The following is a 107,833-nucleotide window of genomic DNA, read 5'->3' as shown; positions in this document are numbered from 1 at the left end:
ATGCAGATGATCGTGGTGATGAAGTTGACCGCGCCGAGGATCGTGCCGAAGCCGGAGAAGGCCAGACCCATGATCCACATGTCGGCGCCGATGCCGGGCGAGCGGACCGCGTCCGACAGCGGGCTGTAGGCGAACCAGCCGAAGTCGGCCGCACCCTGCGGGGTGAGGAAGCCGCCGACCGCGATGGTCGAGCCGAACAGGTAGAGCCAGTAGGCGAACATGTTCAGCCGCGGGAACGCCACGTCGGGCGCGCCGATCTGGAGCGGCATGATCCAGTTCGTGAAACCGGCGAACAGGGGCGTCGCGAACATCAGCAGCATGATCGTGCCGTGCATCGTGAACGCCTGGTTGAACTGCTCGCTCGACAGGATCTGTAGACCCGGCCGCGCCAGCTCGGCGCGCATCAGCAGCGCCATGACGCCGCCGATCAGGAAGAACGCGAACGACGTGACCAGATACAGCGTGCCGATCGTCTTGTGGTCGGTGGTGGTGAGCCACTTGATCACGACGTTGCCGGGTTGCTTGCGCCTTACCGGCAGCTCATCCGCGTAGTGGGACTCTGCTGCCGCGGCACCCTGAGGTTCGTTGAGGATGCTCACAGGTTGTTCGTCTCCCGGTTCTTCTCGTGGCTCGTCTGCGCGATGCCAGCGGGGATGTAACCGGTCTGCCCCTTCTTGGCGAGGTCCTTGAGGTGCTGCTGGTAAAGCTCGGGGGAGACGACCTTCACGTTGAACAGCATCCGGGAGTGGTCGACACCGCAGAGCTCGGCGCACTTGCCGAGGTAGGTGCCCTCCTTGGTGGGAGTCACCTGGAAGGCGTTGGTGTGACCCGGGACGACGTCCATCTTCATGAGGAACGGCACCACCCAGAAGTCGTGGATGACGTCACGCGAGGTGAGGACGAAGCGGACCGTCTCGCCCTTGGGGAGCCAGAGGGTCGGACCCGGGTTACCGGTCTGCGGGTTCTTCGTGGCGGGCGTACCGACGTCGTAGACACCGCCGGCGTTCGCCGGGAAGTCCTTCTTGAACCGGTCCGGAATGGCGGCCAGGTTCTTGTCGGTCGTCGCGTCGCCACTGACACCGTCGACGTTCTCGATGTAGTTGAAGCCCCAGCTCCACTGGAAGCCGACGACGTTGACCGTCACGTCGGGCTTCTTGTCGAGGCTCAGGAGCTTCGTCTCATCGCGGGCCGTGAAGTAGAACAGCACCGAGACGATGATGAGCGGAACAACCGTGTACAGCGCCTCGATGGGCATGTTGTACCGGGTCTGCGGGGGGATCTCGACCTTGGTGCGGCTGCGCCTGTGGAACACGACGCTCCACATGATCAGGGCCCACACCAGGACGCCGACGGCGAGCGCGGCAGCCCAGGATCCCTGCCACAGGGAGAGGATCCGCGGACCCTCCTCCGTGGTCGGGGTGGGGAAACCAAGGCGAGGGAAGTCCTTGGATGTGCAACCGGTCGCGGTCGCCAGGACCAGGCCCGCAGTCATTGCCTGCAGCAGCTTCCGCCGCATCGGGCGCCGCGGCGAGCGGTCGGAGCCGTTGGGACTCACGTAGCGCCTTCCCGAGAGTCTCGCCCGCGCGGATTGGCTGCGGCCTGCCTTCACGCGGGTCGGTCGCCGCCCTGCGTCGGGCAGGGGTTTGGATGTTTATGCGGACCAAACCCTAGCCGACGCCTTCCAGGGGTTCGCGGGGAGGGTGGCATACGCGCCGGGGGTTACTCCGGGCGCCTAATAGCTCGGGGGTTGGGGTGATTTGGGCGGGTGGGGGGTGCGTTGTGGCTTGTCGCGCAGTTCCCCGCGCCCCTTCTTGACTCGCCCGCGATTTAACGTTGCCGTGTGTCCTACTTCGATGCCGCCTCCTCCGCTCCCCTCCATCCGGTCGCCCGGCAGGCGCTGTTGGCGTCTCTGGACGAAGGGTGGGCGGACCCCGCTCGGTTGTACCGGGAAGGACGTAAGGCGCGGTTGCTGCTCGACGCCGCGCGGGAGGCCGCCGCCGAGGCCGTCGGGTGTCGGCCCGACGAGCTGGTGTTCACCACCTCGGGTACTCGGGCCGTGCACACGGGAATTGCGGGGGCTCTGGCGGGACGGCGGCGCGTCGGACGTCACCTGATCGTGTCAGCGGTTGAACACTCTTCCGTGCTCCATTCGGCCGAGAGCCTGGTGGCGGCGGGCGGTTCGGCGACCGAGGTTCCCGTGAACCGGACGGGCGCGGTGAGCGCGCGGACCTACGGCGAGGCCCTGCGCCCGGACACCGCGCTGGCCTGTCTCCAGTCGGCCAACCACGAGGTGGGGACGGTACAGCCGGTCGCCGAGGTGGCCGACGTGTGCCGGGCGGCCGGGGTGCCGTTGCTGGTCGACGCGGCGCAGTCGCTGGGGTGGGGGCCGGTCGAGGGTGCCTGGTCACTGCTCACGGCGAGCGCGCACAAGTGGGGCGGACCGGCCGGCGTCGGCCTGCTGGCGGTACGCAAGGGCGTGCGCTTCGCGGCCCAAGGCCCCGTCGACGAACGGGAGTCGGGCCGCTCCCCCGGCTTCGAGAACATCCCCGCCATCGTGGCCGCGGCGGCCTCCCTGCGCGCGGCCCGCACGGAGGCGACCGAGCAGGCGCTACGGCTACGGGAGCTGACGGAGCGGATCCGGGCCCGGGTGCCGCGGTTGGTGCCGGACGTGGACGTGGTCGGCGATCCGGTGCGGCGACTGCCCGGGATCGTCACCTTCTCCTGTCTCTATGTCGATGGAGAGACTCTCCTGCACGAACTGGACCACGCCGGTTTCTCCGTCTCGTCCGGATCGTCCTGCACGAGCAGCACGCTGACGCCCAGCCATGTGCTGAAGGCGATGGGGGTGCTGAGTGAGGGAAACGTGCGGGTGTCGCTGCCGCCGGGAACGACGGAGGAGGACGTCGAACGTTTCCTCGCGGTGCTGCCGGGGGCGGTGGCGGGGGTGCGGGAGAAGTTGGGGGCGGGGGTGCCGCTGGCGGTCGTAGAGAAGGACTCGATCGTCGTGGACGCCCTCGGCAAGCGTTGCCCGATCCCGGTCATCGAACTGGCCAAGGTCATCGGCGATGTACCGATCGGCGGCACGGTCCGCGTCCTGTCCGACGACGAGGCGGCACGGCTGGACATCCCGGCGTGGTGCGAGATGCGGGACCAGGAGTACGTGGGGGAAGAGGAAGGCCCGGCATACGTAATCCGCCGGACCGGCTGAGCGCCCCGTTAGGGGCGCGGGGAACTGCGCGACCAGCCCCCACGCACCCGCGGACAACAATCCAGCTCAGCCCAGGTACTTACGAACCTCCACCGCCGCGTCATCCCCATACGCCTTGGTGAACCGCTCCATGAAGTGCCCACGAGACACCTGGTACTCCTGCGTACCCACCGTCTCGATGACGAGAGTCGCCAGCATGCAGCCGACCTGCGCCGCCCGCTCCAGCGAAACCCCCCACGCCAGCCCCGAGAGGAACCCCGCACGGAACGCGTCGCCGACACCCGTGGGGTCGGCCTTGCGCTCCTCCTCCGCGCAGCCGACCTCGATCGGGTCCGCGCCGACGCGCTCGATACGAACGCCACGCGAGCCGAGCGTGGTGACGCGGTGGCCGACCTTCGACAGGATCTCCTCGTCGCTCCAGCCGGTCTTGGACTCGATGAGTCCCTTCTCGTACTCGTTCGAGAAGAGGTACGCCGAGCCCTCCAGCAGGATGCGGATGTTGTCGCCGTCCATGCGCGCGATCTGCTGGGAGAAGTCTGCGGCGAAGGGGATGGAGCGGGTCCGGCACTCCTCCGTGTGGCGGAGCATCGCCTCGGGGTCGTCGGCGCCGATCAGGACCAGGTCGAGACCGCCCACGCGGTCGGCGACTGTCTTCAGTTCGATCTGGCGGGCCTCGCTCATCGCGCCGGTGTAGAAGGAGCCGATCTGGTTGTGGTCGGCGTCGGTCGTGCACACGAAGCGGGCGGTGTGCAGCGTCTCGGAGATACGGACCGAGTCGGTGTCGACGCCGTGGCGGTCGAGCCAGTCGCGGTACTCGGCGAAGTCGGAGCCGGCGGCACCGACCAGGATCGGCCCGGTGCCGAGCTGGCCCATGCCGAAGGCGATGTTGGCGCCGACGCCGCCCCGGCGTACGTCGAGGTTGTCGACCAGGAAGGAGAGCGACACCGTGTGCAGCTGGTCCGCGACCAGCTGGTCGGCGAAGCGGCCGGGGAAGGTCATGAGGTGGTCGGTGGCGATGGAGCCGGTGACTGCGATGCGCACGGCGAGGACTCTCCTGAGGGAGGCTGCGTTGACAGTTCACGCTACCCGGTCGGCCCGGCGGCTCTGAAGCGGCCAAAACTACCCGATAGTAGATCTTTCTTCGCGAGGTAAAGCGTGCGTACGGTGCCGCTATGACGAACCTCAAGGTCGACGGCCCCGTTCCGGTCCATCTCGAAGGCGAAGGTGCGGCGGACCTCGCGGCGCTGCGCGGCGACTGCGCGCGGATGGCTCCGCACTGGACGGTTCCCGACCGGATCGTCGCTCTTCCGGTGTCCCCGTCCCTCATCCACGGCGTGTCGGTACCGTCGAAGTCGGCTCGGCTGCTGGACGCCATGGGCGAATACGGCGACTAGTCCGGAGCTCGTCGGCTCGATCGGCGCGTTCGGGGGAACCGTGCGCTCCCCCGCTGCGTCCCATCGCTGTCCCCCGTAAAGGGGATGCGGGATACGACCCTTCCGCCTGCCGCTTTGACAGGGGCGGGTCAGGGTCATGGGACAGTTGCGCAGCCGAAGGAGCGATGCGGTGAACACCGAGCGACCCGACAACGAGGACGCGATCGGCGCCTCCGATGATGTGCCGGGCGTGGGGGACGCCGCGAAGGGCGCCGTGGAGGGGCCCGAGGTCGAGGACACCGGGGCCGACGGAGAAGTGGCCGACGACGAAGGTGCCGTTTCCGAGGAGTCCGGCCGGCCGGAGGGGACGGAACCCGAGGAGGCAGCGGTCGAGGAGACAGAACCCGACCCCTCGGAACATCCCGTCCCGGTGACATCCGATGCGCAGCCCGACCAGCCGGAAACCTCGAACGCCTCGGACGCCTCGGACGCCTCGGACGCCTCTGAGATCTCCGAGATCTCCGAGATCTCCGACCGCACCGACGACGAACACCCGCCGCGGTCCCGCTCCCGCTCCCCCCTCGTCATCGCCTCCGTGGCAGCCGCCGTACTCCTCGTCGGGGGTGGCGGGGCGTACCTCGCGTCCTCCTCCTCGTCCTCCGACGGTTCGGGGGACGGGACGGGATCCGCGGCGTCCGGTGCCGACGGCACTCCCCCGCCGCTCGCGCTCGACGGGTACGCGACGGGCGGTACGGGCGGTACGAACGGGATCGCGTCCGGGGAGCCGAATCCGTACGGCGAGACCTACAAGGCCCAGGGCACTCTGCCCGCCGGGCCCGGCTCCGCGGCCGTCTACTCACCGGAGGGTGCCGTCGCCAAGGACGATGTGGCCCGGCTCGCGAAGGCGCTCGGTGTCGTGGGGACACCGGTGGCCGAGGGGCAGTACTGGAAGGTCGGCGGGCAGGACGGCAGCGGGCCGAGTCTCCAGGTGAACAAGGCGGCGCCGGGCCTGTGGACGTTCAACCGCTACGCGCCCGGCACCGACAACTGCACCGACACCCTCAAGTGCGCGCAGGATCCCGGCACTTCGGCCACCGACCCGGTGAGTGTCACGGTCGCGAAGCAGGCCGCCGCGCCGATCCTCAAGGCCGTCGGCCAGGACGACGCGAAGGTGGACGCGAGTCAACTCATGGGCGCGCAGCGGATGGTGAACGCCGAACCGCTGATCGGCGGGCTGCCCACGCACGGTTGGACGACCGGGCTGACAGTCAGCGCCCAGGGTGAAGTGGTGGGCGGGAGCGGGCAGTTGGCGGCGCCGATGAAGGGTGACGTCTATCCGGTGCTGAGCGCGCGAAAGACGCTGGCCCTGCTGAACGCGGCGCCGGGGACCGACCACCGCATGGGCATCGGCGGCTGCGCCAGTGCCGTACCGCTGAAGGACCGGCTGGAGGCGCCCTGCGGTTCGTCGACCGCGGTCTCCGCCTCGCCCGCGCAGGCCGCGGCGACCGTCGAGCACGCGGTGTTCGGGCTCGCCGCGCACTCCGTGGCCGGGAAGCAGACGCTCGTACCGTCCTGGCTGTTCGAGGTGAAGCAGTCGGGTGGGCAGGACAGCTTTACGGTGACGTATCCGGCGATCGATCCGAAGTATCTGGCCTCGGCCGGTACGCCCGCTCCGACTTCGACCTCGACGGCGACCGCGGCTCCGCACGATGTGAAGGCGGACGGCTACTCGGCCGACGGGAAGAGCCTCACCGTGGCCTTCACCGGCGGGGTGTGCGCCGACTACAAGGTGGCGGCCTCGGAGAGTTCGGACCAGGTGACGGTCACGGTGACCGCGACGCCGTGGCCGAACAAGGTCTGCATCATGATCGCCAAGATCTACCACCGGACCGTGCAGTTGAAGGCGCCGCTCGGCGACCGGGCGGTCGTGGGTCCGGACGGCAGGGCGATCCCCGTGGAGAAGAGCACCCAGCCGACGGCGGGCGCGGGGCCCTCGCTGGCCCGGTAGGCACTCAAGCACTCCCGCACGGGCATCGGAAAAGCCCGAAGGCGGCGGCCCTGTCGGAGGGGGCCGCCGCCTTCGCCGTACTACAACTGCTCGGTGGGGCTTAGCTGAACGAGTCGCCGCAGGCGCAGGAGCCCGTCGCGTTCGGGTTGTCGATCGTGAAGCCCTGCTTCTCGATGGTGTCGACGAAGTCGACGGACGCGCCACCCAGGTAGGGAGCGCTCATGCGGTCGGTGACCACCTTGACGCCACCGAAGTCCTTGACGACATCGCCGTCGAGGGAGCGCTCGTCGAAGAAGAGCTGGTAGCGCAGGCCCGAGCAGCCACCAGGCTGCACGGCGACGCGCAGGGCCAGGTCGTCCCGGCCTTCCTGGTCGAGCAGGGCCTTGACCTTCGCCGCGGCGGCGTCGGACAGAAGGATGCCGTCGGTGACGGTGCTGGTCTCGTCCGATACGGACATCTACATCTCTCCCGGGTTGTACGGAGACTGCTTGCCGACGAGTTCAACCGCCGGGGCCGCGGATTCATTCCGGACCACGTCCGGTGTCTTTCCGTCGGCACCTCCCTCCATGCTCGCACACCCCCGCAAGGTCCCCCGCTGAGCGCGTATCGAGCGCGTATCCAACGCCTGCCAGGCACCTGCCGGGCGTCTGCCGGGCGTCTGCCGGGATTGATGTCACATCGACGCTATGGCCATCGTCAAACTGACGTGAAGCGGTTATGATAGATAACGTCAATTCGACGAAAAGGCCCCACCGGGCCGGTCCGCAGAACAGAAAGGGTGCGTGTCGTGACCACCGCCCAGACCCAGGAGCTCGACGTTCAGCCGACGCCCCTCGCCCTGCTGCTGCTCGGCCGCGAGGCCGACCCGAGGAGCGAGCGCGGTGTCGAGTGCCCCGGCGACCTGCCCTCGCCGTCCGACCCGAACCTGGTCGAGCGGGCCCGCGCGGCCAAGGAGAAGCTCGGCGACAAGGTCTTCGTGCTCGGCCACCACTACCAGCGCGACGAGGTCATCCAGTTCGCCGACGTCACGGGCGACTCCTTCAAGCTGGCCCGGGACGCCGCCGCGCGCCCGGAGGCCGAGTACATCGTGTTCTGCGGTGTGCACTTCATGGCGGAGTCCGCGGACATCCTGACCGGCGACGACCAGAAGGTCGTCCTGCCGGACCTCGCGGCCGGCTGTTCGATGGCCGACATGGCCACCGCCGAGCAGGTCGCCGAGTGCTGGGACGCGCTGACCGAGGCGGGCATAGCCGAGCGGGTCGTACCCGTCTCGTACATGAACTCGTCCGCCGACATCAAGGCGTTCACGGGCAAGCACGGCGGCACGATCTGCACCTCGTCGAACGCGCAGCGCGCGCTGGAGTGGGCCTTCGAGCAGGGCGAGCAGGTGCTGTTCCTGCCCGACCAGCACCTCGGCCGCAACACGGCCGTCCGCGACCTGGGCATGAGTCTCGACGACTGTGTCGTCTACAACCCGCATAAGCCCAACGGGGGCCTCACCACTGACCAGTTGAGGGCCGCGAAGATGATCCTGTGGCGCGGACACTGCTCGGTGCACGGCCGCTTCTCACTGGAGTCGGTGGAGGACGTGCGCGCCCGCATCCCCGGTGTCAACGTCCTGGTCCACCCGGAGTGCAAGAACGAGGTCGTGGCCGCGGCCGACTACGTGGGCTCAACGGAGTACATCATCAAGGCACTTGAGGCGGCCCCGGCCGGTTCGAAGTGGGCCATCGGCACCGAGCTGAATCTCGTACGACGGCTCGCGAACCGTTTCGCGCCCGAGGGCAAGGAGATCGTCTTCCTCGACAAGACGGTCTGCTTCTGCTCGACGATGAACCGCATCGACCTCCCCCACCTGGTCTGGACCCTGGAGTCCCTCGCCGAGGGCAACCTCGTCAACCGCATCGAGGTCGACAAGGAGACGGAGGCGTTCGCCAAGCTGGCACTGGAGCGGATGCTGGCGCTGCCGTAGGGCTGCCGGGTTATTCCACTCGCGGCCGGACCAGCCCCGACTCGTAGGCGATGACGACGAGTTGGGCCCGGTCGCGGGCGCCGAGTTTGGCCATGGCGCGGTTGACGTGGGTCTTCACCGTCAGGGGGCTGACTTCGAGGCGTTCGGCGATCTCGTCGTTGGAGTGGCCGCCCGCGACCTGGACGAGGACCTCGCGTTCGCGGACGGTGAGGGCTTCGAGGCGTTCGGCGCGGGCCGGGTCGCGGTCCTCGTCCAGGTCGCCCTGGGCGAGGAAGCGGGCGATCAGGCCCTTGGTCGCCACGGGGGACAGCAGGGCCTCGCCGGCCGCGGCGACCCTGATCGCGCTGAGGAGTTCCTCGGGTTCCGAGCCTTTCCCCAGGAAGCCGGAGGCGCCCGCGCGCAGGGACTGCACCACGTAGTCGTCGACCTCGAAGGTCGTCAGTATGACGACCCGGACGTGGGCGAGCGACGGGTCCGTGCTGATCATGCGGGTGGCGGCGAGGCCGTCCGTGCCGGGCATCCGGATGTCCATCAGCACGACATCGGCCCGCTGTTCCTTCGCCAGCCGTACGGCCTGCGCGCCGTCCGCGGCCTCTCCCACGACCTCCATGTCGGGCTCGGAGTCGACGAGTACGCGGAAGGCGCTGCGCAACAGGGCCTGGTCGTCGGCGAGCAGGACACGGATCGTCGTCATGCGGGGTCCCCCGAGGCGCGTGGGCGGGTCTTGACCGGCAGGATCGCATGGACGCGGAAGCCGCCCCCGTACCGGGGACCAGTGGTGAGGGTGCCGCGCAGGGCGGTGACCCGCTCGCGCATGCCGAGCAGGCCGTGGCCGCCGCCGGAGTCGGGGACCTCCTCCTCGCCGGACTCGCCGGAGCCGTTGTCGAGGACGGTGACCTCCACGTTCGGGCCGACCCGTACGACGCTCACCTCGGCCTTGGCTTCGATCCCGGCGTGCTTCTGCACGTTGGTGAGAGCTTCCTGGATGACGCGGTAGGCGGCCAGGTCCACGGCCGCGGGGAGCGTGGTGCCGTTGTCGGCGCGGGCGACCAGGACCTGGAGGCCCGCGCTGCGGAAGGTGCCGGCGAGTTCTTCGAGACGGTCGAGGCCGGGGGCGGGTTCGGTGGGGGCCTCGGGGTCGCCGGACTGGCGCAACAGGCCGACGGTGGCGCGGAGTTCGTTGAGCGCGGAGCGGCTGGCCTCGCGTACGTGGGCGAGGGCTTCCTTGGCCTGGTCGGGGCGCTTGTCCATGACGTGCGCGGCGACTCCGGCCTGGACGTTGACCAAGGCGATGTGGTGGGCGACCACGTCGTGCAGGTCGCGGGCGATGCGGAGGCGTTCCTCGGCGACCCGGCGGCGGGCCTCCTCCTCGCGGGTGCGTTCGGCGCGTTCGGCGCGCTCGCGGATGGCGTGCACGAATTCCTTGCGGCTGCGTACGGCGTCTCCGGCGGCGGCGGCCATGCCGGTCCAGGCGAAGATGCCGAGGTTTTCCTGCGCGTACCACGGGAGGGGGCCGCCGAGCATCGCGGCGCCGGTCAGCACGGTCATCGTGAGCAGGCCCACGCGCCAGGTGGTGGAGCGGTCGGTGGTGACGGCGACGGTGAACAGGGCGACCACGGCGCACATCGCGACCGGGGCGCGGGGGTCGCTGGTGACGCTCTCGACGAGCGAGGCGGTGGCGGTGACGGCGAGGACCAGCATGGGGGCGCGGCGGCGGCAGACGAGCGCGGCGGCGCCGACCGCCATGAGGACCAGGCTGAGGGGGTCAGGGGTGCGGATGCCCCAGCTGACGCCGTGCCCGCCGTGCGGGTCCACGAACGACCCGGCCACCATGCACACGAGCACCGCGGCGGCGAGCACCGCGTCCAGCGCGGAGGGGTGCGCCTTCGCTTGGCAGCGGGCTCGGTCGAGAACGCTCATGCTGGCACCGTACGGCGTCCCTCCTGGGGGCTGTGCCCCCAGACCCCCAGCGGGCTGAGTGCGGTCACCGGCGTTGAAAGGTCACCCCGGGATCAAGCCGTCGTCGCTCAGCAGGTCCCGGACCTCCTCCAGCGTCGCGTCCGGGGACGGGAGGATCAGTTCCGACGGCTCCAGGGAGTCGTCCGGGAGCGGCTCGCCCAGTTCGCGGACCTTGGCCAGGAGGGCCTGGAGGGTCTCGCGGAAGGCGGGGCCGTCGCCGTTCTGTACTTCCCTCAGGAGTACGTCGTCCAGCTTGTTCAGCTCGGTGAGGTGGCCGTCGGCCAGCCTCACCTGCCCCTCCCCCATGATCCGTACGATCATGTCGCCCTCCTCAGGCGTGGGCCGTCACATCACGTCACTGCTTGTCGAAGCGCGGGGTGTCCTGCGGCTGGGAGGAGGACTGCGACTGGGACTGGTCCTTGCCGCCCTCGATCGCCTGCTGCGAGGCCGAACCTCCGGCCAGCTCCGCCTTCATCCGCTGAAGTTCCAGCTCTACATCCGTACCACCCGACAGCCGTTCCAGCTCGGCCTGGATGTCGTCCTTGGCCATGCCGGTCGGGTCGTCCAGGGCTCCGGAGGCGAGCAGTTCGTCGATGGCGCCGGCGCGGGCCTGGAGCTGCTGGGTCTTGTCCTCGGCGCGCTGGATGGCAAGCCCGACATCGCCCATCTCCTCGGAGATGCCGCTGAAGGCCTCGCCGATCCGGGTCTGTGCCTGGGCCGCCGTGTACGTGGCCTTGATGGTCTCCTTCTTCGTACGGAAGGCGTCCACCTTGGCCTGGAGGCGCTGGGCCGCGAGGGTGAGCTTCTCCTCCTCGCCCTGGAGGGTGGTGTGCTGGGTCTCCAGGTCGGTCACCTGCTGCTGGAGCGCGGCCCGGCGCGAGAGCGCCTCGCGGGCCAGGTCCTCACGGCCCAGCGCGAGCGCCTTGCGGCCCTGGTCCTCCAGCTTCGAGGACTGCGACTGCAACTGGTTGAGCTGGAGCTCCAGACGCTTGCGTGACGTGGCGACGTCGGCCACACCCCGGCGCACCTTCTGAAGCAGCTCCAGCTGCTTCTGGTACGAGTAATCGAGGGTTTCGCGCGGGTCCTCGGCCCGGTCAAGGGCCTTGTTCGCCTTCGCGCGGAAGATCATCCCCATACGCTTCATGACACCGCTCATGGGCTTCGCGCGCCCCCTTCTGACGGACTCCAGCTCCAGCGACTGCAACAGAACCCACAGTACGGGCCCTGCATCCATTACCGCACTGTTCGGGGACGGATGCGCTCATCCCCAAGGACGACTGCCTACGGTCCCGCTCCGGCGTAAGGAGTAGGTGTTCCCCGGGTAACAACCCGGAGCCGCCCGTCTGCGTCGCCCCCCTTGTCCCCCTACAGACGACTGGTGTTGCCGGATCGTTCCCCACCGGACTGGGGTCCAACCGCATCCACCCCGTAAGCTTGGGTTTTGTGTTCCGTAGCCGTGCCAAGGAAGAGAAGGCCGCGACCGCCGACCAGGCTTCGCCGACCGACTCCAAGCAGCCCCGAGACCCGCAGGCCCCCAAGGGTCGGCCCACGCCCAAGCGCAGTGAGTCGCAGACCCAGCGCCGCAGCGTGGCCAACACCACGCTGACGCGCAAGGACGCCTCCAAGCGCCAGCGCGACGAGCGGCGGGCGCAGATGGAGAAGCAGCGCTCGGCGCTGGCCGGCCGCGGCAACGAGCGGGATCTGCCGCTCCGCGACAGGGGCCCGGTCCGCAAGTTCGCGCGTGACTACATCGACTCGCGCATCAACGTGGCCGAGTTCTTCCTGCCGATGGCCGTGGTGATCCTCGTGCTCAGCGTGGTGCAGGTGCCCGCGCTACAGAACATCGCGCTGCTGCTCTGGCTCGTGATCATCGTCCTGATCGTGGTCGACTCGTTCCTGAACGTGTTCCGGCTGCGCAAGCGGCTCGCCGAGCGCTTCCCGGGCCAGGACACCAAGGGCACGGTCTGGTACGCGATGATGCGCTCCCTCCAGATGCGCCGACTCCGGCTGCCGAAGCCGCAGGTCAAGCGCGGAGAGAAGCCCTGAGCGCGGACTCCTTCTCCGGGGGCGCGGCGGACGCCTGGCTGGCAAGGCTGGGCGGGCTGCGGGATGTCGTACGACAAGAGTTGGTGGCCCGGCAGCTCGACGAGCAGATAGCCGGGCGCTATCCCGTCGGGCAGCGGCTGCGGGTGCTCGACGTCGGGATGGGGCAGGGCACGCAGGCGCTGCGGCTGGCCCGGGCCGGGCATCAGGTGACCGGGCTCGAACAGGAACCAAGGATGATCGCCGCGGCCCGTGCGGCCCTGTCCGGCGAGCCGGAGGGCATCCGGGAGCGGGTGCGGATCATCGAGGGCGACGGCCGGGACACGGGCGTGCACTTCCTGCCGGGCAGTTTCGACGTCGTGCTCTGTCATGGCGTACTCATGTACGTGTCCGAGCCCGATCCGCTGCTCGCGGGTCTTGCCCGGATGCTGGCGCCCGGCGGGCTCTTGTCCCTTCTCGTGCGGAACGCCGACGCGCTGGCGATGCGGCCCGGGCTGTCCTGGGACTGGGCGACCACGTCGACCGCTTTCGACTCGACCGCGTACCGCAACCGGCTCGGCCTGGATGTGCGGGCGGACCGGCTGGGCACCCTGACGGCGACGCTGGCGGGGATCGGGGCGCCGCTCCAGGCCTGGTACGGCGTGCGGGTCTTCACCGACACCGCGCCCGAAGGGGTCGAGATCCCGGCGGACGTCGAGCCGCTGCTGGCCGCCGAGGAGCGGGCCGGGCGGACGGATCCGTATCGCTCGGTGGCCGCGCTGCTGCATCTGTGCGGCGTGCGGGGCTGAGCGCGGGCACACGGGCTCACGGGCTCACGGCGAGGGGCCCGTTCGGGTCAGCAGCACAAGCCGGGCATTCACCCCAAAGAGACACTCGGCGTATGGACTCTTCCCGTACCCGTACCCGAACCCGTACGCGTGCCCTCCGGCCCATGGCTCTTCTCGTCTGTTCGCTCGCGCTGGTCGCCGGGTGCGGTGGTTCGGGATCCTCCTCGAAGAAGGACACCTCGACCGCACAGGCCGCACAGGCCGCCGTGCCGATGGCGAGCGACGACCTACAGAGCGACTACCAGAAGGTGATCAAGGAGGTCCTGCCGTCGGTCGTGCAGATCCAGGCCAGCAGCGATCTGGGGTCGGGGGTCGTGTACGACGACCAGGGACACATCGTCACCAACGCGCACGTCGTCGGGAACGAGAAGACCTTCAAGGTGACCACCGCGAACAGCGAGGACGTGCTCACCGCCAAGCTCGTCTACTCGTATCCCGAGCAGGACCTGGCCGTCGTCAAGCTGGACAAGGTGCCGGACGGGCTGAAGGCGGCGGCCTTCGCCGACTCGTCCAAGGTCGAGGTCGGGCAGATCGTCCTCGCCATGGGCTCGCCGCTGGGACTGTCGTCCAGCGTGACGCAGGGCATCGTCTCGGCGACCGGACGGACCGTCAGCGAGGGCAGCAGCGACGGGGGTACGGGCGCGACCATCGCCAACATGGTGCAGACCTCGGCGGCGATCAACCCCGGCAACAGCGGGGGCGCGCTGGTCAACCTCGACGGGCAGGTCATCGGCATCCCCACGCTCGCGGCGACCGACCCCAGCTTCGGGGGCGGGGCCGCGCCGGGTATCGGGTTCGCGATCCCGTCCTCGATGGTGAAGACGGTCGCCGACCAGATCGTCAAGGACGGCAAGGTGACCGACTCGGGGCGGGCCGCGCTCGGCATCACCGGCCGTACGGTCGTCGACGACAGCTACCGGGCGGCCGGGGTGGCCGTGGTCGCGGTCAAGAGCGGCGGGGCCGCGGACAAGGCCGGCATCCGGGCCGGGGACATCATCACGAAGCTCGGCGACACGGGGATCAGCACGATCACCTCGCTGTCGGAGGCGCTGGCGTCCGACAAGCCGGGGCAGAAGACGACGGTGACGTACACGCGGAACGGTGCGTCGAAGAAGGTCGATGTGACGCTGGGCGAGCAGTGAGGGAGGGGGCGGCCGGTTTCCCTCCGACCGCCCCTCCCCTCCGTTACGCCTCCTCGGCGTGCAGGCTCATCGGGCCGTAGATCTCCGTGGAGTCCTCGAACAGCCGTACCTGGTCCGCGCCACCCGCGACGAGGTCCTTCCACACCTCGCCGAGCCAGGACTCCGCGTCCCCCTGCGTGGTGAACTCCTCCGGCGGGACCGCGGGTTCGACCTCGGTCCCGTCGGACTTCTCGAACCGCCAGATCCATGCCGCCATGTACGCCTCCAAGGTCTCAGCGCATGCAGAGCAGAAGCCGGATCTTGGTCCGGCTTCTGCCAAGCACCCTATTCGCTCCGGTGGGTGAGTGGTGGATGAGCTGCGGATATTCGGCCGGGTGCGGGTCGGTGGGGGCTGGGCGCGCCCCGCGGCGGAGCCGCAAATGTCACAGCCCCGCGCCCCTTAGGTGAGTCCAGGTCGCGCGTGTCTACAAGTCAACGGAGAAAATCGACCCGTGGAACTCACTCTGCTCGGTACCGGTGCCCCCGCGGGGCTCCCCCGTCTCGACTGCCCTTGTGCGGCCTGTGCCGTTTCGCTCGGGGTGGATGCCCGGGCCGCCACCGCCGTGCTCGTGGACGGGACGCTGTTGCTCGATCTGACGCCGGGCGCGGCCTTCGCGGCGGCTCGGGCCGGGCATTCGCTGGGGGGTGTGCGGCAGGTGCTGTTGTCGCATCCGCACGACGGGCCCGCCGTGGAGGTGCCGGTGGGGCTGCCGCAGCCGGGGCGGGTGCCGGACGGACGGCAGCTGGCGTTGCTGACGGGGCACCGGGTGCGGGCGGTGGCGATGGACGCGCCGGGTACTGGGTACGCCGTCACGGGGCCCGATGGGCAGCGCGTGTTGTATCTGCCGCCCGGGGCCGCCCCGGCCGGGCTTGAGGAGGGGGGCGTCGAGTCGTACGACATGGTGCTCGCCGATGTCGTGGGGCGGCCGGACGCGCTGGCCAAGCTGCGGGCGGTGGGGGCGATGGGGCCCGCGACCGATGTGATCGCCGTGCATCTCGACCACGACGTGCCGCCGGGCGCGGAGTTGACGCGGCGGCTGGCCGCCGTGGGGGCGCGGGCCGTGCCGGACGGGTCGACGCTGACCGTGGGGGTCTACGAGGACGTGCCCGATGTGCCGCGGCGGACGCTGGTGCTGGGCGGGGCGCGGTCCGGGAAGTCGGTGGAGGCGGAGCGGCGGTTGGAGGCGTTCCCCGATGTGCTGTACGTCGCGACCGGCGGCTCGCGCAACGGGGACACCGAGTGGGCCTCGCGGGTCTCCGCGCACCGGGAGCGGCGGCCGGGGTCGTGGCGTACGGCGGAGACGTGCGACCTGGTGCCGTTGCTGGTGGCGGACGGGCCGCCGTTGCTCATCGACTGTCTGTCGCTGTGGCTGACGGACGCGATGGACTCCGTGGGGGCGTGGGACGACACGGAGTGGGGGGACGGCGGGGAGAAGCGACTCCGGGAGCGGGTACGGGAGTTGACCGCCGCGGTGCGGGCCACCCGGCGGACCCTGGTCGCCGTGTCGAACGAGGTCGGTTCGGGGATCGTGCCGGCGACCGCGTCCGGGCGCCGGTACCGCGACGAGCTGGGGCGGTTGAACGCGGCGATCGCCGGTGAGTGCGAGCACGTGTTGTTGGTGGTTGCCGGGCAGGCGCTCGCGCTACGGGGCTGAGGGCTTCCGGCGCGCGATCAGTCGCTGCGGGGCCGGGAGCCGGTCCGGGACTCGGCGGTGTTCCGGGACGATCTCGCAGTCCTGGGAGGCCAGTTGGGCGCGCAGGTCGTCCGACCCGGCTTCCAGCAGGAGGAGGCCGCCGGGGCGCAGGACCGTGAGGGCCGCGTGGAGTTCGGCGGCGGGGTCGGGGGCGGGGGTGCGGTCGCGGAGGAGGGTGACGACGTCGTAGCGGGCGTGCAGGGCTGAGGTGATGTGCGGGTCGGTGAGGTGGCCGGCGTAGGCCTCCTCGATGCGTTCGGCGGCGCGGGCGCGGACGACTCGGGGGGTGGGGTCGAGGCCGTCGAAGGACGTGTACGGGAAGAGTTCCTTCGCGGTCTCGGGGAAGTGGGCGTCGCCCGTGCCGACGTCGAGCCAGCTCTCCGGTTCGGGGAGCAGGCGCAGGATCGCGCGGGCCAGTGTCCGGTGACGGCGGCGCTCGTCGAGGGCGCTGACGCGGGTGCGCAGGCTGTTCATGGCGGCTCCCGGGGGCGTACGACAATACGGTGCAAAACGATACGTACGGGATGCCGATCCTGGAGGCAAGGACGTCCGGGGCGCGTGGTGGCCATGTGGCTCTGTCGCGCGCGATCGCTGCCGGTACTGTTCGGCGAATGAGCTCGCTTAATCTCGACGACTTCACCGATCTGATCGAGCGCCCCGACGGCGGTGTGCGCCGTGACGCCGAGGCGCGGCGTGAACGTCAGATCGTGCCGCCCGGGTCGCTGGGCCGACTCGACGAACTGGGTGAGTGGCTGGCGGCGGCGCAGTCCTCCGTGCCGGTGCGGCCGGTCGAACGGCCGCGCGTGGTGTTGTTCGCGGGCGACCACGGAGTCGCCGAACTCGGCGTGTCCGCACGGCCCGCGGGCACCGCCGACCAGTTGGTGCGGTCGGTGCTGGAGGGCGGCAGCCCGGCGGCCGTACTGGCCCGGCGGCTCGGGGTGCCGGTGCGGATCGTGGACATGGCCCTGGACTGCGAGCCGGACGCGCTGCCCGACGAGGTCGTGAAGCACCGCGTACGGCGGAGCAGCGGGCGGATCGACATCGAGGACGCGCTGACGCTGGAGGAGGCGACGGCCGCGTTCGAGGCGGGTGTCGCCGTCGCGAACGAGGAGGCCGACTCCGGTACGGATCTGGTGGTCCTCGGCGATGTGAGCGTCGGCGGCACGACCCCGGCCTGTGTGCTGATCGCCGCGCTGTGCGGGACCGACGCGTCCGTGGTCACCGGGCGGGGCGGGCTCGCGATCGACGACCTGGCGTGGATGCGCAAGTGCGCGGCGATCCGGGACGCGCTGCGCCGGGCCCGGCCGGTGCTGGGCGACCAGTTGCAGCTGCTCGCGACGGTGGGCGGGGCCGACCTCGCCGCGATGACCGGGTTCCTGCTTCAGAGTGCCGTACGGAAGCTGCCGGTGATCCTGGACGGGGTCGTGGCCGCCGCCTGTGCGCTGGTGGGTCAGCGGGTCGCGTTCCGGGCGCCGGACTGGTGGCTGGCCGGGCAGAACAGCGGGGAGCCGGGGCAGGCGAAGGCGCTGGACCGGATGGCGCTGGAGCCGCTGCTCGACCACGGCGTGACCGTCGGCGAGGGCGCGGGCGCGCTGCTCGCGCTGCCGCTGGTGCAGGCCGCGGCGGCGCTGGCGGCCGAACTCCCGCTCAAGCCGGAGGAGAAGACCGAGGAGCCGGTCGAGGTCGAGAAGCCCGAGGAGTGATCCGAGCGTGATCGTTGCGGCGACGGAAAAGAAACGTTCGCCGCAACAACACCCATATGATCCTCCTTCATGGGAGATGTCCGAGTCGGGCCCGTTCAGGAACGTCACAGCACAGGCGCCTCGCGGCGGGCCGCGGCCTTCGCCGTCTGGTATCTGCGGGCCGTCGCGTTCATCAACTTCCTCAGCGCGGCGTGGGTTTCGCTGGGGCAGGACGTACGACGGCACAACCAGGAGAACTTCTTCACGCCGTATCTGCTGACGGCCGGCTTCGCCTCCGGCGTCTTCACGGCGTTCCTCGCCATCACCATGCGGCGCCGCAAACGCGCCGCGTGGATCCTGAACCTGGTGGTCAGCGGGCTGTTCCTGGCGCTGTTCGGGTTCGCGATGTCGTTCCAGGAGATCCGCCAGTACACGCAGAACTGGATCTCCCTGGGCCTGACCGCCGCGTTCGTCGCCGCGCTGCTGGTGGGCCGCCGGGAGTTCTACGCGAAGGGCGACCGGTCCAACCCCCGGCTCGCCGCCGTCGTCGCCGTCGGCGGCACGCTGGTCGCCTCGCTGCTGGCCGCGCTGCTGGTGACGGTCACCAACAAGGCGCACGACGCGTCCCGTTCGACGTTCCTGGAGCGCTGGCACTACGGCTCGTTCCGGCTGGTCACGATCGACGCCCCGGAGAACCGCTTCCCCGGGATCTGGACCCCGAACTGGGTCAACGTCGCCATCAACGTGCTCAGCACCGTCCTGGTCCTCGCCGTCTTCTACGCCGCGTTCCGCTCCCGGCGAGCCGTCGACCCGCTCACCGAGGACGACGAGAAGAAGCTGCGGGCGCTGCTGGAGCGGCAGGGCGAGCGGGACTCGCTCGGGTACTTCGCGCTGCGCCGGGAGAAGAGCGTGGTGTGGTCGCCGACCGGCAAGGCCGCCGTCGCCTACCGGGTCGTGGGTGGGGTGTCGCTGGCGTCCGGTGATCCGATCGGCGACCCCGAGGCGTGGCCCGGCGCGATCGAGCCCTGGCTCGCGGAAGCCCGCGTTCACGGATGGATTCCGGCCGTCATGGGCGCGAGCGAGGAAGCGGGCACCGTCTACGCGCGGCACGGGCTCGACGCCCTCGAACTCGGTGACGAAGCCCTCGTCGAGGTCGCCGACTTCACCCTTGAGGGCCGCGCCATGCGGACCGTACGGCAGGCCTACAACCGGGTGAAGCGGGCCGGTTACACGGTCCGGATCCGGCGCCACGAGGACATTCCGGCCGAGGAGATGGCGTATCTGCTGAAGCGGGCCGACGACTGGCGGGACGGGGCCACCGAGCGCGGGTTCAGCATGGCGCTGGGGCGGCTCGGGGACCCGAACGACGGGCGGTGCGTGATGCTCGAATGCACCGACGGGGACGGCGAGTTGAGGGCGGTGCTGTCCTTCGTGCCGTGGGGTCCGCACGGGCTGTCCCTCGACCTGATGCGCCGGGACCGCGACTCCGACAACGGACTCATGGAGTTCATGGTGATCGAACTCCTCCGCCGCGCCCAGGAAATCGGAATCACCCAGGTATCGCTCAACTTCGCCATGTTCCGTTCGGTCTTTGAACGGGGGGCGCGGATCGGCGCCGGACCGGTGCTGCGGCTGTGGAGGTCACTCCTCAGCTTCTTCTCCCGGTGGTGGCAGATCGAGTCGCTGTACCGCGCCAACGCCAAGTACCGGCCCATCTGGGAACCCCGGTTCCTGCTCTTCGAGAAGAGCGCGGACCTGCTGCGCATCGGCCTCGCGTCGGCGCGCGCGGAAGGGTTTCTGGAGGCGCCGGGACTGCCGAAGTGGCTGCACCGCAAGCACCTGGAGACGCACAGATGAACCGCCTCGCCCGCTGGGCCCGCGCCGAATGGGGACTGCTCTACGTCACCGTGCGCGAGCCGCTCCTGAAACGGCGCCGGCGGGCGATCCCGATGACGATCGGGGCGGTGCTGCTGACGGCGGCCCTGCAATTCGTGCAGAACCAGTCCTGGGGTTACCAGTTCGTGCAGGACGCGGGCGCGGTCCGGGCCGAGGACCCGCTGTGGCTGGCCCTCCTCCGCACCCCCCTCTCCCTCTTCGTACCGGCCCTCGACCTCCCCGTGTGGGGCGCCCTGGCCCAGATCCTGTTCGTCTTCGGCATCGCGGAGATCTGCCTCGGCCGCTGGCGCACCCTGGTCATCGCCTACGCCGCGACCCTCGCCGGCACGCTGTACGCGCGGCTGGGCATCTGGCTCGGCTTCGACAACCCCTTCGGACTGCCCGGCTCGGACCGCCTGGTCGTGGACACGGGCCCCTCGGCCGCGGTGGTCGGCCTCGCGGTGTTCGTCGCGTGGCGCTACGGCGCGTACGCGACGGCGCTGGCCGTGACCGGCGCGATGGCCATCGAGGTCATGCTGAAGGGCAACCTCGCGGGCAAGGAACATCTGGCGGCGATCATCGCGGTGGGGCTGCTGTGTCTGGTGTCGGCGCTACGGCACAGGCGACTGCGGGTGCGCGTGCGGTAGGCGCGGCGGAGGGCTCGGTCACTGTCGGCCGGGGATCCGCACCGGATCCGGGTCCGGCTTGCCGCCGATCCAGTCCTGGAAGGCACGGCGCGGGCCCGCCCAGCGGCGGTCGTGGTGGTAGGCGCGGAGGGTCGAACGGGCCCGGGCCCGGTGGCGGCGCTTGCGGTAGAAGCGCTTGGCCCAGGGGGAACCCGGGCGGGCCAGCCGGATCGCGCCGACGAGGGCGACCAGCGGGACCAGGACGCCGAAGACCGCCGTACGCGCCTTGCCCTTGCTCAGGGCGATGAGGGAGAAGAGGAAGTTGACCGCGACGCTGACGATCACGCCTGCGCGGTCGTGGAGTTCGGCGGCGGTGAGGTCGTTGACACCGAAGGGCGAGAAACCCGCGAGGACGAACCCGACCAGGGCCGCCGTGAGAACCACCGCCTCGACGCTCTTGCGGCCCGCCTCGGTCCAGTACACGTCGTCGAGGTAGAGGATCAGCGCGAACTCGTCCAGGACCAGGCCCGCACCGATGCCGAAGACGATCGCGAACAGGGCGGACCCGACGCCGTAGCGCGTGCTGGCCACCGCGCCGAAGCCGCCGAGCACGGAGAGGACCACGCCCGGGACGACGTGGTGGATGTGCACGTCACCCGCCTTGATGTTGCCGAAGGGGCCCTTGCCCGCGCGGATCAGGCGGGTGATGACACGGGTGATGACGAACGTCAGGACGAAGGCGGTGAGCGCGAGGAGCAGGGGCAACTTGCCCGGCTCGACGATGTTGCGGTGCAGCCAATGTCCCATATGCGCACTTTAGCGATGGGCGCCGGGGCCGCCCCGTCGACCGCCGGGTAACCTGCGCCGGTGTCCAAGACCCCGCCCCTCGACGGCCTCCGCTTCGCGTTCGGCACGCTGACCGTCCTCCCGGTCAGGGTGACGCGCTGGGACCGGGAGGCCGCGCGCGCCGGGATGATGGCGGCGCCGGTTGTCGGGATGGCCGTCGGTGCGTGCTCGGCGGGGCTCGGGCTGTTGCTGCTGTTCCTCGGCACGGGCCCGCTGCTCGCCGCGGTCGCCACGGTCGCCGTGCCCGCCGTACTCACTCGGGGCCTGCACCTGGACGGGCTCGCGGACACCGCCGACGGGCTCGGCAGCGGAAAGCCCGCGGAGGACGCGCTGCGGATCATGAAGCAGTCGGACATCGGACCGTTCGGGGTGCTCAGCCTCGTCTTCGTCCTGCTCGCCCAGGTGGCCGTGCTGGCGCAGCTCTACGGCGACTCGTGGGGGCGGGGGGCGGCCGCGGCGGTCGTGTCCGCGGTCGCCGCGCGGCTCGCGTTGACCTGGGCAGCTCGTGCCGGGGTGCCTGCGGCTCGGCCGGAGGGGCTGGGGGCGGCGGTCGCGGGGGTGGTGCCGGTTCGTCGGGCACTGGGCCTGGGGGTGGGGATCGTGGTCGTGGGGTGGGCGTGCGGGGTGGCTCTCGGGACCTATGGGATCGCGCCCGCGTTCGTGGTGGCGCTGGTCGCGGCCGAGGTTCTTCTGCGGCACTGTCGGCAGCGGTTCGGCGGGATTACCGGGGACGTGTTCGGGGGGCTCGCGGAGACTGCCGCGACGACCGCGCTCGTGGTGCTTTCGCTGGGTGGGTGAGTGCGGGATCGCCGCGGTCGGTCGCGCCGGCGCGATCGAGAAGCGGCCGCTCCGGTTCCGCCACGTGAACCCCCGCGCGAACGCCCTACCGCGCACACGCGCGTAGGCTCCGTTCTGGGCCGTCACCAGCCCCCTGTGTCCACCGCCGCCGCAGGTCGGAAATAGGGTCGGTTGCCGGGCCCGGTCGACCCACCCCGTTCGACCGAGGAAACTTCACACCGGAAGCGAGAATTCACCACTGTGACTGCTCTCACTCTCAGCACCGCCGCGGCGCCCGGCCTGCGGGCCGACGCGATCGTGATCGGTGTCGGCAAGGGCGGCAAGGGCCCGGTCGTCGCACCGGGCGCCGACGCCGTGGACAAGGCGTACGACGGCAAACTCGCCGGCGTCCTGGAGACCCTGGGCGCCTCGGGTGCCGAAGGCGAGATCACGAAGCTGCCCGCCCCGGCCGGCTTCAAGGCGCCGCTCGTGCTCGCGGTGGGCCTCGGCGCCGAGCCCAAGAACGGCGACGCGTACGACGCCGAGGCGCTGCGCCGGGCCGCCGGTGTCGCGGCCCGTGCCCTGACCGGTGCCAAGAAGGCCGCCTTCGCGCTGCCCCTCACCGACGCGGCCGACGCCGGCGCGATCGCCGAGGGCGCGCTGCTCGGCGCGTACTCCTTCGACGCGTACAAGGACAGCGGCAAGGACGCGAAGGGCAAGGGCCCGCTCGGCGAGGTCGCCCTGCTCGGCGGCAAGCCGCGCGACAAGGAGTTCAAGGCGGCCGTAGAGCGTGCGCTGGCGGTCACCGAGGAACTGAACCGCGCCCGCGACCTGATCAACACCCCTCCGAACGATCTCGACCCCGAGGCCTTCGCCGCCGTCGCGCAGACCGCGGCCAAGGAACACGGCATCAAGGTCGAGGTGCTCGACGAGAAGGCCCTCGAAGAGGGCGGCTACGGCGGCATCCTCGGCGTCGGCGCCGGTTCCGCGGCCGGTCCGCGGCTGGTGAAGCTGTCGTACACGCACGAGGCGGCGAGCAAGCACCTCGCGTTCGTCGGCAAGGGCATCACCTACGACTCGGGCGGTATCTCGCTCAAGCCGGCCGGGCACAACGAGACGATGAAGTGCGACATGAGCGGTGCGGCCGCCGTGTTCGCGGCCGTCGTCGCCGCCGCGCGGCTGGGACTTGAGGTCAATGTGACCGGCTGGCTGGCGCTCGCCGAGAACATGCCGTCCGGTTCCGCGACCCGTCCCGGTGACGTGCTGCGCATGTACAGCGGCAAGACCGTCGAGGTCCTCAACACGGACGCCGAGGGCCGGCTCGTGCTCGCGGACGCGCTGTGGGCGGCGTCGGCGGAGAAGCCGGACGCGATCGTGGACGTGGCGACGCTGACGGGTGCCATGGTGCTGGCTCTCGGGAGCCGGACGTTCGGTGTGATGGCGAACGACGATGCCTTCCGCTCCGCGATCGTCGACGCGGCGGAGGAGGTCGGGGAGCCGTCCTGGCCGATGCCGTTGCCGGAGCACCTGCGCAAGGGGATGGACTCCCCCACCGCCGACATCGCCAACATGGGTGAGCGGATGGGCGGCGGACTGGTCGCGGGGCTGTTCCTGCGGGAGTTCGTGGGTGAGGGGATCGCCTGGGCGCATCTCGACATCGCCGGGCCCGCGTTCAACGAGGCGGGGCCGTTCGGTTACACGCCCAAGGGCGGGACCGGGTCCGCCGTGCGTACGTTGGTGCGGCTCGCGGAGTTGACTGCCGCGGGGGATCTGGGCTGACGTTCCGCGCCCGGTAGCTCGATGCCTCGGGTGCGTGGGCGACCGCGGGCCGGTCGTTGGCCGGTCGCGCGGTTCCCCGCGCCCCTGGGGATCGCACCCAGGTGTCTCACCAATTCAACGTCTCTCATGTGAGCGTGTGGCGTCTCACACCCAGGCCCGGCGTCTCGTTGGGCCTCGACAAGTGCGAAGATGGGCTCGGCAGGACAGGGCCCCCACCACAGGGCCGAAGAAAGAGCGGCCGGACACCAGCCGCCGCGCGGTCACTGACGACCGGCGTACGGCGCACATGCATGGAGGACGTGACGTGGCGAACGACGCCAGCACCGTTTTCGACCTAGTGATCCTCGGCGGTGGCAGTGGCGGTTACGCCGCGGCGCTGCGCGGGGCGCAGCTGGGACTGGACGTCGCCCTGATCGAGAAGGACAAGGTCGGCGGCACCTGCCTGCACCGGGGATGCATTCCCACCAAGGCCCTGCTCCACGCGGGCGAGATCGCCGACCAGGCCCGCGAGAGCGAGCAGTTCGGCGTCAAGGCCACCTTCGAGGGCATCGACGTCCCCGCTGTCCACAAGTACAAGGACGGTGTCATCTCCGGCCTGTACAAGGGACTCCAGGGTCTGATCGCGTCCCGCAAGGTGCACTACATCGAGGGTGAGGGCAGGCTCTCCTCCCCCACCTCCGTCGATGTGAACGGCCAGCGCATCCAGGGCCGCCACGTCCTGCTGGCGACCGGCTCCGTGCCGAAGTCGCTGCCGGGCCTGGAGATCGACGGCAACCGGATCATCTCCTCGGACCACGCCCTCGTCCTGGACCGCGTCCCGCAGTCCGCGATCATCCTCGGCGGCGGTGTCATCGGCGTGGAGTTCGCCTCCGCGTGGAAGTCCTTCGGCGCCGACGTGACGATCATCGAGGGCCTCAAGCACCTCGCCCCCCTTGAGGACGAGAACTCCTCCAAGCTTCTTGAGCGCGCGTTCCGCAAGCGCGGCATCAAGTTCAACCTGGGCACCTTCTTCTCGAAGGCCGAGTACACCGAGAGCGGTGTCAAGGTCACGCTCGCCGACGGCAAGGAGTTCGAGGCCGAGCTGCTGCTCGTCGCCGTCGGCCGCGGGCCCGTCTCCGCCGGTCTCGGCTACGAGGAGCAGGGCGTCGCCATGGACCGCGGCTACGTCCTGGTCGACGAGTACATGCGGACGAACGTCCCGACCATCTCCGCCGTCGGCGACCTGGTCCCCACCCTCCAGCTCGCGCACGTCGGCTTCGCCGAGGGCATCCTGGTGGCGGAGCGGCTGGCCGGTCTGAAGGCCGTCCCGATCGACTACGACGGTGTCCCCCGGGTGACGTACTGCCACCCCGAGGTCGCCTCCGTGGGCATCACCGAGGCCAAGGCCAAGGAGATCTACGGCGCGGACAAGGTCGTCGCTCTGAAGTACAACCTCGCGGGCAACGGCAAGAGCAAGATCCTCAACACCTCGGGCGAGATCAAGCTCGTCCAGGTGAAGGACGGTGCCGTGGTCGGCGTCCACATGGTCGGCGACCGCATGGGCGAGCAGGTCGGCGAAGCCCAGCTGATCTACAACTGGGAGGCGCTGCCCGCCGAGGTCGCGCAGCTCATCCACGCCCACCCGACGCAGAACGAGGCGCTCGGCGAGGCCCACCTGGCACTGGCCGGCAAGCCTCTCCACTCCCACGACTGACCCCCTCGGTCGGACGACGACACAGACTTCCGCAATTCGTAAGGAGCAACCGAAACCATGGCGGTTTCCGTAACCCTTCCGGCGCTCGGTGAAAGCGTCACCGAGGGCACTGTCACCCGCTGGCTGAAGGCCGAGGGCGAGCGCGTCGAGGCCGACGAGCCGCTGCTGGAGGTGTCGACCGACAAGGTCGACACCGAGATCCCCTCGCCCGTAGCCGGTGTCCTGGCCTCCATCAAGGTGGCCGAGGACGAGACCGTCGAGGTCGGCGCCGAGCTGGCCGTGATCGACGACGGCACCGGCGCTCCGGCCGCTGCCCCCGCCCCCGCTGCCGAGCCGGCCCCCGTGGCCGCTCCGGCTCCGGTCGCCGAGGCCCCCGCGGCTCCGGCGCCCGCCCCGGCCGCGCCCGTCCCCGCTGCCGCCGCTCCGGCGGCCGGCGCCTCCGGTACCGACGTCGTACTGCCCGCACTGGGCGAGTCGGTCACCGAGGGCACCGTCACCCGCTGGCTGAAGCAGGTCGGCGAGGAGGTCGCGGAGGACGAGCCCCTCCTTGAGGTCTCCACCGACAAGGTCGACACGGAGATCCCCTCGCCGGTCGCCGGCGTGCTGCTGGAGATCCTGGTCGGCGAGGACGAGACCGCCGAGGTCGGCGCCAGGCTCGCCGTCGTCGGCGCCGCGGGTGCCGCTCCGGCGGCCGCTCCGGCTCCGGCCGCTCCGGCCCCGGCTCCGGTGGCCGCCGCTCCGGCGCCTGCCCCCGCTCCGGTGGCCCCTGCGGCTCCGGTCGCGCCGCCCGCCCCGGTCGCCGCACCGGCTCCGGTCGCCCCCGCTGCCCCGGCCCCCGCGCCGGTCGCCGCTCCGGCTCCGGTGGCCAAGGCCGCTCCCGCTCCGGCGCCCGCCGCCGCCCGGGCGACGGACGACGGCGCCTACGTCACCCCGCTGGTGCGCAAGCTCGCGTCCGAGAACGGCGTGGACCTGTCCACCGTCAAGGGCACCGGCGTCGGCGGCCGTATCCGCAAGCAGGACGTCCTCGCCGCCGCCGAGGCCGCGAAGGCCGCCGCAGCCGCTCCGGCTCCGGCCGCTGCCGCCGCACCGGCCGCCACCGCCTCTGCCAAGAAGGCGCCCGTCCTGGAGGCCTCTCCCCTCCGCGGCCAGACCGTCAAGATGCCCCGCATCCGCAAGGTCATCGGCGACAACATGGTCAAGGCGCTGCACGAGCAGGCGCAGCTGTCCTCGGTCGTCGAGGTCGACGTCACGCGGCTGATGCGGCTGCGCGGCCAGGCGAAGGACTCCTTCGCGGCGCGTGAGGGCGTCAAGCTCTCCCCGATGCCGTTCTACGTGAAGGCGGCGGCCCAGGCGCTGAAGGCCCACCCGGCCATCAACGCCCGGATCAACGTCGAAGAGGGCACGATCACCTACTTCGACACCGAGAGCATCGGTATCGCGGTGGACTCCGAGAAGGGCCTGATGACCCCGGTCATCAAGCACGCGGGCGACCTGAACATCGCCGGTATCGCCAAGGCCACCGCCGAGCTGGCGGGCAAGGTCCGGGCGAACAAGATCACCCCGGACGAGCTGTCCGGCGCGACCTTCACCATCTCCAACACCGGTTCGCGCGGCGCGCTCTTCGACACGATCATCGTGCCCCCGAACCAGGTCGCGATCCTCGGCATCGGCGCCACGGTCAAGCGCCCGGCCGTCATCGAGACGGAGGACGGCACGGTCATCGGCGTCCGCGACATGACGTACCTGACCCTGTCCTACGACCACCGCCTGGTGGACGGCGCCGACGCGGCCCGTTACCTGACGGCCGTCAAGGCGATCCTGGAGGCGGGCGAGTTCGAGGTCGAGCTCGGCCTGTAACCCACCTGGTCCGTTCGTACGGTGCCCCCGTTCCGGAGTTCTCCGGGCGGGGGCACCGCGCGTTTCCCCCTGCCCCTGCCCCTATTGCGGCCGCAGCGCCTTGTCGCTCCACAGCACCAGCGTCTCCACCCACAGGTTCGGGATATCCAGCTTCGGCGCGGGCGTCAGATGCCGGGTGCGGTACGCGCGCAGCACGTCGTACGTCGCGTCCAGGCAGTCCCGCGAGGTGAGCTTCCCGGTCCTCGGGTCGAAGCCGACGAGGAAGCCGCGCGCCTCCACCTGCCCGACCATGGCGCGGGCCGCGCCCACGTCACTCGTCGAGGAACCGGTGCAGCGGTACCGGTTGTAGGGGTGGGTGGAGTGCCCGGGATAGTGGGCGCCCCGGGACATGTCGCTGAGCATCCGGGCGTACGATCCCGTGGTGTGCCAGGCGCCGATGTCGCCGCCCGGCGGGGTGTAGAGCTTGTCGGTGGGGTTCTCGACGGCGCCGTACTCCCACGTGTTCGTGCCGGTGATCCGGAAGCCCCAGCCGACATGGCCGAGCTTCTGGGCGCCGTCCGGCTTCACGAAGACGCAGGCACCGCCGCCGCCGGCCACGGTGCCGGACATGTTCCCCAGGGGCGTACCGGTCGTCGCCGAGGCGTGCGAGGGCGTCGGCCTGCACCCCGCCGCCCCCAGGGTCAGCGCCGCCACGGCCATCAGTCCGAGTCCCGCGTTCCGAACAAGTCCACTGTTCATGCCATCCCCCGATGTGCCGGGGGGTGCCTCTCACCGCACCCCCTGCGGTCGGCGACACCGTTGGGGCCAGGTCGGTTCTGCCGGTGACACGGCGGTGACGGCTCCGCGCCGGACCCGGTACGGGTCTTTACAGAGCGCGCTGCCCCGACAGCGTGTAAGTCTCGTCTCACCTGCATGAAAGCGCCCCCGTGCGCTCCTCCCGAGCGGGCGTGCGGCCTTATTGTCTAAACGTCAAACGCCCTTAAGGAGCTCTCATGACCGCGCCCGTCGTCCACTCGCTGCGCGAACAGATCCGCGAGCACATCGTGGAGGGGATCGTCAGCGGGCGCTGGAAGCCGGGCGAGCGGATCGTGGAGCGTCGGATCGCGACGGAGCTGGAGGTCAGCCAGACGCCGGTGCGGGAGGCGTTGCGCGAGCTGGAGTCGCTGCGGCTGATCGAGTCGGCGCCGAACAAGGGCGTGCGGGTCCGGAATCTGACGGCGGCCGACCTGGAGGAGAGTTACCCGGTGCGGGCCGGTCTTGAGGCGATCGCGGCGGAGCTGGCGGCCGAGAGGCTGGCCGAGGACTGCTCGGCGCTCGAACCGCATGTGGCCGCGCTGTACGAGGCGGACCGCGAGGCGGACGGCACGGGCCAGGTCCGGCACACGGTCGGTTTCCACCGCGAGCTGGTCCGCGCGGCCGGCAACTCCGTGCTGCTGCACACCTGGGAGGGCCTCGGCATCGAGGTGTTCACCGCCCTGTCGATCCGCTGGCTGGGGACCGTGCAGCAGTCGTACGCGGAGGAACACGAGGAACTGGTCGCCGCGTTCCGCCGCCGGGATCCACGGATCGCGGAGCTGGTGAAGGCGCACGTTCTGGGCTGCGCCCCGCGCCCGTGACGCACCCGAGCGCAGCTATGCTCACCTGCGAAAACTCCCTAGAAATCGGCGAAAATCACGGCACCGGGTGCCCCCGCAAAAGGCACGCGGTGCCGACTTTCTCGTAATCAAGATATTTTGCCCGGGAACCTTTGATCGATCATCGATCAGGGAGTTACAGTCACCGACGGGCTCCCACCACAGAGCCCGCCGCCCTGTCCTGCCAAAGACCAAGGGCACCCCCGAAATCCCCTTGCCGACGAGGGAACCCCCCTTCGACTGAGGAAGGCGGCGTTATGACCGACCCCTACGCCATCCAGCCGAGCGAGCTCGACCAGCTCCCGGACCGCGACCCCGAGGAGACCGCCGAATGGCAGGCCTCCCTGGACGCCGTCACGAAGGCTGCGGGTCCGCACCGTGCCGCGTATCTGATGCGCCGCACGCTGGAGCGCGCGGAGGGCAACGGCCTCGCGCTGCCCAAGCTGCTTGAGACGGACTACGTCAACACCATCCCGACCGCCGCCGAACCGGCCGCGCCCGGCGACGAGGCGCTGGAGCGCCGGATCACCGCGTGGAACCGCTGGAACGCGGCGGCCATGGTGACCCGGGGCGCGAAACACGGCGTCGGCGGCCACATCGCCACCTTCGCCTCGGCGGCCTGGCTGTACGAGACCGGCTTCAACCACTTCTTCAAGGGCAAGGAATCCCAGGAGGCGCCCGGTTCCGGCGACCAGCTCTACATCCAGGGCCACGCCTCCCCCGGCATCTACGCCCGCGCCTTCCTCGACGGCCGCCTCACCGAGGCGCACCTCGACAACTTCCGCCAGGAGGCGGGCGGCAACGGCCTCCCGTCCTACCCGCACCCCCGTCGGCTGCCCTGGCTGTGGGAGTTCCCGACGGTGTCGATGGGCCTCGGCCCGCTGTCCGCGATCTACCAGGCGCGTTTCAACCGCTACCTGACCGCGCGCGGCATCAAGGACGTCTCCCAGTCGCACGTGTGGGCGTTCCTCGGTGACGGCGAGATGGACGAGCCCGAGTCGACGGCGGCACTGGCGCTGGCGAGCCGCGAGGGTCTGGACAACCTCACCTTCGTCATCAACTGCAACCTCCAGCGCCTCGACGGCCCGGTCCGCGCGAACTTCAAGATCGTGCAGGAGCTGGAGGCCCAGTTCCGGGGCGCCGGCTGGAACGTCGTCAAGTCCCTGTGGGGCAACGCCTGGGACGAGCTGTTCCAGCTCGACACCACGGGCGCGCTCGTACGACGGCTGCGCGAGGTACCGGACGCCCAGGTGCAGACGTACCAGACGCGTGACGCGGCCTACATCCGCGAGGACTTCTTCGGCAAGGACCCGGCGCTCGTCGAGCTGGCGAAGCTGCTGAGCGACGACAAGATCCTTGAGTGTTTCCACCTCTCGCGCGGCGGTCACGAGTCCCGCAAGGTGTACGCGGCCTACAAGGCGGCCCTGGACCACAAGGGCGGCCCGACGGTCATCCTGGCGCAGACGGTCAAGGGCCACACGCTCGGCGAGGGCTTCGCGTCGAAGAACGCCAACCACCAGATGAAGAAGCTGTCGACGGACGAGTTCAAGCAGATGCGTGACCTGCTCGAACTCCCCATCTCCGACGCTCAGTTCGTCGACGGTGTGGTGCCCTACGGCCACCCCGGCGCCGACTCCCCCGAGGTCCGCTACCTCCAGGAGCGCCGCGCGGCCCTCGGCGGTCCGGCCCCGGCCCGCCGTACGCACGCGATCGCTCCGCTGCCGTCCGCCTCGGAGAAGGCGTTCGCGTCCTTCGACAAGGGCTCCGGCACGCAGAACGTGGCGACGACGATGGCCTTCGTCCGCCTGGTCAAGGACCTGGTCCGCGACAAGGAGACGGGCAAGCGCTGGGTGCCGATCGTGCCGGACGAGGCGCGGACCTTCGGCATGGAATCGCTGTTCCCCTCCCTCGGGATCTACTCCCCGAAGGGGCAGACGTACGAGCCCGTCGACCGCGACCAGCTCATGTACTACAAGGAAGCCAAGAACGGCCAGATCCTCAACGAGGGGATCACCGAGGCCGGTTCGATGGCGGACTTCATCGCCGCGTCGACGTCGTACGCGACGCACGGCGAAGCGATGATCCCCTTCTACATCTTCTACTCGATGTTCGGCTGGCAGCGCACGGCCGACCAGATGTGGCAGCTCGGCGACCAGCTCGGCCGCGGCTTCCTCGTCGGTGCGACGGCGGGCCGTACGACCCTGACGGGCGAGGGCCTCCAGCACGCGGACGGTCACTCGCCGGTGATCGCGGCGACCAACCCGGCGGCGCTGTCGTACGACCCGGCGTTCGCGTACGAGGTCGCGGTGATCGTGAAAGACGGCATCCGCCGGATGTACGGCGAGACGGCCCAGGGTGAGGACGCGAACGTCTTCTACTACCTCACCGTCTACAACGAGCCGATCCCGCAGCCCGCGAAGCCCTCCGGGTTGGGCATCGACGAGGGCATCGTCAAGGGCCTGTACCGCTTCAACACCGCGGAATCGGCGGGACTTTCGCCCGCCGCCAACGCTGCGCGCATCCAGCTCCTCGGTTCCGGTACGGCGATCCACTGGGCGCTGAAGGCGCAGCAGCTGCTCGCCGAGGACTGGGGCGTCGCGGCCGACGTGTGGTCGGCGACGTCCTGGACCGAGCTGCGGCGCGACGCGCTGGAGGCGGACGCGGCGCTGCTGCGGGGCGAGGAGCGGGTGCCGTACGTACGGCAGGCGCTGCACGGGGCGGAGGGCCCGGTGCTCGCGGTCTCCGACTACATGCGGCAGGTTCCCGACCAGATCGCGCAGTGGGTCGAGCAGGACTACTCGTCGCTGGGCGCGGACGGCTTCGGCCTGTCGGACACGCGGGACGCGGCGCGCCGTTACTTCGGCGTCGACGCGGAGTCGATCGTCGTGGCGGCGCTGGCCCAGCTGGCGCGGCGCGGCGAAGCAAAGGCGACGGCGGTGAAGGAGGCGCGGGAGCGCTACGGGCTGTAACGCTCCTCAAACGCCGGAGGGGCTGAAAATCAGCCCCTCCGGCGTTTGAGGAGCGGGGTCTGGGGCGGAGCCCCAGGAGGACGGGACGGGTAGGGGCGGCGGGGGCGAGTTCCCCCATCATGAACCCATGCGCGCTGCCCGCCTCATCAAAATGGTGCTGCTGCTCCAGTCCCACCCCTCCATGACCGCCGCCGAACTGGCCCGCGAGCTGGAGGTGTCCGAGCGGACGGTGACGCGCGACGCGCAGGCATTGTCCGAGGCGGGTGTGCCGGTGTACGCGGAGCGGGGGCGGGCCGGCGGATACCGGCTGATCGGCGGATACCGCACCCGGCTCACCGGCCTGGCCCGGGGCGAGGCCGAGGCACTCTTCCTGAGCGGCGTACCCGGCGCGTTGCGCGAGATGGGGTTGGAGGACGCCGCCTCGGCGGCTCGCCTGAAGGTGTCCGCGGCCCTGCTCCCGTCCCTGTCGGACGCCTCCCGGGCGGCGGCGCAACGGTTCCACCTCGACGCGCCCAGCTGGTTCGCGGAGCCCAAGACTCCCGAACTGCTGCCCGCCGTGGCGGACGCGATGTGGGACGACCGCAGGGTGGTCGCGCGCTACCGGCGCGGCGACTCCGACGTCGAACGGGAGCTGGAGCCGTACGGGCTCGTACTCAAGGCGGGCGTCTGGTACCTGTGCGCCCGGGTGGCCGATCGCGATTCCTTCCGGGTGTACCGGATCGACCGTTTCACGGCGGTCGACCCGGCGGCGCCGTCCGACGAACGCTTCACGCGGCGGGAGGACTTCGACCTCCCGGCGTTCTGGGAGGACCGGGCGGAGCAGTTCGCGCGGTCGATCCTGCGGGCGGAGGTGGTGGTACGGGTCTCCCCCGAGGGCGCGCGACAACTGCCGTACGCCGTCGATCCCGCCGCCGCGCGGGAGGCACTGGAACTCGCGGACGCACCGAACGACGGCGGGCACGCGGACGCCGACGGGTGGGTGACGGTGACCCTCCCGGTGGAGTCCGAGGAGGTCGCCCACGGCCAGCTCGCGGGGCTGGGCCCGGAGGTGGAGGTGCTGGCTCCGGCGAGTCTGCGGGCACGGTTCATGAGCGACGCGACGCGGCTGGGTGCGCTGTACGGGACGTGACCACGCGTTCCGCTCCACCGGGGAGATCACCCGCCCACCGGCCGACGGCGCCGTTCCGCCCATAACGATCTGCCCCTCTCCAGGTGACAATCCGCCGTACTCCACGTGCGCACCACCCGTCCAGGACCGATGCTTGACCCGTGATGGACGAGACGGAGTTCTGGGAGCTGGTGGACGCCACCCGCGAGGCCGCCGAGGGCGACCCCGAGGAGCAGGCGGACCTGCTCGTGGACCGGCTGCTCCTGCTGGATCCGGAGCTGGTGCTGGACTTCGCCCGTCATTTCGAGGCCCGTTACAACCGCGCCTACACCTGGGACCTGTGGGGTGCCGCGTGGGTGCTCCTCGACGGGGCGAGCGACGACGCGTTCGACTTCTTCCGGTGCTGGCTGATCGGTCAGGGCCGCGAGGTCTACGAGGGTGCCGTGCACGACGCCGACTCGCTGGCCGACCTCATCGACGACTTCGACGACGAGATCGACGGCGACGGGGAGGAGCTGGGGTACGCGGCCGACGAGGCGTACGAGCAGCTCACCGGAACCGTCGCCCCCGACCTGGGGATTCCACCGGCGCCCGCCGAGCCGCTCGGGGCGCCGCTCGACCTGGAGAACGAGGCCGTGCTCGCGGAACGCTTCCCGAAACTGCGGGAGAGGTTCCGGCAGGAGTGAGCACGGGTGAAGGGGGTACGCCGATGGTGCCCCGTCCGCCGACAGACCGACTCCCGTGAGGTCACCGTGGCTCGAATACCGTTCCCGGAGCGTTCCGCCGAAGCCCTCGACAAGCTCCCCACTCCGCTGAACGCGTTCCGCATGCTGTCCCACGCCCCGGAGCTGACGGGCCCGGCGATCGACCTGGGGATGGCGGTGCTCGGATCGTCGTTGCCGGTGCGGTGGCGCGAGTTGGTGATAGTGGCGGTGGCGGCGCGTACGGACTGCGCGTACGGGGTCGTGCAGCACCGCCCGATCGCGCTGCGCGCGGGGGTGACGGCCGAGCAGTTGGACGCGGTCGTCGAACTCCGGGCGGAGGACGGCGAGTTCGACGCGGCCGAGTCGGCGTTGCTGGCCGCGACGGAGGAGCTGTTGGCCCGACACACGCTCACGGACGGCACGTTGGGCTCGCTGCGCGAGCACCTGACGGACCGTCAGGTGGTCGAACTGATCACGACGGTCGGGTACTACACGATGCTGGCCGGCCTGCTGAACGGCCTGGGTGTGGACATCGACCCGGTGGGCGAGCAGTACTGGGAACTGGGACGGCGCTGACCGATGAGCGGACTGCGGGACACGCTGGCCGACTGGACCGACTACGACTCGGCGGGCTTCGAACTCGGAAAGACCATAGGGGTGTTCACGGAGGACCAGTCCTTCGCCGGGGTCAAACGGATGTTCTGGACGGACGGTTACCCGCTCGGTGAGCTGCTCGTCGACATCCTCGACCGGATGACCGAGGCCGGCGTGCTGCTGAAGAACGAGGACGCGCAGTACCGATGGAACCCCGCCGCACCCACGCAGCACCGGTAGCCCGGTAGCCCATCTCATCAGGAGCCCTAGGCGGCGGTCCGGCGCCGTGACGTGTCCGTCGGGATGTAGGCCTGGTTCTGGTCGGCCCGTACCGCGTGGTGCATCGGGGCCGCGTTGGCCTGGTCGAGCGCGGAGGCCGTGACGGCGGCCGGGCCGAGGATGACGGTAGCGACGGCGCAGACAACGGCCCAGGGGCCGCGAGCGGACTTGGCCCAACCGGCCGACTTCTCCGTGGTGTTGGTGTGACTGTTGTTCATTTTCCCCACCTCCCTGTCAGTGCGTGTGCATGACGATAGGGAGCTTGTCTCGGGGGACCCGGTGAGTTGCCTGCGAGAAACCTGTGAGCGCCGCGCCACCAAGTGTTGGCGCAGTTCACAGACTTGGGGTCTTGACCCGTGCCGTGATGCCCGGCCTACGGTGGCCGCCGCCGAACAGGAGCGCCGTGCCCATGACCAGCCCGTACGTGAAGGGGATCACCCGCGAGGAACACCTCGCGCATCTCCGGCTGCACCCGGACGCGAGCCATCTACAGATCCCCGAGTGGGCCGACGTGAAGCCCGACTGGACGGCGGAGAGCGTCGGTTGGTTCGAGGGGGACGCGCTGGTCGCCGTGGCCCTCGTGCTGTACCGCGCGTTCCCCGGAACCGGACGCTCCCTCGCCTACCTCCCCGACGGCCCCGCGATCGACTGGCGGAGCCAGCGCCTCGAACGCTGGCTGGACCCGCTCCTCGCACACCTGGAGAAGGAGGGCGCCTTCTCGGTCCGCATCGGCCCGCCGCTCGTGGTCCGGCACTGGGACGCGGCCACCGTCGCGGCGGGCGTCGCCGACCCCGCCGTACGGCATCTGCGGGACCTGCCGACGGACGGGATCGACGGGTACGCGCTGGACGCGGCGGACCGCCTCGAACGGCTCGGCTGGCGGCGCTGCAAGGAGAACGAGAACAGCGGCTTCGGGGTCGGACAGCCCCGCTACGGCTGCCGAATCCCCTTGACCGGCAGGTCCGTTGACGAACTCCGCCGCGGCCTCGCCCCACACTGGTTGCAGTCTCTCCAGACCGCCGAGGGCGGCGGAGTCGGCGTCTTCTGGGGCTCGTCCGACGACCTGCCGGCCTTCCACCGCCTGTACCGCGCCACCGCCGAACGGGACGGCTTCAAGGCCCGCCCCCTGGACTACTTCCGGCGCATGTGGCAGGCGCTCAACGCCGAGGAGTCCGACCGGATCCGGATCTACCTCGCCGAGTACGACGACGAGGTCCTGTCCTCCGCCCTCATGATCAGCACCGGCCCCCGCGTCTGGCACTCCTACCCCGCGTCCGGCCGCCGAGGCCGCGAACTCCGCCCCAGCAGCATCCTGTTGTGGCGCATGCTCTGCGAGGCCCTGGACTCAGGCGCCGACACCTACGACCTCCGCTCCATCACCCCGTCCCTGATAGCCGAGGACCGCCTGGTGGGCCGCCTCCTCTTCAAGACCGGCGCAGGCGGCCAGGCAGTGGAGTACCTCGGCGAATGGGAACGCCCGGTAGGCACCCAGGGCAAAATGCTGCAACGGGCGCTGGCGGTCTATCTGGGCCGCAGATAGGGCTTGGGGAGGCCGCGGGCGAAGCCCGCGCCTCCAGGGGCGCGGGGAACTGCGCGCCCAGCCACAACGGACCCGCACCCGAAAACGAACCAAGCGGGGCTCCGGGGGCGCAGCCCCCGGGGGACGGGACGGGTAGGGGCGGCGGGGGCGAGATCACCGCCCCTGCAACCGCGCCGCAAGCCCACGAACCCCCGAAAGCCGCCCCAACAACGCGGCCCCCGGACAACTGGTCATGTACCCGTCCTTGTGCCCCGCCAACGCGGGAAGAACAGCGGTCGCACCCGCGGCATACCGACTGAGACTGTTACTGGAGACGAGCCGAGCCCTACCCCGCGGATCAACATCCGCGAGCCCCAACTTCCAAGCCGCCAGCGCGGCAATCGCATCCGTCATAGCCTTCGGCACCACCATCCCCGCAGTGAACGTCCCGATCGCCGCGATCCCCGCCGTACGGTGGTTGAACCCCTGCGTGTGCGCCCCGGTGACCGCCCGCTCGACACCCCCCGCCCGCCCCTCGTAGATCGTGCCGCACCGGTCGACGAGGAAGTTGTAGCCGATGTCGTCCCAGTCCCGGACGCCGGTCTGCCCGGCGTACAGGTACCGGATGATGCGGGGCGCGTCCGCGCAGTCGTAGCCGTTCGGCGAATCCGTGTGGTGGACGAAGACGGCGACGACCTTGTCGTCGTAGCGCGGCGGCGGCTGCGCGTGCCGCGAGAGCGCGTCGAGCCAGGCGGAGCGGGGCACGATGCGCGGCTGGGGCGCGGTGTGCCGGAGCGCGGCGGGGCGGGCCGCGACGGGGGCGTGCACGGCGGCCGTGGCACGGCGGCCGATGCCGTTCGCGCACAGGGCGAGCGCCAGGACGGCGGCGAGACCGGGGAGGCAGGCCAGCAGCACGAGCGCGGGACGGGGTACGCGGAGTACGCGGGGTATCCGCACCCGTCGCCGGCGTCTTCGTACACCCGGCGTTCTTCTCAGAACACGCATGATCACACTCTCGGCCGGAAACGCTCCGCCCGCGATGTGTGCTGTGCCACCCGGTGGAACCATCGTCCTGGTCCGGCACGTTTCTCGGGGTACACGCACGCGTGGTGGCTTCCCGTGGGCCACGCGCGCGTGACTGATCAGTGGGCCCGTTCCTCGCGTACTAAGGGTTCCGAGAGAAAGGCGGCTCCGTGGACCTGCTCGACCTGCTGTTGTTGCTGGTGATCCTCGCCTACGCGGCGTCCGGGTACCGGCGCGGCCTCGTCGCCGGATGTGTGTCGCTCGCCGGGTTCGTGGGCGGTGCGGTCGTCGGTGTGTGGGTGCTGCCGTGGGTGATGGACCTGGTGACACCGGGGACGACGGCGGCGACGGTGACCGCCGTGCTCACCGTGCTGGTCCCGGCGGTGGTGGGGCACGAACTGGCGGGGCGGCTGGCGCTGAAGCTGCGCAAGGAGCTGGACCGGGGGCCGCTGCGGGTGGCCGACGGGATCGGCGGGGCCGCGGCGAACTCGGTGGCGGTGATGATCGTGGCGTGGGTGGCCGCGAGCGTGCTGGGCGCCTCCTCGTCCGCGCTGGTCACGACGGCGATCCGGGACTCGACGCTGCTGGGCAGCGTGCAGAAGCTGATGCCGGACACGACACCCGCGTGGTTCTCGCGGGCCACCTCCGCGCTCACGGAGGCGGGCTTCCCGCAGGTCTTCAACCCGTTCGAGAACGAGTCGACGGCCGCGGTCGCCAAGCCCACCGGCGACAGCGTCACGGCGGCCGCGACGAACGCGTCCAAGCGGAGCACGGTGAAGATCGAGGGTTCCTCGGGCACCCAGGGCCGCGAGGGCAGCGGCTTCGTGTACGCGCCGCAGCACGTGATGACCAACGCGCACGTGGTGGCGGGCATCGACGACCCGACCGTCCGCATCGGCGGGGTCGGCCGGTCGTACGAGGCACGGGTCGTCCTCTTCGACCCGAACAAGGACGTCGCCGTGCTGTACGTGCCGGGGCTGAAGGCACCTGTCCTGCGCTTCGACGACAGCGCCTCGCGCGGCGACTCGGCCGTGGTCGCGGGCTATCCGCAGGACGGTGACCTGAACCTCCAGGCGGCGACGGTCGCCAACCGTGTGAACGCGACCGGGCAGAACATCTACAACGACGGGACCGTCACCCGTGAGATCTACTCGATCCGCTCCACGGTCCGCCCCGGCAACTCCGGCGGCCCGCTCCTGACGACCGACGGCAAGGTCTACGGCGTGGTCTTCGCCCGCTCCACCTCGGACGACGAGACGGGGTACGTGCTGACGGCCGACGAGGTCTCCGGGGACGCGCGACGAGCGGCGACCGCGACGGCCGAGGTCGACACGGGCGACCTGGTCACCTCGTAGGTCACAGCGCGCGGCCCATCAGCACGTCGTCGACGTACTCCCCGTCCAGCAGGAACTCCTCCGGCAGCACGCCCTCGACCGCGAACCCCTCGGCCGCGTAGAGCTTCCGGGCCGGGGTGTTGTGGCCGAGCACGCGCAGGGTGAGCCGTCGGGCGCCGCGCCGCCGGGCCTCCTCGACGGCGGACCGGATCAGCGCCCGGCCGACCCCGTGCCCGCGCGCCTCCTCGGCGACGGCGAGCCCCTGGATCTGCCGGACGTGCGCGTTGCAGGCGAGCGGGGTGGCGAAGGCCAGCCGGATGTAGCCGACGATCCGGCGGTCGAGTTCGGCGACGAGATGGTCCTCGGGCGCGTGCCGCTCGTCGAAGAAGGGGCCGTACGGCGGCTGCGGGCGCGGCATGACCGCGTGCAGGTACGACCAGGTCGCGCGGTCCAGGGCGCCGAGTTCCTCGTCGTCGTCGGGCAGGGCGGTGCGTATGTACGGCTCGGACATACGGGCCACACTACGACGGGGGCGGTGCCGTCCTCATGGGGCTTTTATGGATCAACGAGGCAGGATGGGCGCCATGGAACGCTCGCGAATCGCGGTGACCGGCGCCTCCGGTCTGATCGGCAGCGCACTGGTGCGGTCCCTGACCGCGGACGGTCACGAGGTGGTGCGCCTGGTGCGGCGGGCCGCCCGGGGCGCCGACGAGGTGTGCTGGGACCCCGAGGGTGAGTACGTCGACGCGGCGGCGCTCGACGGCTGCGACGCCGTGGTCAACCTGGCCGGTGCCGGGGTCGGCGACCACCGCTGGACGGACGCCTACAAGAAGACGGTCCGCGACAGCCGCGTGCTCGGCACGGCGGCCCTCGCGGAGGCCGTGGCCGCGCTGGACCGGCCGCCGCGGGTGTGGGTGAACGGCAGCGCGATCGGCTTCTACGGCGAGACGGGCGAGCGTGCCGTGGACGAGGACGCGCCTCCGGGCGACGGTTTCCTCCCCTCCCTCTGCGTGGAGTGGGAGGAGGCGACGGCGCCCGTCCAGGAGGCGGGCGTGCGGACGGTGTTCGCGCGGACCGGTCTTGTCGTGGCGAAGGACGGCGGGGCGTGGGCCAAGCTGTTCCCCCTGTTCAAGGCGGGTGTCGGCGGGCGGTTCGGCGACGGGCGGCAGTACTGGTCGTTCGTCGCGCTGCACGACGAGGTCGCGGCGATCCGCCATCTCATCGACACCGATGGCCTGTCGGGCCCCTTCAACCTCACCGCCCCGAACCCGCTGACGAACCGTGAGATCACGGCCGCGATGGGCCGGGTGCTGCGCCGCCCGTCGCTCTTCACGGTGCCGGCGCCCGCGCTGAAGCTGGTGCTCGGCGAGATGTCGGGGGACGTGCTGGGGAGTCAACGGGTGCTGCCGAAACGGCTGTTGGAGTCGGGGTTCACCTTCGCGTTCCCGGACATCGAGGGGGCGATCCGGGCGGCGCTGTGACCGTCCGGAACCTGACAGGCATCTGACTGGGACCTGACCGGCGCATGGTGACGCACGGCGACCGTATGCGACCGCCGTGCGACCGTGCCCTGCGTATGCGCGACTTCCCTTGACCGATCACGGCCCTAACCTCGACCCGAACTCGGGTATCCCTGGAGGCTGTTGGGGGCATGACGCTTCCACCGGCCGCGCAACCCTGAGGAGGGGCACGTGCTTGAGCACGCGTACCAGGCGGACGTCGTCGTCGTGGGAGCCGGGGTCGCCGGACTCGCCGCGGCGCATCGGCTGATCAGCGCAGGAGTAACGACCGCAGTCCTGGAGGCCGCCCCTTACGTCGGCGGCCGTATGTCGACCGAGAAGGTCGACGGTTTCCGGCTCGACCGGATCGGACAGCTCCTGTCCACCTCATACCCCGAACTACGCCTCACCCCGGGCCTCGACGCCCTGGTGCTGCGCCCCTTCGCCCCGGGCGTCCTCCTCCACAGCGACGGCCGCCACCACCGCGCGGGCACCCCGGCGCCCGGAGGGAGCGCATGGGGCGCACTCCACGCGGTACGCGCCCTGGCGAGCGCCCCCAGGGCGGGGGTGGTGCCGCGGGTGCGGACGGGGTCCGTACGGGGTGAATCGCCTCGGAGGAGCTCCTTCTGGGGCGGGCCGGTGGCACGCGGGCGCGGGGGCGTCGCCTGGGCCGCGGCGGCACCGGGAAACGGACCGAACGCCCCAAGGACCGGAACGACACCCAGGGACGGGGACAGGGCAACACCCGGCGACCGGGCCGGGGCCCCCGCGGGGAGGGCAGGCTCCACCGGGGGCCGGGCAGGAGCCGCCGGGGACAGGACAGGCACCACCAACGACCGGGCCGAAGCCCACGCCGACCGGACAAGCACCACCAACGACCGGGCCGGAACCCATACGGACCGGACAAGCACCACCAACGACCGAGCCGGAACCCACGCCGACCGGACAGGCACCTCCGGCGACGGTACGACGCTCACGGACCGGACCAGGACCCCCTCGGCCGGGCCCGCGCCCAAGGACCGGATCGCGTCCCGGGGTGGGTTGACGGGCGCTTCCTGGGGAGCGTTCAGGGACCGGGCGGCGGGCGCACCCCGGGGCGGCGGGACGGCCGCCGCCGACCGCGCGGGAGGCTCCCGAGGCCGACCGGCTCACAAGGACCGTACGGACCGTACGGACTCCTCCTGGGGCGGCCCCACGCTCAAGGACCGTCCCGTGGACACCCGGAGGGTCGCCGCCGTGCCCAGGCCGCGGACCGGCGCCCCCCTAGGCGGCCCCGTCGACCAGGCCCGGCTCGGGGCCGCGCTCACGCGCCTCGCGGCGACGCCGGTCGAACGGCTGCTGTCCCGCCCCGAGTTGCCCGCCGGCCAGGCGCTCGCGGCACGCGGGGTGCCCGCGCGGACCATCGACGGGTTCCTGCGCCCGCTGCTCGCCGCGCTGCTGTGCGACCCGGAGTTGACCACCTCCAGCCGGTGCGCCGACCTGGCGCTGCGCGCCTTCGCGGGCGGGCGGCTGTGCCTGCCGGAGGGCGGCGCGGAGATGCTGCCCGAGGTGCTGGCCGCCGCGTTGCCGCCGGGCACCGTGCACACCGGCGTACGCGTCACCGCCGTATCGACGACGTCGGTGACCACCGCCGAGCACGGCGAGATCCACTGCCGGGCCGTGCTCGTCGCGACGGACGCGCGCGCGGCGGCCGAACTCCTGCCCGGCCTGCGCGTACCCGACTTCCACCAGGTGACCGTCGTGCACCACACGACCGACGACCCGCCCACGACCGGAGCCGCCCTGCTCGTCGACTCCGACCGCGGCGGCCCGGTCGCGCACACCGCGATCGTCAGCGAGGTCGACCCGACCCGCGCACCCGCAGGCCGCGCCCTCGTCTCCTCGACGGTCCTGGGCCCACCCCCGCCGGACGTCGAGACCGCCGTACGCACCCACCTGTCCCGCCTCTACGGCACCTCGACCGCCCGCTGGGAGACCCTCGCCGTCCACCACACCGCCGAGGCCGTCCCGGCGATGCGCCCACCGCATGATCTACGGCGCCCCGTACGGCTGTTGGCCGGCCTGTACGTGTGCGGCGACCACCGGGACACGAGCACGGTGCAGGGGGCGCTCCACTCCGGCCACCGGGCGGCGAAGGCGATCCTGAAGGACATGAGCGCGACAGGCTCGATGCACAAGGCGGACCCGATCCCCACAACTCAGGCCGCCTGAAGTCTTTTAGGGGCGCGGGGAACTGCGCGACCAGCCACAACGGACCCGCGCAGTCCCCCGAACCGCACCCCTCGTCTCATCCGAACGCCGCGACCTTGTCGCGATACCCCCGCACCGGCGCAGCGTCCTTGTACGGCTCAAGCCGCCGCTCGAAGTCGCGCACATACTCGATCGCCCGCACCGACCGCATCTCCGCAGCCTGCCCCGCCGCCTCCGCCCCCAGCGCACAGGCCTGGTCGAGCTCACCCAGCCCGAGCCGGGCGGAGGCGAGAACAACACGACAGAACAGCCGACTGCGGGCGAACGCGGGCGCCCGCAGTTGCAGCGAGCGCTCCGCGTGCTGCGCCGCGGCCCGGAACTGCTGAAGGTCCCGGTGCGCGTGCCCGAACTCGTCGGCGAGCTGGGCCTCGTCGAAGAACCGTGCCCAGTAAGGGACTTCGTCCCCGGCGCGCGCCGTTTCGAGGGCGCGCTCGGCCCGGACGAGCGCGGAGGTGCACGCCCGCACCTCGCCGAGCACCCCGTGCGCCCGCGCCTCCACGGAGTGCAGCAGCGCCTGTACGACAGGGGGCGCGCTGGTGCCGACCCCCTGCTGCGCCACGCGCGCCAGCTGCACGGCCTCGCGCCCGTGCCCGAGGTACACGGCCTGCCTGCTCATGGTCATGAGGACGTACGAGCCGTAGGCCCGGTCCCCCGCCGCCTGCGAGAGCCGCAGCGCCTGCACGAAGTACCGCTGGGCGAGCCCGTGCGCGGCGATGTCGTACGACGTCCAGCCCGCGAGCCGGGTGAGGTCGGCCGCCGCGGCGAACAGGCGGCGGCCGGTCTGTTCGCCGTAGGTGCCGCGCAGCATCGGCTCGGTCTCGTGCTCCAGGTAGCGGACGAGGGCCTGGCGGGCGTGGCCGCCGCCGTAGGCGTTGTCGAGGGTGCGGAAGAGTTCGCCGACCGAGCGGAGCGCGGAGATGTCGCCGCCGGTGACCTTCTGGCCGGGGCCGCGTTCGGCCGCGCCGCGCTGGCGGGGTACGGCGGGGCGGCCCTGCGGGGGCACCCGGTTCGCGGGTTCGGCGCGGCCGACCCGGTCGTCGGCGCGGCCGATCAGCCAGTCCCGGCTGGGCACGACGAGACCGGCCGGGGTGAAGGCGATCTTGCGCAACTCGGCGTGGCTGCCGGAGTCCTTGCGCCACAGCCCGCTGACGATGTCGACGGCCTCCTCGGGGGTCGCGGCGAATTCGAGCCCGGCGTACACCGGCGCGCAGGCGTCGAGGCCGAGGTCCTGCGCGGTGAGCCGACGTCCGAGGCGGCGGGTGAAGACCTCGGCGATGAGGGCGGGGGTGGTGCCTCTGGGCTGCTGGCCGCGCAGCCATCGGGTGACGGACGTCTTGTCGTATCTCAGGTCGAGTCCGTGCTCAAGACCGAGCTGGTCCACGCGACGGGCGAGACCTGCGTTGGAGAACCCCGCTTCTGCGATGAGCGCGGCGAGCTGACGGTTGGGAGTGCGCTGCGCGGGTCGTTCCGTCATCTGCGGTGCGGTCTCCTGCCTTTCGGGCCTCACAGAGGCCGATGCGACCCCTGCTGCCCGGATTGCCTGTGAGCAGCCCTTTTGGCCTCGTGAACGGCGCGAATGTAGCGGAGCGTAAGCGGCTCGTCGCACATTCCGACGTGCATTCATCCGATCGTGTGAGGATTGGTCGTAGGGCTGACGGTCCCGGCCGCCCGGTGGGCTGTCAGCGGTCGGTCGTACAGTGGCGTAGGCATGTTTCGTGCCTTACGACTCGTGGGTGCTGTGAGGGAGGCGCTTGCCGTGGGTGAGTTGCGGTTCGTCCGGATGGGGTTCGGCGCGGACGCCGTCGAGTACCAGGAGGCGTGGGACGAGCAGCGCCGGGTGCACGCGGCCCGCTTCGAGGACGCGGTCCCGGACACCGTGCTGCTCCTCGAACACCCGCCGGTCTATACGGCGGGCCGCCGCACGCAGGACAACGAGCGCCCGCTCGACGGCACCCCGGTCGTCGACGTCGACCGCGGCGGCAAGATCACCTGGCACGGCCCCGGCCAGCTCGTCGGCTACCCGATCCAGAAGCTGCCCCGCCCGGTGGACGTCGTCGCGCACGTACGGCGGCTGGAGGAGGCGCTGATCGGCGTCTGCGCGGAGTTCGGCGTGGAGACCAGCCGGGTCGAGGGGCGCAGCGGGGTGTGGGTGCTGGGCGATCCGGTGGAGCAGCGGCCGTCGATCGGCGGGCTGTCCCTGGACTTCGACCCCCGGCTGCACGACGAGGAGTTCGACCCCCGGATGAACGGCCCGGAGTACGCGCCCTCGAACGCCGGCCAGCGCCGCGAGGACCGCAAGATCGCCGCGATCGGCATCCGCGTCGCCAAGGGCGTCACGATGCACGGCTTCGCGCTGAACGTGAACCCGGACAACCGCTGGTTCGACCGCATCATCCCGTGCGGCATCCGCGACGCGGGCGTGGCGTCGCTCGCGGCCGAGCTGGGCCGGGACCTCACGATCGACGAGGTGCTGCCGGCGGTCGAGCGTCATCTGAAGGACGTACTGGAGCACGCGGACCTGAAGCCCCGGGAGATCGAGAAGGCGACCGCCTGACCCGGGAATGTGACTTTCCGCTCTGCGGTTGGCCTCAAGACGGGGGCCTGAAATCACGGGCGTACCCTGGTGTACGCCGAAGAATCGAAGCTACAGGGAGCCGATGTGTCCGCAGTCACCCCAGACGGACGCAAGATGCTGCGCCTGGAGGTCCGGAACGCCCAGACCCCCATCGAGCGCAAGCCCGAGTGGATCAAGACCCGGGCGAAAATGGGTCCCGAGTACACGAAGATGCAGGCGCTCGTGAAGAGCGAGGGCCTGCACACGGTCTGCCAGGAAGCCGGCTGCCCGAACATCTACGAGTGCTGGGAGGACCGCGAGGCGACCTTCCTCATCGGCGGCGACCAGTGCACCCGGCGCTGCGACTTCTGCCAGATCGACACCGGCAAGCCCGAGGCCCTCGACCGCGACGAGCCGCGCCGCGTGGGCGAGTCCGTGGTCACGATGGACCTCAACTACGCCACGATCACCGGCGTCGCCCGCGACGACCTGGCGGACGGCGGCGCCTGGCTGTACGCCGAGACGGTCCGTCAGATCCACCAGCAGACGGAGTCCCGCGAGGGCGGCCGCACGAAGGTCGAACTGCTCGCCCCCGACTTCAACGCGGTGCCGGAGCAGCTCGCCGAGGTCTTCTCGTCCCGACCCGAGGTCTTCGCGCACAACGTCGAGACGGTCCCGCGCATCTTCAAGCGCATCCGCCCCGGCTTCCGCTACGACCGCTCCCTCAAGGTCATCACCGAGGCCCGCGACTACGGTCTGGTCACCAAGTCGAACCTGATCCTCGGCATGGGCGAGACCCGCGAGGAGGTCAGCGAGGCGCTGCGCCAACTGCACGAGGCGGGCTGCGAGTTGGTCACGATCACGCAGTATCTGCGGCCTTCGGTGCGTCACCACCCCGTGGAGCGCTGGGTGAAGCCGCACGAGTTCGTCGAACTCAAGGAGGAGGCCGAGCAGATCGGCTTCTCCGGTGTCATGTCCGGCCCACTGGTGCGCTCTTCGTACCGTGCCGGTCGCCTCTACCAGATGGCCATCGAGAAGCGTGGCGCGTACGTGGCCTCGCAGGCGGTCTGAGACCACATCCGCAGACCACATCCGCTTTACTGTCGTGTGAATTCGCGCACAAGCGGCTACCCGCCAGTAGCACCCGTCGTCGGCGCGGTCCTGACCGTCCTCCCAGTTGAGGGCGTTCATCAGGGCCGCGTCAGCGTTTCGGCCCTCCGCATCAAGGTTTCATTGGCGTTTGACCGGTCGGTCACGCCCTGGTAACACCAAACAGTGACACTCGACTTACAGCACGTAGCCCCATACCCAGAGCCGTTCCGAGGGGGGACCTCCACCATGCAGGCCGCACCCGTCCGCGCCACCGCCATCCCGTCCGTCACCGACGCCCTGCGCGCCGTCGAGTCGCTGCTGATGAGCGGCGGCCAGCGCACCGCCCGCCGCAACGCCTGGACCTCTGTCCTTGAGGACCGCCGCCGCGCCAAGGACCGCGTCGAGGCACAGCTCGTCCTGGAACAGTCCCTCACCTCGCACTCCTGACTCCCCCTCCTCCGGGCACCGCCGTCGTCGGCGCTCCGGGAGCCACGTAGACTCGTGGCATGGCGAGGAAGGACACGACAGCGGACAACGCTGCGAACCCCGGGCGACTCAAGCAGATCGTCCTGACGTACAAGATGACGCGCAAGGCCGACAAGACGATCGGTCTTGTACTCGCGGCTGTCGGAATTGTCACCTTCGGTGTCTTCCTCGCGATCGGCTTCTTGCTCGGTCATCCCATCTATCTGGGCATTCTCGGCCTGCTGCTCGCCTTCCTCGCGACGGCGATCGTCTTCGGACGACGCGCCGAGCGTGCCGCCTTCGGGCAGATGGAGGGCCAGCCGGGCGCTGCTGCCGCGGTGCTGGACAACATCGGCCGGGGCTGGACGACGACTCCGGCGGTGGCGATGAACCGCAGCCAGGACGTGGTGCACCGCGCGGTCGGCAAGGCCGGCATCGTGCTGGTCGCCGAGGGCAACCCGAACCGGGTGAAGTCCCTGCTGGCGGCCGAGAAGAAGAAGATGAACCGCATCGTCGCGGACGTCCCGGTGCATGACGTGATGGTCGGCACGGCCGAGGGTCAGATCCCCCTCAAGAAGGTCCGTACGACGATGCTCAAGCTCCCGCGTGTCCTGACGGGCCCGCAGGTGACCGCGACCAACGACCGGCTGCGCGCGATGGGCGACCTGATGAGCAATATGCCGTTGCCAAAAGGTCCCATGCCAAAAGGGATGAAACTCCCGAAGGGCGGCGGCAAGGCCCGCTGAGCCTCGGGCCTGAGCCCCGGGCCGCCGAGGCTCAGGCCAGCGTCCTGAACCCGCGGTCGTAATACACCATCGGGGAGCCCTCCCCCAGTCGCACACCCGTCACCCGGCCGATCAGGACCGTATGGTCCCCGGCCGGGTGTCGTGCGTGTGCGGCACAGTCCAGTTCGGACAGGGCCCGCTCGACCGTCGGCAGCCCGCCCGGACTGAGACACAGGCCCTCGGACGCGAACTTGTCGGTGCCCTTCGTGGCGAAGCGCAGGGCGAGCGGGCGGTGGGCCGGGGCCAGCACGCTCACGGCGAAACGGTCGCAGCACTCGAACGACGGCGCCGAGTCCGCCGAGTTCGCCAGGCACACCAGCACCATCGGCGGCTCCAGCGAGACCGAGCAGAACGAACTGGCGGTGAATCCGCGGGGTGTGCCGTCCCCGCAGCGGGTGGTGACCACCACCACGCCCGAGGGGAAGCGGGCCATGGCGGCCCGGAAGTCCTCGGGCTCCACGGCGGCTTCGGCTTCCAGTACTTCCTGACGCTCCGTCATGACGGTGCACCACCTGTTGGCCTCTGCGGGCCTTCGTGGAGGCCGCCGCGAGTTCAGTGGCCTCGGGACGGCCTCGGACACGGCTCACCGACGGTGATCGAGATCGTCACCCGGCTCCAGACCGACTATGCGGTCACCACCGGGGACCGGCAACCGGGGCCGCCTCAGTGCACGGCCCCCGCCCCTTGCTCTCCGGCCAGTGCCCAGGCGCCGTAGGCCGCGCCGGTCGTCTCGAAGGAGAGGGCGACATGGGAGGCGGCGCTGTTCACGTCCCGCCAGAAGCGCTGCACCGGGTCGGACGAGGACTGGCCGGAGGTGCCGCCGGCGCGGAAGACCCGGTCGACCGCCGAGACCAGCAGCTCCACCGCCAGGGCGAGGTCGCGGGCGCCGCGGACCGCCGCCTCGCCGTCCGGGACGTGTTCCGTACCGTCGGCCACCGACGCCGTACGCAGGATGAGAAGTTCGGCGGCGTCCACCTCGGCCGCCGAGCGGGCCAGGGCGACCTGGGTCGAGGGCTTCTCGCCGACGGCCTGTCCCCTGCGGTCGACGCGCGCCCCGGTCCGGGCGATCCAGGCCCGCAGCGCGCCCCGGGCGGCGCCGACCAGCGGGGCGGCGAACGGCAGCGCGCTCACGGCGTACATCGGGACGAGGTGGCAGCGCGCGTCCGACGCGGGCGCCCGTCCGGCATGGACCGCCGACCGGGGCAGCGTCCGGTGCTCGGGCACGAAGGCGTCGGTCAGGAGCAGCGTGTCGCTGCCGGTGCCGCGCATCCCCACGGTGAACCAGCTGTCCTCGATGGCGAAGTCCGCCCGCGGCACGGCGAAGAACCGCACCTCGGGGCGCGCGTCCGGGTCGACAGGGCCCTCGCTGGGTACGGCCGCGCAGGCGAGCGCCCAGTCGGCGAAGTGCACCCCGCTGATGTACTTCCACTCACCACTGAGCCGCCAGCCGCCCGCGACCGGTTCCGCCTTGCCGGACGGCATGAGCGCGCCGGCGAGCAGGGCGTCGGGGCCGTCCGCCCAGATGTCGGCCTGGCCCTCCTCGGGCAGGAACGCCCCGTACCGCCCGGCGTACGCGGCCAGCGAGGCGGCCCAGGCGGCCGAGGTGCAGCCCTCCCCCACCAGGCCGACCGCCAAGGTCACCTCGGCGAAACCACCGGCCTCGCCGCCGTGGGCCCGCGGTACGAAGTGCCGGGCGAACCCCGCGTCCCGCACCGCCTCCACCACCTGCGGCGAGAGCCGCCGGGCACTCTCCGCCTCGTCCGCGTACCGGGCCGCGATCTCCGCGACCATCGGCGCCCCGGCCACGACCGTCGACTTGTCGCCTGCTGCCATCCTGCCCACCACTTCCGTCGGGAACGGCGACAGTGTCCCGGTCACGGCCGGTCCCGGAGCGCACCCCGGGCCGGGACCGGCCGACGGTCACCCGCCCGGCACGGCAAAGGGGCGGCCCGGGTCCTTCCGGGGCGCCCCCTTTGCCGTACGACCGCTACCGCTCAGCTCCGGACTTCCACCGTGCGCGCCAGCCGGTCGTGGAGGCCGCGGCCGTCGCGGTCCCAGATCAGGGCCGGGATCGCGATGCAGAGCAGGGCGGAGCGGAGCAGGGCGCGGACGGGGTTGGGGCGGCCGGTGTCGAGGGCGTAGACGCGGAGGCCGAAGAGGCGCTTGCCCGGGGTGAAGCCGATGGTGCCGACGGTGAGGAGGCTCAGGACGAAGAAGACGAGGAGCGCCCAGTTGCCGGTCGCCTCCGGCTTGTAGCCGTGGGTGAGCAGGCCGTATGCGATCAACAGGCACAGGGCCCAGTCGACGGCGAGGGCGCCGAGGCGGCGGCCCGGGCGGGCGATGGAGCCGGGGCCGTGCTCGGGCAGGCCGAGCTGCTCGCCGCGGTAGCCGAAGTCGACACCTGCCCGCTCGGCGGCTTCCCGGGGCCCGGAGAGCCATGAGCCGATTGCATCCCTGTTGTCCACCCGTCCACGGTACTGCCCCCGTTCTGCCATGCGGACAGGAGGGGCCAGGCGGCCCAAGACCGGTTAACTTGGGCGAAACAAATGGGTCACGCCTGAGAAATCCCCCGTCCTTAAGGTCGGGTCCAGCGTGTGCCACCGCACTGGCCGCACGAACGAACTACCACCCCGGCACGGACGGTCGGGAGTAGGAGGAGCTGGATGTTCCAGAACGCCGACGAGGCCAAGAAGTTCATCGCGGACGAGGACGTCAAGTTCGTCGACGTCCGATTCTGCGATCTGCCGGGTGTGATGCAGCACTTCACGCTGCCGGCGACGGCCTTCGACCCGGATGAGGAACTCGCCTTCGACGGCTCCTCGATCCGCGGCTTCCAGGCCATCCACGAGTCCGACATGGCGCTCCGCGCCGACCTGTCGACCGCGCGCGTGGACCCCTTCCGCCGCGACAAGACGGTCAACATCAACTTCTTCATCCACGACCCGATCACGGGCGAGCAGTACTCCCGCGACCCGCGCAACGTGGCGAAGAAGGCCGAGGCGTACCTCGCCTCCACCGGCATCGCCGACACCGCGTACTTCGGTCCCGAGGCCGAGTTCTACGTCTTCGACAGCGTGCGCTTCGACACCAAGTCGAACGAGGCCTTCTACCACATCGACTCCGAGGCCGGCGCCTGGAACACCGGTGCGGTCGATGACAACCGCGGCTACAAGGTCCGCTACAAGGGCGGCTACTTCCCGACCCCGCCGGTCGACCACTTCGCCGACCTGCGTGCGGAGATCTCCCTGGAGCTGGCCGCGTCCGGCCTCCAGGTCGAGCGCCAGCACCACGAGGTGGGCACCGCCGGCCAGGCCGAGATCAACTACAAGTTCAACACGCTGCTCGCCGCGGCCGACGACCTCCAGCTGTTCAAGTACATCGTGAAGAACGTGGCCTGGCGCAACGGCAAGACCGCGACCTTCATGCCGAAGCCGATCTTCGGTGACAACGGCTCGGGCATGCACGTCCACTCGTCGCTGTGGGCGGGCGGCTCCCCGCTCTTCTACGACGAGGCCGGCTACGCGGGTCTGTCGGACATCGCCCGCTACTACATCGGCGGCATCCTCAAGCACGCGCCCTCGCTGCTCGCGTTCACGAACCCGACGGTGAACTCGTACCACCGCCTGGTCCCCGGCTTCGAGGCCCCGGTCAACCTGGTCTACTCGCAGCGCAACCGCTCCGCCGCGATGCGCATCCCGATCACGGGCTCCAACCCGAAGGCCAAGCGCGTCGAGTTCCGCGCGCCCGACTCCTCCGGCAACCCGTACCTCGCCTTCTCCGCCCTGCTCCTCGCGGGCCTGGACGGCATCAAGAACAAGATCGAGCCGGCCGAGCCGATCGACAAGGACCTCTACGAGCTGGCCCCCGAGGAGCACGCGGGCGTCGCCCAGGTCCCGACCTCCCTCCCGGCCGTCCTCGACCGCCTTGAGGCCGACCACGAGTTCCTCCTCGCGGGCGACGTCTTCACGTCCGACCTGATCGAGACGTGGATCGACTTCAAGCGCACGAACGAGATCGCCCCGCTGCAACTGCGGCCGCACCCGCACGAGTTCGAGCTGTACTACGACGTGTGATCGACGCCGTCGAGAGCTTCTGGGGCCGCCATCCGCGAGGGTGGCGGCCCCGGCCGCGTTGTGTCTACTCGGCAGAGGGTTCGGGGATGCGCCAGACGATCCGGAAGCGCTCGGCATCGGGCAGGCCGGGCCGGCCCACCGGACCGAATCGTTTGACGAGGTATCCGAAAACCATGTGCTGAGCCTCCTCCGAGACCTCCTCCCAGGTGTCCGGAGTCACGATCATCACCTCGCGCATGAGGCTCATGTCCGACTCGGCCTCCAGCATCTCGGCCCGGTCGTCCCTGTTCATCTCCTCGTCGGCGCGCATCGCGCGGATCGAATCCGCGAGGAGGTTGGGTTCACGGCGAAGGCGCCGGAGGATCTCCCGGCAGCCGTACTGGAACCCCACGTACATCTCCATGGCCTCACGGTCGGGACTGTGATAGCCGTACGGCGAGCCCTCCTCCGCCCCTACGTAGTCCCCCTTCAGCGTGTGCAACAGGACACGCATCGCGTGATCGGCGCCCTGCTCCTCGATGAACTTCACCATCGCGCGAACCCACAGGTCCTCCGACACCAGCGGCTTGTGCGGTACGGCGAGCGAGGGGTGGATCTCGATGGCGCTGAAGGGGTTGACCAGCGTGCCCATGACCAATTCCGGGGTCCAGTTGCCGTCCTCGCCTCCCCAACCGCCGTGGGCGATCTCCTGGAACGACTTCAGCGCGCCTGCTTCCCCTTCGTGGATCGCGCGCCACAGCGGCAGGAACCTCGCCGTCTCGGATTCGGCGTCCCGGGGCGGGCTGCACAGCTCCGCCAGGACCACGACGATGTCGTGGACAGTCTCCCAGCGCGGCACCCGAATCCCGTTGACCGCGGCCCGCACGCTCTCATGGCTGGCGCCCGACAACAGGTCGTCGCGCCGACGGATGAGCATGCTCAGCTTCCGCCAACTCGGCTCACCCGCCGCACGACGCAGTTCCCCCAGCGCTTCGGCCAACTCCTGGTGCGCGCCCGCCGGTTGAGCCGCGGTCTCCACAACGGTCACCTGGAATTCCTCCCCCTCACGGTGTCACGTTCCGCCAACACCGTAGAAGCCGCAGGCCAGAGCAGAGTCAGCTTTCGTCAAGTTCCCGGTCCTGCCCGTCAAACCGTGACTCGCGGACGCGCGACGAGGTGAGCATGGAGGAGGCGCCGATGGAGCGCCTTCGCCCGAGGAGTCGCCACGCATGCATATCCCTTCCTACGCCCATGCCACGATCCGCGCCGCCCTGCCGACCATGCCCACCTCACGCCACGTGGGCGCGCTGGACTGCTGTCTCTGCGACGAACCGTTCGGCGAGGAGCGGGGGGTCGTGCCACTGGGGCCGACACCGACGTCCGGGTGGTTCGGCTGTCCCCCTTGTCTGACCCGACTGGTCGCGCGGGCACGCCGGTCACGTGATACCCGGTTGGTCCATGACGCCGAGCAGGCCAGGACGGATTCAGCCCGGTGGGAGGCGGAGTCCGAACGGTACCTGGCGGACATCACCGGTGTGCGCGAGGCTGCCGAAGCCGTCGTCCAGCTCGCCGACGAGGAAACCGTGGACGCCACGCGCATCGCCTGGCTCCTGGTGTCACTGGAGTCGGCGTACGCGTGGGCCCCCGAGGACGCGCCCGAGCCACCGACGTCCCTCGGCTCCGACGACAACGGATTGAAGGACGAGCAGTTCCGACTGAATTTACAGATGATCTCCGCACGCGAAGCGGTCGCGAACCGGCTCGCGTATCACCTCATCAACCGAGCCGCCCCTGCGGACCCCGACTTCTGCGCGGAGCTGGAATGCCCCGCGGACTGCGACGGACGGCACGACACCGACCACATCGACTGCGGCCCCGACGCGATCTTCGAGGATCTGGCAGAACACGGGGTGACGATCGACCGCCCGGATGACGTGGCCCACCCCTCCCCCGCAGTTCCGGAGCGGTCCGACCTCGCCATCGACAGCGAAGCCCTGATCGCCGTGCTGACCCACTGCGGCATCGGCCCGGACGACACGGAACTCCTCGTCAGTGCGGCAGCGGTCGGGCTCGTGGCTGTCGCCTGGCGGGACGGGCCGCTGGACGAGATTCGTGAGGCGGCCGGAGGACCCAGCGACGGGGAGGTCTTCGCGCAGAGTGTCGATCTGTATCGCCGGGCCAGGACCGCCCTGCTCGCCGCCCGGGACGACGGACCCGAGGCACTGCTCGCCTTTCAGGCCGTCGCCTCCGACGTGGACCTTCCGTGGGCCGGCGGTTCGAAATTCACCCTGCGCGGCTGTGGCGAGCCCACGGCGGAGTTCGTCCAGAACGTCGACGACCGGGTCTGGTACACGTCGAAGATCATGCGCGAACTGGGTTGGCGGACCGGGGTGTTGCACCGGGCCGCGTCGGCCGGACTGATCGATCCCGCCCCATTCGGCATGCCGGGATGGCCCGCGGCCGTCGCGTCGGCCATGGAGGAACTCTCCGCCCTCGACCGCTCGGACGCGCCGGAGGCACTGGCCGATCCGGCGTCGGTGCGGGCCGCGTTGCTCGAAGCACCCGACCGGCTGGGCATCGACGCCCTCGACTGGCTGTGCGGCCGTGCGCTGCTCGACCAGTAGTACCGACGGGGAAGGCGGAAGCACACCATGCGGTGGGACGACATCACCCTGGCCATCCTCGCCGGGTTCGGCTGTGTGACACTCCTGTTGGCCCAGGTCAACGACCTCCTCTCCAAACTGCCGGAGGTCATCAGGGCATGGCGTCGAGTACGGCGGGAGCTGACCGACGGAGACGGCACGGCGGGGGAACCTTCGGGCGGGGCGGAGGACGCCGGGTAGTCAACAACTGGCTTTCCAGACAGCCCGCGATCGAGGGATCATCTTCACTTACACGGTTGTTCGAGAGGGGGACTCGGGGATGGGACACCGACAAGACGACAATGAGCACGAGTTCGACATCAAGTGGGCCGACAGTGCCGAGCACAAGGAGCCTTCCGCGCGGGCCCGGATGCTCGCGGCGCGCTGGAAGGAGAATCCTCCGGGGCCGGTGCCGTTCCGGGGTGAGCCCGAGGGGGTGGGGCCGCGGCGGTCGTCGTGGATGTCGACGGTGATCGTGTTGGGGAGTGTCGCCGCGGTCATCGTGTTGCTGGGGTACGTCAACTTCAGGGCGCCGTAATGGAGATGAACCAGAAGCGCGGCGCGCAGGTCGGCCTCGGTGATCCCCTCGCGTGGCTGTGGCTGGACGAGGCGTTGCGGCGTGAGCCGTATGCGCCCGCCGGGCTCGCCGAGCCCGAACTCGCGATCGCGCTGTGCCACCGTGACGGCAGGGTCAGGGAGGCGGCGCTCCAACAGGCCGTCGGGTACCCGGCGTTGCTGCCGCTGGTCGTCGTCCGGTGTGCCGACTGGGTCGGGCAAGTGCGGGAGCGGGCGCGGGAGTTGCTGGCCGAGGCCCTCGACGTGGAGACCGGTGTGGCGCTCGCGCCGCTGATTCTGCTGTCCGGGCGGCGGGGGCGGGGTGCGTTCGCCGTCGAGTTGCTCGACACGGTGCTGCGCCCGGCGTCCCTGGAACAGCTCGCTCCGCTCTTCGTCGACACCGACCGTGCCGTGCGTCGGCATGTCTACCGGCTCGCTGTCGAGAGGGGTCTCCTCTCCCCCGCCGAACTCGCCCGCGCCGCCGCCCGGGACACCGACGCGGTCGTACAGACCCTGTGCGCGGACGCCGCGCTCGCCGCCGTGGCGAGGAGCGGGGCGTACGGCGAGGTCTTCGGGCCGCTGCTCGGGGCGCGGAGTCCGCGGGTCCGTTCCGCCGGGGTCGCCATGCTTCGGGCGGCCGGGCGGACCGACCTCGCGGTGGGGTTCCTGGCCGACCGGGCCGCGGTCGTGCGGGCCTGCGCGCGGTATGTCGTACGGCGGGACGGGGTCGATCCGCTGCCGTTGTACCGGGCGTGGTGCGCGGCGCCGGAGCCGGTGCCCGGGGCCGTGATCGGGCTGGCGGAGTGCGGTGGGCGGGCGGACGCCGAGTTGCTGTGGACGCTCGTCGGCCATCCGGCGGGCGCGGTGCGGGCACGGGCCGTGGCCGGGCTGCGGGTGCTGGACGCGGCCGACGTACGACGGTTGTGGCCGCTGCTGGACGATCCGGCGGCCGGGGTCGTGCGTGAGGTGACGGCCGCGCTGCTGCCGTCCGCGGAGCTGGTGCCCGAGGAGTGGCTGACGGAGCGGCTGGGGGCGGGGTGGCCCCGGCCGGTGCGGGTCGCCGCGTTCCGGCTGCTCGACGCGCGGGGCGGGAGCGTACGGCGGCGGGCGGCCGAGGCGTTGTCGGACGATCCGGACGTGAAGCTGCGCGGGTGGGCCGAGCACGCCGTAAAGCGGGGGTGAGGACCGGACCCGGATTCACAGGCACCTTTTGCTCCGCCTAGGCCCGATCGGGACCGCTTCATGGGAGAGGCCGGGTGCACACTGGGCGTTGGGACGAGTGCCTGACTGCGGGGTGATGGCAGATGCAGAGCCGCTTCCGGAGCGACCGGCGGTTGACCATACGTATGGGTCTGACGCTGTTCCTGCTCGGGCTGTTGTACGTGGCGTTCGTGGCCGCGCTGATCGTGTTGCTGAAGTCCTGGGTGCTGGTCGTGGTGGTGGCCGGCGGGCTGCTCGTCGCGCAGTACTGGTTCTCCGACCGGATCGCGCTGTACGCGATGAAGGGGCGGATCGTGGAGCGGGAGGAGTATCCCGATCTGCACGGTGTGATCGACCGGCTGTGTGCCGTGGCCGACATGCCCAAGCCCGTCGTCGCCGTGTCCGACATTGATATGCCGAACGCGTTCGCGACCGGGCGGAACGCCGACAACGCCGTCATCTGCGTGACCACCGGACTGCTGCGGCGGCTGGAGCCGGCCGAGCTGGAGGGTGTGCTCGCGCACGAGCTGTCGCATGTGGCGCACAAGGACGTGGCCGTGATCACGGTGGCCTCGTTCCTCGGGGTGCTCGCCGGGCTGATGGTGCGGTTCGCGTTCTACTCGCAGATCTTCCGGGGGCGGAAGGACCAGAACACGCTGGCCGTCTTCGCCGGGATCATGGGGATCTCGGCGGCCGTGTACGCGATCAGCTTCCTGCTGATCAGGGCGCTGTCCCGGTACCGGGAACTGGCGGCGGACCGGGCGGCGGCCCTGCTCACCGGGAAGCCCTCGGCGCTGGCCTCCGCGCTCACCAAGGTCGACGGCGACATCGCGAGGATTCCGACGAAGGATCTGCGGACGGCCCAGGCCTTCAACGCCTTCTACTTCACGCCGGCGACCGGCACCGAGCCCGGCTTCACCAAGTACTTCTCGACGCACCCGAGCCTGGAGCAGCGGCTCGACCAACTGGGGCGGATCTCCGCCGAGTTGGGTGAGGCGGCGGTGCCCGGCATCGACAAGGCGGGCTGAGTATGGGGTTGTTGGACATCCTGCTCGGCCGTACGAAACCGGTCGCCCCCGATCTCGACCAGCTGTTCGCGCTGCCCTCGGCGGCGGTGACGCTGGAGGCGGCGGCCGGCTTCCGGGCGACCGGGCGCGGTGCGGTGTGCTTCGCCACGGTGGAGGGCGGGGCGTTCGAGCAGACGCACCGGGAGGTCCAGGCACTCCTGGACGCGGACTCCGAACGCACGGGCCCCCCGGTGGAGTTGACCCAGGACGCCTACGGCTACTCGTGGCTGGTCTCGCGCCGATCGCCCGACCAGCTGTCGGCACTGGTCAACGATCTGCACGCGGTGAACAGCGCGATGGAGGTCAACGGCTTCGGGCCCCAACTGCTGTGCTCGCTGGCCGGGTTCGAAGACGGAGGGGCCGACGGAGGGCGACGGCTCGCGCTCGTCTATCTCTACAAGCGCGGCACGTTCTTCCCGTTCGCGCCGCTGGCCGGGGACGGGCAGCGGCGCGACAGCTCACTGGAACTCCAGGTCAAGTCGATGCTCGGCAACGACCTGCGGATCGAGCAGGATCTGAGCCGGTGGTTCCCGGTGTGGGGCGCCCCCGGCCTGTAGGTCCTGCCTACTTCTTCTCCCGTGCCTGCCGACGCGACTCCAGGGGGCGTTCGCGCTGGTAGCGGCGCTCCCACTTGGCCTGCTTGTCCCGGCGGTCGCGGTACGCGCGGTAGCTCGACGGGGTGGCTCCGCCTCCCGAGGAGGAGCCCGCGGCCGACGAGGACGACGTGGAAGATGCAGAAGAAGACGAGTCCCGGCCGTACTGCACGTACAGGAAGAGGACGGCGACCGCGGCCAGCCACCAGACGTGGTTGCCGAAGCCGAAGACGACCAGGACGACGGTCCCGGATATGACGATGGTGCCCATGACGGGCCTCCGTGGGCGTGGGTGGGTGTCCGAGCGGTGTGAACCTGCTCCCGACAGGGCGCTGGGGTGGGCGGCCGACCGTCGGTTGGTTGGGTGCGACAGAGACTAGCGCCGACTCCGCAGGGTGACGCCTGCCCTGCGCGAAACGGTGGTGACCTGCTCCGCAATGCGTCTCCAGCGTAGGGAGTCGGTCACTCGGTGTGCATCTTCTTTTTCGTCGGGTGTGCTGTGTGCCGGTGTCAGATGCCCGGTGCCGCCGTCACCACGCCCGCCTCCACCGCCGCGTCCAGCACGGCGTGGTCGGCGGCGGTCTGGGTGGCGTAGGCCGAGGCGAAGTCGGCCACGGCGTGTTCGAAGGTGTCGGTGCCGCCCAAGTACGCGGCGATGGCGACCCGGTCGCCGGAGCGGGCGTGGGCGCGGGCCAGGGCGGTGCCGCACAGGCGGCCGTAGGCGAGGAGTTCGGCCGGGCTCATGCCGGCGACGTCCGCGGAGCCCTTCATGTCGCGCAGCTGGCGCCAGTAGAAGGCGCGGCCCTGCGGTCCGGTCATCCAGCCGAGGAAGATGTCGCTGGCGGCTTGCAGCAGGCGTTGGCCCGCTACGACACGGTGGCCGGGGTGGACGTACGGGCCGCTCGGCAGATGCTCCTCCAGTACGGACTTCCGCGCCTCCTTGATCTGGAGGAACAGCGGGTCGTCCTGGTCGCGGCCGGAGAGCAGCACGATGAAGCAGCGGGTGCCGACGCTGCCGACGCCGACGACCTTGCGGGCGGCGTCGACGAAGCGGTAGCGGTCGAGGAGCAGGCGGCGCTCCTCGGAGAGGGTGGAGCGGTAGTCGCTGAAGATCTTGCGTACGGCGGCCATGTCCGAGGCGCCGGCCGGTTCCAGCAGGGGCGGGTCCTGGACGATACGGCGGCGGCCGTCGACGGTCTCGGTGAGCTTGCCGACGGCGTGCAGGCTGGTGCGGCGGCGGGCGCGGGTGAGGCTGGACTCGACCCGGCGGCGGTTGCGGGCGGAGCGGACCAGGGGCAGCAGGCTGTCGGCGTCGATCCGGTCGTACCAGACGGCGAGTTCGCCCTTCCGGGCCAGGGCGCGGAGCGCCGTACGGTACGTGGCGGTCGCCTCCAGCGCCGCGCGGTGGGCCTTGGTGTCGCCGTGGCCGTTCTCGCGGGCGGCGACGGCGATGCTGGCGGCGAGGCGTTTGACGTCCCACTCGAAGGGGCCCGGGAACGTCTCGTCGAAGTCGTTGAGGTCGAAGAGCAGGGCACGTTCCGGGGACGCGTACAGGCCGAAGTTGAGGAGGTGCGCGTCCCCGCACAGCTGCACGGTGAGCCCGGTGTGCGGCTGGGACGCGAGGTCGGCGGCCATCACGGCGGCCGAGCCGCGCAGGAAGGCGAAGGGGGAGGCGACCATCCGGCCGTAGCGGATCGGGAGGAGTTCCGGGAGTCGGTCGCGGCCCTGGCGTTCCAGTACGGCGACGGGGTCGGGGCGGTCCACGGAGGGGATCCAGCCGGCGTGCGCGGACCGGGCAACGCGTTTGCGCGCGGCGCGGCCACGCTCCGCTCGGTCGGCCGGTGTGGTCATGTACGCAGTGAAACCGGGTGGGCGTGGGGACGCATTCCGTGCACGGCGATCAGGTGAACGAACAGATTGCTCGCCCACCCACCCATCCGTTTACTGTCGGTCGAGCAGTCACCCTTCAAGCGGAGGTCCGGATGAGCAGCCCGCGCCACATCACCGCGGCCGAGCGGCGGGTCCGGCTCGCCCTCCGCCACCGTCTCGCCGCGAGCACCCGCGCCGGAACGCCCGAAGAAGTCGCCGACTCCCTCGTCGCCCTGCACGGCTCGGACCCGGCGACGGTGTTCCTGGCCGTCGGAGCGCGCCTCGCCGACCCGGCGGTCACCGTGCCGGAGACCGCTCGCGCCCTCTACGAGGACCGCACACTGCTCCGTATGCACGGCATGCGGCACACGGTGTTCGTGTTCCCCACCGATCTGACCGCCGTCGTGCACGCCTCGACCGGACTCACCGTCGCCGCGCGTGAACGGGCCTCCCTGGTAAAGGACATGGCGAAGGCGGGGGCGCCGGACGCGGTCTGGCTGAAGGAGGTGGAGGACGCGACGCTCGCCGTGCTGGCCCGGCGCGGGCAGGCGACGGCGGCCGAACTCACCGAGGACGAACCGAGGTTGAGGGAACAGTGGGTGTACGCGGCCGGGAAGAGCTACGAGGGCGTCCACACCTTGTCGACCCGGCTGCTGAGGGTGCTGGGGGTCGAGGGGAAGGTCGTACGGGGCCGTCCGCTCGGCGGCTGGACGTCGAGCCAGCTGCGCTGGGCGGTGGCACCGGAACATCCCGAACTCGACGTGGCCGAGGCCCAGTCGGCCCTGCTGCGACGCTGGCTCACGACCTGCGGCCCGGCCACCGAGGCCGACCTGAAGTGGTGGACGGGGTGGCGGGTGACGGAGGTCCGCCGGGCGCTGGCGACGATCGGCGCCGAGCCGGTGTCCCTCGACGAGGGGGTGGGGTACGTCGCCGCCGGGGAACTCGATCCGCCGACCGGCCCCGCCGAACCGTGGGCGGCCCTGCTGCCCGCGCTCGATCCGACGGCGATGGGCTGGCAGCACCGGGACTGGTATCTGGCACCGGAGTTGCGCCCCGCGCTGTTCGACTACAGCGGCAACGTGGGGCCCACGGTGTGGTGGAACGGGCGGGTGGTGGGGAGTTGGGCCCAGCGGCCGGACGGGGAGATCGTGTGGCGCGTGCTCGACCGGACGGACGTCGGCCGGGAGGCCGAGGCGGCGATCGGCGAGGCGGCGGAGCGGTTGCGGGGGTGGGTGGGGGCGACACGGGTGACTCCGCGGTTCCGGACGCCTGTGGAACGGGAGTTGTCGGCGTAGGGGCACGCCTTTGTCGGTCGGCGTGCCTGCGCCGGGCACCCCAGGACCACGGGGCACCCGGCGCCACCCCTCAGCGCGAGTACCTCATCAGCGCCCGCACCATGTGACACGTCGTGTCCGACGGCGCGTGGACGCCGATCAGTTCGGCGGTGCTGCGGATCGTCTCGTTGCGGGCCTGGTTCGGGACGTAGACGCCCGAGTCGAGCAGGGCGATGGCCAGCCGCATCGCCTTGAGGCGGCGGTTGTGCGTGACGTACCACTCCCGCGGGCGGCCGGGCGGCAACGGCCGCTTCGCCACGGGCACGTAGGGCAGGTCGAGTTGGACGGAACGCTTCGCGGTGGACTGGGTCGGCAGCGGCTTCGGCTTCAGTGCGGCAGCGGGCACGGACATCCTCCTGTCGCGGTCAGGGCGCCGTCCGGACCCCCCGGCGACACCCTCGAACACTGCTTCTATTCTACTGCCCACCACTGACAAATGCCCTGGCCACAAGGGCTGTTGAGGGCGCTGTGACGCAGGTGGAAGACGGGTTTTCGCGCACCTAGAGCCCCTTGGATCCACAACTCCCGTGTGGCGTACGTCACTTCCGCGACTTCTGTGTCGGATGAGTTACATCGTTCGGCATCCCGTACATAGCGGCGTACGGTCCCCTACCCCACAGGAGACGCGCATGTCGCGCAGGAGAACTGCCAGCACGAAGAAGAAGCTGGCGCTGCTGGTCACCGCCGCGGCGGTCGCCGGAGGCGGGGCCTTCGCACTCGCCACCACGTCGAACGCGTCGCAGTCGTCGGCCCAGAACGCCAAGACACTGTCCGCCCCGAACTCGACGGTCTGCCAGGGGCTCGCCACCGCCCTCGGCAACAACCAGAGTTTCATCGCCGGCCAGAAGGCCAATCCCGACGCGCAGTCGGCGGCGCGGATCGCCAACCGCGAGGCGGTCATCGCGCAGATCAAGGTGCAGCAGAAGGCGTCCGGTTGCACGGTTGGGGAGTCGGCTCAGGGCTCCCAGGCCGCACAGCCCGCGCAGTCCGCACCCGCGGCCACTTCCAAGGCGACCCCTCCGGCGGGCAACACCGGCAACACCGGCAACACCGGTACGGGTGCCGCCGCGGGCAGCCAGGTGTGCAACGGCTCGACCGTCACGCTCTCCGGCGAGGCCGGTGCGCCCGCCGCCTCCAGCAACCAGTTCCCGGCGGGGACGACGCTGAAGGTCACCAACCTGGACAACAACAAGTCCACGACGGTGAAGGTGACTTCGGTCTCCGGCAGCTGTGTCCTGCTGAACAACGCCGCTTTCGAACAGGTCCGTGAGCCCGGCAAGTTCCTCATCCGCCGCGCTCTGATCCAGAAGGTGGGGTGACGCTCAGGGTCCGAGAAAACCGGTGAGGTGACGGCCCAATCGCTCCGGCGCGGCCTGCGGAAGCATGTGATGAGAGACGTTCGCGAGGATGTCGGTCTCCATGTGCGGCAGCAGTCCCGCCGCCCGGGTCGCCACCAGGTGCGTGTCATGGGTCCTGCTGCTTCCGGCCAGAAGCAGCAGGACCGACGCGTTGAGCCCGCGCAGCGCGTCCGGCGCCGGGCGGGGACCGGTCACCGGCTTCGCGGACGGGAACCCCGCGCCCGCCTCCTGGAGGCGCAGCCAGTCGGGGTCCAGCGCCGCTCCCCCGGTCTCCCACTCCAGGAACGCGCGGACCCGGCGCGGAGTGGGCCGTAGCAGCATCGGCAGCGCGTGCAGCAGATACGCCGTCTCGAACCCGGCGAAGCACTGGGTCGGGTCGAGGAGGAACAGACGGCGTATCCGGTCGGGCGCGTGCAGGGCGTAGTGCAGGGCGATCCAGCCGCCGTAGGAATGACCACCGAGGTCGGCGGCCGACGTCGGGCCGAGTCCGTTCAGGAGTGCGTCCAGCCAGGTCATCAGGTCGGCCACCGTGCGCGGGCGGCGGCCAGGGGCCGGGACGCTACGGCCGGGGAAGCCGATCAGGTCGACGGCGTGGACGCGGTGACCGGCCCGGGCGAGTTCGCCGGCCTGCGCGTACCAGGACGCCGAGGTCGCTCCCCCGCCGCCGGGCAGCAGCACGAGCGGACGCCCGTCGACGGGCCCGCACACATTCACGTACGTCTCCCCGAACGGCGTCGGGACGGTCACCGCCGCGCGCTCCTCGGGCCACTTCGCCATGACCTTGTCGTACGCGGACCCGAAGCGGTCGGGGTCGTACGTGCCGCGCGTGCTCATGCCCATCACCTCTCCCCTCCCCTTGATACCCCTGTCCCCTTGATACCCCTGTCCCCTTGATACCCCTGCGCGGGCGCCAACCCCATCGCATACGAGCCGTCCGGCCACCCCCGTCTGCGACTGCGAACAGTGCGCCGGGCGCGGGTGGGGTGAATCGCGCCACAGCACCACCAGGTAACACGGGGTTCACACTTGAGCAATGATCGGGAAATCGCATGTTGACAGGCTGCCCGGCATGAATCGCGGCGCTCCAGTGCCGCTGCGCCGCAGCACCCGCGAGTGCGACGAATGACCCACCCCGAAGGATGTGGCCCGTGACCTTCAAGGCTGAGTACATCTGGATCGACGGCACCCAGCCGACGGCCAAGCTCCGTTCGAAGACGAAGATTCTGGCGGACGACGCCAAGGGTGCCGAGCTCCCGATCTGGGGCTTCGACGGGTCGTCCACGAACCAGGCCGAGGGGCACTCCTCGGACCGCGTGCTCAAGCCGGTCGCCAGCTTCCCGGACCCGATCCGCGGCGGCGACGACATCCTCGTGATGTGCGAGGTCCTTGAGATCGACATGACGCCGCACGAGTCCAACACGCGTGCCGCGCTCGCCGAGGTCTCGGCCAAGTTCGCCGCTCAGGAGCCGATCTTCGGCATCGAGCAGGAGTACACCTTCTTCGACGGCTCCCGTCCGCTGGGCTTCCCCGAGGGCGGCTTCCCGGCCCCCCAGGGCGGCTACTACTGCGGTGTCGGCGCCGACGAGATCTTCGGCCGCGAGATCGTCGAGGCCCACCTGGAGAACTGCCTGAAGGCCGGTCTCGCGATCTCCGGCATCAACGCCGAGGTCATGCCCGGCCAGTGGGAGTTCCAGGTCGGCCCGGTCTCCCCGCTGGAGGTCTCCGACCACCTGTGGATCGCCCGCTGGCTGCTCTACCGCACCGCCGAGGACTTCGGCATCTCCGCGACCCTCGACCCCAAGCCGGTCAAGGGCGACTGGAACGGCGCGGGCGCGCACACCAACTTCTCCACCAAGGCGATGCGTGAGGGCTACGACGCGATCATCACCGCGTGCGAGTCCCTCGGCGAGGGCTCCAAGCCCCTCGACCACGTCAAGCACTACGGCGCCGGCATCGACGACCGCCTGACGGGCCTGCACGAGACCGCCCCGTGGAACGAGTACTCCTACGGCGTCTCCAACCGCGGCGCCTCGGTGCGCATCCCGTGGCAGGTCGAGAAGGACGGCAAGGGCTACATCGAGGACCGCCGTCCGAACGCCAACGTCGACCCGTACCTCGTGACGCGCCTCATCGTCGACACGTGCTGCTCCGCCCTGGAGAAGGCCGGCCAGGTCTGATCCGCCCCGCACCCGCGCGAGGGGGCGCCCACTGTCACGGTGGGCGCCCCCTCGCGTTGTCAGTGGCGCGTGCCAGTCTTGATCCATGGACAGCGAGACGGCTCTCGACATCAAGGTCGAGACGGAGAACGGGCAGACGTACAGGCGCGTTTCGCCGGTACGGCTGCGGGAGCTGGTGGCGCGGATCGGGGGCGCCGGCGACCGTTTCCTGATCGTGCAGCGGATACCCGACCTCCCTGACGTGTTCGCCCAGGTGTGGCACGAGAAGGGCGGGGACCACCGGCTCGAACACCGCCTGAGCGAGGCTGAGTTCTACGGCACGAATCTCACAGATCCCGTGCGCGTGGCGGAGCTGCTGACCGGCTGGGCGCGGCAGACGGCCGGCTGGGACGCGGACGTCGGCTGGGAGCCGGTCGACCTCGGCCCCCGCGAGGAGGTGCCCGAACTCCCGGACGAGGTGCGGGAGAAGGTCGAGGAGCGGGTCAGGACCCGGCTGCGCTGCGGCTACGACGACCGCGGGACGCTGACCGAGATCGCCGAGGACCACCTCGTGAAGGGCGACGAGCGGCCGGTCTCCCGCGCACAGGCCACGCGGCTGGTGGACCGGCTGTGGGTGGAGCGGGTGACCGAGCAGGCGGCCTGGGAGGGCGTCACCGACCCGGACCGGCTCACCCGCGCCTTCGAGACGCTGGACGCGAGCGGCATCACCGCCCGGGAGAACTTCGCCTGCTGCCGGGGCTGCGGCCTCGCGGAGATAGGCGCGGAGCGGGCGGGTGCGCGTGGCTTCGTCTTCTTCCACCAGCAGGTCACCGAGCACGCCGCGGCGGGGCACGGGCTCGCGCTGCACTACGGCGGGTTCGACGGCTCCGCCGAGACCACCACGGCCGTCGGGCACGAGGTGCTGGCCGCGCTCCGGGCCGCCGGGCTGTCCGCCGGCTGGGACGGCGATCCGGACAAGGCGATCGACGTCAAGCCGCTGACCTGGCACAGACGGCTGGTGGGATGAGGGGCCGGACGTCAATTTCCCGCCAAGGGGGCGTCCAAGCTGTGAGAGAAGGGTCCTGTTGCGGGCGTGTGTCTGCTTCAATGGGCCCATGGGCAACTACCAGAAGTGCGGAGCGACGGGTCGCCATGACCTGGAGCCCTTCTGGCCTTCCCGTCAGCACCATGACTTCGACCGGGTGTGTTGTCGCGCGATGAACGCGCCGGCCCTCTAAAGCCGTACACCCTCGGCCTCCGGCCTGCGCGACTCGATGTACGTCCCTCGACGAACCTCTCGCGCGAAAGAGCTGACCTCTCATGGCGATCATCCGTTCACTGCCCTCCGCCACCCTCGACGCCCCGGCGCCCTCCCCCGCCCCGACCGGTACGCGGAACCATCTGCGTGCCGTCGACCGGGACGAGGTGATCGACGTCGCGGAGTTCCTGCCGCCGGGTGCCACCTGGCTGCCGGCGCCGCCGCACACGCTGCCCACCCTGCCGGGGCAGCCGCCGATGGTCGGGTACCTCGTCCTCATCCCGGCCGACAGCCCGCACCTCGCCCGGACCGGGCACCCCGACATCCTGCCGGACGGCGTGCCCGACATCACCGCTGGCATCACCGCCGACGCCGAACCGCTCGTCCGCATCGACACCGTGCAGCGCACCGCGCAGCTCAAGGGCGAGGAACTCGACCTCACGTACCTGGAGTTCGAACTCCTCGCCCATCTGGTGGCCCATCCCAACCGGGTGCACACGCGTGACCAGCTGGTCACCACGGTGTGGGGCTACGGGCATGTGGGCGACGGCCGTACCGTCGACGTCCACATCGCCCGGCTGCGCCGCAAGCTGGGCGTCGAGCACCGCAAGGCGATCCAGACGGTGCGCCGGGTCGGGTACAAGTACACGCCGCCGACCGCGCGCTGACCGTCTGCCGACGGCAGATTCACGTTCCGTTCCGCGGGCCGCGCGGGCAGAGTCGCCCTATGAGACTTCTGGTGCTGGGCGGTACGGAGTTCGCGGGACGGGCCGTCGTGGAGGCGGCCCTCGGGCGGGGCTGGGAGGTGACCGTCCTCAACCGGGGACGGCACGAGGCCCTGCCCGGGGTACGGGCGCTGCGGGGTGACCGCACCGCGCCCGGCGGGCTCGACGCGCTGGCCGAGGGCGAGTGGGACGCCGTCGTCGACACCTGGTCGGCGGCGCCCCGCGCGGTGCACGACGCTGCGCGGCTGCTCGCCGGGCGGGTGGGCCGGTATGTGTATGTGTCGAGTTGCTCGGTGTACGCGTGGGCGCCGCCCGCCGGATACGACGAGTCCGCGCCCGTCGTCGAGGGCGCCGAGCCCGACGCCGACAGGACGGACTACGCGCGCGACAAGCGGGGCGGCGAGCTGGCCGCGCTCGACGCGTTCGGGACGGAGCGGTCGGTGCTCGTGCGGGCGGGGCTGATTCTCGGGCCGCACGAGAACGTCGGGCGGTTGCCGTGGTGGCTGACGCGGATCGCGCGGGGTGGGCCGGTGCTGGCGCCGGGACCGCGGGGGCTCGCCCTTCAGTACGTGGACGTGCGGGACCTTGCGGAGTGGGTGCTCGGTTCTGTGGAGCGGGAGTTGAGCGGGGCGTACAACCTGATCTCGCCGCGGGGGCACGCGACGATGGGGTCGTTGTTGGACGCGTGTGTGCGGGTCACCGGTGGGGTGGCGTCGCTGCGTTGGACCGAGCCGGAGGTCGTGCTCGCGGCCGGGATCGCGCCGTGGACGCAGTTGCCGGTGTGGGTGCCGCCCGGTAGTGAGGAGCATGACGCGCTGCACTCGGCCGATGTGTCCCGGGCGTTGGCGACAGGGCTGAGCTGTCGTCCTGTCGAGGAGACGGTGGCCGATACGTGGAAGTGGTTGCGGGGCATCGGTGGGGTGGCGCCGCGGCGGCCGGATCGGCCGGGGGTGGGGCTTGACCGTGCTGTGGAGGCGAAGGTGCTTGGGGTGCCGTTGGAGTGGTAGTTCGTCGGGTGCGGGTCGGTGGGGGCTGGTCGCGCAGTTCCCCGCGCCCCTGAAGCCGAAAGCCAGCGGTGTTGATAGGCACACCCCCGCCACGGTGGCCCGGCCCCGTGACCTCCTCGCCCCTCTCCGTGAGACTGGGCGTATGGACATGAACAGGGCCCGTACGGTTGTCACGGCCGGGGTGCGCGGACTCGCCCTCGCTCTCATCTCCCTCGGCGGGTCGCTCGCCCTCTTCGTCCTTCTGGTCCTTTCCCTCGTGACCATCCCCCTGGGGATCGGGCTGATCACCACGCCCCGGGTGCTGGCCGGTGTGCGGGCGCACGCGGATCGGCGGCGGCTGTTCGCCGTGGAGTGGTGCGGGGTGCGGATTCCGGTGGAGCCGAGCGGGGCGAAGTCCTGGAAAGGCACCTTCCGGTTGCTCGGCTGGCTGTTCGTCGACATGACCGCCGGGTTCGTCACCGCGCTGGTGCCCGCCGCCCTGGCGTTCTATCCGCTGGAGGGCTTCGCGTTGGCGTTCGGGCTGTGGCGGGTGTTCACGGACGGAACGTATGTCGGGTGGTGGTACGGGTTCGTGCCGGTGAGTGGACAGGGCAGTGCGCTGCTGGCCGGGCTGCTGGGGGTCGCGCTGCTCGTCGCCGCCTACTTCCTCACACCCGCGCTGCTGCGGGTCCACTTCCTGCTGACGCGGTCCGTGCTCGCTCCGGGGCAGGGTGAACTCGCCGAGCGGGTACGGGTGTTGACCGAGACTCGGCGGGACGCGGTGGACTCCTCGGCGGCCGAGCTGCGGCGGATCGAGCGGGATCTGCACGACGGTGCGCAGGCCCGGCTGGTGGCCGTGGGGATGGATCTCGGGACCATCGAGGCGCTGTTGGAGAAGAACCCGGCGAAGGCCCGTGAACTGCTCGCCCGGGCACGGCAGTCGTCCGCCGAGGCACTGGGCGAGCTGCGCGACCTCGTGCGCGGTATCCATCCGCCGGTGCTGGCGGAGCGTGGACTCGGCGATGCCGTAAGGGCGTTGGCGCTGCGGATGCCGGTGCCGACGGAGGTGGGCGTGGACATCGGGGGCGGGCGGGCCGACGCGCCGGTCGAGTCGGCCGCGTACTTCGCGGTGAGCGAGGTGCTGACCAACGCGGTGAAGCATGCGGGGGCCGACCGGATCTGGGTCGACCTGCACCACGCGGAGGGGATGCTGCGGATCTCCGTCACCGACGACGGTGGGGGTGGCGCCGTGGTCGGGGCGGGGTCGGGACTCTCCGGAGTCGGGCGGCGACTCGGTACATTCGACGGCGTCCTGGCCGTCAGCAGCCCCGCGGGCGGTCCCACCGTGGTGACCATGGAGATTCCGTGCGTGTTGTCCTAGCCGAAGACCTGTTCCTGCTGCGGGACGGTCTGGTCCGGCTGTTGGAGGCCTACGACTTCGAGATCTCCGCGGCCGTGGAGAGCGGGCCCGAACTCACCAAGGCGCTGGCCGAGTTGGCGCCGGACGTGGCCGTGGTCGACGTACGGCTGCCGCCCACGCACACCGACGAGGGGTTGCAGTGCGCGTTGCGGGCGCGGCGGGAGCGGCCCGGGTTTCCGGTGCTGGTGCTGTCGCAGCACGTGGAGCAGTTGTACGCGCGGGAGTTGCTCGCCGACGGGAGCGGCGGGGTGGGCTATCTGCTGAAGGACCGGGTGTTCGACGCGGAGCAGTTCGTGGACGCCGTACGGCGGGTGGCGGGCGGCGGGACGGTGATGGATCCGCAGGTGATTCAGCAGTTGCTGGCGCGGCGGGCGGCCGACGACCGGCCGCTGGGGCGGCTCACCCCTCGGGAGGCAGAGGTGCTCGAACTGATGGCTCAGGGGCGGTCGAATGCGGCGATCGCGGGGCAACTCGTCGTGACGGAACGGGCGATCGGGAAGCACACGTCCAATATTTTCGCCAAGCTGGGGCTGGAAGTCTCGGACGACGACAATCGTCGCGTGCTGGCGGTATTGGCCTATTTGGACCAGGGACGCTGAGCACAAGCTGTGAGTTGATCACAACTACCGGTGTTTAACGGCCAGTTGATAGGGGACTTACCCAGGAACCTCTCATCAATTTATGAGACGGCTGAACACTCCTGGGACCCCCTGCGTATCAAAGGGAGCCGCTTCACTCCTGTCGGGCGCCTCGCTGCCCCGCAAGGAAGTCAGAGGAGTTCCATGGGACGCAATGATCGTAAACGCCGTACGCCGATGGCCACCAAGGCCATTGCCGCCTCGGCTGCCCTAGCGCTCGGTGGGGCCGGGCTGCTCTGGGCGCAGATGAACGCTTCGGCTCACGAGTCCAACTCGTCGGGCCAGAACACGACGAAGGCCGCTGCGGCGAGTGCTGTCGCGACGATCGCCTGCCCGGACGTCGGCCAGCAGCTGACGAACGTGCCGCAGAAGGCTCGTCAGGGTGTCGCCACCGAGTTGGCGAACCTGGACAAGCAGATCACCGAGGCCTACGCCCGGCTCGCTTCCACGCGCCAGGCACAGGCCAACGACCCGAGCTTCGTGCAGAACGCGATCGTCGGCCCCCTCAAGGAGAAGCGGGCCGCGACGATCGACCGTATCCGCATCGACATCCAGCGAGTGGGCGGCAGTGTTAATGCGGCTGCACTGAAGCAGCTCGCCGCTTGTACGACGCAGACCGCCAACAACACCACCGCCGGTGGCCAGAACAACAACGGTGGTCAGAACAACAACAACGGCGGGCAGAACAACAACGGCGGCCAGAACAACGGCAACACCGCCGCCCCGAGTGCCAGCGCCTCCGCGCCCGCCGCCAACAACGGTGGTCAGGCAGGCAACGGCCCGACGGCCGCGGACTTCGTGGACATCACGAAGGTCGCGAACAACGTGCTGGCGAAGCCCCAGAACCAGGCTCAGGCCTCGAAGGGCAGCTTCACCACCAAGTGCGGTGTCAACGCCAACAAGAACCACAACACCGACAACGTCATCGTGGCGCCCGGCGTGACCAACGGCGCGCACCACGAGCACGACTACGTCGGCAACCAGAAGGTCAACGCGTTCTCCACGAACGACTCGCTGCTGGCCGCCCCCTCCAGCTGCCAGAACCAGAGTGACCTCTCTTCGTACTACTGGCCGGTCGTGCGTGTGCAGGACGGCACGAAGGAGTTCGACGCGAACGCCCAGGGCGGTGGCCTGGAAGGCAACGTCGGCAAGATCCTGACCCCGCAGTCGGCGCAGATCAAGTACGTCGGTTCGCCGGCCAGCAAGGTCGTCGCGATGCCGCAGTTCCTGCGCATCATCACCGGTGACGCCAAGACCCTCACCAACGGTCTGGCCAACGCCAACGCGCACTGGAGCTGCACCGGCTTCGAGACCAAGGTCCAGCTGACGGAGCAGTACCCGATCTGCCCGCAGGGCAGCAACGTGGTCCGCACCTTCGCCTTCCAGAGCTGCTGGGACGGCGTGAACATCGACAGCGCCAACCACCGTACGCACGTGGCCTTCGCGGACCCGGCGAGCGGTGTCTGCGGGAACGGCTTCAAGGCCATCCCCCAGCTGACGATGCGTCTGGTCTACAAGATCACGCCCCCCACCATCCAGGCGGACGGCACCGTGAAGAACGCCTACGCGGTGGACGGCTTCCCGGAGCAGCTGCACAAGGCGTCGACCGACCACGACGACTTCATCAGCGTCACGAAGAACAACCTGGCGGCGACGATCGCCAACTGCGTCAACACCGGCAAGAAGTGCCAGTGAGCGCAGCTAGCCGGTAGCACCCGGTAGCAGGAAAGCGGGCGGTGGGTTCTCCCACCGCCCGCTTTCCTGTGTGTCCTGGACTAACCGGTGTGGGCCCTTTGAGGGGTGTGAACCGGTGACACGGTTTTCAGCTGGTGTGCTTCGAGTGGTCGGTGCCGATCTCCTCGTCGCCGCCGAGCGTCGTCTGCAACTTCTTGACGATCTTGTCGGTGCCGACGGCGACCCACTTGCGGCCGACGAGGTAGAACCCGCCGTAGTCCTTGGCGTCGTTGATCCACTCGCGCTGGCCGCGGTCCGTGGCGAAGGTCGCGAGGACGAACTTGCCGTAGCTCATCTTGCAGATGGCCTGGCGGAGTTCGTCGGCGTCGGTCTGGATGTCGGGCGTGCACTTCACCTTGGCCGCCAGGCTCTCCAGGCTGCCGGTGGCCGCCGGAGGTACGGTCGCGGCCTTGGTGTCGGCGCCGCAGCCCACCAGCGCCAGCGCCGCCGTGGCACCGGCCACCGCGAGCATCGGTCGGGTCAGCCTCATCTGTCGTTCCTCCGGTAGTCCGGTCAGCAGCATGCCGCAGACGGCCCCGACGAGGGGCCTTCTCCTTCGATACGGACACAACGGGCCCCGCACTCAAATCCATGGCCCTGGGCTGTATCCGTCTGCGAAGGTGGCGCCCGTGAACAGAGACTGGGAAGACCGTACGACCGCCGCCTGGGCGACCTTCGACGACTATCCGGAAGAGCGGGCCGCCGACTTCCGTGCGCTGATCGACGCACTCGTCGCCGAACTGCCGGACGGCAGCCCGCTGGGCCCCTTCGAGCGGGCCTGCGCCTGGGACTCGACCGGCCACTCGGACCAGGCCGTTCCGCTGTACCAGGAGGCACTGGCACGCGGGCTGAACGGCTACAAGGGCCGTCGCGCGAAGATCCAACTCTCCAGTTCGCTGCGGAACATCGGCCGGGCGGCGGAAGGCGTCAAGCTGCTCACACCCGAACTCGACGGCCCCTCGGACGAGTTGGACGACGCGGTACGCGGATGCCTCGCCCTGTGTCTGTCCAGCCTGGGCCGTGACCGCGAGGGCCTGTCCCTCGTGCTGGGCGCGCTCGCGCCCCATCTGCCGCGCTACCAGCGGTCGATGGCGAACTACGCGCGGGCGCTGGTCGAGCCCACCGACCGAACCGCCTGAGTCACCCGGGTGGCGGTGACCAACTCACGATTCGCTCGTTTTGCTGAACGTGCAGTCACAGGATGTCGCCAAGCGCCCCGCCGCTTCACCCACCGCCCCGGTCGTCGATGTCGAACAGGCCGAGGCCGCGCTCGTCGAGCACTATCCACGGCTCGTCCGGCTCGCCTATCTGGTGCTCCCCCCGAGCCTCGGCCGCAACCGGCGCGTCCTGACCGCGCACGCCCTCACCCAGCGCGCCCTGCCCAGGGGCCGCGCGTCGGCGTCCGCGATCCCGGCCCAGTCGACAGGCCGGGACGGCGACCCCGGTTATGCCTTCGTCCGCCTCCAGGTCGTGCGTACGGCACTGGAGGCGGGCCTCCCGCTGTCGTTCCGGGCGTGGCCCAAGCGCTCCCAACTCCCGCCGCTGCTCCCCCAGGTGTGGGGCCTGCGGCTCTTCCCGCGCTCGGGCGGCGCCGACGAACTCGCCCTGGACCAGCGGCTGTCGGCCCTGTCGGGCCCGGCCCGCGCGGTGTACGCGCTGCGCGGCCTGGAGAAGCTGCCCGACGGCGACGTACGCCGCGTGCTGACCACGGCCGGAGTGGAAGACGTGGACGCGGCGCTGTGCGAGGCCGACGAGGCGCCCGCGCAGTACCCGCTGCTCGACTCCCCCGAGTTCGACCCCTGTTCGCTGCACGCCCGGCCCACCGATCTGATGCGCCGCCGCCAGCACGGCAAGGCCGCGCTCGCCGCCGCGGCGGCCGTCGCCGTGTGCGGCGCGCTGCTCGTGCTGCCCGGCGGCGGCTGGGGCCCGGACGGCGCCGCCGCACCCGCGTACGCGGCGAACCCGGCGGCCCAAGCCGCCCTGAACCCAGGCAGGTTGACCCGGATCGCGCCCACCGCGTGGGAGCTCTCCACGCGCAAGGACTTCTCCGTCTGGCCCGCCCGCGGCGACCTCACCGGGAACACCGCCCTGCTGCGCCGCGCCCTCGCCGTCTGGGCCCGCCCCGGCGAGTCCGTCCAGGTCTCGGCGACCCCCGGCACCCCCTCCGGCGGCCCGGCCGGACCACCCCAACTCCTGTACGCGGGAACGGTCGACAACGCCCGCGTGGTGATCCTCTACGACGGTCTGCGCATCGCCCGCTACGCCGAACCGAAGGACGGCACCAAGGGCGCGGCGCTGGACTTCGCGCGGGTCGACGGCGCGACCGGTACCGAGGCCAACGCGGTGGTCCTGGACCGGGCCGACGGCAACGTCCGTTATCTGACGGCCCCTTGGGTGAAGAAGGTCGCCGAGCGGGACCTGCTGAAGCCGAGCGCCGGTGCCCTGCCCATGACCCTCACCGACGGCATCACCTCGCCGCTCGCGTCCCCCGCCCAGCAGACCGGCGCGTGCACGTCGTGGAACGTGCTCCAGCTGACCGACGACACCGGCACCCGGCTGATGAGCGACCTCGGCGAACTGGTCCCGGCGCACCTCACCGCCGGCCGGCCCGGCGCGACCCACGAGGTGTCCGGCGCGGGGACCCAGCACGCCTGGGCGCCCTTCGCCTGCTCCCTCGGCGCGATGCGCTCGCTCGGCGTACGGTCCGTGAACGCCTGGCAGTACGCCCAGCAGCCGCTGCCCGACGCGAGCGGCACGGCGGACTGGATGTGCACCCGGGCCGAGACCTGGCAGGGCGGCGGCGAGCGGGTGCTGGCGCAGTTCCACACCCCGGGCGGGACGTACGGCGCGGTCGCCGCGAAGGCGCAGGACGTGGCGGCGTGCGGGGCACGCGACCCGCAGGTGCTGGCCGGAGTGCTGTGGAAGTCGGCGGCGGGCAACTGGTATCTGCTGGCCGCGGGCGGCAAGGACACGAAGTCGGTCAGGGCGACGGGCGGGGTGACCGGCTCGGCGCAGGGCGGCCTGCTGGCCGTGAAGACCGAGCAGGGCGTCCAGGCCGAGCTGAAGGGCACGCTGGCCGACGGCAGGACGATCACCGGCCTGCGCTAGACACCGCTAGCTGACACCGGCGTCAACAAGTACCCGCACAAGGGTTCCCCCCGGACTTACCCGTCAGTACATTGACGCCATGTCCAACAAGCAGCCGCTCAAGGCCCGAAAGGTGTCCTTCTCCTGGGAGGGCACCCCGCTGCACTGGGTGCCAGGCGATCCGTTCACCACGCACACCATCAACGTGCTGCATCTGCTGCTGCCCGCCGGCGAGCGGTGGTTCGTGCACGTCTACAAGCAGGTGCTGCCCCTCATCCGGGACGACCGGCTGCGCGAGGACGTGATCGGGTTCATCGGCCAGGAGGCGATGCACTCCCAGGCCCACGACGAAGTCCTGCCGCATCTAAGGGAGTTGGGCCTCGACCCGACCCCGTACACCGCGCAGGTCGACTGGTTCTTCGAGAAGCTGCTGGGTGACCGCACCCTGCCCCCGGGCCGGGCCCGGAAGTGGTGGCTGCTGGAGCGGGTCGCCACCATCGCGGCCATCGAGCACTACACCGCGTTCCTCGGCGACTGGGTGCTGAACGCCGAGGAGCTGGACCGGCGCGGCGCCGATCCGACCATGCTGGACCTGCTGCGCTGGCACGGCGCCGAGGAGGTCGAGCACCGGTCCGTCGCCTTCGACCTCTTCATGCACGTCGACGGCAGCTACCGGCGGCGCGCCCGCACCTGGGCCACCGCGTTCACCGCCCTGATGTTCCTGTGGCAGCGCGGCGCCCGCTTCTTCATGGCGAACGACCCGACCCTCGTCGACGCCAAGGCGAGCTTCAAGGACTTCTACGTCGCCGGCCGACGCGGCACCCTGCCCGCGACCGGCGACATGCTCAGGTCCATACCCCGCTATCTGAGCCGCGCCTACCACCCCTCCCAGGAGGGCAGCACCGCGCAGGCCGTCGCCTATCTGGCGTCCTCGCCCGCGGCACTGGCCGCCGAGAAGAGGGCGGAGTAGTGCCGAAGCCGCTCACGGTCGCGGTGCTGGCCGGTGCCGCGCTGCTGACCCGGCGCGCGCTGCGGCGCCGGGTGCGGGTCTCACCGCTGTGGCCACTGCCCGCACTGGACCCGCCGACCTCGGGTCGGCCGCGCACCCGGGCACTGCGACTGCGGGTCGCCGCGCGGGAGACGGTCGCCGACGGCGTCGTACAACTGCGCCTGGAGGGAAGGGACTTGCCGGGCTGGGAGCCGGGGGCGCACATCGATCTGGTGCTGCCTTCGGGGCTGGTGCGGCAGTACTCACTATGCGGGGATCCGGCGGACAGCTCGTCGTACACGGTCGCCACGCGGCTGGTCGAGGACGGGCGGGGCGGATCGCGCGAGGTGCACGAACAGGTGCTGGTGGGCGCGGAGTTGGAGGTGCGGGGGCCGCGCAACAGGTTCCCGCTCGTCGCGGCGCCCCGGTATGTCTTCGTGGCCGGCGGCATCGGGATCACGCCCGTCCTGTCGATGCTGCGGGCGCTGCCGGAGGGTGCCGACTGGCGGCTGCTGTACGCGGGTCGGACGCGGGAGTCGATGCCGTTCCTGGCCGAGATCGAGGAGTTCGGCGCGGACCGGGTGACCGTCGTGACCGGACTGCCGGATCTGGACGGGGAGTTGGCGGACGTACCGGAGGGCACGGTCGTCTACTGCTGCGGGCCGGAGGGGCTCATGACGGCCGTCGCCGAACGCTTCCCGGACGTGCGCCTTGAGCGCTTCGCTCCCCGGGCCTCGTCCGAGGGCGAGGCCTTCGAACTCGAACTCCGGCGCAGCGGAAGGACGTTGACCGTACCGGCCGACTCCACCGTGCTCGCCGCCGTCCGCGCGGAGCTGCCGAACACCCTCTACTCCTGCGAGCAGGGATTCTGCGGAACCTGTCAACAGCGGGTACTGGAAGGGGAAGTTGAGCACCGGGACGAGTTGCTGACGGATGCGGAGCGGGCCGACTCGATGCTGATCTGCGTGTCCCGGGCCCGCAGTGTGCGTCTGGTGTTGGATCTGTGATGGGGTGATGTGAACAACCCTGGTCGGTCCGGTCCGTTCGGGGCCGGATCAGATCGGTAAGGTGTTCGCATGAGTACCGGGGTTCGCCGCAGGATGGGAGTCGAGGAACGGCGACAGCAGTTGATCGGCGTCGCTCTCGACCTGTTCAGCCATCGCTCGCCCGACGAGGTCTCCATCGACGAGATAGCCGCCGCCGCGGGCATCTCGCGACCGCTCGTCTACCACTACTTCCCCGGCAAACTCAGCCTGTACGAGGCCGCGTTGCAGCGCGCCTCGGACGATCTCGCCGGGCGGTTCGTGGTCCCCGAGGAGGGCTCGCTGGGGGGACGGCTGCTGCGGGTGATGGGCCGGTTCTTCGACTTCGTGGACGACCATGGGCCCGGTTTCGCGGCGCTGATGCGCGGCGGTCCGGCGGTCGGCTCGTCCACCACCAACGCGCTCGTCGACGGGGTGCGGCATGCCGCGTACCTTCAGATCCTCTCCCACATGAAGGTCGAACAGCCGCCCGCCCGGCTGGAGTTGATGATCCGTTCGTGGATCTCGCTGGTCGAGTCGACGGCACTGATCTGGCTGGACGGCCGGCGTATCCCGCGCGCCGATCTGGAACGCCAACTCGTGCACGACTTCGGGGCGTTGGCGGCGGTGAGTGCCGCCTACGACGACGAACTGGCCGCGCTGCTGCGCGAGTCCCTCCGGAACGAGCCGGGCGACGGGCCGTTCACCGACCTCGTCGTCCGGCTCGTCGCCCTCGCGTCGTAGGACAGAAGAGGGTCTAGCGCTCGAACTTCCGGTAGGACGCGTCGAGTTCGCGTACCTCGGCGGAGGCGTGCAGCACCGAGCCGTCCTCGTCGATGTACTCGCGGAGGAGTTCCAGGACCTTCTCGGTCAGCTTCGCCTTGGTCTCCTCGGTGCGGCCGGCGAGCAGCCCGAGGGTGACATGGACGACGGTGTGTCCCAGCTCGTCGAGACCCTCGTACCCGAAGGCCGTGTACTCGGCCGGGCGGAACTGGGTCTTGCACGCCTCCGGCTTGGCCGCGGCGATCCCGACCACCGCCTCGTGCAGCGCACGGGCGAAACCGTCCTGGTCGAAGGAGATCGTGTGCGAGTGGTCGACGGTGATCTGCGGCATGGGCTTCCCCTGTTGTTCTCGGCCGAATAACGGGCTCACCCTAGCCGCAGCGCCAGCATCGCGATGTCGTCCTCCCGGTCGACGCCGAAGCAGTCGAGGAGGGTGTCGCACAGGGCGTCCAGGCCGGGCAGGGCGCCGGAGGCGGCGGCGCGGAGGTGTTCCATGGAGGCCGCGATGTCCGTGCCGCGGGTCTCGATCAGCCCGTCGGTGATCATCAGGAGCCGGTCGGTGGGTTCGAGGAACAGTTCCGTGGGCGGCGGATGGGAGAGGCCCACGCCGAGCAGGGGGCCCGCCGCCTTGGCGTAGTCCGCGGTGCCGGAGTCCCGGACGATCAGCGGCGGGATGTGGCCCGAGTTGGAGATGAGGGTGCGCCCGGTGCCGGGGTCGACGAGGGCCAGGCACATGGTGGCCGTGGTCTCGGGGTGGTAGTGCCGCAGCATCCGGTCCAGCCGCTCGGCGAGCACGCTCGGATCGCTCTCGTCGACGCAGTAGGCGCGCAGCGCGTGCCGCATCTCCACCATGACGGTGGCCGCCTCCAGGGAGTGCCCGACGACGTCGCCGACCGCGAAGAGCACTCCCCCTCCGGCGCGCAGGACGGCGTAGAAGTCGCCGCCGATCTCCGCGTCCTGGGACGCGGGCACATACCGGACGACCGCGTTGACGCCCGGGATTTCGGGCAGCTGGTCCGGTTTGGGCAGGAAGCTGCGCTGGAGGGTGAGGGCGACATGCCGTTCGACCTGGTACATGAGGAGCGGCTCGGCGGCGAGCGCGGTGGCCTGGGCGAGCTGCGCCAGCAGCGCCTCGGCCTCGGGGCCCACGCGGCGCAGCCCGCGGGTGGGCGCGGCGAGACAGACCGGGGCCCGGCCCTCCTGGGTGAGCACCACCGCGAGCCGGGCGTCGTGCTCCACGCCGGGCCGGAAGTAGCCGGTGGGCCACAGCGGCGCGGGCACCGTGGTGATCTGCACCCCGGACTGCCCCTGGGAGAGCCGCCGCAGCAGCCGGGCCACGGCCCGGTCGGCGCCGGGGGCCGGCAGCGCGACCGAGGTACGCTCCCGCGGCAGACCGCGGTACAGCTCGTCGTCCCGGTCCAGGACGAACACGGCGGCGGGGGTGTTGGTGAGCCGTGCGGTGCCGTCGGCGGCGACCTCGACGAGTTCCTGGAGGGAGCGCGCCGCCTGGATGGTGACGATCATCTCGGACAGCAGGGTCAGCCGTTTGACGAGCGCCTGGTCGTCGGCGCGCAGCCGGGCGGCGCGGACCGCGGCCCGGACGGCCGCCTCGATCTCCTCGGGCTCGGCGGGCACGGTCAGATAGGCCTCGTCGCCCGCGTCGAGCGCCGGGCAGCGGTCGCTCGGCGGGACGGCGAGGGCGGAGACGTGCACGACCGGCAGGCCCGCCATGCGTGGCCGTTCCTTGAGCAGTCGGCAGAGTTCGAAGCCGCTCATGTCCGGCAGGTGCACGTCGATCAGGGCCACGTCGGGCAGATTCCCCTTGCGCAGCCGCACATCGAGTTCGGTGAGCGCCTCGCCGCCACTGCCGACCGCGAGGACCCGATGACCGGCCCTGCTCAGCACACTCTCGACCGCGAACCGGCTCGCGGGCTCGTCGTCCACGAGCAGCACGGTCGCGTGCGTCAGCTTGCCATTGACGTCCATTTGTCAGCCCTGGCCCTTTGACACACCGGTGGAGCAGGCCGGTGTCCACAGCCTGCCCCACCACGATAATGCGCTTTCAGGATGTCCGGGTGAATACCGCCACTGTGCGTTCCGGAACCACGAAAGTGCCGGTCCCCTTGTCGTAGGAAGCGGACTTCACCATGGCGTCCGCGCCCGCCGCCTGCACCGGGTGGAGCCGGTAGCCGGTACCGGCCAGGGCGTCGACCTTCTGCTCCTGCCCGCTCGGCGTCGCGTTGAACACGACCACGAGATCACCGAGTTCCATGGTGATCACCCCGGGCGTCTCGTCCTTCCCGGACAGCGGGAACGACAGCTTCGCCTGCACCTGCCCGGCCGTGTCGAGCGAGAAGACACCCTCCGTCGTACGGATCCTCAGCAGATCCCGATACGCGGCCGAGGCCCCCTCGATCTGCCCGCAGCCCACCTTCACCGACGTCAACAGACCTTTCGCGTACGGCCACTTGGACGCGTTGTCGGCCGCCGACGGCAGCCCCCGCCCGAAGCCGTTGCCGTCCGCGCAGTTCCAGTGGATCGCGTTGAACCAGTCGCCGCTGTCGAAGGAGTTGCGGTCCAGGGACTTCGAGCGCAGCAGATCGGTACCGGCCTGGGAGAGGGACGGCCCCTGCGAGAGAACGGCGGTGGCCATCGCGAGGACCTGCGCCCGGGCCCGGTCGTCGGCGCCGGTCCCGGCGGGCAGCTTGTACGTCAGCGCGTCGAACAGCGACTCGTTGTCGTGCGCGTCGACATAGGCGAGGGCGTCGCCGGGCGCGTCCGCGTATCCGGCGGGAGCGCCGTTGTAGTCGATCTCGGCGCCGGTGACGTCCTTCCCGTCGGTGTCGGTGAAGCGGTACTTGGCGAGGTTGCCGCTCAGGCCGACCTTGATGAGGTCCTGGTAGTGCAGCAGGCGGGCCTTCTGCTCGGCCGAAGTGCCGTTCGCCGTGGAGGAGTTGGGGTCGGTGTAGAGCCCGGAGGCGAAGCCCTGCACTCCCGGGTCCGCGTCGAAGGGGCTGCCGCCGCGCACGGCGTCCCGGGCCCGGTCGGAGAAGGTGGCGATGCCCGTGCCGGCCATGTTCTTCTGCGTGGCCTGCACGAACCGGGCGTCGTCGGCGACCTCGCCGAAGTTCCAGCCCTCGCCGTACAAGATGATCTTCTTGCCGTCGACGCCGTCCTTCGCGAGCGTCAGCGCGTCCAACGCCTTGCGCACAGCCAGGATGTTGGCCTTCGGCTGATGCCCCATGAGGTCGAAGCGGAAGCCGTCGACCTTGTACTCCTTGGCCCAGGTGACCACGGAGTCCACGACGAGCTTGCCCATCATGGCGTTCTCGGTCGCCGTGTTGGCACAGCAGGTGGAGGTGGCCACGCTGCCGTCGGCCAGCAGCCGCTGGTAGTAGCCGGGCACGATCTTGTCGAGCACCGAGTAGTCCGCCTGCCCGCTGGCCGCCGTGTGGTTGTAGACCACGTCCATGACGACCCGCAGCCCGTCCTCGTTCAGCGACTTGACCATCTTCCGGAACTCGACGGTACGGCCGGTGCCGTCCGGGTCGGTCGCGTACGAACCCTCCGGAACCGTGAAGTGGTAAGGGTCGTAACCCCAGTTGTAGGCGTCTTTCGCGGCGACGGCCGCCACGCACGCCTGTTGCCGCTCGGAGTCGGCGGCGTAGGAGGCGAGGTCGCAGTCGGTGGTGGACTGTTCGGACTTCTTCTCCGGGATGGTGGCGATGTCGAAGGCGGGCAGCAGATGCACGTACGACGTCCCCGACGCGGCCAACTCCCGTAGATGCTTCGAGCCGTCGCTGTTCCGGTCGGTGAAGGCGAGATACGTCCCCTGGTCCTTCGCGGGGACGGTCTTGTCGGCGACGGAGAAGTCCCGGATGTGCAGCTCCTGGATCTCGGCGTCCTTGAGCGCCACCGCCTTGGGCTTCTTCAGGCTCGACCAGCCGCTGGGGGCAAGGGACTTGGCATCGAGGTCGACGACGAGGCTGCGCTCGGAGTCGGCGGTGAGGGCGACCGAGTAGGGGTCGGTGACCTGGTTGGTGACGACCTTCCGGACGGTCGGCGCCCACACCTTCACGACGTACCGGTACGGCTTGTTCTTCCAGGAGGCCGGACCGGTGACCGACCAGACGCCGGTGGTGGCGTCACGGCTCATCCTCTTCAGCGAACCGTCGAGATCAAGAGACACGTTCTGTGCCGTCGGCGCCCAAACGGCCAGCGTGGGACGGCCGTTGCGGAAGGTCGGACCGAGGTCGGCCTTGGTCGCGGCGGCGTACACGTCGTCGAGGACACCGGCGATCTGCACCCCGGTCGCCGTCAACACGGCCCCGTTGACGGCCCGTTGGGAGGCGACGAGCTGCCCGGTCAGGGCCTCCCGCACCCGGCCCCGGTCACGCGGGTCGACGGACCAGGCCGAGTAGTCCTTCAGATAGGGGAACTTGGCCTTCTGGGCATCGGTGAGCGTGGTCTTCGACAGCCGCAGCCACCGCTCGTCGTCGCTCGACAGCGCCCCGTCCTTCACGGCGATCGAACCGTCGTGGGAGTAGAGGAGTTGGGTGGAGGCGGCGGCATCGGAGCCGTTCCAGGCGACCGTGTTCCGGTCGATCCAGACCGCCTTGGAGGTGGTCAGATCGAGGGCCGCCGCGCTGCCCGCGGGCTGCGGCAGGAGGTACTTCTCCTGACCGTTCAGCAGCCACACTTCATAGCCGTTGGACTTGAGGTCGAGCGACTGGTCGGCGGAGAGGTCCTTCTCGTCGCCCTTGTGGATGATGTAACTGAGGCCCGTGGCACCGGAGTTGAGCGGCACCTCGAAGACGGCGCCGTAGGCGTCGGTCCGCGCCGGCTGCAACGGGCTCGACCAGTCCGTGGGGCTCGCGGCGCCCGTCCAGACGTGCAGCCCCCAGCCGCTGTAGTCGCCGTCCGCACGGTGGTAGTGGATGACGGCCTTGGCGGTGTCCTGCGCCGGATAGTCCGGCCGCTGAGTCCCTACGGCGTCCTTGCCCTGCTCGATCCAGACCTCACCGGTCTTGGTGACGTCGATCGAACGGTCTGCGGAGACATCCTTGTTGCCGTCCTTGTCGATCACCAGGAAGCTGACGTTCGAGGCGCCCGGCTTCAACTTGACGTAGGCGAAGGCACCGTAGGCATCCCGCCCGACGAACGGATGACTGGCCGGCCAGGTGGTCGCCTCGCCGTCCGCGAGGTCGCCCCAGGCGTACAGGCCCCAGTTGTCGTAGTCGCCGTCGGTGCGCTTGTAGTGGACGACCGCGTAGTCGCGGGAGGAGGCGGTGGGGATCTCCGCGGCGGGCGGGGTGCCGGAGGTGGAGGCGGCTGTCGCGCTCGCCGTTCGTCCGGTGGAGTCGACCACAACTGCCTTGTACCGCAGGGCCGTTCCGGGCGCCACGTCCTTGCCGATGGTCTGCGTGACCTTGTACGGGGCGTGGTCGGCGGAACCGAGCGTCTGCCACTTGCCGTTGCCGGTCTGGGCGGCGAAGACGACCCGGTTGAGCTGGCCGCCGTTGACGTCGGCGCTCAACTCGACGGTGCCGGTTGCTCCGGCGTCCGGCGCCTTGAGGGTGATCGTCGGCTTGCTCACCGGCCGGGCAAGGGCACCGGCCGCCTTGAGCACGATCGCGGAACCGGCCGGGACGGTGACCGTCACCTTGTTGTCGGCGCCGCTCGTCACACGCGCCGAACTGCCGTAGATCCCCCGGTACTTCATGTCCGGCGAACCGGTCGCGAAGGTCACCGTCTGCGCGGTGTCGGCGTTGTTGAGGGCGACGACGTACTCGGCGCCGCCACTGGTCCGCGTGAAGGCGTAGACACCGGCGCCGTCGGCCGCGTAGCGCTCGGTCTGTACGCCGTCGGTCAGCGCCGGGTTGTCCTTGCGCAGCTTCGAGAGAGCGGCGATCTGCTTGTACAGCGGGGCAGTTGGGTCGTAGGAGTCACTGGCGGCAGTTCGCTCGGTGCCGATCTCGTCGTCGTCGAGATAGTCGGCGACCTTCGACGCGAACATCGTCTGGCGGGCGTCCTTGTCGCCGCCGGAGCCGGTGAAGCCCTGTTCGTCGCCGTAGTAGACGACGGGGTTGCCGCGGCTGAGGAACATCAGCTCGTTGGCCAGCTTGTCCTTGGCGAGCAGCTCCGCGTCGGTGGCCTTCGGGTTGTCCTGGTCGAGGAAGTAGCCGATGCGGCCCATGTCGTGGTTGCCGAGGAAGGTGACCTGCTCGTAGGCGTTCGCCTTGTCGGTCGTGTACTTGTAGTCGTCGCCGAAGACACTCGCGAGCTTCCGCGCGCTGCCGCCCTGGGAGGCGTAGGCGCGGGCCGCGTCCTGGAAGGGGAAGTCGAGCGTGGCGTCCAGGCGGCCCTGGGTGACGTAGGGCGAAGTGACGGACGTGTCGGCGGAGTAGACCTCGCCGAACATGAAGAAGTTCTTCCGGCCGTGCTGGGCCGCGTAGTTGTCGAGCGCCGTCGCCCACTGGGTCCAGAAGTCCATGTCGACGTGTTTGACGGTGTCGATGCGGAAGCCGTCGACGTCGAAGTCGCGGACCCACTTCTCGTAGATCTTCTCCATGCCGCTGACGACCTCGGGCCGTTCGGTCCACAGGTCGTCGAGGCCGGAGAAGTCGCCGTAGGTGGCGTTCTCGCCGACGTAGGTCGAGTCGCCCCGATTGTGGTACATCGTCGGGTCGTTGAGCCAGGACGGGACCTTGGCGTTCGTCTTGCCGACGGGGACGGTCGGGGTCTTCGGGAAGGAGGAGGTGGAGACGGCGGGGAAGGCGCGGGAGCCGTCCGCGTAGTCGGCGTCGTCGAAGGGCTGCCCGTCCTTGGTGAGGTAGGGGAAGGCGCCCTTGGAGAGGTAGTCGTAGGACTTGCCCTCGTAGTCGACGACGTCGGCGGTGTGGTTGGTGATGACGTCGAAGAAGACCTTCATGCCCTTGGCGTGGGCCTTGGAGATGAGGGTCGCGAGGTCCTTGTTGGTGCCGAAGTGCGGGTCGACCTGGGTGAAGTCCGTTATCCAGTAACCGTGATAGCCGGCGGAGGCGTCACTCCCCGCCCCCTGCACGGGCTGGTTCTTGAAGATCGGGGCCATCCAGATGGCCGTGGTGCCGAGGCCCTTGATGTAGTCGAGCCGGTCGGTCAGGCCCTTGAGGTCGCCGCCCTGGTAGAAGCCCTTGTCGGTGGGGTCGTAGCCGGTGCTGAGGCGTGAACCGGTCAGCCCTCCTTGGTCGTTGGAGGTGTCGCCGTTGGCGAAGCGGTCCGGCATCACGAAGTAGAACTGCTCGCGGGTGTCGTCGTGCCGGGCGGGCGTGGCGGCCAGCTTCGCGTCGGACGGGGGTGCGGGCGGGGTCGCGGCGTGGGCGGCGAGGGGTTGGACGAACGCCGCGAGGAGTGCGGCGACGATGACGCCCGTGGCCCTTCTCCGTCGCTCGGTGCGGGGCGTGCGGGACGCCGGCCATCTCGGTATCACAGGCGTGAACTCCTTGCGATTACGGCTCAGTTCGGGTCCGACCCCGGCGAGACCGTATCGCCGACGCAAGCATTGCAGCAAGAGTCGTGAAAGGCATGGAAAGAACTTTCATCGACGGCCTCGACCATTCCCCACCGGAAGGGTCTGGAACCGATCACTCCGAGAGCCCGTCCTACAGGCCGCACCTGTTGCACATCGCGGAACACGGAAACCGGGCAGCCCGGCCCACCATCCCTGTTCAATAGATTTACCTAGGCAACTAAGGGCATGTGAAAGGAAAGCCGTTGATGGAGCTATCCCGTCTGGCGGAGGCCCTGAGAGCGGAGGCGCTGGACGCCGCTCTGACCGATGACGGCCAGATCGTGGTCAACCTGCCCAGCAGCAGGGACCAGTTGATCCTGGGACCCAGCCGGAGCGGCAGCGAGCCCCGGCTGTTCTGGCAGCGCCGTACCTTCCTGGGGACCCGTACCAACGAGTGCGGATATCTGGAGTGGACGGCCGCCCCGGAGCCCGTGGTCGCGGCGGTCCTCGGCTACACGCGTGCCTCGGGCCCGAGCGGGCCGCAGTACGGACCGGTCCTGGACGCGCTGCGGGGCAACGGCCTCGACGCGGGGGTCGTCACCACCAGTGGCGGCTGTCATCTGATCTGCGTCTACCTCGCCGACGGCACCCGACTCGTCATCGGCGCCCCCGAGTCGCTCCCGCCCCAGCTCAGCCAGGTCACCGGCTGGCTGGTCCGGCACAAGGGCCCCGGCGAGAAGTCCACGGTCGTCTACCACTCGGCGCCACAGGACCAGGAGGCAGGGGCAGCGACCGGCGGGACGGCGACGGGCGGGGCCGACGTCAACCTGATGGCGAAGCACGTCGCCCGCTACGTCACCGAGGCGGGCCTGTGCCACGACGTCCACCGCCCGTTGCCCGTCCCGGCACCCGAGCAGGAGGTCACCGCGAGGTCACTGGCCCGGCTGGTCGGGGAACTGGCCCAACTACCGTGCCACCAGGAGCAGTTGGACAACACCGGCGGGGCCCTGATCACCATCACCGAGCGGGACGGCTCCAGCACCAGGACGGCGGAGGTCCCCGCCGAACTCGTGAGCCGTATCCACTCGGTCCTGCAAAGCATGCTCGTCGTCATGCGGCCGTACGAAGCGGAGTAGCGGCCGGCGTCCGGCCCCTACGGGACCCCGCGTGGCTCCCGCCGGGGCCGGGCGGGACCATGGAAAGGATGACCACTACACGAGAACAGTTCGAGCAGCGGCTCGCCGCACTGCGCGATCCCTGGATCACGCGCAGGCAGGTGAGTGAGCTGGCCGGTGTCTCGGAGAAGACGGTCCGCACCTGGGTGGCCGAAGGAGTCCTCGGCCCGTCCACGATCCGCACGGGCCCGCACAACACCCAACTCATCGAGCGCGCGGCCGTCGCGGCCCTGATCCGCCGCAACCTCTTCGAACCGAAGGACGGCACCGGCGTACTGCGCACCGGCCCACGGCTGGCCGCCGAGCCCCGGCGACTGAGCCACGCCCCCGGCGAGCAATGGGGGTGGGCCGACATCGCCCGGCGGCGCGGGGTGACACCGGGCGCCGTCAGCAACCTCGCCAAGTCCTACGAGAACCATCCGGTCAGGCCGTTCCCCCGCGCCGTAGGACGCAAGCGCGACGCGGCGGCCGTGGCCGACTGGTTCCTCTGGTACGACACCGAGCGCCCCGGATACGCGACGCGGCGCGCGGACGGACGCGTCCCGAAGGTGGTCGCCCGACTGGAGGCGGCCCTGACCGGCCCGGAGGACTTGACCACGACGAGGCTCGCCTGCGAACTGGGAGTCACCCACACCGTGGCACGGGCCTATCTCGCCGAAGCGGCAAGGCAGTTGATGCCCCGTCACGGGCTGATCGCCCGCAGCGACATCGCGGAACTCCTGCTCCGGTCCGGCCACGACGGCACCGCCGAGCAGCGCCGCGAACGGGTCAGCACCCTGCTGCGCCGCAAGGACGCCCCGCGCAGACACATCACGGTCGGCGGCACCGACTACTACAAGCGGGCCGCGATCGACCGCCTGCTGTCGTCGGCGGGCGAGCACTGACCGACCTGACCGACCCGGCCCGGTGTCTCAGCGGAAGAGGCCGACGTTCTCGGCGGCCCACTGCTCGAACGGCCTGGCCGGAGACCCGGTGACCCAGGAGACCGTGTCACGCACCGCCAGCAGCTCGTCATTGACGTCCCCGCTCATGACGTCGAGCACCGCCTCGGCGGCCTCGGCCCCGAAGACCTCGGCCATCCGGGCGTGCGCCTCCTGCCGGCCGATCCCGATGAAGGGCACCTCCCGGCCGAGCGCCGCCGCGATGGCCTCGACCTGCTGCCGGGGAGTCACCGGCCGCGGACCGGTGAGGGTGTACGTCCGCCCCTGGTGGCCGGGCCGGGTCAGCGCCACCCGGGCCACGGACGCGATGTCCGCGGGGTGGATCGTGGGCAGCCCGGTGTCCGGGTACGGCGCGCGGACGGGCTCACCGGCGCGGATCGACGCCGCCCACATCAGCGCGTTCGAGGCGAACTGCGTCGGCCGCAGAATCGTCCAGGCCATGCCGCTGTCCTTGAGCAGCCGTTCGACCGCCAGGTTCTCCCCGGCGGGGCCCAGCCGCGGATGGGTCTGAACCGTGATGGACGACACCAGCACCACGTGCTCCACACCCGCCCGCCGGGCGGCCCCGAGGAGGTCGGCATCCGGCCCGAGACGCGACACGAGGAACAGTGAACTCACCCCGCGCAGAGCGGACTTCACGGACTCCGGCGCCGCGAAGTCACCTTCGGCGGCCTCGACCCCCGCGGGGAACGCGGCCCGTGCGGCGTCGCGGGTGAACGCCCTCAGCGGCCCCGCGCCACAGCCGTGCAACTCCCTCAGCAAAGCACTTCCGATGTTTCCGGTGGCTCCGGTCACGAGGATCATGAGCGTGTTCTCCCGCCGTCGTTGATCAACTCGACGACACGCTAGAAGCTCAATCATGCTTGAGGTCAAGGGGCGCCCGCCCCCCCCCTTGCCGCACGCCCCCTGCGAACTTCCGACAACTTCCGCCAACTTCCGCGAACAAATCCGCCCGGCCGCGCATCGGACCTTGTGTACGGCACCGGAGGACGGCACAGGGCGCACACCGCGACCCGGGCCGCGGAGCAGGAGTGGAGCACGATCACCGTGAACGAGCAGCAGAACACCACCACCGACCAGGCCGGCCCCGCCAAGCCCCGGCACCGCGCCGAGCGCCGCTTCGGGCGTACGGTGATGGGTCTGGCCGCCGTCGCCGGGCTGGGGCTCTCGGCCTGGGCGACCACCGCCAACGCCGCGACCACCACGAGCGCCGCGAAGGCCACGCCGACCTGCTCCGCCGGGGCGCTCAAGGCCACGTTCGGCCGCCAACTCGCGGGCGGCATGAACCACCAGGGCGTCGTCATCACCCTGCGCAACCTCAGCGGCAGGACCTGCGCGCTGCGCGGCTACCCCGGCCTGGGCCTGGAGAACTCCGCCCACAAGAAGCTCACGGCCCACACCCACTGGGGCAACACCTGGTACGCGCACAACCCCGGCAAGAAGACCCTCACCCTCAAGGACGGCCAGAGCGCCGAGGCCGTCGTCGCCTGGACCCACGCCAACACGGGCACGTCGGGGGCGGTCCGTGCCTCGTTCCTGGAGATCACCCCGCCCGGTTCCACCCAGCACAAGACGCTGGCCTTCCCCCAGTGGGTCGACCACGGCGACCTGTCGGTCACCGCGCTGGCCAGGCACATCACCGTCAACGACTGACCCGCGCCGACGGCGGTCAGACGACGGCCGACCGCACCGTCAGCGTTCCCTCGGCCGTGTCGATGGTCGCCCGCGTGCCGAGCGGAACGGTCGGCGGATGCGGGCCGTGCCCGGCCGGGAGCCCGCCGAGGACGGGAACGCCCAGGCGGGTCAGCCGGTCACGCAGGATGTCCGCGATGCCCCATCCCCCGAGGCGCGCGTCGCCGGCATCCCGCTCGAAGCCGATGAACTGGCCGAGCGCGACACCGCGCAGACCCTCCAGCGCCCCGGCCCGGGTCAGTTGGGTCAGCGCGCGGTCGACCTCCCCGAGCCCTGTTCCCCGCTGGTGTTCGAGGAAGAGGATCGCCCCGTCGAGACTCGGCAGCCCGGCGCCTGTCTCGGTGCGGATCGCGTCGAGGTTGCCGCCGACCAGGACACCGGTCGCGGTGCCCTCGACGGTGACGGCGGCCGTGGCTTCGCCGCTGTCCCGGTGGAGGACGACGGGCTCGGTGGTCATCAGGGCCCGGCGGACCGCGTCGGCCGACGCGGACCCGCGTCCGTCGTCGCCCGCGTCGGGGAAGGGCCCGTGCAGACAGGCCAGTCGGCAGCGGGCCCACAGCGCGAGGTGGAGGTGGGTGATGTCGCTGAAGCCGACCACCGGTTTCGGGTCACGGCGCAGCGCGTCGGTGTCGAGGTCGTCGACGACGCGGTAGGTGCCCTTGCCGCCCATGGCGGCGAACACCGCGCGGACCCCCGGATCACGGAACGCGGAGTTGAGGTCGGCGACCCGGTCCTCATCCCGCCCGGCCATGTATCCCCACTGGTCGAAGACATGCTCGCCCACCTCGGGCCGCAGCCCCCATGCCGTCAACTGCTCGACGCCACGGGCGACATGCTCGCGTCCGGGGGGACAGGCCGGGGCGACGATCCGCACCCGGTCGCCCGGTCGCAACCGCGGCGCTCTCAAGGTCGGGAGGTTGCCGGAGGTGTCCATACGGCGATCTTCCCCCGTACGCGGGGCCGGAACTCCCGTACCCCTCACGGGAGTTCCGGCCCCGCCCCGCTCAACAGCTCGTCTTGCCCGTGTAGATCGCGAGGGCCGTGTTGGAGCCCAGGGTCGCGGTGAACTGTCCGCTGGAGTTCACGGTCACCGACGTGTTGTTCTGGACGTTGCAGTACGTGCCCGCGGCCAGCGAGGTCTGGTACGTCTGGGTCAGCGAGTACGACTCGTGGTTGATGGCCACGTAGCCCTTGCTGCCCCGCCCGAAGCCGATCGCGTCGTTGCCGTCGTCCCACCAGTTGGTGAGGGACTGGCCGCTGGTGGCGTTGCGGAAGGCGACCATGGACTTGATCTCCGGCCAGGCGTGCTGGCACTTCCAGCCGTCCTGCCAACAGGCGGTCACCGCACCGTTGTTGGGCGGTCCGGCGTCCGTGTCCGACCACTCGTAGCCGGAGTTGATGTCCGGGGCGCCGTAGGGGTAGGCGAGCATGAAGACGTTGGCCAGCGTGTAGTTGGCGCCGTCCTTGTAGTTCAACGTGCTGCCGTTGCGCTCGGTGTCGTGGTTGTCGACGAAGACTCCGGCGACCGAACTGCTCATGTACCCCCAGCCCTCCCCGTAGTTCTTCAGGTAGGCGAGGTTCTCGTTGTTGAAGACGCGCTTGAGGTCGTAGGCGTAGCGGAACTCCTGGACGTCCCCGTTGCCGGTGTACTCGGTGGGCTGGACGGCCTCGCCGCTGCCGTAGATGACCTCCTGCTTCCAGTACACCGACGGATTGCTCAGCCGGGACTTGATGTTCGCGAGGTCGGTCGCCGGGATGTGCTTGGCCGCGTCGATGCGGAAGCCGTCGGCGCCGTAGCCGAGGAGGCTGTTCATGTAACCGGCGATGGTGGCGCGGACGTACTCCTCGCCGGTGTCCAGGTCGGCGAGGCCGACGAGTTCGCAGTTCTGGACGTTGGCGCGGTTGGTGTAGTCGCTGATCGTCGCCGTGCAGTCGTCCATGTCGTACGAGGAGTACAGGCCGGGGTAGTTGTACTTCGTGTACGACGAACCGCCGGTGCCGGTGCCGCTGCCCGCCGACATGTGGTTGATGACGGTGTCGACGACGACCTTCACGCCCGCCGCGTGGCAGGTGTTGATCATGTTCTGGAAGGCGGTCGCGTCGCCGAGCCGTCCGGCGATCTTGTAGCTCACCGGCTGGTACGACGTCCACCACTGCGAGCCCTGTATGTGCTCGGCGGGCGGGGAGACCTGGACGAAGCCGTAACCGGCCGGGCCGAGGGTGTTGGTGCACTCCTTGGCGACCGAGGCGAAGTTCCACTCGAAGAGGACTGCGGTGACGTCCTTGGTGCCGGGCGGGGAGGCGTGTGCGGTGCCGGGCACCAGGACCGCCGTGGCGGCGGCGAGGGCGAAGGCGCCTGCAAGTGATCTGCTGCTGGCCATGTGGGGTTCCTTCTCCGTTGAAGGCACTTGAAGGTTCTTGCTGAAATCCCGTGGAAACCTTGCGGTGGCCAGATGTTAAAGGCCCGCCGCCCAAAAGGGCAGCGGGCCGTGTGAAGTTGCTGCAAGAACTTCCCGTGGCGGAGCGGCAGTTACGGGGTGGTGGTCCACCAGACCGTCGTGTCGGCGGGCAGCTTCGCCTCGCCGTCCGCCTCGGTCACCTCACCGCTGGCGAGCAGCGGGCGGCCGTACGCCGACGTCGTCACCGACTCCCCGCTCGTGTTCGCGACACACACGAACTCCCCCCGCCGGAAGGCGAGTACGCCCTCCGGCGCCCGCAGCCACTCCACCGAGTCGCCCGCGCCGAGATCGGGCTGGGTACGGCGGGCGGCGAGCGCGGCCCGGTACAGCTCCAGCGTCGAACCGGCCGTCCCCGTCTGCGCCTCGATGCTCAACTCGCCCCAGCCGTCCGGCTGCGGCAGCCAACTCCCGCCGTTCCCGAAGCCGTACGACGATCCGGTGCGCGTCCACGGGATCGGCACCCGGCACCCGTCACGGAACCCGTCCTGGCCCGCGCCCCTGAAGTAGGCGGGGTCCTGGCGCACTTCGTCCGACAGGTCGACGACATCAGGCAGCCCGAGTTCCTCGCCCTGGTAGATGTACGCCGAGCCGGGCAGCGCCAGCATCAGCAGCGTCGCCGCGCGGGCCCGGCGCAGGCCCAGTTCCCGGTCCCCGGCGGTACGGATCTGGGTGCCGAGGCCGGGCGGGTTGGCGAACCGGGTGGCGTGCCGGGTGACGTCGTGGTTGGACAGCACCCAGGTCGCGGGGGCACCGACGGGACGCATGGCCTCCAAGGTCCGGTCGATGACCGTACGGAGTTCCGCCGCATCCCAATCGGTCGCCAGATACTGGAAGTTGAAGGCCTGGTGGAGCTCGTCCGGGCGGACGTAGTTGGCCGTCCGCTCCACGGTCGGGGTCCACGCCTCGGCGACGAAGATGCGCTCGCCCGCGTACTCGTCGAGGACCAGGCGCCACTGCCGGTAGATGTCGTGCACGCCGTCCTGGTCGAAGAACGGCATGACATCGTTGCCCAGCAGCTTGACCTGGTCGTGCGAGCCGAGGTCGGGCAGCCCCTCCGCCTTCACCAGCCCATGGGCGACGTCGATCCGGAAACCGTCGACGCCGATGTCCAGCCAGAACCGGAGCACGGACCTGAACTCGTCGCCCACCGCCGGGTGTTCCCAGTTGAAGTCGGGCTGCTCGGGCGCGAAGAGGTGCAAGTACCACTCCCCGTCCGCGACTTGGGTCCAGGCCGGCCCGCCGAAGATGGACTCCCAGTCGTTGGGCGGGAGTTCGCCGTGCTCGCCCTTGCCCGGGCGGAAGTGATAGCGCTCCCGCAGCGGCGAGCCGGGGCCTTCCCGCAACGCCCGCTTGAACCACTCGTGTTGGTCGGAGGAGTGGTTGGGGACGAGGTCGACGATGACACGCAGATCGAGGCCATGGACGTCACGGATCAGCGCGTCGGCGTCGAGGAGACTGCCGAACATCGGGTCCACGGCACGGTAGTCGGCGACGTCGTAGCCAGCGTCCGCCTGCGGCGAGGCGTAGAACGGGCTGAGCCAGACGGCGTCGACACCGAGGTCACGCAGATAAGGGAGTCGGGAGCGTACGCCCTCCAGGTCCCCCATGCCGTCACCGTTGCTGTCGGCGAAACTGCGCGGATAGACCTGGTAGATGACCGCGTCCCGCCACCAGTCGCCGCGCTTGGCTTTGGCGGAGTTCGGTGCGGGGGCGATGGCCGAGTGCTGCTGGGTCATGGCGTCCTTGGTACGTAACGGGAGTGTGGGGCGAGGCGGTCGTGATGACAGCGGGGTCGGATGGACACCACGACCGCCCCGGGTTGGGGGGTTTGGGGGGCACGCCCCCCAAAAGGGGCGCGGGGAACTGCGCGACCAGCCACGACGGCGCAGCAGACAAAAGACGAACCGTCAGCCCTTCGTGCCACCCGCGGTAAGCCCAGTAACCAAGTTCTTCTGCACGAGATAGAAGAACGCGGCCACAGGTATCGCGATCAGCACAGCCGTCGCGGCCATCAGATTCCGCTGTGCGTCGTGCTCGCTCACGAACGTCTGCAACCCGACCGCGAACGTGTACTTCGTGTCGGACAGCATGAACGTGGACGCGAACGCGACCTCGCCGAAAGCCGTGAGGAAGCTGTAGAACGCGGCGACCGCCAGGCCCGGTTTGGCGAGCGGCAGGATCAGTCGCGCGAACGTGCCGAAGGGGTTCAGCCCGTCGACGCGTCCGGCCTCGTCGATCTCGAACGGGATCGTGTCGAAGTAGCCCTTCAGCAGCCATGCGCAGTAGGGCACCGTGGTCGAGCAGTAGACGAGGATGAGACCAAGGTAGCTGTCGATCAGCTGGAGGTCCGCCAGGATCTGGTACATCGGGACGATGAGTACCGCGATCGGGAACATCTGGGTGACCAGGAGGACCCACATGAACTTCCGGTAGCCGGGGAAACGCATCCGCGAGACGGCGTAGCCGGTGGTCGCGGCGATCGTCACACCGATGAACGACGTGCCGAGCGAGACGATCATCGAACTCTTCAACCAGTCGAAGAACTCGGTGTGTTGGAGCACGAACGAGTAGTTGCCGAACGTCATCTTCTTCCAGATGCCGGCCGGGTGGAGGTAGTCGTCCGCGTCCGGGCCCAGCGAGAGGAAGACCAGCCAGGCGATCGGGAAGAGCGCTATCAGGCTCGCGACGATCAGGATGCCGTGCGAGGCGAGGGCGCCGGAGCGGCTCAACTCGCCCCGGCGGCGCGCCCGTTGGGGCGTGGTGTCGGTCGTGCTGCGCATGGGGGCTCCTGTCTCAGATCGCGAGCTGTTGGTCATTGCGGTTCAGCCAGCGGCGGTAGAAGGAGGTGAAGACGATCAGGATGGCCAGCAGCAGGATGCCGTAGGCGGCCGACTGGGCGAAGTCACGCGGCTGTTGGCCGAAGCCGAGGTAGTACGACCAGGTGACGAGGATCGAGGCGTCGGGGGCCGTGTTGCCGAACAGCAGGAAGATGACGGCGAACTGGTTGAACGTCCAGATGACACCGAGGAGTACGACGGTGGAGCTGACCGACCTGAGGCCCGGGAGGGTGACGTAGCGGAAGCGCTGCCAGGGGCCCGCGCCGTCCATCTCGGCGGCCTCGTAGAGCGAGGCGTCGATGGACTGGAGTCCGCCGAGCATGGAGACCATCATGAACGGCACCCCGCACCAGGTGTTGACCATGATCGCGGCGAACCGCTGCCAGAACGTGCTTTCCAGCCAGTCGGGTTGGGGCAGGTGCAGGGTGTGCAGCGCGGTGTTGATGATGCCACCGTCGGCGAGCATGAAACGCCAGCCGAACACGGTGACGAAGGTGGGGACGGCCCACGGCAGGATCAACAGGAGCCGGTACAGGGTGCGTCCGCGCAGCTTCTGGTTGAGCAGCAGGGCGAGGGCCAGGCCGATCGTGTAGTGCAGGGTGACGCAGACCGCGGTCCAGACGATCGTCCAGATGAAGTGCGACCAGAAGCGGTCGTACGAGGTCGGGCCGAACAGGATGTCCTTGTAGTTGTCGAACCCGATGAACTTGTAGGTGGCGTCGATGTGGTTGACGCCGATCGTGCGCGCGGTGTTGAGGCTGTTGGCGTCGGTGAGCGTCAAGTAGAGGCCGTACACCAGGGGGTAGAGCACGAGGACGCCGAGCACGACGACCACGGGGATGATCATCGCGTACGCGTACCAGTGCTTCTGGTAGCCGGACTTGAGGCGTTGGCCGGGCCCGGGGCGGGGCGCCCGGTCACCGTGGCGCTTGCCGGTCGCGCGATCGATGGAGACTGTCACATCGACTGTCATGGTTCGTTCGACACCTTCTGGAAGTTCAGGAGTTGGTCCTGCCGGGCCTGCGCGCAGGCCGATGGCCGCCGGATCCGTCCCCCAAGCTGCTGCTCGCGGATCCGACGGCCGTACGGGGCTACTTGCTGAAGTCCGGGACCAGCTTGGCGATCGCCAACTCGGCGTTGCCCAGGCCCTTGTCGAGGGACTCCTTGCCGCCGGCGACCTTGGGCAGCTCGGTGTCCAGCGGACCCCACAGCGAGCTGTACTCGGCGAGGGCCGGGCGTGGCTGGGCGGCACCGAGGACGCCCTGGAAGCCGGCGATGCCCGGGTCGGCCTTGACGGCGGCGGTGTAGGCGTCGTCGCGGGTCGGCAGCGTCGAGTTCTTCAGCGCGATCGTCGACTGGGAGGCGGCCGAGGTCATGAAGTTGAGGAACTTCAAAGACGCCTTCTGGTGCGCGGAGTCCGAGCCGGCGTAGACCGACAGGTTGTGACCGCCGGTCGGGGCACCGGACTTGCCGGTGGAGCCGGCCGGGATCTGCGCGATGCCGAGGTTGGACTTGTCCGTGAAGGCCGAGCCCTTGTAGAAGTTCGTGATCTCCCAGGGGCCCTGGATGATCGCCGCGACCTTGCCGTTGACGAACGCGTCCTGGATGTGGGCGTAGGCGTCGGCGGTGGTGTCGGCCTTGTGCAGGCCGGTGCCGGAGAACAGGCTCAGCCAGGTGCCGTAGGCCTTCTTCGCGGCGGCGGAGTCCACGGTGATCTTCTTGGCGGCGGCGTCGACGGTGTCGGTGCCCTCGCCGTAGAGGAAGGTCTGCGCGTAGTAGGCCTGGGTGGAGCCCCAGTAGCCGTCGACCTTGGCCTTCGCCTTGATCTTCGCCGCGTCGGTCTTCAACTCGTCCCAGGTGGTGGGCGCTTGGGTGATCCCGGCCTGCGCGAAGAGCGCCTTGTTGTAGACGAGGGCGAGGGTGTCGGTGACCAGCGGCACGCCGTACGTCTTGCCGTCGTACTGGGCCTGCGTGATCAGGTTCGGCTTGAACTTGGCCTGGTCGGCGAGGGCTTCGGTGCCGTCGAGCGGCAGGAAGTAGCCCTTCTTCGCGAAGGCGGGGGTCCAGCCGACCTCCGAACGCAGCACGTCCGGGGCGCCCTTGGAGCCGGCGGCGGTGTCGAACTTGTTCTGCGCCTGGTCGAAGGGCACGTTGACGTACTTGACCTTGATGTTCTTGTTGGCGGCCTCGAACTTGGCGACCAGGGCCTTGTATGTCGGTGCCTCATTGGTGGCGTTGGAGGTGTCCCACCAGGTGATGGTGACCGGCCCGTCCGACTTGCCGCTGTCACTGTCGCTGCCGCCGCAGGCCGTCGCCGCGAGGGCGAGGGACGCCACCAGAGCGGTGGCCGCTATGCCACGCCGCATGAGTTCTCCTTGAGGGTGAAAGCCCGTGTGCCGCAGGGGGCGGGCCCGTCCGCCGCCCCTGTGACTCGCCGACCGCTCCTTCGCCGCCGCCGGGCGTCGCCGAACGTAACAGCGATGCAAGCGTTGCGAAAGTCCTTGCTGCAAAAAACTGCAAGACGGCTGGAGAGTTACTCGCCCGTGACCTCTCCTCGACCCTCGCGCAACCCAGTGTTGATGCGGCTGAGCGGGCAATGGGACACTTGTGCAAGACTCTGCAAGCACTTGCCGCATGTCGTACGTTGACCAGAACACGAGGGATCGCGATGACGCAGCAACCCGCAGCGCGCCGACGGCCGGTACAGTCCACTCCCGTGACCACACGGCTTGCCGACATCGCCGCCCAGGCGGGGGTGAGCGAAGCGACCGTCAGCCGCGTCCTCAACGGCAAGCCTGGCGTCGCCGCCACCACCCGCCAGTCCGTCCTCGCCGCCCTCGACGTGCTCGGCTACGAACGTCCGGTACGGCTGCGGCAGCGCAGCGAGGGCCTGGTCGGTCTCATCACGCCGGAGCTGGAGAACCCGATATTCCCCGCCCTGGCGCAGGTCATAGGGCAGGCGCTGACCCGGCAGGGCTACACCCCGGTGCTCGCCACCCAGACCCCGGGCGGGTCCACGGAGGACGAGCTGACCGAGATGCTCGTCGACCGCGGGGTGGCCGGCATCATCTTCGTCTCCGGACTGCACGCGGACACCTCCGCGGACATGCAGCGCTACGAGCAACTGCGGGCGCAGGGCGTGCCGTTCGTGCTCGTGGACGGCTTCTCGCCGAAGGTGCAGGCGCCGTTCATCTCCCCCGACGACCGCGCGGCGATGACCCTCGCCGTCACCCACCTCGTCTCACTCGGCCACACCCGCATCGGTCTGGCGCTGGGGCCGAAGCGCTTCGTACCCGTACAACGCAAGATCGAGGGCTTCGTCCGCGCGATGCAGGACCAACTGGCCCTGACCGCCGAGGACGTGGAGACGCGGCTCGTCCAGCACTCGCTGTACACGCTGGAGGGCGGGCAGGCTGCCGCCGCCGCGCTGATCGACCGCGACTGCACGGCGATCGTGTGCGCGAGCGACATGATGGCGCTCGGCGCGATACGGGCGGCCCGGCAGCGGGGTCTGGCGGTGCCGCGGGAGGTCTCGGTGGTGGGCTTCGACGACTCCCCGCTGATCGCGTTCACCGACCCGCCGCTGACCACGATCCGCAAGCCGGTACCGGCGATGGGGCAGGCGGCGGTGCGGACGTTGCTTGAGGAGATCGGCGGGACGCCCGCGCCGCACAGTGAGTTCGTGTTCATGCCGGAACTGGTGGTACGGGGTTCAACGGCTTCGGCGCCCGGGGAACGGAATCGTCCCTAAGGGGGAGAAACCGCGGCGGTTTCCAGTGCGCTGGTAGTAGTACGGGGACTCTTCTCGTCGTAGAACATGCGAGCCGGACCCGACCAAGGGATGATCGGTCGCGGAAGCCTTTTCTGGCAGACTTTGTGTCTATGGGTGAGACCACCGTGACGACATTGGAAGGCCGTGAAGAAGCCGTTCCGAGCCCCGTCGCGGACGCCGCGGGGCAACGTTTTCTGCGCCGGTTGCGGACGCCGCGCCGGCCCCGGCTGTGGTTCGAGATCCTGCTGATCGCGGTGAGTTACTGGACGTACTCACAGATCCGCAACGCGGTTCCGGAACAGCGGACCGAGGCACTGCGCAACGCCGACTGGCTGTGGCGTATGGAGAACCACCTCGGCATCGCCGTCGAGCAGTCGGTCAACCACGCCGTGAACTCGGTGACTTGGCTGATCGTCGGCATGAACTACTACTACGCCACACTGCACTTCGTGGTGACGCTCGGTGTCCTGGTGTGGCTGTACCGCAGTCATCCGGGCCGGTACGCGGCGACCCGCCTGGTCCTCTTCGCGACCACCGCGGTGGCCCTGGTCGGCTACTACTTCTTCCCGCTGGCCCCGCCCCGCCTGATGAACGGCGGCCACTTCGTCGACACCGTCATGGTCCACCAGACCTGGGGTTCGATGGCCTCCGGCGACCTGAAGCACATGTCGAACCAGTACGCCGCGATGCCGTCCATGCACATCGGCTGGTCCCTGTGGTGCGGCCTGACGATCTTCGCCCTGGCGAAACTCCCCTGGGTCCGAATCCTCGGCCTCCTCTACCCGGCGGCCACCCTCATGGTCATCGTCTCCACGGCCAACCACTTCTGGCTCGACGCGGTCGGCGGCATGCTCTGCCTCGCCTTCGGCTTCACGGTCTCCCGCGTCTGGTACGGCGCCTTCCCGTACGCCTTGCCTCGTACGGTGGCGGTACGGGGAGCGGACGGGCTCCCGCTGCCGACGAAGGCCTAGCTGCCGACTGCCGACTGCCGACAAGGCCTAGTCGACGGTTGCGGCCGCCGCGTCCCGCAGCGCCCGCAGAAACGCCCGCAGAGCCGGCTGTGGCGGTGCCGTCTCGCGGACGGCCGCGTGGATGGTCCGCACCGGCTCCGGATCCCGTACTACCCGTACGACCGCGTCCGGATGGCGGCTGCCCAGCCCCAGCCGGGGAATCAGGGTCACCCCGAGGCCCGCCGCGACGAAGCCCTGCGCGGTCGCGTAGTCCTCACTCTCGACCGCGAACTTCGGCCGGAACCCCGCCGCCGCGCACGCGCCGAGCTGGGCGTCGAGGCACGGCCCCGGCCACTCGCTCCCGACCCACGCCTCCTCGGCCAGCTCCCGCAGCTCCACACTCCGCCGCGCGGCCAGCCGGTGCCCCTTGGGCAGCACGGCGAGATACGGATCATCGAGCAGCTTCACCAGCCGTACGCCGCCGGGATCGGCGGGACCTGCGGAGGCAGCGGAGGCAGCGGAGGCGGAGCCTGCGGAGGCGCCCACGACCAGCGCGACATCCGCCCGCCCCTCCTTCACCTCCGGCAGCGGATCCTCGGGGTCGGTCAGCTTCAACTCCAGCCGCACTCCCGGGTGTTCGGCGCGGAGCCGGGCCACGGCGGGGGCGACCAGAGCGGCGCCGGCCGTGGCGAAGTAGCGGACCGTGAGCTGTCCGGTGCGCCCGGCCACCAGGTCCGCCAACGCCGTCTCCGCCTCGGCGACCTGCCGGCCGATCGCGTCCGCGTACCCGGTGAGCAGCAGCCCGGCCGCCGTGGGCCGCACCCCGCGCCCCACCCGCTCCAGCAGCGCGGTCCCGGCCTCCTTCTCCAGCGCGCCGATCTGCTGGCTGACGGCGGACGGCGTGTAGCCGAGCCGGGCCGCCGCCGCGGTCACCGACCCGCTGTCCACCACGGCCCGCAGCACCTGCATGCGTCGCACATCAAGCATGTAGGAGAGGTTAACAGTGGCTGTAGAATCCTTCGCTTGTGCTGAAAGGTCGGGCTGTCCGACCGTGGACCCATGCAGCCCGCCTCGACACTCCGCATGGCCGCGCTCGCCCTCCTGTGGGGTTCGGGCTTCCTGTGGATCAAACTCGCCCTGGACCACGGCCTTTCCCCCGCCCAGATCACCATCACCCGCTGCGCCCTGGGCACACTGGTCCTGCTGGCCCTGGCCCGCGCGGCCGGCCAGCGCCTGCCCCGCGACCGCGCCACCTGGGGCCGGCTCGCGGTGGCCGCCCTCTTCTGCAACGCCATCCCGTTCGCCCTGTTCAGTGTGGGCGAGCAGACCGTCGACTCCGGGATCGCGGGCGTCCTGAACGCCACAACTCCCTTGTGGTCCCTGCTGATCGGCATCGCGCTGGGCACCGACCGCGGCCTCGGCCGGGCCCGCCTCACCGGCCTTCTGCTCGGCTTCGCGGGTACGGTCCTGATCTTCGCCCCGTGGCAGCGCTCGGGCCTGGCCAGTTGGGGCGCGCTCGCCCTGCTGGCCGCCGCCGCGAGCTACGCCGTGGCCTTCGCCTACATGGCCCGCAAACTCACCAGCGGCCAGGCGCCGTTGGCGGTCTCGGCGGCCCAGTTGATGGCGGCGACGGCTTGGACGACCCTGGGGCTGCCCGCCGCCGGTTCTCTGCACCCCGACCTCACGGCCCTCCTCGCGGTGACCGCCCTCGGCGTCCTGGGCACCGGTGTGACCTTCTATCTCAACTACCGCCTGATCGCCGACGAGGGCGCGACGAGCGCGGCAACGGTCGGTTACCTGCTGCCAGTTGTGTCGGTGTCGCTGGGGGCGGTGCTGCTGGACGAGAGGGTGGGGTTGCGGGTGGTGGCGGGGATGGCGGTGGTCCTGGTGGGCGTAGCCCTGACAAGACACCGCTCAGCGAAGGCTTTCAGGGGCGCGGGGCCGTCACATGTACGGCTCCGCCGCGCGGGCGCGCCCAGCCCCCACGCACCCGCAGCCAACGAACAACCTTCCTAGGCCCCGTAGAACAACACATCCACCACACCCCGAGCCCGCCGAGTAGTCCGCCGATAGTCATCGAGCATGTCCCCCACATGCCCCGGCCCATACCCCAAGTACCGCCCCACAGCGGCCAGTTCACGCGGATCAGAGGGAAACGTGTCCCCCGCCCGCCCCCTCACCAGCATCACCGCGTTACGAACCCGCGTGGCCAACACCCACGCCTCGTCCAGCGTCGAAGCATCCTCGGCAGAAATGAGTTCGGCAGCGCAAGCCGCGGCAAGGGCCCCCCGCGTACGAGTCGTCCGCAACCCCGACTCGACCCACCCGTGCCGCAACTGCATGAGCTGCACGGTCCATTCGACGTCGGAGAGCCCCCCACGCCCCAGCTTGGTGTGCAGCGTCGGGTCCGCGCCGCGAGGCAACCGCTCGGACTCCATACGGGCCTTGAGCCGCCGGATCTCCCGTACGGCGTCGTCGCCGAGTCCCTCGGCCGGATACCGCAGCGGATCGATCAGCTCGATGAACCGGCGGCCCAACTCCTCGTCCCCGGCCACGGGTTCGGCCCGCAGCAGCGCCTGCGACTCCCAGACCAGGGACCACCGGCGGTAGTACGCCTCGTAGGAGTTCAACGACCGTACGAGCGGCCCCGACTTGCCCTCGGGACGCAGATCCGCGTCGATCAGCAACGGCGGGTCGGAGCTGGCGACTTGAAGCAGCCGCCGCATCTCGGAGACGACCTTGTTGGCCGCCTCGGAGGCCTCGCGCTCGGGCACGCCCTCGCGGGGTTCGTGCACGAACAGGACGTCCGCGTCGGAGCCGTAGCCCAGTTCGTGGCCGCCGAAGCGGCCCATGCCGATGACGGCGAAGCGGGTGGGGAGGGTGTCGCCCCAGCCCTCGCGCACGACCGCGCGCAGCGTGCCGGCGAGGGTCGCCGCGGTGAGGTCGGAGACGGCGCCGCCGACCCGGTCGACGAGCGCGCCCTGGTCGGCCTCGACGGGCTGCGTCTCGGTGCCGTAGGAGCCGACGATGTCGAAGGCGGCCGTACGGAAGAGTTCGCGGCGGCGGACGCCGCGGGCGAAGGTGACGGCCTGGACGGCGTCGTCGGCGCGGCCGACCGCGGCCAGTATCTCCTGGTCCAGGTGGGCGCGTTCGCGGGGTTCGAGGCCGCTGCCGCCGTCGCCGTCACCGAGCAGGGCGACCGCTTCGGGGGCGCGCATGAGGAGGTCGGGGGCGAGGCGGCCGGCGGAGAGGACGCGGGCGAGGTTCTCGGCGGCTGCGCCCTCGTCCCTCAACAGCCGTAGGTACCAAGGGGTTTTGCCGAGCGCGTCGGAGACCTTGCGGAAGTTGAGGAGGCCCGCGTCGGGGTCGGCGGAGTCGGCGAACCAGCCCAACAGGACGGGAAGCAGGGTGCGTTGGATGGCGGCCTTGCGGGTGACGCCGGAGGCGAGGGCCTCGATGTGGCGCAGGGCCGCGGCCGGGTCTACGTAGCCGAGGGCCACCAGGCGTTCGCGGGCCGCCTGGGCGCTCAACCTGGTCTCGCCGGGGGCGAGTTGGGCGACCGCGTCGAGGAGCGGACGGTAGAAGAGCTTCTCGTGCAGGCGTCGTACGACCGTCGCGTGGCGCTTCCACTCGCGGTTCAGCTCGGCGACCGGGTCGGTGCGCAGGCCCATCGAGCGGCCGAGGCGGCGCTGGTCGGTCTCCTCGACGGGGACCAGGTGGGTGCGGCGCAACCGGTAGAGCTGGATGCGGTGTTCCATCGTGCGGAGGAAACGGTAGGCGTCGTCTAGGCGGGCGGCGTCCTCGCGGCCGACGTAGCCGCCGGCGGCGAGGGCCTGGAGCGCGACGAGCGTGGTGCCGCTGCGCAGCGAGAGGTCGGCGCGGCCGTGCACCAACTGAAGGAGCTGGACGGCGAATTCGACATCGCGGAGGCCGCCGGGGGCGAGCTTCAGTTCGCGGTCGATCTCGGCGGCGGGGATGTTCTCGACAACCCGGCGGCGCATCTTCTGCACGTCGGTGACGAAGTTCTCGCGCTCGGCCGCCTTCCACACGAGGGGTTCGAGGGCGGTGACGTACTCGTGCCCGAGTGCGAGGTCGCCGGCCACCGCGCGGGCCTTGAGCAAGGCCTGGAACTCCCAAGTCTTCGCCCAGCGCTGGTAGTAGGCGAGGTGGCTGGCGAGGGTGCGGACCAGGGGGCCGTTGCGGCCCTCGGGGCGGAGGTTGGCGTCGACGGGCCAGATGGAGCCCTCGACGGTGGTCTCGGAGCAGATCCGCATCATGTGCGCGGCGAGCTTGGTGGCGGCGCGGAGCGCCTTGCCCTCGTCGGCGCCGTCGACCGCCTCGCCGACGAAGATGACGTCGACGTCGGAGACGTAGTTCAGCTCGTGGCCGCCGCACTTGCCCATCGCGATCACCGCGAGCCGGCACAGCGCGGCGTCGTCGGGTGCGGCGGCGCCCGCGATGGCGAGGGCGGCGCGCAGGGTGGCGGTGGCGAGGTCGGCGAGTTCGGCGGCGGTCTGCGCGAGGTCGGTGGTGCCGCACACATCGCGGGCGGCGATCGAGAGCAGGCAGCGGCGGTAGGCGACGCGGAGGGCGACGGGATCGGTGGCTTCCGCCAGCCCGCGTTCGAACTCCTCCACCCCGGGGTGGAGGTCGCGGGGCTCGTACATGACGAGGGCGTGCCAGTCGCGCGGATGCCGGGCGAGATGGTCGCCGAGGGCGGCGGAGGCGCCGAGCACACCGAGCAGCCGGTCCCGTAGGGGTTTCGCCGCGATCAGCGTGTCCGTCAGCTCGCGGCGCGCGGTGGGCTCGGGCTGCGCCTCCAGGAGTCGTACGAGACCCTGAAGGGCGAGGTCGGGGTCGGCGGTGGCGCCCAGCGCTTCCAGCAGGACCGGGTCGTTCCTTATCGGCGCCAGCTCCGCGCTCTCCAGGAGCCGCTCGGCGGCCGAGGGATCGGTGAAACCGTGCCGCAGCAGTCGCGAGAAGGTGCTGCTCCTGCGCCCCGGCGCCGTCATCCTCGGCCTCCCTCAGCTCGGATCAAGGTCGTGACCTCCCGAGCCTAACCGCAGGTGCGGGCGGGGGCGCCGGGGCGTGCGGCGATGAGTTCCGGAGGGGGACGGGGTCTCCAGTAGGGGACGACCGACAACTCAGGGAGAAGCCGATGACCGACAAGGAACCGCGTACCCGTCTCGACCCCCGCTACAGCGACCCGGCGGCCACCGCGACCGACTGGGCCACGGCCGAGGCGCGGCTCGACGCGGCCGAACTGTTCTGGATCTCGACGGTACGGCCGGACGGGCGGCCGCATGTGACGCCCCTGCCCGCGGTGTGGGCGGACAGGGCGCTGCACTTCTGCACCGGCCCCGAGGAGCGCAAGGCCCGCAACCTCGCCGAGAACCCGCACGTCGTACTGACGACCGGCACGAGCACCTGGGACGAGGGGTACGACCTGGTCGTCGAGGGTGCGGCGGTGCGGGTCGTGGACGAGAACCGGTTGCGGGTGCTGGCCGCCGCGTGGGAGGCGAAGTACGGCAGTTTCTGGCACTTCGAGGTGCGGGACGAGGCCTTCCAGCACGGTGGCGGATACGCGTTCGTCTTCGCTGTGGCGCCGTGCACGGTTTTCGGCTTCGGTAAGGGGGAGCCGTTCAGCCAGACGCGGTGGCGGTTCGAGTGACGCGCCCGACAAAGGTGCCTGAAGACGCACCTGAAAACGTGCCTGAAAACGTGCCTGAAGACGTGCCTGAGGACGTGCCTGACAAAGGAGTCAAGCCATGGACATGACCCTCGAAGTGATCCTGCTGCCCGTCTCGGACGTGGACCGGGCCAAGGCGTTCTACCAGGACAAGGTCGGCTTCCACGTCGATCTCGACGGTGAGGTGATGGAGGGCGTGCGGATCGTGCAGCTCACGCCGCCGGGGTCCGGGTGTTCCATCGCCCTCGTGGACGGCTTGCAGATCCCGACCGGGACGCCGCAACCGGGGACGTACCACGGCATGCAGTTGTGCGTGACGGACGCGAAGGCGGCCTACGACGAACTGACCGCGCGGGGGCTTGAGGTGAGCGAGCCGGTGCAGTTCGCGCCGCAGGACGGGGCGACGTTCATGTACTTCAAGGACCCGGACGGGAACGGCTGGGCGATCCAGGAGTACCGGAAGCGGGCCACCGAGCCGCTGCATCAGGTGCTGGCTCAACTGGCGGCGGGAGAGCAGTAGTTCACCACTTCTTCATCCAGCGGGTTGGGCGAGGTGGGATGCGGGCATTTTGGCGTGTGCATGCTCGATGCGCACCATCACCCCCGTCCTCCTCCCCCCCACCCCGGAGGTTGAAGTGTCCGGCACTTCCGTGTACCGCCGCAGCCGCGCCGTCGCGGCGTCCGCGCTCGCCTTCTCGGCAGCCGCCGTCGGGGTCTGGACCGGTTTCGGCACCGCCTCGACCGCGCACGCCGCGACCGTGGTGCCGACCCCGGACCACGTCGTCGTCGTGGTGATGGAGAACCACGCCTACAGCCAGGTCATCGGCTCCTCCAGTGCCCCCTACATCAACTCGCTCGCGACCGGCGGCGCCGCCCTCACCCAGTCGTACGGGATCACCCACCCGAGCCAGCCGAACTACTTCGCGCTGTTCTCCGGCTCCACCCAGGGCATCACCAGCGACAGTTGCTACACGGCGGGCTTCTCCTCGGCCGCGAACCTCGCCTCCGAGGTGACGGCGGCGGGCGGCACCTGGGCCAGCTACAACGAGACGCTGCCGAGCCAGGGTTCGACGACATGCAGCAGCGGCAACTACGCGCGTAAGCACAACCCGTGGTTCGGTTTCTCCAACGTCGCGACGTCGACGGCGAAGACCTTCGCGCAGTTCCCCACGGACTACACGACGCTCCCCGACATCTCCTTCGTGACCCCCAACCTGTGCAGCGACATGCACGACTGCTCGGTGGCGACCGGTGACACCTGGCTGAAGAACAACCTTGGCGCGTACGCGACTTGGGCCAAGACGCACAACAGCCTCCTCGTCGTCACCTTCGACGAGGACAACCTGCTCAGCGGCAACCGCATCCCGACGGTCCTCTACGGCCAGCCGGTGACGGCGGGTTCGACGTCCTCGACCACGTACAACCACTACAACCTGCTGCGGACCCTGGAGGACTCCCAGGGCCTGTCCACCCACGCGGGCAACGCGGCCTCGGCCGCCGACATCACCGGCATCTGGGCGTCCTGAGATGTACGTGGCGGACAGCCGCGCCAACGCTGCCCCGAGTGCCGGGGGTACTACGGGTACTACGGGTACTACGGGTACTACGGGTACTACGGCGCGGGTGTCCGCGGGCGTCGCCCCTACGGTGCTGGCGCTCGGCGCGGTCAGCCTGATCACCGACGTGTCGTCAGAGATGGTGACCGCGGTGCTGCCGCTGTACCTGGTGACGGGCCTCGGCCTGTCACCGCTCGGCTTCGGTCTCCTGGACGGCATCTACAACGGTTTCTCGGCACTCGTCCGGCTGGCCGGCGGCCACCTCGCCGACCGGGGCGGCGGCCGCCACAAGTGGGTCGCGGGCGTGGGCTACGCCGTCTCCGCGGCCTGCAAGCTGCTCCTCCTCCTGGCCCACACCCTCACCCCCATCGGCCTGATCCTGGCCGCCGACCGCACCGGCAAGGGCCTGCGCACGGCACCGCGCGACGCGCTGATCTCCCTCTCCTCCACCCCGGAGAACCGGGGTCGTGCCTTCGGCGTACACCGCGCGATGGACACGGCGGGCGCGCTGCTCGGCCCGCTGGTGGCGTTCCTGATCCTGCGGGCGACGGTCGACGGGTACGACGCGGTGTTCACGGTGAGTTTCTGCGTGGCGGTGGTCGGAGTCCTGGTGCTGGTGCTGTTCGTCCCGGGCGGCCGGGCATGGGCGCCGACACCGACACCGACACCGATATCGACACCGACATCGACACCGACGCCTTCGAGCCGCCCCACCCTCCGCGCCGCCTTCGCCCTCCTCGCCCGCCGCGACCTGCGCCGTATCACCGTCTGCGCGCTGCTCCTGGGCCTGGCGACGGTGAGCGACTCCTTCGTGTACCTGCTCCTGCAACGCCGCCTCGGCGTCCCCGACCGCTGGTTCGCCCTGCTCCCCCTGGGCACGGCGGCGGCTTTCCTGCTGCTCGCCGTACCTCTGGGCCGCCTCGCGGACCGCGTCGGCCGCTGGCGGGTGTTCCTGTCCGGCCACGGCGCCCTCCTCACGGCGTACGCCTTGCTGCTGACGTCCTGGCACGGCACGGCCCTCCCCTACGCCGTCCTCCTCCTGCACGGCGGTTTCTACGCGGCGACCGACGGCGTACTGATGGCGGCGGCCTCGGACAGCGTGCCGGAGGAGCTGCGCTCGTCGGGCCTGGCGCTGGTGCAGACGGGCCAGGCGGCGGCGCGGTTCGTGTGCTCGCTGGGCTTCGGGGCGGCGTGGACGCTGTGGGGCGACCGTACGGCGCTCATGGCGTCGGCGGCGGCACTGACGGTCTGCGCGGTGTTCGCCCTGAGACTCCACCCCGGCCGATCAGTCCTGGAGCCTGCCCGATGACCCTGCGCAACCGCGTCCTGATCCTCGCCACGGCGATCGTCCTGCTGGCGGGGATCGCCGTCGCCTCGGTACTCCACGCGTCGGCGCGTGCCGGGCAGCGGGACCAGGTCCAGCCCGGCGGCCCACAGGTCACCGCGGGCCGGGTCACCCTGACCACCCCCGCCCGCATGGTGTTCCGCAACATGGCCTGGGGCCCGCACCGGGACGAACTCACCACGGTCCCGGCCGCCGACCCCTCCGGCCCACGCACCGCCTCCGGCCTCAAGTGCCTCCGCTTCTACGCCAGTTCGGGCACGGGAGTCTGTCTCCAGGCGGTCCACGGCACGGTCACGGACACCTACCGCGCGCTGATCCTCGACGCCCGCCTCAAGGTGCGGGCCCGCTACGACGTCCCCGGCATCCCCTCCCGGGCCCGCGTCTCCCCCACGGGCCACTTCGCGGCCTGGACGGCATTCGTCGGCGGCGACTCGTACGCGGGCACGAACTTCTCCACGCGCGCGGCGATCGTCGACACCAGGACGGGCCGACTGACCCCGTCCCTGGAGTCGTTCCGCATCCTCAAGGACGGTCACGTCTACCACGCGGCCGACGTCAACTTCTGGGGCGTGACCTTCGCGGCGGACGACCGCACGTTCTACGCGACGCTGGCGACAAAGGGCAGCACGTACCTGGTCAGGGGCGACCTGAAGGCGCACACGGTCACCACGATCCACACGAACGTCGAATGCCCGTCCCTGTCGCCGGACGGCACGAGGATCGCCTTCAAGAAACGGGTGAAGGGCCTTCCGAAGGACGCTCCTTGGCATCTGTACGTGCTCAACCTCCGCACGATGCAGGAGACTTCGCTGGCCGAACCCCGCAGCGTGGACGACCAGGCGGTGTGGCACGACGACCACACGATCGTCTACGCCATGCCCGGCGACTACGGGGCGGATCTGTACGCGGTGCCGGCGGACGGGACGGGGAAGGCTCGGCGGATCAGCACGGCGGCGGTGTCTCCCGCGTTTGTGAAATAGGGCGAACCTGGCCGGGTTGGCGGCCGGGGGTTCTAAGCTCGGTGGTTCGGTGCGGTGTGGCTGAACTCGGGGGATGCGGGATGAGCGGCGGGGCGCCTGACGGGCCGTGGTTCGTCAGTCATGCGGGGGCGGACCGGGCCTGGGCGGAGTGGGTGGGCTGGCAGCTGCTCGACGCCGGGTTCCAGGTGGAGCTGGACTACTGGGACTGGGGCGCGGGCGACAACTTCATCCTGAAGATGAACGCCGCGTTGGAGCGGGGGCGTTTTCTGGCG

The 107,833-nt window shown here is 70.4% G+C and carries 98 protein-coding genes and 2 pseudogenes (1 of these 100 only partly in view); 63 read left to right on the top strand and 37 right to left on the bottom strand.

What is annotated here, in order from left to right:
* Together ACWIHT_RS37860 and ctaC are read right to left on the bottom strand one after the other, a co-directional pair.
* On the bottom strand, nt 1-599 hold a 599-nt coding region (locus ACWIHT_RS37860; RefSeq protein WP_456173006.1), incomplete at its 3' end, for a cbb3-type cytochrome c oxidase subunit I.
* Entirely contained in the window at nt 596-1,555 is a 960-nt protein-coding gene (gene ctaC / locus ACWIHT_RS37855; RefSeq protein WP_200717620.1) for an aa3-type cytochrome oxidase subunit II, read from the bottom strand. The genes ctaC and ACWIHT_RS37860, both read right to left, overlap by 4 nt.
* A gap of 285 nt (nt 1,556-1,840) precedes the next feature.
* Here ctaC and ACWIHT_RS37850 point away from each other — a divergent pair, with 285 nt between their 5' ends.
* Nucleotides 1,841-3,208 (top strand): aminotransferase class V-fold PLP-dependent enzyme, encoded by a 1,368-nt coding sequence (locus tag ACWIHT_RS37850; protein WP_456173005.1) that lies wholly within the window; start codon nt 1,841-1,843, stop codon nt 3,206-3,208.
* 66 nt (nt 3,209-3,274) lie between these two features.
* Here the strand turns inward: ACWIHT_RS37850 and ACWIHT_RS37845 are convergent, their stop codons facing one another.
* Nucleotides 3,275-4,249, bottom strand: a complete 975-nt coding sequence (locus ACWIHT_RS37845) for a carbohydrate kinase family protein (protein ID WP_456173004.1) — start codon at nt 4,247-4,249, stop codon at nt 3,275-3,277.
* Between the two features lie 131 nt (nt 4,250-4,380).
* Between ACWIHT_RS37845 and ACWIHT_RS37840 the strand changes: the two genes are divergently transcribed.
* Nucleotides 4,381-4,602, top strand: a complete 222-nt coding sequence (locus ACWIHT_RS37840) for a hypothetical protein (protein WP_456173003.1) — start codon at nt 4,381-4,383, stop codon at nt 4,600-4,602.
* 169 nt (nt 4,603-4,771) lie between these two features.
* Nucleotides 4,772-6,589, top strand: coding sequence for a hypothetical protein (locus tag ACWIHT_RS37835; RefSeq protein WP_456173002.1), 1,818 nt, complete (start codon nt 4,772-4,774; stop codon nt 6,587-6,589).
* Between the two features lie 100 nt (nt 6,590-6,689).
* Here ACWIHT_RS37835 and ACWIHT_RS37830 read toward each other — a convergent pair whose 3' ends face one another.
* Nucleotides 6,690-7,046, bottom strand: coding sequence for an iron-sulfur cluster assembly accessory protein (locus ACWIHT_RS37830; RefSeq protein ID WP_456173001.1), 357 nt, complete (start codon nt 7,044-7,046; stop codon nt 6,690-6,692).
* A gap of 330 nt (nt 7,047-7,376) precedes the next feature.
* Here ACWIHT_RS37830 and nadA point away from each other — a divergent pair, with 330 nt between their 5' ends.
* Nucleotides 7,377-8,561, top strand: coding sequence for a quinolinate synthase NadA (gene nadA / locus ACWIHT_RS37825; RefSeq protein ID WP_456173000.1), 1,185 nt, complete (start codon nt 7,377-7,379; stop codon nt 8,559-8,561).
* Nucleotides 8,562-8,571: 10 nt separating this feature from the next.
* On the opposite strand, the gene ACWIHT_RS37820 is transcribed toward nadA, so the two are convergent.
* The 4 genes from ACWIHT_RS37820 to ACWIHT_RS37805 form a co-directional block, all read right to left on the bottom strand.
* Nucleotides 8,572-9,255, bottom strand: a complete 684-nt coding sequence (locus ACWIHT_RS37820) for a response regulator (RefSeq protein WP_456172998.1) — start codon at nt 9,253-9,255, stop codon at nt 8,572-8,574.
* Nucleotides 9,252-10,481 carry a sensor histidine kinase gene (locus tag ACWIHT_RS37815; RefSeq protein ID WP_456172997.1) on the bottom strand — a complete coding sequence of 410 codons (1,230 nt, stop codon included), beginning with the start codon at nt 10,479-10,481 and terminating at the stop codon, nt 9,252-9,254. The genes ACWIHT_RS37820 and ACWIHT_RS37815 overlap by 4 nt, the downstream gene beginning before the upstream one ends.
* 81 nt (nt 10,482-10,562) lie before the next feature.
* Nucleotides 10,563-10,841, bottom strand: coding sequence for a PspA-associated protein PspAA (pspAA, locus tag ACWIHT_RS37810; RefSeq protein WP_200716464.1), 279 nt, complete (start codon nt 10,839-10,841; stop codon nt 10,563-10,565).
* Nucleotides 10,842-10,875: 34 nt separating this feature from the next.
* Nucleotides 10,876-11,676, bottom strand: coding sequence for a PspA/IM30 family protein (locus tag ACWIHT_RS37805; protein ID WP_200716465.1), 801 nt, complete (start codon nt 11,674-11,676; stop codon nt 10,876-10,878).
* 287 nt (nt 11,677-11,963) lie between these two features.
* Between ACWIHT_RS37805 and ACWIHT_RS37800 the strand changes: the two genes are divergently transcribed.
* From ACWIHT_RS37800 to ACWIHT_RS37790, 3 genes are all read left to right on the top strand, one after another.
* Complete coding sequence (locus ACWIHT_RS37800) at nt 11,964-12,566, top strand: DUF3043 domain-containing protein (protein WP_456172996.1); 603 nt, start codon at nt 11,964-11,966, stop codon at nt 12,564-12,566.
* Nucleotides 12,567-12,649: 83 nt separating this feature from the next.
* A complete protein-coding gene (locus ACWIHT_RS37795) occupies nt 12,650-13,351 on the top strand; it encodes a class I SAM-dependent methyltransferase (protein ID WP_456172994.1) in 702 nt (233 codons plus the stop codon).
* Between the two features lie 92 nt (nt 13,352-13,443).
* Nucleotides 13,444-14,532, top strand: coding sequence for a S1C family serine protease (locus ACWIHT_RS37790; RefSeq protein WP_456172992.1), 1,089 nt, complete (start codon nt 13,444-13,446; stop codon nt 14,530-14,532).
* Nucleotides 14,533-14,575: 43 nt separating this feature from the next.
* Here ACWIHT_RS37790 and ACWIHT_RS37785 read toward each other — a convergent pair whose 3' ends face one another.
* The gene (locus ACWIHT_RS37785) at nt 14,576-14,788 is read right to left on the bottom strand and encodes a hypothetical protein (RefSeq protein WP_019075820.1); all 213 of its coding nucleotides are present in this window, start codon (nt 14,786-14,788) and stop codon (nt 14,576-14,578) included.
* A 235-nt stretch (nt 14,789-15,023) separates the two neighbouring features.
* On the opposite strand from ACWIHT_RS37785, the gene ACWIHT_RS37780 reads away from it, so the two are divergent.
* A complete protein-coding gene (locus ACWIHT_RS37780) occupies nt 15,024-16,226 on the top strand; it encodes a bifunctional adenosylcobinamide kinase/adenosylcobinamide-phosphate guanylyltransferase (protein ID WP_456172990.1) in 1,203 nt (400 codons plus the stop codon).
* Here ACWIHT_RS37780 and ACWIHT_RS37775 read toward each other — a convergent pair.
* Nucleotides 16,215-16,739, bottom strand: coding sequence for a methyltransferase domain-containing protein (locus ACWIHT_RS37775; protein ID WP_456172989.1), 525 nt, complete (start codon nt 16,737-16,739; stop codon nt 16,215-16,217). The genes ACWIHT_RS37780 and ACWIHT_RS37775 overlap by 12 nt on opposite strands.
* 137 nt (nt 16,740-16,876) lie before the next feature.
* Here ACWIHT_RS37775 and cobT point away from each other — a divergent pair, with 137 nt between their 5' ends.
* The 3 genes from cobT (at nt 16,877) to ACWIHT_RS37760 (ending at nt 20,469) form a co-directional block, all read left to right on the top strand.
* Nucleotides 16,877-17,968 carry a nicotinate-nucleotide--dimethylbenzimidazole phosphoribosyltransferase gene (gene cobT / locus ACWIHT_RS37770; protein ID WP_456172988.1) on the top strand — a complete coding sequence of 364 codons (1,092 nt, stop codon included), beginning with the start codon at nt 16,877-16,879 and terminating at the stop codon, nt 17,966-17,968.
* A 69-nt stretch (nt 17,969-18,037) separates the two neighbouring features.
* Nucleotides 18,038-19,804: a phosphatidylglycerol lysyltransferase domain-containing protein gene (locus ACWIHT_RS37765; protein ID WP_456172986.1), complete on the top strand. Its 1,767-nt coding sequence runs from the start codon at nt 18,038-18,040 to the stop codon at nt 19,802-19,804.
* Nucleotides 19,801-20,469 carry a hypothetical protein gene (locus tag ACWIHT_RS37760; protein ID WP_456172985.1) on the top strand — a complete coding sequence of 223 codons (669 nt, stop codon included), beginning with the start codon at nt 19,801-19,803 and terminating at the stop codon, nt 20,467-20,469. Before ACWIHT_RS37765 ends, ACWIHT_RS37760 begins: the two co-directional genes overlap by 4 nt.
* 18 nt (nt 20,470-20,487) lie before the next feature.
* Here the strand turns inward: ACWIHT_RS37760 and ACWIHT_RS37755 are convergent, their stop codons facing one another.
* Nucleotides 20,488-21,255 (bottom strand): hypothetical protein, encoded by a 768-nt coding sequence (locus tag ACWIHT_RS37755; RefSeq protein ID WP_456172984.1) that lies wholly within the window; start codon nt 21,253-21,255, stop codon nt 20,488-20,490.
* Between the two features lie 60 nt (nt 21,256-21,315).
* Here ACWIHT_RS37755 and ACWIHT_RS37750 point away from each other — a divergent pair, with 60 nt between their 5' ends.
* From ACWIHT_RS37750 to sucB, 4 genes are all read left to right on the top strand, one after another.
* Complete coding sequence (locus tag ACWIHT_RS37750; RefSeq protein WP_456172982.1) at nt 21,316-22,092, top strand: adenosylcobinamide-GDP ribazoletransferase; 777 nt, start codon at nt 21,316-21,318, stop codon at nt 22,090-22,092.
* A 240-nt stretch (nt 22,093-22,332) separates the two neighbouring features.
* A complete protein-coding gene (locus tag ACWIHT_RS37745) occupies nt 22,333-23,850 on the top strand; it encodes a leucyl aminopeptidase (protein WP_456172980.1) in 1,518 nt (505 codons plus the stop codon).
* A gap of 304 nt (nt 23,851-24,154) precedes the next feature.
* Nucleotides 24,155-25,543, top strand: a complete 1,389-nt coding sequence (gene lpdA, locus ACWIHT_RS37740) for a dihydrolipoyl dehydrogenase (RefSeq protein ID WP_019075829.1) — start codon at nt 24,155-24,157, stop codon at nt 25,541-25,543.
* 57 nt (nt 25,544-25,600) lie between these two features.
* Nucleotides 25,601-27,400 (top strand): 2-oxoglutarate dehydrogenase, E2 component, dihydrolipoamide succinyltransferase, encoded by a 1,800-nt coding sequence (gene sucB, locus ACWIHT_RS37735; RefSeq protein ID WP_456172979.1) that lies wholly within the window; start codon nt 25,601-25,603, stop codon nt 27,398-27,400.
* 81 nt (nt 27,401-27,481) lie between these two features.
* On the opposite strand, the gene ACWIHT_RS37730 is transcribed toward sucB, so the two are convergent.
* A complete protein-coding gene (locus ACWIHT_RS37730) occupies nt 27,482-28,138 on the bottom strand; it encodes a hypothetical protein (protein ID WP_456172978.1) in 657 nt (218 codons plus the stop codon).
* Nucleotides 28,139-28,392: 254 nt separating this feature from the next.
* Here ACWIHT_RS37730 and ACWIHT_RS37725 point away from each other — a divergent pair, with 254 nt between their 5' ends.
* From ACWIHT_RS37725 to ACWIHT_RS37700, 6 genes are all read left to right on the top strand, one after another.
* The gene (locus ACWIHT_RS37725; protein WP_200716894.1) at nt 28,393-29,016 is read left to right on the top strand and encodes a GntR family transcriptional regulator; all 624 of its coding nucleotides are present in this window, start codon (nt 28,393-28,395) and stop codon (nt 29,014-29,016) included.
* 275 nt (nt 29,017-29,291) lie between these two features.
* Nucleotides 29,292-32,003, top strand: coding sequence for a pyruvate dehydrogenase (acetyl-transferring), homodimeric type (gene aceE, locus ACWIHT_RS37720; protein ID WP_456172976.1), 2,712 nt, complete (start codon nt 29,292-29,294; stop codon nt 32,001-32,003).
* A 127-nt stretch (nt 32,004-32,130) separates the two neighbouring features.
* Nucleotides 32,131-33,132: a helix-turn-helix transcriptional regulator gene (locus tag ACWIHT_RS37715; RefSeq protein WP_456172975.1), complete on the top strand. Its 1,002-nt coding sequence runs from the start codon at nt 32,131-32,133 to the stop codon at nt 33,130-33,132.
* A gap of 143 nt (nt 33,133-33,275) precedes the next feature.
* Nucleotides 33,276-33,797 carry a DUF4240 domain-containing protein gene (locus ACWIHT_RS37710; protein WP_019075872.1) on the top strand — a complete coding sequence of 174 codons (522 nt, stop codon included), beginning with the start codon at nt 33,276-33,278 and terminating at the stop codon, nt 33,795-33,797.
* Nucleotides 33,798-33,863: 66 nt separating this feature from the next.
* Nucleotides 33,864-34,391 (top strand): carboxymuconolactone decarboxylase family protein, encoded by a 528-nt coding sequence (locus ACWIHT_RS37705; protein ID WP_456172973.1) that lies wholly within the window; start codon nt 33,864-33,866, stop codon nt 34,389-34,391.
* Nucleotides 34,392-34,394: 3 nt separating this feature from the next.
* Nucleotides 34,395-34,649, top strand: coding sequence for a hypothetical protein (locus ACWIHT_RS37700; protein ID WP_456172972.1), 255 nt, complete (start codon nt 34,395-34,397; stop codon nt 34,647-34,649).
* Nucleotides 34,650-34,675: 26 nt separating this feature from the next.
* On the opposite strand, the gene ACWIHT_RS37695 is transcribed toward ACWIHT_RS37700, so the two are convergent.
* A complete protein-coding gene (locus tag ACWIHT_RS37695) occupies nt 34,676-34,906 on the bottom strand; it encodes a hypothetical protein (protein WP_456172970.1) in 231 nt (76 codons plus the stop codon).
* Nucleotides 34,907-35,097: 191 nt separating this feature from the next.
* On the opposite strand from ACWIHT_RS37695, the gene ACWIHT_RS37690 reads away from it, so the two are divergent.
* The gene (locus tag ACWIHT_RS37690) at nt 35,098-36,228 is read left to right on the top strand and encodes a lipid II:glycine glycyltransferase FemX (protein ID WP_456172968.1); all 1,131 of its coding nucleotides are present in this window, start codon (nt 35,098-35,100) and stop codon (nt 36,226-36,228) included.
* Nucleotides 36,229-36,381: 153 nt separating this feature from the next.
* Here the strand turns inward: ACWIHT_RS37690 and ACWIHT_RS37685 are convergent, their stop codons facing one another.
* Nucleotides 36,382-37,212, bottom strand: a complete 831-nt coding sequence (locus tag ACWIHT_RS37685; protein ID WP_456172967.1) for a peptidoglycan recognition protein family protein — start codon at nt 37,210-37,212, stop codon at nt 36,382-36,384.
* A 188-nt stretch (nt 37,213-37,400) separates the two neighbouring features.
* Between ACWIHT_RS37685 and ACWIHT_RS37680 the strand changes: the two genes are divergently transcribed.
* Entirely contained in the window at nt 37,401-38,585 is a 1,185-nt protein-coding gene (locus tag ACWIHT_RS37680) for a MarP family serine protease (protein ID WP_456172966.1), read from the top strand.
* 1 nt (nt 38,586) lies between these two features.
* Here ACWIHT_RS37680 and ACWIHT_RS37675 read toward each other — a convergent pair whose 3' ends face one another.
* Nucleotides 38,587-39,075 carry an N-acetyltransferase family protein gene (locus ACWIHT_RS37675; RefSeq protein ID WP_456172964.1) on the bottom strand — a complete coding sequence of 163 codons (489 nt, stop codon included), beginning with the start codon at nt 39,073-39,075 and terminating at the stop codon, nt 38,587-38,589.
* 73 nt (nt 39,076-39,148) lie between these two features.
* Between ACWIHT_RS37675 and ACWIHT_RS37670 the strand changes: the two genes are divergently transcribed.
* The 3 genes and pseudogenes from ACWIHT_RS37670 to ACWIHT_RS37660 form a co-directional block, all read left to right on the top strand.
* On the top strand, nt 39,149-40,045 hold the full coding sequence (locus ACWIHT_RS37670) for a TIGR01777 family oxidoreductase (protein WP_456172963.1): 897 nt from the start codon (nt 39,149-39,151) through the stop codon (nt 40,043-40,045).
* A 210-nt stretch (nt 40,046-40,255) separates the two neighbouring features.
* A pseudogene (locus tag ACWIHT_RS37665) lies at nt 40,256-40,642 on the top strand (NAD(P)-binding protein); the annotation flags it as partial.
* A gap of 669 nt (nt 40,643-41,311) precedes the next feature.
* A pseudogene (locus tag ACWIHT_RS37660) lies at nt 41,312-42,274 on the top strand (FAD-dependent oxidoreductase); the annotation flags it as partial.
* Between the two features lie 76 nt (nt 42,275-42,350).
* Here the strand turns inward: ACWIHT_RS37660 and ACWIHT_RS37655 are convergent.
* Nucleotides 42,351-43,787, bottom strand: a complete 1,437-nt coding sequence (locus ACWIHT_RS37655; protein ID WP_456172962.1) for a regulator — start codon at nt 43,785-43,787, stop codon at nt 42,351-42,353.
* Between the two features lie 282 nt (nt 43,788-44,069).
* Here ACWIHT_RS37655 and lipB point away from each other — a divergent pair, with 282 nt between their 5' ends.
* From lipB to ACWIHT_RS37635, 4 genes are all read left to right on the top strand, one after another.
* A complete protein-coding gene (gene lipB / locus ACWIHT_RS37650) occupies nt 44,070-44,867 on the top strand; it encodes a lipoyl(octanoyl) transferase LipB (RefSeq protein WP_456172961.1) in 798 nt (265 codons plus the stop codon).
* Nucleotides 44,868-44,972: 105 nt separating this feature from the next.
* A complete protein-coding gene (gene lipA, locus ACWIHT_RS37645; RefSeq protein ID WP_456172960.1) occupies nt 44,973-45,938 on the top strand; it encodes a lipoyl synthase in 966 nt (321 codons plus the stop codon).
* Between the two features lie 267 nt (nt 45,939-46,205).
* Nucleotides 46,206-46,406 carry an SCO2195 family GlnR-regulated protein gene (locus ACWIHT_RS37640; protein WP_019075886.1) on the top strand — a complete coding sequence of 67 codons (201 nt, stop codon included), beginning with the start codon at nt 46,206-46,208 and terminating at the stop codon, nt 46,404-46,406.
* A gap of 59 nt (nt 46,407-46,465) precedes the next feature.
* Nucleotides 46,466-47,170 carry a DUF4191 domain-containing protein gene (locus tag ACWIHT_RS37635; protein WP_200715355.1) on the top strand — a complete coding sequence of 235 codons (705 nt, stop codon included), beginning with the start codon at nt 46,466-46,468 and terminating at the stop codon, nt 47,168-47,170.
* 31 nt (nt 47,171-47,201) lie between these two features.
* Here the strand turns inward: ACWIHT_RS37635 and ACWIHT_RS37630 are convergent, their stop codons facing one another.
* The 3 genes from ACWIHT_RS37630 to ACWIHT_RS37620 all read right to left on the bottom strand — a co-directional run bounded on the left by ACWIHT_RS37630 (nt 47,202) and on the right by ACWIHT_RS37620 (nt 49,674).
* Entirely contained in the window at nt 47,202-47,708 is a 507-nt protein-coding gene (locus tag ACWIHT_RS37630; RefSeq protein WP_200715354.1) for a flavin reductase family protein, read from the bottom strand.
* Between the two features lie 164 nt (nt 47,709-47,872).
* Nucleotides 47,873-49,042, bottom strand: coding sequence for an acyl-CoA dehydrogenase family protein (locus tag ACWIHT_RS37625; protein ID WP_456172958.1), 1,170 nt, complete (start codon nt 49,040-49,042; stop codon nt 47,873-47,875).
* Nucleotides 49,043-49,203: 161 nt separating this feature from the next.
* The gene (locus ACWIHT_RS37620) at nt 49,204-49,674 is read right to left on the bottom strand and encodes an RDD family protein (RefSeq protein ID WP_456172957.1); all 471 of its coding nucleotides are present in this window, start codon (nt 49,672-49,674) and stop codon (nt 49,204-49,206) included.
* A 198-nt stretch (nt 49,675-49,872) separates the two neighbouring features.
* Between ACWIHT_RS37620 and glnA the strand changes: the two genes are divergently transcribed.
* A complete protein-coding gene (gene glnA / locus ACWIHT_RS37615; RefSeq protein ID WP_431250034.1) occupies nt 49,873-51,282 on the top strand; it encodes a type I glutamate--ammonia ligase in 1,410 nt (469 codons plus the stop codon).
* Between the two features lie 64 nt (nt 51,283-51,346).
* Here glnA and ACWIHT_RS37610 read toward each other — a convergent pair whose 3' ends face one another.
* Nucleotides 51,347-52,309 (bottom strand): hypothetical protein, encoded by a 963-nt coding sequence (locus tag ACWIHT_RS37610; protein WP_456172956.1) that lies wholly within the window; start codon nt 52,307-52,309, stop codon nt 51,347-51,349.
* 181 nt (nt 52,310-52,490) lie between these two features.
* Between ACWIHT_RS37610 and ACWIHT_RS37605 the strand changes: the two genes are divergently transcribed.
* From ACWIHT_RS37605 to pspAB, 6 genes are all read left to right on the top strand, one after another.
* On the top strand, nt 52,491-53,885 hold the full coding sequence (locus ACWIHT_RS37605) for a hypothetical protein (RefSeq protein WP_456172955.1): 1,395 nt from the start codon (nt 52,491-52,493) through the stop codon (nt 53,883-53,885).
* Nucleotides 53,886-53,912: 27 nt separating this feature from the next.
* A complete protein-coding gene (locus ACWIHT_RS37600) occupies nt 53,913-54,104 on the top strand; it encodes a hypothetical protein (protein WP_456172954.1) in 192 nt (63 codons plus the stop codon).
* A gap of 79 nt (nt 54,105-54,183) precedes the next feature.
* Nucleotides 54,184-54,441, top strand: a complete 258-nt coding sequence (locus ACWIHT_RS37595; protein WP_456172952.1) for an SCO2583/SCO2584 N-terminal domain-containing protein — start codon at nt 54,184-54,186, stop codon at nt 54,439-54,441.
* Between the two features lie 5 nt (nt 54,442-54,446).
* A complete protein-coding gene (locus ACWIHT_RS37590; RefSeq protein WP_456172950.1) occupies nt 54,447-55,640 on the top strand; it encodes a hypothetical protein in 1,194 nt (397 codons plus the stop codon).
* A 122-nt stretch (nt 55,641-55,762) separates the two neighbouring features.
* Nucleotides 55,763-56,686 (top strand): zinc metalloprotease HtpX, encoded by a 924-nt coding sequence (htpX, locus tag ACWIHT_RS37585; protein WP_456172948.1) that lies wholly within the window; start codon nt 55,763-55,765, stop codon nt 56,684-56,686.
* A gap of 2 nt (nt 56,687-56,688) precedes the next feature.
* Complete coding sequence (pspAB, locus tag ACWIHT_RS37580; protein ID WP_456172946.1) at nt 56,689-57,282, top strand: PspA-associated protein PspAB; 594 nt, start codon at nt 56,689-56,691, stop codon at nt 57,280-57,282.
* Between the two features lie 7 nt (nt 57,283-57,289).
* Here the strand turns inward: pspAB and ACWIHT_RS37575 are convergent, their stop codons facing one another.
* Nucleotides 57,290-57,589, bottom strand: coding sequence for a hypothetical protein (locus ACWIHT_RS37575; protein WP_456172944.1), 300 nt, complete (start codon nt 57,587-57,589; stop codon nt 57,290-57,292).
* 239 nt (nt 57,590-57,828) lie between these two features.
* Complete coding sequence (locus ACWIHT_RS37570) at nt 57,829-59,169, bottom strand: DUF2252 domain-containing protein (protein ID WP_456172942.1); 1,341 nt, start codon at nt 59,167-59,169, stop codon at nt 57,829-57,831.
* 131 nt (nt 59,170-59,300) lie between these two features.
* On the opposite strand from ACWIHT_RS37570, the gene ACWIHT_RS37565 reads away from it, so the two are divergent.
* Nucleotides 59,301-60,482 carry a winged helix DNA-binding domain-containing protein gene (locus tag ACWIHT_RS37565; protein WP_456172940.1) on the top strand — a complete coding sequence of 394 codons (1,182 nt, stop codon included), beginning with the start codon at nt 59,301-59,303 and terminating at the stop codon, nt 60,480-60,482.
* 70 nt (nt 60,483-60,552) lie between these two features.
* On the opposite strand, the gene ACWIHT_RS37560 is transcribed toward ACWIHT_RS37565, so the two are convergent.
* Nucleotides 60,553-60,867, bottom strand: a complete 315-nt coding sequence (locus ACWIHT_RS37560; RefSeq protein WP_200716533.1) for a hypothetical protein — start codon at nt 60,865-60,867, stop codon at nt 60,553-60,555.
* Between the two features lie 283 nt (nt 60,868-61,150).
* Between ACWIHT_RS37560 and ACWIHT_RS37555 the strand changes: the two genes are divergently transcribed.
* Nucleotides 61,151-61,840 (top strand): hypothetical protein, encoded by a 690-nt coding sequence (locus tag ACWIHT_RS37555; RefSeq protein ID WP_456172939.1) that lies wholly within the window; start codon nt 61,151-61,153, stop codon nt 61,838-61,840.
* 3 nt (nt 61,841-61,843) lie between these two features.
* Here ACWIHT_RS37555 and ACWIHT_RS37550 read toward each other — a convergent pair whose 3' ends face one another.
* Nucleotides 61,844-62,713 (bottom strand): alpha/beta fold hydrolase, encoded by an 870-nt coding sequence (locus ACWIHT_RS37550; protein ID WP_456172938.1) that lies wholly within the window; start codon nt 62,711-62,713, stop codon nt 61,844-61,846.
* Nucleotides 62,714-63,027: 314 nt separating this feature from the next.
* Between ACWIHT_RS37550 and glnII the strand changes: the two genes are divergently transcribed.
* The 7 genes from glnII to ACWIHT_RS37515 all read left to right on the top strand — a co-directional run bounded on the left by glnII (nt 63,028) and on the right by ACWIHT_RS37515 (nt 70,757).
* The gene (glnII, locus tag ACWIHT_RS37545) at nt 63,028-64,056 is read left to right on the top strand and encodes a glutamine synthetase (protein WP_456172937.1); all 1,029 of its coding nucleotides are present in this window, start codon (nt 63,028-63,030) and stop codon (nt 64,054-64,056) included.
* 85 nt (nt 64,057-64,141) lie between these two features.
* Nucleotides 64,142-65,062, top strand: coding sequence for a DUF6891 domain-containing protein (locus ACWIHT_RS37540; RefSeq protein ID WP_456172935.1), 921 nt, complete (start codon nt 64,142-64,144; stop codon nt 65,060-65,062).
* A gap of 293 nt (nt 65,063-65,355) precedes the next feature.
* Nucleotides 65,356-65,961 carry a winged helix-turn-helix domain-containing protein gene (locus tag ACWIHT_RS37535; RefSeq protein WP_456172934.1) on the top strand — a complete coding sequence of 202 codons (606 nt, stop codon included), beginning with the start codon at nt 65,356-65,358 and terminating at the stop codon, nt 65,959-65,961.
* Between the two features lie 59 nt (nt 65,962-66,020).
* Nucleotides 66,021-67,025: an NAD-dependent epimerase/dehydratase family protein gene (locus ACWIHT_RS37530; RefSeq protein WP_456172933.1), complete on the top strand. Its 1,005-nt coding sequence runs from the start codon at nt 66,021-66,023 to the stop codon at nt 67,023-67,025.
* Between the two features lie 142 nt (nt 67,026-67,167).
* Nucleotides 67,168-68,385, top strand: coding sequence for a sensor histidine kinase (locus tag ACWIHT_RS37525; protein ID WP_456172932.1), 1,218 nt, complete (start codon nt 67,168-67,170; stop codon nt 68,383-68,385).
* Nucleotides 68,370-69,023, top strand: coding sequence for a LuxR C-terminal-related transcriptional regulator (locus tag ACWIHT_RS37520; RefSeq protein WP_456172931.1), 654 nt, complete (start codon nt 68,370-68,372; stop codon nt 69,021-69,023). Before ACWIHT_RS37525 ends, ACWIHT_RS37520 begins: the two co-directional genes overlap by 16 nt.
* Nucleotides 69,024-69,206: 183 nt before the next feature.
* Nucleotides 69,207-70,757: a DUF1996 domain-containing protein gene (locus tag ACWIHT_RS37515; RefSeq protein ID WP_456172929.1), complete on the top strand. Its 1,551-nt coding sequence runs from the start codon at nt 69,207-69,209 to the stop codon at nt 70,755-70,757.
* A gap of 127 nt (nt 70,758-70,884) precedes the next feature.
* On the opposite strand, the gene ACWIHT_RS37510 is transcribed toward ACWIHT_RS37515, so the two are convergent.
* The gene (locus tag ACWIHT_RS37510; RefSeq protein ID WP_456172927.1) at nt 70,885-71,286 is read right to left on the bottom strand and encodes a hypothetical protein; all 402 of its coding nucleotides are present in this window, start codon (nt 71,284-71,286) and stop codon (nt 70,885-70,887) included.
* A gap of 139 nt (nt 71,287-71,425) precedes the next feature.
* On the opposite strand from ACWIHT_RS37510, the gene ACWIHT_RS37505 reads away from it, so the two are divergent.
* From ACWIHT_RS37505 to ACWIHT_RS37485, 5 genes are all read left to right on the top strand, one after another.
* Nucleotides 71,426-71,935, top strand: a complete 510-nt coding sequence (locus tag ACWIHT_RS37505; RefSeq protein WP_456172926.1) for a tetratricopeptide repeat protein — start codon at nt 71,426-71,428, stop codon at nt 71,933-71,935.
* A gap of 49 nt (nt 71,936-71,984) precedes the next feature.
* Nucleotides 71,985-73,904 (top strand): hypothetical protein, encoded by a 1,920-nt coding sequence (locus ACWIHT_RS37500; RefSeq protein WP_456172925.1) that lies wholly within the window; start codon nt 71,985-71,987, stop codon nt 73,902-73,904.
* 79 nt (nt 73,905-73,983) lie between these two features.
* Nucleotides 73,984-74,853 carry a metal-dependent hydrolase gene (locus ACWIHT_RS37495; protein ID WP_456172923.1) on the top strand — a complete coding sequence of 290 codons (870 nt, stop codon included), beginning with the start codon at nt 73,984-73,986 and terminating at the stop codon, nt 74,851-74,853.
* A complete protein-coding gene (locus ACWIHT_RS37490) occupies nt 74,853-75,878 on the top strand; it encodes a PDR/VanB family oxidoreductase (protein WP_456172922.1) in 1,026 nt (341 codons plus the stop codon). Before ACWIHT_RS37495 ends, ACWIHT_RS37490 begins: the two co-directional genes overlap by 1 nt.
* Nucleotides 75,879-75,947: 69 nt before the next feature.
* Nucleotides 75,948-76,637 carry a TetR/AcrR family transcriptional regulator gene (locus ACWIHT_RS37485; protein WP_456172921.1) on the top strand — a complete coding sequence of 230 codons (690 nt, stop codon included), beginning with the start codon at nt 75,948-75,950 and terminating at the stop codon, nt 76,635-76,637.
* Between the two features lie 13 nt (nt 76,638-76,650).
* Here the strand turns inward: ACWIHT_RS37485 and ACWIHT_RS37480 are convergent, their stop codons facing one another.
* From ACWIHT_RS37480 to pulA, 3 genes are all read right to left on the bottom strand, one after another.
* Entirely contained in the window at nt 76,651-77,007 is a 357-nt protein-coding gene (locus ACWIHT_RS37480) for a 5-carboxymethyl-2-hydroxymuconate Delta-isomerase (protein ID WP_456172920.1), read from the bottom strand.
* Nucleotides 77,008-77,042: 35 nt separating this feature from the next.
* On the bottom strand, nt 77,043-78,662 hold the full coding sequence (locus ACWIHT_RS37475) for a SpoIIE family protein phosphatase (RefSeq protein WP_456172919.1): 1,620 nt from the start codon (nt 78,660-78,662) through the stop codon (nt 77,043-77,045).
* A gap of 76 nt (nt 78,663-78,738) precedes the next feature.
* Nucleotides 78,739-84,144, bottom strand: coding sequence for a pullulanase-type alpha-1,6-glucosidase (pulA, locus tag ACWIHT_RS37470; protein ID WP_456172917.1), 5,406 nt, complete (start codon nt 84,142-84,144; stop codon nt 78,739-78,741).
* A gap of 287 nt (nt 84,145-84,431) precedes the next feature.
* On the opposite strand from pulA, the gene ACWIHT_RS37465 reads away from it, so the two are divergent.
* Nucleotides 84,432-85,301: a hypothetical protein gene (locus ACWIHT_RS37465; RefSeq protein WP_456172916.1), complete on the top strand. Its 870-nt coding sequence runs from the start codon at nt 84,432-84,434 to the stop codon at nt 85,299-85,301.
* A 68-nt stretch (nt 85,302-85,369) separates the two neighbouring features.
* Nucleotides 85,370-86,224 (top strand): hypothetical protein, encoded by an 855-nt coding sequence (locus ACWIHT_RS37460; RefSeq protein WP_456172915.1) that lies wholly within the window; start codon nt 85,370-85,372, stop codon nt 86,222-86,224.
* A gap of 27 nt (nt 86,225-86,251) precedes the next feature.
* Here ACWIHT_RS37460 and ACWIHT_RS37455 read toward each other — a convergent pair whose 3' ends face one another.
* Complete coding sequence (locus ACWIHT_RS37455; RefSeq protein ID WP_456172913.1) at nt 86,252-87,085, bottom strand: NAD(P)H-binding protein; 834 nt, start codon at nt 87,083-87,085, stop codon at nt 86,252-86,254.
* Between the two features lie 243 nt (nt 87,086-87,328).
* Between ACWIHT_RS37455 and ACWIHT_RS37450 the strand changes: the two genes are divergently transcribed.
* On the top strand, nt 87,329-87,934 hold the full coding sequence (locus tag ACWIHT_RS37450) for a DUF4232 domain-containing protein (protein ID WP_456172912.1): 606 nt from the start codon (nt 87,329-87,331) through the stop codon (nt 87,932-87,934).
* Between the two features lie 16 nt (nt 87,935-87,950).
* Here the strand turns inward: ACWIHT_RS37450 and ACWIHT_RS37445 are convergent, their stop codons facing one another.
* From ACWIHT_RS37445 to ACWIHT_RS37420, 6 genes are all read right to left on the bottom strand, one after another.
* Nucleotides 87,951-88,907, bottom strand: coding sequence for a S66 peptidase family protein (locus tag ACWIHT_RS37445; protein WP_456172911.1), 957 nt, complete (start codon nt 88,905-88,907; stop codon nt 87,951-87,953).
* A 70-nt stretch (nt 88,908-88,977) separates the two neighbouring features.
* Nucleotides 88,978-90,354, bottom strand: coding sequence for an alpha-amylase (locus ACWIHT_RS37440; RefSeq protein ID WP_456172909.1), 1,377 nt, complete (start codon nt 90,352-90,354; stop codon nt 88,978-88,980).
* 149 nt (nt 90,355-90,503) lie between these two features.
* Nucleotides 90,504-92,168, bottom strand: coding sequence for a glycoside hydrolase family 13 protein (locus tag ACWIHT_RS37435; RefSeq protein WP_456172908.1), 1,665 nt, complete (start codon nt 92,166-92,168; stop codon nt 90,504-90,506).
* A gap of 171 nt (nt 92,169-92,339) precedes the next feature.
* The gene (locus ACWIHT_RS37430) at nt 92,340-93,212 is read right to left on the bottom strand and encodes a sugar ABC transporter permease (RefSeq protein ID WP_456172906.1); all 873 of its coding nucleotides are present in this window, start codon (nt 93,210-93,212) and stop codon (nt 92,340-92,342) included.
* A gap of 13 nt (nt 93,213-93,225) precedes the next feature.
* Nucleotides 93,226-94,230 (bottom strand): carbohydrate ABC transporter permease, encoded by a 1,005-nt coding sequence (locus ACWIHT_RS37425; RefSeq protein ID WP_456173010.1) that lies wholly within the window; start codon nt 94,228-94,230, stop codon nt 93,226-93,228.
* 130 nt (nt 94,231-94,360) lie between these two features.
* Nucleotides 94,361-95,635: an extracellular solute-binding protein gene (locus tag ACWIHT_RS37420; protein WP_456172904.1), complete on the bottom strand. Its 1,275-nt coding sequence runs from the start codon at nt 95,633-95,635 to the stop codon at nt 94,361-94,363.
* Nucleotides 95,636-95,985: 350 nt separating this feature from the next.
* Here ACWIHT_RS37420 and ACWIHT_RS37415 point away from each other — a divergent pair, with 350 nt between their 5' ends.
* The gene (locus tag ACWIHT_RS37415) at nt 95,986-97,020 is read left to right on the top strand and encodes a LacI family DNA-binding transcriptional regulator (RefSeq protein WP_307783319.1); all 1,035 of its coding nucleotides are present in this window, start codon (nt 95,986-95,988) and stop codon (nt 97,018-97,020) included.
* A 131-nt stretch (nt 97,021-97,151) separates the two neighbouring features.
* Nucleotides 97,152-98,012, top strand: a complete 861-nt coding sequence (locus ACWIHT_RS37410; RefSeq protein ID WP_456172903.1) for a phosphatase PAP2 family protein — start codon at nt 97,152-97,154, stop codon at nt 98,010-98,012.
* A 27-nt stretch (nt 98,013-98,039) separates the two neighbouring features.
* Here ACWIHT_RS37410 and ACWIHT_RS37405 read toward each other — a convergent pair whose 3' ends face one another.
* On the bottom strand, nt 98,040-98,978 hold the full coding sequence (locus ACWIHT_RS37405) for a LysR family transcriptional regulator (RefSeq protein WP_456172902.1): 939 nt from the start codon (nt 98,976-98,978) through the stop codon (nt 98,040-98,042).
* Nucleotides 98,979-99,050: 72 nt separating this feature from the next.
* On the opposite strand from ACWIHT_RS37405, the gene ACWIHT_RS37400 reads away from it, so the two are divergent.
* Nucleotides 99,051-100,007 (top strand): DMT family transporter, encoded by a 957-nt coding sequence (locus ACWIHT_RS37400; RefSeq protein WP_456172901.1) that lies wholly within the window; start codon nt 99,051-99,053, stop codon nt 100,005-100,007.
* Here the strand turns inward: ACWIHT_RS37400 and ACWIHT_RS37395 are convergent.
* Nucleotides 100,004-103,003 (bottom strand): bifunctional [glutamine synthetase] adenylyltransferase/[glutamine synthetase]-adenylyl-L-tyrosine phosphorylase, encoded by a 3,000-nt coding sequence (locus ACWIHT_RS37395; RefSeq protein ID WP_456172900.1) that lies wholly within the window; start codon nt 103,001-103,003, stop codon nt 100,004-100,006. The two genes, ACWIHT_RS37400 and ACWIHT_RS37395, sit on opposite strands and share 4 nt — an antisense overlap.
* Nucleotides 103,004-103,149: 146 nt before the next feature.
* On the opposite strand from ACWIHT_RS37395, the gene ACWIHT_RS37390 reads away from it, so the two are divergent.
* The 6 genes from ACWIHT_RS37390 to fxsT form a co-directional block, all read left to right on the top strand.
* The gene (locus ACWIHT_RS37390; RefSeq protein ID WP_456172899.1) at nt 103,150-103,662 is read left to right on the top strand and encodes a pyridoxamine 5'-phosphate oxidase family protein; all 513 of its coding nucleotides are present in this window, start codon (nt 103,150-103,152) and stop codon (nt 103,660-103,662) included.
* 97 nt (nt 103,663-103,759) lie between these two features.
* On the top strand, nt 103,760-104,200 hold the full coding sequence (locus ACWIHT_RS37385; RefSeq protein ID WP_456172898.1) for a VOC family protein: 441 nt from the start codon (nt 103,760-103,762) through the stop codon (nt 104,198-104,200).
* A gap of 115 nt (nt 104,201-104,315) precedes the next feature.
* Nucleotides 104,316-105,206: an alkaline phosphatase family protein gene (locus ACWIHT_RS37380; protein WP_456172897.1), complete on the top strand. Its 891-nt coding sequence runs from the start codon at nt 104,316-104,318 to the stop codon at nt 105,204-105,206.
* A 1-nt stretch (nt 105,207) separates the two neighbouring features.
* The gene (locus ACWIHT_RS37375; RefSeq protein WP_456172896.1) at nt 105,208-106,545 is read left to right on the top strand and encodes an MFS transporter; all 1,338 of its coding nucleotides are present in this window, start codon (nt 105,208-105,210) and stop codon (nt 106,543-106,545) included.
* Entirely contained in the window at nt 106,542-107,561 is a 1,020-nt protein-coding gene (locus ACWIHT_RS37370; RefSeq protein ID WP_456172895.1) for a TolB family protein, read from the top strand. Before ACWIHT_RS37375 ends, ACWIHT_RS37370 begins: the two co-directional genes overlap by 4 nt.
* 80 nt (nt 107,562-107,641) lie before the next feature.
* A protein-coding gene (gene fxsT, locus ACWIHT_RS37365) for an FxSxx-COOH system tetratricopeptide repeat protein (protein WP_456172894.1) crosses the window boundary here: on the top strand, nt 107,642-107,833 show its start. The gene runs 2,139 nt beyond the window's last position; 192 of the gene's 2,331 nt are visible here — the first part of the coding sequence; it begins with the start codon at nt 107,642-107,644; the stop codon falls past the right edge of the window.

The organism is Streptomyces sp. NPDC002276, assembly GCF_053891435.1.
This window is presented reverse-complemented; position numbering and strand designations above follow the sequence as displayed.

Bases quoted from the DNA above. Each gene is read 5' to 3' on its own strand.
- ACWIHT_RS37840 (WP_456173003.1), top strand. From the start codon at position 4,381: ATGACGAACCTCAAGGTCGACGGCCCCGTTCCGGTCCATCTCGAAGGC.
- ACWIHT_RS37830 (WP_456173001.1), bottom strand. From the start codon at position 7,046: ATGTCCGTATCGGACGAGACCAGCACCGTCACCGACGGCATCCTTCTG.
- ACWIHT_RS37820 (WP_456172998.1), bottom strand. From the start codon at position 9,255: ATGACGACGATCCGTGTCCTGCTCGCCGACGACCAGGCCCTGTTGCGC.
- ACWIHT_RS37815 (WP_456172997.1), bottom strand. From the start codon at position 10,481: ATGAGCGTTCTCGACCGAGCCCGCTGCCAAGCGAAGGCGCACCCCTCC.
- pspAA (WP_200716464.1), bottom strand. From the start codon at position 10,841: ATGATCGTACGGATCATGGGGGAGGGGCAGGTGAGGCTGGCCGACGGC.
- ACWIHT_RS37805 (WP_200716465.1), bottom strand. From the start codon at position 11,676: ATGAGCGGTGTCATGAAGCGTATGGGGATGATCTTCCGCGCGAAGGCG.
- ACWIHT_RS37790 (WP_456172992.1), top strand. From the start codon at position 13,444: ATGGACTCTTCCCGTACCCGTACCCGAACCCGTACGCGTGCCCTCCGG.
- ACWIHT_RS37785 (WP_019075820.1), bottom strand. From the start codon at position 14,788: ATGGCGGCATGGATCTGGCGGTTCGAGAAGTCCGACGGGACCGAGGTC.
- ACWIHT_RS37775 (WP_456172989.1), bottom strand. From the start codon at position 16,739: ATGAACAGCCTGCGCACCCGCGTCAGCGCCCTCGACGAGCGCCGCCGT.
- cobT (WP_456172988.1), top strand. From the start codon at position 16,877: ATGAGCTCGCTTAATCTCGACGACTTCACCGATCTGATCGAGCGCCCC.
- ACWIHT_RS37765 (WP_456172986.1), top strand. From the start codon at position 18,038: ATGGGAGATGTCCGAGTCGGGCCCGTTCAGGAACGTCACAGCACAGGC.
- ACWIHT_RS37760 (WP_456172985.1), top strand. From the start codon at position 19,801: ATGAACCGCCTCGCCCGCTGGGCCCGCGCCGAATGGGGACTGCTCTAC.
- ACWIHT_RS37755 (WP_456172984.1), bottom strand. From the start codon at position 21,255: ATGGGACATTGGCTGCACCGCAACATCGTCGAGCCGGGCAAGTTGCCC.
- sucB (WP_456172979.1), top strand. From the start codon at position 25,601: ATGGCGGTTTCCGTAACCCTTCCGGCGCTCGGTGAAAGCGTCACCGAG.
- ACWIHT_RS37730 (WP_456172978.1), bottom strand. From the start codon at position 28,138: ATGAACAGTGGACTTGTTCGGAACGCGGGACTCGGACTGATGGCCGTG.
- ACWIHT_RS37725 (WP_200716894.1), top strand. From the start codon at position 28,393: ATGACCGCGCCCGTCGTCCACTCGCTGCGCGAACAGATCCGCGAGCAC.
- aceE (WP_456172976.1), top strand. From the start codon at position 29,292: ATGACCGACCCCTACGCCATCCAGCCGAGCGAGCTCGACCAGCTCCCG.
- ACWIHT_RS37715 (WP_456172975.1), top strand. From the start codon at position 32,131: ATGCGCGCTGCCCGCCTCATCAAAATGGTGCTGCTGCTCCAGTCCCAC.
- ACWIHT_RS37710 (WP_019075872.1), top strand. From the start codon at position 33,276: ATGGACGAGACGGAGTTCTGGGAGCTGGTGGACGCCACCCGCGAGGCC.
- ACWIHT_RS37700 (WP_456172972.1), top strand. From the start codon at position 34,395: ATGAGCGGACTGCGGGACACGCTGGCCGACTGGACCGACTACGACTCG.
- ACWIHT_RS37695 (WP_456172970.1), bottom strand. From the start codon at position 34,906: ATGAACAACAGTCACACCAACACCACGGAGAAGTCGGCCGGTTGGGCC.
- ACWIHT_RS37690 (WP_456172968.1), top strand. From the start codon at position 35,098: ATGACCAGCCCGTACGTGAAGGGGATCACCCGCGAGGAACACCTCGCG.
- ACWIHT_RS37685 (WP_456172967.1), bottom strand. From the start codon at position 37,212: ATGCGTGTTCTGAGAAGAACGCCGGGTGTACGAAGACGCCGGCGACGG.
- ACWIHT_RS37675 (WP_456172964.1), bottom strand. From the start codon at position 39,075: ATGTCCGAGCCGTACATACGCACCGCCCTGCCCGACGACGACGAGGAA.
- ACWIHT_RS37670 (WP_456172963.1), top strand. From the start codon at position 39,149: ATGGAACGCTCGCGAATCGCGGTGACCGGCGCCTCCGGTCTGATCGGC.
- ACWIHT_RS37655 (WP_456172962.1), bottom strand. From the start codon at position 43,787: ATGACGGAACGACCCGCGCAGCGCACTCCCAACCGTCAGCTCGCCGCG.
- ACWIHT_RS37640 (WP_019075886.1), top strand. From the start codon at position 46,206: ATGCAGGCCGCACCCGTCCGCGCCACCGCCATCCCGTCCGTCACCGAC.
- ACWIHT_RS37635 (WP_200715355.1), top strand. From the start codon at position 46,466: ATGGCGAGGAAGGACACGACAGCGGACAACGCTGCGAACCCCGGGCGA.
- ACWIHT_RS37630 (WP_200715354.1), bottom strand. From the start codon at position 47,708: ATGACGGAGCGTCAGGAAGTACTGGAAGCCGAAGCCGCCGTGGAGCCC.
- ACWIHT_RS37625 (WP_456172958.1), bottom strand. From the start codon at position 49,042: ATGGCAGCAGGCGACAAGTCGACGGTCGTGGCCGGGGCGCCGATGGTC.
- glnA (WP_431250034.1), top strand. From the start codon at position 49,873: ATGTTCCAGAACGCCGACGAGGCCAAGAAGTTCATCGCGGACGAGGAC.
- ACWIHT_RS37605 (WP_456172955.1), top strand. From the start codon at position 52,491: ATGCATATCCCTTCCTACGCCCATGCCACGATCCGCGCCGCCCTGCCG.
- ACWIHT_RS37600 (WP_456172954.1), top strand. From the start codon at position 53,913: ATGCGGTGGGACGACATCACCCTGGCCATCCTCGCCGGGTTCGGCTGT.
- ACWIHT_RS37595 (WP_456172952.1), top strand. From the start codon at position 54,184: ATGGGACACCGACAAGACGACAATGAGCACGAGTTCGACATCAAGTGG.
- ACWIHT_RS37590 (WP_456172950.1), top strand. From the start codon at position 54,447: ATGAACCAGAAGCGCGGCGCGCAGGTCGGCCTCGGTGATCCCCTCGCG.
- htpX (WP_456172948.1), top strand. From the start codon at position 55,763: ATGCAGAGCCGCTTCCGGAGCGACCGGCGGTTGACCATACGTATGGGT.
- pspAB (WP_456172946.1), top strand. From the start codon at position 56,689: ATGGGGTTGTTGGACATCCTGCTCGGCCGTACGAAACCGGTCGCCCCC.
- ACWIHT_RS37575 (WP_456172944.1), bottom strand. From the start codon at position 57,589: ATGGGCACCATCGTCATATCCGGGACCGTCGTCCTGGTCGTCTTCGGC.
- ACWIHT_RS37570 (WP_456172942.1), bottom strand. From the start codon at position 59,169: ATGACCACACCGGCCGACCGAGCGGAGCGTGGCCGCGCCGCGCGCAAA.
- ACWIHT_RS37565 (WP_456172940.1), top strand. From the start codon at position 59,301: ATGAGCAGCCCGCGCCACATCACCGCGGCCGAGCGGCGGGTCCGGCTC.
- ACWIHT_RS37555 (WP_456172939.1), top strand. From the start codon at position 61,151: ATGTCGCGCAGGAGAACTGCCAGCACGAAGAAGAAGCTGGCGCTGCTG.
- ACWIHT_RS37550 (WP_456172938.1), bottom strand. From the start codon at position 62,713: ATGAGCACGCGCGGCACGTACGACCCCGACCGCTTCGGGTCCGCGTAC.
- ACWIHT_RS37540 (WP_456172935.1), top strand. From the start codon at position 64,142: ATGGACAGCGAGACGGCTCTCGACATCAAGGTCGAGACGGAGAACGGG.
- ACWIHT_RS37535 (WP_456172934.1), top strand. From the start codon at position 65,356: ATGGCGATCATCCGTTCACTGCCCTCCGCCACCCTCGACGCCCCGGCG.
- ACWIHT_RS37530 (WP_456172933.1), top strand. From the start codon at position 66,021: ATGAGACTTCTGGTGCTGGGCGGTACGGAGTTCGCGGGACGGGCCGTC.
- ACWIHT_RS37525 (WP_456172932.1), top strand. From the start codon at position 67,168: ATGGACATGAACAGGGCCCGTACGGTTGTCACGGCCGGGGTGCGCGGA.
- ACWIHT_RS37515 (WP_456172929.1), top strand. From the start codon at position 69,207: ATGGGACGCAATGATCGTAAACGCCGTACGCCGATGGCCACCAAGGCC.
- ACWIHT_RS37510 (WP_456172927.1), bottom strand. From the start codon at position 71,286: ATGAGGCTGACCCGACCGATGCTCGCGGTGGCCGGTGCCACGGCGGCG.
- ACWIHT_RS37495 (WP_456172923.1), top strand. From the start codon at position 73,984: ATGTCCAACAAGCAGCCGCTCAAGGCCCGAAAGGTGTCCTTCTCCTGG.
- ACWIHT_RS37485 (WP_456172921.1), top strand. From the start codon at position 75,948: ATGAGTACCGGGGTTCGCCGCAGGATGGGAGTCGAGGAACGGCGACAG.
- ACWIHT_RS37480 (WP_456172920.1), bottom strand. From the start codon at position 77,007: ATGCCGCAGATCACCGTCGACCACTCGCACACGATCTCCTTCGACCAG.
- ACWIHT_RS37475 (WP_456172919.1), bottom strand. From the start codon at position 78,662: ATGGACGTCAATGGCAAGCTGACGCACGCGACCGTGCTGCTCGTGGAC.
- ACWIHT_RS37465 (WP_456172916.1), top strand. From the start codon at position 84,432: ATGGAGCTATCCCGTCTGGCGGAGGCCCTGAGAGCGGAGGCGCTGGAC.
- ACWIHT_RS37460 (WP_456172915.1), top strand. From the start codon at position 85,370: ATGACCACTACACGAGAACAGTTCGAGCAGCGGCTCGCCGCACTGCGC.
- ACWIHT_RS37455 (WP_456172913.1), bottom strand. From the start codon at position 87,085: ATGATCCTCGTGACCGGAGCCACCGGAAACATCGGAAGTGCTTTGCTG.
- ACWIHT_RS37445 (WP_456172911.1), bottom strand. From the start codon at position 88,907: ATGGACACCTCCGGCAACCTCCCGACCTTGAGAGCGCCGCGGTTGCGA.
- ACWIHT_RS37440 (WP_456172909.1), bottom strand. From the start codon at position 90,354: ATGGCCAGCAGCAGATCACTTGCAGGCGCCTTCGCCCTCGCCGCCGCC.
- ACWIHT_RS37435 (WP_456172908.1), bottom strand. From the start codon at position 92,168: ATGACCCAGCAGCACTCGGCCATCGCCCCCGCACCGAACTCCGCCAAA.
- ACWIHT_RS37430 (WP_456172906.1), bottom strand. From the start codon at position 93,212: ATGCGCAGCACGACCGACACCACGCCCCAACGGGCGCGCCGCCGGGGC.
- ACWIHT_RS37420 (WP_456172904.1), bottom strand. From the start codon at position 95,635: ATGCGGCGTGGCATAGCGGCCACCGCTCTGGTGGCGTCCCTCGCCCTC.
- ACWIHT_RS37410 (WP_456172903.1), top strand. From the start codon at position 97,152: ATGGGTGAGACCACCGTGACGACATTGGAAGGCCGTGAAGAAGCCGTT.
- ACWIHT_RS37405 (WP_456172902.1), bottom strand. From the start codon at position 98,978: ATGCTTGATGTGCGACGCATGCAGGTGCTGCGGGCCGTGGTGGACAGC.
- ACWIHT_RS37400 (WP_456172901.1), top strand. From the start codon at position 99,051: ATGCAGCCCGCCTCGACACTCCGCATGGCCGCGCTCGCCCTCCTGTGG.
- ACWIHT_RS37395 (WP_456172900.1), bottom strand. From the start codon at position 103,003: ATGACGGCGCCGGGGCGCAGGAGCAGCACCTTCTCGCGACTGCTGCGG.
- ACWIHT_RS37390 (WP_456172899.1), top strand. From the start codon at position 103,150: ATGACCGACAAGGAACCGCGTACCCGTCTCGACCCCCGCTACAGCGAC.
- ACWIHT_RS37385 (WP_456172898.1), top strand. From the start codon at position 103,760: ATGGACATGACCCTCGAAGTGATCCTGCTGCCCGTCTCGGACGTGGAC.
- ACWIHT_RS37375 (WP_456172896.1), top strand. From the start codon at position 105,208: ATGTACGTGGCGGACAGCCGCGCCAACGCTGCCCCGAGTGCCGGGGGT.
- ACWIHT_RS37370 (WP_456172895.1), top strand. From the start codon at position 106,542: ATGACCCTGCGCAACCGCGTCCTGATCCTCGCCACGGCGATCGTCCTG.